This is a genomic window from Olivibacter jilunii (genome assembly GCF_900607235.1).
Lineage (GTDB): Bacteria > Bacteroidota > Bacteroidia > Sphingobacteriales > Sphingobacteriaceae > Olivibacter > Olivibacter oleidegradans.
Map to the genome: position 1 here is coordinate 1,296,297 of NZ_LR027848.1, position 115,343 is coordinate 1,411,639.

The window sequence follows — 115,343 nt, forward strand, 5'->3', positions numbered from 1 at the left end:
AGCGTAGTCTTACCGACGCCTCGCGGTCCGGTAAGGCCGATCATTCGGCTTTCCCAATTTATTTCTGCATAGGTATAGCGAAGAAAGCTTGTATCAATAGCCTGTAAAAGCTTATGAAAATATTCCAATAATTTCTCCATAGCAGTTAATTTTCACAAAGATAGCTATTTTGCACTGTAATAGTGCAAATTTCAGTAAAAAATGCACTGTGAGAGTGCAAAATAGCACGCTTATGGATTTTTATCCTGCCGGTTGAATGGGTTTAGGGATTTCCCGTACTTCTACCGTTCCGCCATATAACAAAACCGGGACGGATTTGGCGAGCTCCAGGGCTTGCTCTATACTTGCAGCACGTAGTACAACCTGGCTTACAACACGAAGATTGCCGGAAAGCACGCTTTCTTTTTTTACGGTTTCCCCTCCGGTACCTGATACAGTGTAGCTTTCTCCGGGAAAAGCAAAGCTGAGCACATATATGCCTGCTGCTTTCCATTGCTCAATCAAATTGTTCCATTGCACACCTGCCGATTTAACCTGCGCTTCACTATAGGTTTCGGGTACACGTACTAATAAACTGAATTGTTTCATTTCCTGGTGTTTTGCGGTTAACGTCAATGCTTGGGCTGACTGATTGAAGGTTCTGTAACTTATCAATGCCAGGCCTGCAAAGACGGCTAATAGACCTAGTTTCATATACTTTTTTTATGCAAAGATGGCGCGTTGGAAAAAGCAATCCTTGTAAAAAATCATTGATTACCAAAAAGAAGGTGATTTGAAAAAATCAGTGGGTGTTTGCCCGGTAAATAGCTTGAAATCCCGGTTGAAATGGGGTTGATCGTAATAACCGTTTTCAAAGACCAGGTCAAGAAGCGATGCCGGATTAGGTTGATGAACAATAGCGTTCATTTTTATAATCTGCGAAAATTGTTTAGGAGAAGCTCCTGTTACTTTTCTAAACCGCTTTTCGAAGGCGTCTTGGCTGATGCATAAAGCCGCAGCAAGCTCCTTTATTCGGATATTTCCCCTTGTTGAATGGATTTTATGGATCGCTTCTGTTACCAATAGATCGGGCGTACGGTTAATCAGTATGGAGATTAAAAATTCCTCCATGCAGGCGATTCTCAATTGGTTGTTGCTCATTTCGGCTAGGCGCTCTTCCACAAGTGCTAGCGTGGCGGGTGGTATATAATGGTCTAAGGGAACGGTCTGCTCAAATAAGTTGTAAAGCGGTTGTCTGAAAAAGGCAGACAGGCCCTGTTCACTGAATGAGACAATAAGGGTGCCTGAGTTTTTCTTATAATGGATAAACCGAACGGACTTTCGCAATCCTGACAAGGCGATGTTTGGTAAATCGACGGAGCGGTCGTTGTTTATATACGATATTTGGCCGCTAAGACGAAAAGCTAAAGCAAATGAGGCATTAGGTACCACTTGGTTGGTTGTATCATACTGGCTTTCAATGATTTTATAATCTTTGATAAATGGCGTTAATTGAGCCGTAGGTATGTACGTTGTAATTTTCATTATAGGGGTAGCCTGCGTCCGTTTTCGTATTCTATGATAAATATAGTGAATAGAAAGGGAATTTACTCATTTCGTAAACTCCTCACCGGATTGGCGGTTGCTGCTTTAATGGCTTGAAAGCCAACAGTGAGCAGGGTGATCACCAGCGCCAGTACAGCCGCTACGAGAAAAACAAGCCAGCTGATGTGAACACGGTAATCATAATTGTTAAGCCACTGGCTAAGGTAATACCACGCGACGGGCACGGCGATGATGCAGGAAGTGCTTACCAACAGGATGAACTCTTTGGAAAGCAATTGCAGTAAGTTAGCGACGCTGGCGCCTAATACTTTGCGGATGCCGATTTCTTTCGTCCGTTGCTCGGCCACAAAACTGGCCATGCCGAAAAGTCCCAGACAGGAGATGAAGATGGCCAGTACGGCAAAGTAAGAAGAAAGCTTCCCGATGCGTTCTTCTACCTTGAATTTGTCTCCGAATGCTTCGTCCACAAAGGAGTAATTAAAGGGTACGTCTTCCACGTATTTTTTCCAAACACCTTCAATGGCGCTAATGGATCGTCCCGCGTTCTGTTTGGGGTTTAGTTTCAGTACGATATTCACCATAGCATCATACGAATCGAGATGATAGAGCGTGGGGCGTACCGGAAAGAAAGGTGATTCCTGCAGGATATCGTTCACGACACCTATAATGGTGAAACGCTCACCGCCTTGTCGGATTGTTTTCCCGACAGGATCTTTAAATCCCATAAACCTGGCGGCGGATTCATTGATGATAAAAGCCATGGAATCGGTAGCGAATGCTTTTGAAAAATCTCTCCCCGCCTTTATTTGCCATTGCACGGTTTTACCAAAATCAACGGATACCGAGTTGTTCGGAAAGTCGGTCGCCAAATCGGGGTCTTTGCCTTCCCAATCAAAACCGCCGTTGCTATTCCATACCCCGGTAAGGAGCTGACAACCGGCCATTTCTTCAATGGCACCGGCGTTTTTCAGGTCTGTTCTGAAGGCTTCAAAATGTTGTCTCAGTTCACCTTCGAGGGGCAGGTTTATCAATCCCTTTTTGGTATAACCGACCGGTCGGCTTTTGGCATGCTGAATTTGCTGATAGACGATAATGGTACCGATGATCAGCATAATGGAAACCGTAAACTGTACAACCACGAGTACTTGGCGCGGCACCGAAGCAAATCGGCCAACTTTGAATGTCCCTTTCAGTACTTTCAAGGGTTGGAACGATGACAAATAGAACGCCGGATAGCTACCGGCCAATAAGCCGGTGATGACTATAAAGGCCAGGCTGGTGCACCAGAATAGGGGGTTGAGCCAAGGGATTTCGATTTTTTTGTCGGCCACCTCATTAAAAGAAGGTAGGAATAAGATGACTAATAGCAAGGAGAGTACAAAAGCGATCAGCACGGTGATATACGATTCTGCAAAGAACCTGCCGATAAGTTGCAGGCGATGCGAGCCGACGGTTTTACGGATGCCCACTTCCTTGGCGCGCTTTTCACTTCGTGCGGTCGTCAGGTTCATGAAATTAATGCAGGCCAATAGCAACACAAAGCCGCCGATGAGGCTAAACAATCGTACGTACTGGATACTCCCCCCGGTATTGATACCATTGCGGAATTCATTATACAAATTCCATTTACGCATGGGTGCAAGAAAACCACCCAGTTAGTTTTCGCTTCGTCTTTCCCTACCTTATCTGACTTTACATGTTTGATTTTACGGGAAATATTCTCCATATCGCCCTGTTCGGTAAGCTGCACAAAGGTTTGGCTGAAGTTGCTGCCCCATGGTTTTTCCATTTTGTTGACCCAGGGGTTTTGAATGATCCATAAAGACCAGGGCAGGATAACTTTTACCTTATTGAAAGAGCTGTTGTTGGGTAGGTCTTCATAAACACCGGTTACCTTCACCTCTTGGCTGCGGTCTACCCTCAAGGTTTTTCCCATGGGATCTTCCTCGCCAAATAGGGCTTGGGCCGCAGAGGCGGATAGTAAAATGGAATGCGGATCATGTAAGCCGGCACGTGTTCCCTTCAGCATTTGCAAACTGAGCATTTCAGGGGCGTCTTCTTCGAAATAGATGCCTTCTTGGCTGATATGTTTGTCGCCCACAGAGAGCAAAGGGTTGTAATACCAGGATGCCTGTACCACATATTTGAAATCATTTCCGTATTTAGCCCGTAATTCCGGGCCCATCAATGCAGGGTTGGCGCTCTGTGTACCTATTTTACCGTTAAAATTGGCATGTTGCATCACTTGTGCGATGCGATCATAGTTTTTGTGGTAGCTATTGTACGTGAGTTCGTCATATACCCATAAACCGATCAGCATGACGACGGCCATCCCCACGGCAAGTCCCCCGATATTGATAGCGCTATACCCTTTGCTTTTAACCAGGTTGCGCCAGGTGGTTTTCAAATAGTTTTTGATCATAGCGTTTATATTCCGCGACCGATTTCCGGTGTTTAGCAGAAGGCTATCATCAACTAAGCCAAAAATGTAAATGACTGATTTTGTGTTGTATAAGCTATTGATTGGTGGTGTAACTGTTCGATATTGAACACTCGCTGTTCATTTGTGGACGGATAGGTTTGATTGCATGATCTCATTCGATATCGGCAAACCGAGAACGGCCTCTTTATAAAAGGGTACATTGCACTATGATAGTGCAAAATGTTATAAAAAATGCACTGTCATAGTGCAAAATGAAGATAAAATTAATTTATAGAAAACTTAGCTACGGGCGAAAAGGCGAGCGAAATGATTATCAAGATGCTTTCGCATGGCATTCCGGAATACCTCGGGATTACCAACTTTTAAAATGTCAACCAAACCCCGATGCGAAATGAATGTTTTCGATTGAGAGGCTTTGGTTAATAAGCCGCTCGTATGTACATATTGAAACACCGGTAAAAGCATATGCTGGAAATCTTTCAGCATTTGATTGCCTGATATTTCATAGAGCTTCCCGTGAAAAGCGATTTCATCTATAATATTAAATAGGGTCGCGTCCGGATTCAAGGGCTCATTGGCAACAATTTTGTCCAATTCTTCCAGGTCGGTATCCGTAATACGTTCAAATAGTAAGTCCGCCATACCAACCTCCAGCACCAAGCGCATTTCAAATAAATCCCGTAAGGTTTTCTCAGCTAATATGCTCGGATGGAGCGATTTTTTTAAAGGTGAGAGCAAGTCCGGATTGGTGAGCACAGCACCACGATGCTTTTTCGAATCGATCAGTCCTACCATGCGCAGCCGCAACATCGCTTCGCGGATAACCGTGCGGCTCACGCCCAAAATTTCAGCGAGCTCCACTTCTTTTGGAAGCGCATCCCCAACTTTCAAGCCCTTATTAATAAATAAGTCGATAATCTTCATTTCTACTCGATCGACCAGACTGGAAGTGTCTAATGTGCCAAATTGCTCTGAGATTGTGCTTTTACTGCTCATAGGGTGTTATGCTAAACTTGCAACAAAGATAATGAATTGCAATCGTTATTATGTTATACATATACTTGTTTTTTTCTTGCATATTATTTTTTTAATCTCTATATTTGTGCATTATGTAATACTTAATACTTTTATACCTGAACTAGTAATTATGAGAGTAAACTTAAAAATCCACCTTGTAGCGATACTATGTACGCTGATAGTGGGCTATGAGCAAGCGTATGCACAGACGAAACGGATTGTCGGTCAGGTTGTTGATGCAACAACGAACGAAGTCTTGCCGGGCGTTACCATTACGCGCAAATCAACGGGAACAGCGGTACAGAGCGATCTGGAGGGGAAGTTTAGTTTAGATGCGGAACCGCAGGATGTGCTGATGGTAACCTATACGGGCTACACGCCAAAGGAAATTATTGTGGGGAAAGAAACCCGGCTCCGCATTAGCCTTGAAGTGAATGTGCAAACAATGGATGAAGTGGTGGTGGTAGGTTATGGAACACAGAGCCGATCGAACATCACCGGTTCCATTGCTAAATTGGATAAAAAAGTACTTGAAAATGTACCGCGCGCAAACGTAGCTTCGGCCTTGCAGGGTGCTGTGCCGGGTTTACAAGTAGTTAATAAAACCGGGCAACCGGGTGCTGCTCCGATGTTGCGTCTACGAGGTGGCGCCTCCATCAATAATCCGGGAGGGCCCTTGGTTGTGGTTGATGGGGTTATACGCGATTTAAATGATATTGCTTCAGAGAATATCGAGTCGATGGAGTTATTGAAAGATGCTTCGGCCACCGCGATTTATGGCGCCAGGGCAAATAATGGGGTTTTATTGGTGACTACGAAAACGGGTAAGGCCGGTACGGCGCAGATCACGTATAAGTTTACCGGTGGATTTAATCAACGGAGAAACGGTTATCGATATATGAATGCCGGTGACTATATCTACTACACGCGTTTGGGTTATTTGAATGCGAACAGAACGGAGGCACAAGTGAATAGCTCCCGTGGGCTTGGACTGCTGACTGATCCGGCTAATTTAGCGACTTTTGATATTCGGCGGTATACACCGGAGCTTAACTATCTTGTAAACGAGGGCTGGGCTGTGCTGGATGACCCATACGGCGGCCAAATTATTTATAAAGATCACGGTGGTGAGGTGGAGGATATTTTATTCAGAAACACCACAACGCAGGATCATTATGTCAATGTTACGGGCGGGAATGAACGGGGTAAGTATTTTGCCTCCTTTGATGCCTATAATGAAAAAGGGGTGATTGTGGGTTCGGATTATAAACGCTACTCGGCAGACGTAAATGGCTCGTACAAAATAAAACCTAATTTGGAGGTGTCTACGGGTGTTACGCTATCTACTTCCTCTCAGTATGGTGTTGCGGGGTCAGAAGTAAATGCGCTATATCGGACGCTGGCCATTTGGCCAACGTTCAATCCCTGGCTCGATGAAGCGAAGACTTTACCGAACCCCGGGAATGGGGTTAATGACGGGAACCCCTTGTATTGGTTATCACGTATCTCCCGAAAAAATGAAACCAATCGCGTCATTGTAAATGGCTCGTTGAAATGGGACATTCTTCCCGGCTTCTATTTTAAAGCTACTGCCAATGCTTATATGCTCGAGCAGTTTAATGAGTCCTTTCAGAAGTCTACACAAACCTATGCTAACATCTTTTCGGATCCACCATCTATCGGTAGTACTTCCAGAGATGCTTACCGAAACTTGAATCGGGATTTTCAGACGCAGTTCAATGGCCTGTTCAATTATACCAAAACCTTTAACGATAAGCATAATTTCAATGCCATGGTTGGGGCGGAATACTACAATGTAAAAACGGATTACATGCAGGTGTACGGAAAAAATGCACCAACCGATGATATACCTACGGTAAATGCCTCGACGGTTTTTGTACCGGGAGATAACACCAGCACGCAGTCGGAATACCGCATTATATCTTCTTTGGGCCGCCTGGCCTATGACTTTGACGGTAAGTATTTAATTAATGCGGTCTATCGCTTGGATGCGGCGTCCAGCTTAGCGGCCGGAAATCGTACCGGATTCTTTCCGGGGATTTCAGCGGGTTGGAATATGCATCAGGAACACTTTTTTGCAGCATCGGCCCTATCGAAATATATCTCGACCTTCAAACCTAGGGTGAGTTATGGTGAGAACGGGAATATTTCGGGGCTGGGCAGGTACGAAGTGCAGGGAACCTATAGCCTGCAGACCAACTATAACGGTGTGGCGGGTTACTTAAACACCGAACCGGTTAATAGCAACTTGGCCTGGGAGAAGAGTAAAACGACAGGGCTAGGATTGGATCTGGGGCTATTCGATAATAGAATAACGCTGTTGTTCGATTATTACGATCGCCGGACGAGTAACTTGTTGACCGATTTGTCTCTTCCAAGTTATATCGGGTTTTCTTCGATTACCACCAACCTGGGTACCTTACAAAATAAAGGATATGAGTTTGCTTTGAATGCGCAGCTACTGCGTAAGCCGGAAGGTATTAACCTGAATGTGGGTATCAATGCGGCTTTTGTTAAGAACAAAATTTTAGAATTACCCTATAATGGCAACGAGCATAATCGCCAGGGCGGCTTACAGGTCTATGATCCGAAATCAGGTCAGGTCGTTTGGGTCGGTGGTTATCAGGAGGGGCAATCGATGGGCGACATTTATGCCTATAAACAGGTTTCTATTTTTAAGGATGAACAAGAGGTGCAACAGTTGGCCGGTAATCGAACCGATGCTATTGCCGGGATTACCGGACCTAATTTGCCGGCCGGGCCGAATGGACGCATCACACCGGGCGACGTAAACTGGCTGGATGTAGATGGCAATAATATCATCGATTCGCGCGATCAGGTCTATATCGGTAATATTAATCCGAAATGGACGGGGGGATTTACAACCAATTTAAGCTATAAAGCCCTGAGCTTATTTACGAACTGGGAGTTTGCGTTGGGACATACCATCTATAACGATTTGGTAGCGCGGACCTTGGGAAATTATCAGGGAACTTTCAATTACATCGAGCTGCAGAAACAGGCTTGGTCTCCAACAAATACGGTAACGGATATTCCAAAAGTATATTTTGCCGATCAGGTGGCGGGTTCGAAACAGAATTATACGCGCGGAAATAACGCAAACCCGGTGTTGAACAGTAATAATTCCAGGTTCTATGAAAAAGGGGATTACCTGGCTTTGCGTGAAATCACCTTGTCGTACGATCTGCCCAAAAGCCTATTATCAAAAACGCATTTGCTTTCGCAGGCTAGAGCATATGTAAGTGCTAACAATTTGTTTTACATCACCGGGTTTTCGGGCCCGACGCCTGAGCCGCCGGTGAACGCGAGTAACCTCGCGACGGGAATATACAGTGGTACGTATCCAACGCCACGCTCTTTTGTCATAGGTGTTCAGGTTTCATTTTAAGGCGATAAATCGGTGAGATCATCCTTTATCAAATGAACGAATGTAAAAAATAGTATAGCAACTTCATTGCCATTGAAAAAAAATTATTTAAATGAAAACTACAATGATCATATCGCTTATAGCGATCAGCATAGGTGCCACGGGCCTTACTTCGTGCAATAAAAAGCTGGATTTGGTACCGGTGAGTACCATCAGCGATGCCAGCTATTGGAAAACGCCGGATCAATTTGACGCCTTTGTTACAGGTTTGCATACCCGTTTCCGAGACCATGCGCAAGGTTTTATGTATCTGGGCGAACTGAGAGGCGATATTTTTGGAAATGATGCCGGTACCTCAGCCTCCTTTACCGGTGAAGCCTCGCAGGGCCTGGAACGGATGTGGTTACATAACCTTGACCTGGATAACCCCGGTGTAAGTAATTATGGAGATTTCTATAGTAACATCAATCAATTGAATTTATTGATCAGCAAATTGAATAGCACAAATGTTGTAACCGAAGCAACCAAGCAATATTATTTGGGCATTGCCCATGGTATGCGGGCCTTTTACTATTTTCAATTGTATCGTTCTTGGGGGAAGGCTATTCTGCAAACGGAGGCAATAGCGGATATTGATGTTGCTAATTTAGCAAAGGAAGCGAGCCCCGCTAATGAAGTATTGGACTTGGTGAAGCAGGATATTGAGACGTCGATAAGCCATTTTGGCTCGGATTATAGTATCCGAAGCAACAAAGCGTTCTGGTCAAAGTCTGCTTCGCTGATGCTGAAAGCGGAAGTTTTTTTATGGACCGCACACCGCGAGGGAGGGGCAGCAGACGCGGAGGTCGCTAAACAAGCGCTGCTTGAGGTACAAAGCAACTTGTCTTTGAACCTACTAACAAGCTATAGGGAAGTATTTGATGCCGCCAACAAAGGAAATGCGGAAATGATCTTTGTAATCAGGCATCAACTGAATGAAGCTACATTAGGGTTTATCGGCAATTTTGTTCCGCAAACGGGTTTGATTGCGAATTTCTATGATTCGCTTGAAAACAGGCAATTCAGTGTAACGGCCGATAATTATGGCGGTATACTGCGCGCCCCCACTAAAATACAGACCTATAGAAAATTTGAGGAGGACGATACGCGAAAAAATACCAGTATCCAGGCGGCCTATGAAAAGGATAACGAGGGAAAATACCGTATGGCGGGTTGTTTCCTGAGAAAATTTCAGGGCGAACAGAATGCAGGAATGAGGGCCTATACCAATGATTATCCGATTTATCGATACGCTGATTTACTTCTGTTGCTGGCGGAAGCAAAAGCGATCTTGGGCGAGAATCCGGCCGACGAAATAAATCAGGTCCGTCAAAGAGCCTATGGAAGTAATTATCAAGCTGCCGTACACGGCTATCCCAATCAACTTGTGGACACTAATCCTGCGGAGGCCATCTTGCAAGAACGCTTTTTTGAGTTTGTGGGAGAGGGGAAGCGCTGGTATGATTTGCGTCGTTTTGGTGATGCTTTTGTTTATAAGTACACCGGGCTTCCTGCTTCCGATGCGTATAAGTTATACTGGCCGATTGATCGGAATACCTTAACAAATAACCGATCGCTCGCGCAGACTGATGGCTATTCGCAATTTTAGATTGAGTGTACGAAATTAAATGATAACAAACATGAATAAACACTTAGCGGGTTTAATTGCTGCTCCTTTTACACCGATGCATGCCTCGGGAGCACTTAATTTAACGGGTATTGCCGATTATTATCGATTTTTGAAAGCCAATGGCGTTGCCGGTGCTTTTATTTGCGGTTCTACAGGGGAAGGGGCCTCGATGACCTTTGCCGAAAAGGTTGCTGTTATGGAGGCTTGGGCGGTGACCACCGCGGAAGACAATGACTTTAACGTAATGGCATTGCTAGGGGGTACCTGCCTGAGCGACTGCAAGGAATTGGCAAAGGAGGCTTATCGGCTCGGGCTCTATGGGGTTTCTTTCACGGCACCGTATTATTTTAAGCCGCCGCATGTAGCGGCGCTTGCGGATTGCTGTGCAGCGGTGGCTGCTGCGGTTCCGGACATGCCTTTCTATTATTATCATATTCCGGTGCTGACCGGCGTTGGTTTTCAAATGGCCGATCTTTTAGCGGCCGTTGATGGCAACATACCCAATTTTGCGGGCATTAAATACACGCATGAAGATTTCATGGATTTTTTAACCTGCTTACATTTTGCAGCGGGTAAATATGATATGCTCTGGGGGCGTGATGAAAATATGTTATCGGCTTTAGTGCTCGGGGCGAAGGGTGCGGTGGGTAGCACCTTCAATTATGCCGCTCCGCTTTACCACAAGCTTATCGCTGCTTTTGAATCGGCTAAGCTTGGGGACGCACAAAAGTTGCAGCAACAGTCGATCGATATGATTAGATTGCTCGGTAAGTATGGGGGCATCGCAACAGGCAAGGCCTACATGAAATTGGTGGGCATCGATTGCGGTGGTTTTCGTTTGCCGGTACAGAATATGGGTGAAGAGGAAACCGAGCGCTTTAGAAAAGATGTTCTGGCCCTGGGTTTTGACCAATTCCGGTCGGTTTTGCCTTGAGCACCAATTTTTTGTAATGAACACAGGTTTTTATCGTATTATTTCTCTTATATTCATGACAATAGCCATATCGGTGAAGGGCCGGCATGAACAAAGGCAGCTTGATTGGTCGGTAGCCTTTTCAATACCTGGCGCAGCTAAGGGGACGGTACATCCAGGTTTGGCCGGCCCCATTGTGGGGGTGTGCGATTCGTTGCTTTTAATTGGAGGAGGTGCAAATTTTCCGGACAAACTGCCTTGGGAGGGGGGTGTAAAGGCCTATCACCGGCAGGTTTATGTTTATAAAAAGACAAAGAACGCGGAAGAGTTGATGGATCAGGTTGAACTGCCGGTTGATCTCGCTTATGGTGCGAGTTGGAGCACGGCGGATGGGATGGTAATTGCCGGAGGAGAAAATCGGGAAGGATTGAGCGATCAAACGCTCTTGCTGCAATACCGGAAGAAGGGCAAACACCTTCAAGTAAAAAACCTGCTACCGCTGCCGTTTCGGTTAAGCAATGCAGCGATGACGTCTGTGGGCGATATCCTTTATTTGGCCGGTGGCGAGCTGGAGAAGGGCGTTTCTGATCAGTTGCTTGCCTTGGATATGCGGCAACCGGAGAAAGGATGGATAAGGCAAGTGAATCTGCCCTACCCTGTTTCCCACGCTTATTTGTTTAGTCTGGGTGATGCTATCTATTTAATTGGGGGCAGAAAAAGGAATGAAGGGACACTGAGTGATTTTTATCAGGGTGTTTGGCAATATCAAATCAAATCAAAAAAATGGATTGCTAAAGCGTCTTTACCAGAAGCTTTATCGGCAGGTACAGGGCTCGCAATGGGTGAAGATGAAATTTGGATATTCAGCGGCGATCAGGGCGCTACGTTTAAAAAGGTGGAAAGATTGCTGAGCGAAATTGCAGTGGAAGAAGATAGTGAAAAGAAGCGGGCATTGATCGACGAAAAGAATAACATACAGATCGCACATCCGGGTTTCGGGCGGAAAGTTTGGGCATACAATAGCTTAACTGATACTTGGCGGGTTAAAGAGGATCTTCCGATAAATGCACCGGTTACAACCACCGCAGTATGGTGGGGAGGGCAGGTATATATACCGAGCGGGGAGGTGAAAGCCGGCATTCGAACGCCGCTGGTGTTAAAGGGAAAGTTAAAATGATAAACGATCAATGGATAGACAAAACCAATGATAAACACCGCGCAATGAACCGAAAAAAATATTATCCTTGGTTAGTAGTAGCCTTGCTGTGGGTAGTGGCTTTATTGAATTACCTCGATCGGCAAATGCTGGCCACGATGAAACCCGCCATGCAGGTTGACATCACGGAACTGAAACTGGCTACGAATTTTGGCCATCTCATGGCGGTCTTTTTATGGATTTATGGTATGATGAGTCCCCTTGCGGGTATGATAGCCGACAAAACGAATCGTAAATGGTTGATCGTTGGTAGCTTGTTTGTTTGGTCGGGTGTCACATTTGGTATGGGCTATGCAAGCACTTATCATCAGCTTTATGTTTTAAGGGCTATTATGGGGGTTAGTGAAGCTTTGTATATTCCTGCCGGTCTTTCGCTTATCGCCGATTATCATCAAAAGCGGACCCGCTCTTTGGCCGTAGGCTTACATATGACAGGGCTTTATTTCGGGCAGGCACTGGGAGGTTTCGGGGCTACAATTGCCAGCAATACCTCCTGGCAGGCTACTTTTCATACCTTTGGTTACATCGGTATGGCTTATGCGCTGGTGCTGGTATGGCTATTGAAAGAATATAGACCCACGGCAACGACGCCACCTAGCGTTACAAGAACACCTTTCAGTGGGCTGTCGGTTTTGTTGCGGAACGGCTCCTTCTGGATGATCTTACTGTATTTTGCCATTCCCAGTTTGCCGGGTTGGGCTACGAAGAATTGGCTTCCTACCTTGTTTTCGAATAATCTGAATATCCCAATGGCAGCGGCCGGGCCTTTATCGACGATTACAATTGCCGGGTCGTCTTTTGTGGGGGTCATTTTTGGTGGGATGCTATCGGATGCCTGGGTGAATAAGCATATAAAAGGACGGATTTATTGCAGTGCGATCGGACTGGGTTTAACGGTACCTGCGCTGCTACTTTTGGGCTTCGGAAACAGCTTGCTGTTTGTGCTATTGGCAGCGCTGGGTTTTGGCCTGGGCTTCGGTATGTTCGATGCAAACAATATGCCGATCCTTTGTCAGTTCGTCGACACCAAACATCGGGCAACGGCTTACGGCTTAATGAATATGGTGGGGGTATTTTCCGGGGCGTTTATTACGGATCTTCTGGGAAGATTTGTTGATTCAGGCCATCTGGGGCGTGCTTTCGCAGTGCTGGCTTTTATTGTTTTAGCTGTTGTACTCCTGCAATTATCACTACTAAAACCGACCACAAATGATTTTCAAGAAGAATAAGATAAAGCAAGGTGTTTGCTTTTTTATGATCTGCTGCTTGTATGTGTTTAAAAGCGGCGCTACCGAGGTGATGAAGGTAGCTTGTATGGGTAATTCGGTTACTTATGGATATGGTTTGCAGGACCCTTCTGTACAATCGTATCCGGCACAATTACAGCAGTTACTGGGATCGAAATATCAGGTCGGTAATTTTGGCCATAGTGGGGCAACCTTATTAAAAAACGGACATAATCCTTATTTCAAGACGCAGGAATTTTTGGATGCATTGGCTTTTAAGCCGGATGTCGCCATCGTCCATCTCGGCTTGAATGATACGGATCCGCGTAATTGGCCCCATTACCGGGATCAGTTTGAGCGGGATTATCATTGGCTGCTTGATACCTTACAGGAGGTAAATCCAAAGGTAAAGCTTTATGTGTGCGTGTTAACGCCCATTTTTAGCGGTCATCCCCGCTTTAAATCGGGTACTTTTGAGTGGTATAAGCAAATTCAGAAACTGCTGCCCCTTATTGCCAAAACACATCAGGCTCAATTGATCAACCTAAAGGAACCTTTGCATAGCCGACCCGATTTGTTTCCGGATAACCTGCATCCGAATGAAGAGGGTGCTGAAATTATTGCCAAAACGGTCTTTAAAAAAATAACGGGAAATTACGGTGGTTTACAACTGCCAAGGGTATTTGCCGATCATATGGTGCTGCAGCGCGAAAGGCCTATTCATATTTATGGAATAGCGAATGCCGGGCAGCGCGTGGAAGTCCGTTTGGGCGAGGAGCAAGGCATGGCAGAAGCCGACGAGAACGGGTGTTGGACCGTATCATTGCGCGCAAGGGAAGCGGGAGGGCCTTATCAGCTGCTTGTGCGGAGTGAAAATCGAAATATCGTGCTAAGGGACATTTTAGTGGGTGATGTATGGTTGTGTAGCGGGCAATCGAATATGGCTTTTCCGCTGCGGGCTGCCCAAGGGGGAGCGATGCTTGCACAGCAGGCAGACAGCAGCATGAATTTACGCTTGTATCAGCTTCAAGGGGCCACGCCCACGAGTGATAAGGCCTGGTCTAAAGAAGATCTCAGGAAGACGAACGCATTGCAGTATTTTAACGGCATATGGAAGCGGGTGAACGCGGTAGATGCCGCGAGCTTCTCGGCCATTGGCTATGTCTTCGGTAACAGATTGCAACAGGAAACGGGCGTACCGATTGGCTTGATACAGCTTGCGGTAGGTGGCTCGGGGATCGAGTCGTGGATAGATCGCTGCAGCCTGGAGAATGATCCGCTGCTGGTGGATATGCTCAATAACTGGCGGAAATCTGATTTTATTATGGACTGGAATCGCGGGAGGGCTGATGTGAATTTAAAGTTTGCAACAAATCCCGGGCAAAGGCACCCTTACGAACCGGCCTATAATTTTGAAGCAGGTGTGGCGCTATTAAAGGATTTTACGATCAAAGGGGTTATTTGGTACCAGGGTGAAAGCAATGTGCATAATCCGGAGCTTTATACGAAACTTTTCAAGACCTTCATTCAGGGTTGGCGTCGGTTTTTTAATCAGGATAGCCTGCCTTTTTATTATGTGCAACTTACTAGTATAGGTCGGCCGGCATGGCCATATTTTAGGGATGTACAAAGGCGTCTTCAGCAGGAGATTCCGAATACGTGGATGGCTATCAGTGCTGATGTTGGTGATTCATTGAATGTACATCCGACCAACAAGATTCCGGTTGGCGAACGTTTGGCCAATTTGGCATTGGCGCATAGTTATGGTCGGGATATCTTGGCGGATGCACCTGAAGTAAAGGAAATGAACCGAGGAGGAGCGGTTTTGAATCTATATTTTACCACCGACTTGAAAACGGCTGACGGTAAGCCGGTAAAGGGCTTTGAATGGATTGACACGAAAGGAAATGTGCTACCCACAGCGGTGGAGATACAGCATAATATAATACGGATCGAAGTACCTAAAGGTGTTTTTCCAAAGGCACTCCGTTATGCCTGGCAGCCTTTCACACGCGCGAATCTGGTTAGCGAGCAGGGGGTGCCGGTATCGACATTTAGCATGGATATAACTGAATAACATGATGTACACGATAGAAGAGCTAAAGGCATTGAAACAGTTTTATAAGAACCAACTGTTGCATGATACCGTTCCATTTTGGTTTCCGCGGTCTTATGATGAAGAAAATGGTGGTTTTCTGTTGATGCGCGATCAGGACGGTAGTTTAATTGATGATGACAAGGCGGTTTGGATTCAGGGACGGGCTACGTGGTTACTGGCGACACTTTACAATACAATAGAAAAGCGAGAAGAATGGTTGAAAGGCGCAAAGCTTGGATATGACTTCTTGATGAAGCATTGCTTTGATCAGGATGGACGGATGTTCTTCCATGTGACCCGATCGGGCGAACCGATTCGGAAACGCCGTTATTTTTTCTCGGAAACTTTTGCGGTGATTGCTTTAGCCGCTTACGCCAAAGCAAGCGGGAGTAAGGAGGCTGCTGATTACGCCCGCACGCTGTTCGGTAGCTGTTTGCGCTATGCTTCCGGTGAGCTTCAATTGCCGGCCAAGTTTATGAATACGCGACCTTCGAAGGGTATCGGCGTACCGATGATTATGATGAATACGGCGCAGCAGTTACGGGGAATTATCGGTGATGAACGTTGCGACCAAGCGATCAGTAATTGGATCAGTGAAATTGAATCGGATTTTGTGAAAGATGATATCCGATGTGTGATGGAGCAGGTGGCACCTGATGGTCGTATCATTGATCATATAGATGGCCGGACCTTAAATCCGGGGCACGCAATTGAAGGAGCCTGGTTTATATTGCATGAGGCGAAACACCGGAATAATGATCCGGCATTGATTCAGCTGGGATGTAGGATGCTTGATTATATGTGGGAAAGGGGATGGGATAAAGAACAGGGTGGTATTTTATATTTCAGCGATGTATATGGTAAACCGGTACAGGAGTATTGGCAGGATATGAAATTCTGGTGGCCACAAAATGAGGCCATCATTGCTACTTTGCTTGCTTACTTGATGACGGGGAACGAAAAGTATGCGCAATGGCACCGCATGATCCATGAATATGCGTATGGACATTTTCATGATCGGGTGCATGGCGAATGGTTTGGTTATCTTCATCGGGATGGCCGCCTTGCGCAGACGGCCAAAGGAAATTTGTTTAAGGGGCCCTTTCATCTACCTCGGCAAGAGTGGTACTGCTATTTACTGCTGGATGAATATTTACGTAAAACAAGATAAAATAAGAGAATATGATCAAGAAATCGATGGTGGTAGCCTGGTGTATGCTGTTATTGCAGCAGATGAGCTTTGCAAAGGAAAAGATTGAGGGATTGCGGGAAGATACTACTGCTGAAAAGGCAGTTTTTGTTTCTGGAAGGGAAGGATATCAAAGCTATCGGATTCCCGCCATTATTAAACTTAAAAATGGCGATTTACTCGCGTTTTGCGAGGGTAGGGTGGCTCATGCGGGTGACTTTGGGGATATCGACATTGTGATGAAACGGAGTGCCGATAACGGAAAAACCTGGAACACCTTGCAAAAGGTGGTCGATTACGGCGATTTACAAGCGGGCAATCCGGCGCCAGTAGTGGATTTAACGGATCCTGCTTATCCGCAAGGCCGTATTTTTTTGTTTTATAATACGGGTAATAATCATGAGGGTGAGGTGCGCCGGGGAAAAGGGGTACGTGAGGTATGGTATGTTACTTCCACGGATCACGGACAAACATGGTCTGAACCTGTGAATATTACACTGCAGACGCATCGACCCAATCAACCCGCTTTTAATCCTGCTTACCGTTTTAAGGAGGATTGGCGCAGTTATGCGAATACGCCCGGACATGCGGTGCAGCTCGAGGCCGGGAAGTTTAAGGGAAGGATCTTTATTGCGGCCAACCATTCTGCCGGCATGCCACAAGATGCGTTCAAAGACTACCGGGCACATGGTTATTATACGGATGATCATGGGAAGACGTTTAAACTGGGCGAGAGCGTTTCGTTTGAAGGGGGGAATGAGTCGATGGCGGCTGAGTTGACTGGAGGCAGGCTCTTGATGAACACCCGTAACCAGCAGGGACAGGTGCGAAATAGAATCGTGAGTATCAGTAAGGATGGGGGGGCGACTTGGGACACTACCTTTTATGATAAGCAATTGCCGGATCCGGTTAATCAGGGAAGTGTGCTTTCCTTTTTAGATAAGAGAAATCGGATACTGGCTTTCTGTAATGCGGCAGCTACGCAGAACCGCGACAGCCTGACCTTACGTTTGAGCAAAGATGATGGTCAACATTGGTTTTATAATAAGCGGGTTGCCACGGCCCCTCTTGCTTATAAAGGTGGTTATGCAGCTTATTCTGATCTTGTTCGACTTGGGAAGAGAACCGTTGGTATATTATACGAGAAAGACAACTATAAGTCGATTGTTTTTATTCCGGTTAAATGGAAATAAAGCGGCGCCAAATGAAGATGAACCGATTTAAAAAGTTAAGAGTACAGCTTTCCGATATCTCTCCAGCTTAACACCTTATATTTTGTGCGCTCTTGGTTTTCATTACCACCATAAATTAAGGTTTTATTCACGGGTTGTGGACTTGCTAGCTCAGCGAAATAGTCCATATTGGCGAAAAGCTTTGGTGTAACGGTTTGTGTGGCTTTTACTTCGAAGATCTCAAAACCATTGGCTTTTTTAAGAAGGAAATCAATTTCGTGTTGATTGCTGTCTTGCCAGAAATAGGATTCTTGATGAAGATATTGATGTGCGTTGTGCTTAATGAAATCAGCGATGACCATGTTCTCAAAAATGTTACCTTTTAAGCGGTTTTCGGACACTTCTTCTTGATGGCGAATACCCAATAGATGACATAATAAACCGCTGTCATAAAAATATAGCTTGGGGCTTTTGATTAGCCGTTTGTTAAAATTTTCGTGATAAGGATTGAGCAAAAAGATAATATAACTGCTTTCTAGAATAGATAACCAGGCTTTAGCTGTAGGTTGACTAATATCACAAGCATTTGCCAATGCGCTGATATTAAGTAGTTGGCCGGCGCGACTGGCGCATAGGCCAAGAAATGTGCGGAAGGTTTTTAGATCACGGATATTGATCAAGGTGGTTACATCCTTTTCGATATAGGTTTGGATGTAATTTGCATAAAATATATTCGGGTCGATTTCACGATCGAATATTGCCGGGTAAAAGCCCTTGAAACAGGCATCGGTATAGGTCTTGGACAATAACCGTGCGTTTTCCATTTCCTGTATATCAAAAGGTAATAATTTGAACAGCGCTATCCTTCCGGATAGGGTTTGCGTAATACTGTTCAGCAGGTGAAAATTTTGGGAGCCTGATAGAATGAATTGTCCCATTTTACCGGTTTCATCCACCTTTGATTGGATGTAAGAAAAAAGTTCAGGTGTTCGTTGTGCTTCATCTAAAATAACCTTTCCGTCATATTGTTGCAAAAAGCCGTTGGGGTCTTCATTTGCAAAAGAACGGATGTCAGGATTTTCTAACGTTATATATTTATAGTCTTTGAATAGATGCTTCAATAAAGTTGTTTTTCCTGATTGCCTAGGACCGGTAATTGCTAATACCGGGAACTTCTCCTTTTGGGCCAGCAGGATACTTGAAACAGAGCGGTTTATGAATTTTTCCATCTTCCTATTTTTTCAAAAATACGTAGTAATTTTGAAAATACATAAGATTAATTTTGAATTTACATGAACTAAACTTTGAAATTACATGGAATAAATTTTGAATTTGCATAGAAATCAACTATTGTAGTTCTTGCAAAAGTGAAATGTGAAAAATATACTTGCATACAAATCGTCTACTCATTTCGCAAACTCGTCACCGGATTGGCGGTTGCTGCTTTAATTGCTTGGAAACCAACTGTGAAAAGCGTGATAATGAGCGCCAGTACGGCGGCGGCGATAAACACGAGCCAGCTGATCTCTACCCGATAGTCATAATTACTAAGCCATTGGCCAAGATAGTACCAAGCCACGGGCACCGCGATGATGCAGGAAATGGTAACCAACAGTACAAACTCTTTTGACAGCAGGCGCAGTAAATTTGCGACGCTGGCACCTAATACTTTTCGGATGCCGATCTCTTTGGTCCGTTGCTCTGCCACAAAGCTGGCCATGCCGAACAGTCCGAGGCAGGAAATGAAGATGGCAAGTACAGCGAAATAAGAAGATAACTTGCCGATGCGTTCTTCTGTTTTGAACTTGTCGCCAAAAGCTTCATCGACAAATGAATACTCAAAGGGAACATCATCCACGTATTTCTTCCAAATATTTTCAATGGTGCTAATGGATTGGCTGGGGTTCTGTTTTGGATTTAACCTTAAGACAATGTTTACCATTGCGTCGTACGTGTCGAGGTGATAAAAGGTTGGCCGCACGGGGAAGAAAGGCGATTCTTGCAAGATGTCGTCAACTACGCCTATAACGGTAAAGCGGTCGTCACCTTGCCGAATCGTTTTTCCTACGGGATCTTCAAGGCCCATAAATCGGGCGGCCGATTCGTTGATGATAAAGGCCGATGAATCGGTAGCCATATCTCGTGAAAAATCCCTCCCCGCTTTTATCTTCCATTGTATGGTTTTGCCGAAGTCGTATGATACGGAGTTATTCGGGAAGTCGGTAGCTAGATCGGGGTCTTTGCCTTCCCACTCAAAGCCGCCATTGCTGTTCCATACACCCGTAACAGGAACGGCTCCGGCCATCTCCTCAATGGCACCGGAATTCTTTAATTCGGTTCGGAATGCCTCGAAATGTTTCCGCAGCTCGTTTTGGAAGGACAAGTTTACTAAGCCGTTTTTGGTGTAACCAACGGGCCGGGCTTTGGCATGCTGAATTTGTTGGTAGACGATTATGGTACCAATAATGAGCATGACGGATACCGTGAATTGGATAACGACCAACACCCTGCGGGGAACCGATGCAAAACGGCCGACTTTGAAGGTTCCTTTCAACACTTTCAGCGGATGGAAGGAGGATAGGTAGAAAGCCGGATAGCTGCCGGCCAGTAGGCCGGTAATAAAAACAAAAACCAAGCTTGCCGTCCAGAATATGGGATTGAGCCAGGGGAGGCCGATTTTCTTGCCCGCGACTTCATTGAAGGCCGGTAAAAATAACACGACCAACAGCAGCGATAAAACAAAAGCAATCAGCACGGTGATATACGACTCGGCGAAGAACCTTCCAATGAGCTGCCAACGATGCGAACCAACAGTTTTGCGGATGCCTACTTCCTTCGCCTGTTTTTCGCTCCTTGCGGTGGCCAGGTTCATAAAATTAATGCAAGCTAATATCAATACAAAGCCGCCAATAAGGCCAAACAGTCGTACATAACGGATACCTCCACCGGTATTTACTCCGTTACGGAACTCATTATATAAATTCCATTTGGACATAGGCTGCAGGAAAACTACCCACTCGGCTTTTTGATCCTCGTCCCTTACATTATCCATTTTCACGTTTTTGATTTTCGAAGAGATGCTTTCCATATCTCCTTTCTCGGTAATCTGCACGAAAGTTTGACTGAAGTTGCTGCTCCAGGGCTGTTCCATTTGGCTGGCCCAGGGGTTTTGGATCAGCCATAAAGACCAGGGTAGGATAACTTTCACATTGGCAAAGGAGCTGTTGCTGGGGAGATCGTCGTATACGCCGGTTACTTTTACTTGTTGGCTGCGATCTAAGGTTATGGTTTTGCCCATGGGATCTTCATCGCCAAATAGGGCTTCTGCAGCCGAGGCTGAGAGCAGAATGGAATGCGGATCGTGCAGGCCCGCCCGGCTTCCTTTCAGCATGTGGAGGCTCAGCATGTCGGGGGCATCTTTTTCAAAGTAGATACCTTCTTGGTTGATACGTTTATCACCGATGGAGAGCAGCGGATTGAAATTCCAGGACGCCTGTACTACATATTTAAAATCGCTTCCGTATTTAGCCCGTAATTCCGGGCCCATCAAAGCAGGATTGGCAGTTTGGGTACCTATTTTGCCGTTAAAGTTGGCGTGCTGCATCACCTGCGCGATGCGATCATAATTCTTATGATAGGTATTGAATGTCAGTTCATCATATACCCATAACCCAATCAACATCACGACGGCCATACCCACTGCGAGGCCACCGATGTTAATGGCGCTGTATCCTTTGCTTTTTGCTAAGTTGCGCCAAGCGGTTTTGAGATAATTTTTGATCATCGCGTTTATATTTTGAAACAGCGTATTGGTTTTTTGCCAGTATGCTGCTCAAAATACATCAGCAACTACGCCAAAAGTATAACTTATTGATTATGTTGTTGTTAATTGAAAGTATGCTTGAGTAAGTGTTCGATTTTGAACAGGTGCTGTTCGTATCCGGACGAATCGCTAATGTTGTTAGGTTAGTTGAAAGTATTTGATGAAAATAACGTTTATTTTGAGCCCAATATGGATAGAAGCCTATAGGAGGGCGGATAGTGGCGGATTTTTTGTTTCGGTATAAAGATTAAAAGGATTTTTTATACTTTTAAAACAAACAAAATTATGAAAAAGGCCATTTATATGTTCGCCGCATGGGTGATGCTAAGTAGTATGCAGATGCAAGCACAAGAGCGAACGAGCAAAATTCCAAAACTGATCTTTGATACGGATATGGGGCCGGATTACGATGATGTGGGCGCTATTGCAATCTTACATCATTTGGCAGCGAAGGGCGAGTGCGAAATATTGGCGACCGTTGCCAGTGATAGCCATGTATCGATAGCACCGACTATTGAATTGTTTAATCGGTATTTTAAAAGGCCGGATATCCCGGTTGGGATGGCCGCTGCAGATGCACCGACAATTGAAGCGGGTAATCACTGGAACGATTTGCTGATCAAGCGCTTTGATCCTTCTTTGCAAGGAAAGCGTTATCCTTCGGCTATTGAAGTATACAGGAAAATATTGGCCGGTCAGCAGGATCATAGTGTAACGATTGTTACCGTCGGCTTTCTGTCGAACCTGAAAGCGCTGTTGCAATCGAAACCTGATCAGTTTTCGCCACTTAACGGCGCGGAGTTGGTAAAACAAAAGATAAAAAAGCTGGTTGCCATGGCCGGTAGCTTCCCACAAGGTGCTGAGTTTAATGTAATGAAAGATGCATCAGCTTCTTATGAGGCTTTTAGGCACTGGCCAAGTCCGATCTTGTTCAGCGGCTTTGAAATCGGTAAAGAGCTCTTTACCGGCGGTCGTGTAGCACAGGAAAACACCGAGGAGAATCCGGTGGCCTGGGCCTATGCTTATAATCTCCGGACCTACGCCAAGGAAGGCGAAAAAAGCAGACCCTCCTGGGATCAAACAGCGGTGTTGTGTGCGATACGGAATCCGGAAGACTACTTCTATGTAAATGGTCCGGGGCAGTTTGTAGTTGACGAAAAAGGTAATAATGTTTGGAACCCCAACGGAAAGGCCGAGCATTATTTCCTTTCGCATAAATATCCCTATAATGAGATGGCGAAAAAGATTGAAGATTTGATGATGCCGTAGCTAATAAGGCGCGTAGATACCGGTAACCACAGATAACAGTTTACCTTCTTCAAAATAGAGATGAACACGCTTTTGTTTGCCATCGGCTTCGCTATGGGCAAAATACCATTGGGGTGATCGAGCCATAGCCGGGTCAAAATCTTTGTTGGTATTTTTGGAGAATAGGGAAATGCGCTGGAATTTACGCGCGTACTGGTTGATACTGCTAAGTGCTAATAATTGCGGATAGACGCGGCTAACTTCCATACCCACGTTAACACGCATGGGCGAAAAATTGTTGTTGGGCCAGCTGTTAAGCTGCTTGCCATCATTGGTATAAATGGACTTGATGCGGTCGTCTTCAAAATAAAGCTGAACGCCGGTGCCGGTGCCCTTTTCTTCATCAAAGAGTAAGGCATTGTATAAGCCGATTTTTCCGGCTATGTCTTCCATTTTATGATAGATGTTGGATACTACTTGCACGTTGGGGGTATGGCTTTGCAAGCGCTGCTGTACGACCTGATAGGCCTCGGTAGCATTGGCGCCAATGGTAAAGCCTTCTACGAGGCCGCTGCTAATGCTGTCTTTAGCGATTTCTCTCCATTGTTGGGGCTCTACAATGATGGGGTTTTCAGTTTCTTCTTTCTCGCAACCGATAACGAATAAGATACCGAGAAAGAGGGCGCAGGCTAGGTGTATTTTTTTCATGACCTTGATTTAGGGGTTTATAAAGAAAACGGGAAGAAGATGGAAAGCGCTACAAGTGAGCCGGCGCGAATTGACCTAGGATATCAAACGGAAAGTAATTGAATACTTTCCGGAAGCGTAGGTAGATGGAGTAAAAAAAGGTTTATGAAGACTACAACCTTGCCATGGCACTTATTTCAATGTGTGCGTTTCTGGCAAGTTTTTGTACGGCTACACAAGTCCGCACCGGGTAGGGTGCTTTGAAATGAGCAGTATATAGCCGATTGAAGGTGTTGAAGTGAGTCATGCTGCTCAAATAAACCGTTACGCTGAAAATCTTTTCTTTACTGCTGTTGGCCGTGCTTAGCACCTGATCTAAATTGCCAAATAGCTGGAGCACTTCTTGTTCGAATGTTGGCGGGATGCGGCCTGCCGCGTCTAAGCCTAATAGGCCGGATGTATAGACGACTCCTTGCTGCACCACGTAATCGCTATAGGGCTTTAGCACTTCGTCTGTTTTTGTTTGTGCACTTAGTTGCAAGCATATGACGCTGTAACATAGCGCTAAACAGGTTGTTAAGATGTTAGTTTTCATGGAGATAAATCATTTTATTGTTTTTTACAAACCGTACTCGCTTATCAGGAAGGCCATCACGGTCATGGCCACCGCTCCTAAGGTCACTTCCCTATAATTGAGCTTATCAAGGGTGTCTAATTCGCTATGGTGAATGTCAAACAGCCGATGCGATTCACAATCTAAACTCAGTAATACCTTGGATAAATCTTTCATGGCGACAATGTCTACGCCTCTATGCTTCGGAAGGATACGTCCCATGCCATATTGGGATAAAAGCGAACTATAAGCCGTGATCTGATCCACGGGTTGTGGGTCGCCATCAATACGAAATCCAACCGGTTGAAAGCCGCCGGCGTCAGACTCGATGGATGCAAGGTGTTTCTCCTCATTTTCTCTTGCCGCAGACGCATATTTACTGCCGCCATGAGCACCGGATTCCTCGTTCATATAGAAGATAAAGCGAATGCTTCGTTTGGGTTTGGACGCTAAGGTTTTAAATAAGCGAAGCGCCTCGATGGTCTGTACAATACCCGTGGCATCGTCGCTGGCACCTTCGCCTACATCCCACGAATCAATATGTGCACCGATGGTGATGAATTCATCCGGGAATTCGGCCCCGGTTATTTCGGCAATGACATTGTTCGAAACAATCGCGGGCAAGGTGCTGCAGTGCATCTCTAAAGAGAATCGGAGCGTGGGATTATCTTTAAGCTTTTGGCTCAGCAGGTCGGCGCTGCGTGTGCCGAGTGCGGCAGCCGGGATTTTGCTGATTCCATTCGCATACTGCATGGCGCCGGTATGTGGATAATAATCCTTGGCAAGTGTTAGTGAACGCACTAAGGCGCCTACAGCCCCTTTTTTGGCAGCTTCAATGGCGCCTATGGAGCGCTGATCAACAGCTTCTAGGTAGGCTTCAAATGGATCGATTTTAGTGGGATCCATAGCGCGGTTGTAGAAAACAAATTTGCCTTTTACTTTATCGGCCGGTAAGGCTGACAATTCCGCCCATGATTTTACCTCCACAACTTCGGCACGCAAGGTGCCCTTGGTGGCCACCGATCCACCAAGGGCGAGTACCTGCATTTGTTGCAAGCTATGACCGGCCGTTTGGATGAAAGCCTTCTCTTTTGGGCCTCTTTTCCATACCGGAATGTTAACGGCTTGTAAATAGACGCTGTCGGGCCTTAATGCTTCCAGCTGCATCTTGATCCAGTGCACGGCTGCTTCTGCCTGTGGTGAGCCGGAAATCCGGTGGCCGATCTGTTTGGTTAAATCGTGCAGATGGGCCGGTATAGGCGCATTTGTTAGTGACTGATTGAAAAAATGTGCAATCGTTGCTTTTTTGTCTTCGTGCGTCGTTTGGGCTGAAAGATTCTTGAAAAGAAGAAAAACAGCGGCAACGCAAATCCAATACTTCATGTGTCTCATTTTTTTGTTTTACTGTCCCTTGCCTGTTGGGTCGATTGTATAGTTGATGGGATACCAGCGATAACCATTTCCTTCCTTTTTGATATGGCCAATACCTGGATAGGAGAGGTGATCTGCCGCAATCCAGTATTTATGTTGAGCGGCATCGGCAAAAGCCTTTTTACGTGTCATTGCAGCCTGCTCTGGATTGATGTCGTAAACTATTCTTACGTCGGGATTGGGGAATTGTACGGCGGCAGAATGCAATAGATCACCCCAGAACATGATTTTTTCATTTTTGCTGATTAGCTGATAAAAGGTATGCCCCGGCGTATGTCCTTGAGCAGCCACAGGCGTCAGACCTGGAAACAGTTCTTTCCCAAACGCAAAGGTTTTGACCTTTCCCGCGTTCAAATAGGGCAGGATTCTTTCCCGCGCTTGCTCGAAATATACTTTCTTATCGGCCGGAGCGTTTTTATAACTTTCCTCGCCTAACCAAAAGTCCAGTTCGGGTTTGCTGACATATACCGTAGCATTGGGGAAAACCATTTTGTCGCCATCCATCAGTCCACCGGTATGATCGGTATGAATATGTGTCACCAGAATCACATCAATTTGCTTCGGATCATAACCTGCTTTCAAAAGGTTACGGGGTAGAAAGCCTAAAGACGGTCCGTATAAATCGGCCGTTCCGGCATCTACCATCATCAGTTTGTTATCTAATTTAAATAAATAGGCGTTTACAGACGCTTCGTTTTCGTCGGTTTGAAAGTTCTCAGCAGTAAGGTGGTCAATTTCTTCATCGGTAGTGTTTATCAACAGGTCTTTAAGAACTTGGTTGACACTGCCATCTAAGAGTGCGGTGATTTTAACGTCGCCCAATACCATTTCGTAGCTACTGGGCTGCTTTAAGTAAGGGGATCTTTGTTGTGCGGGCAGCTCGGCATGAATGCCTACAAAGAGGCTGAATAAGGTGCCGAATAGGAGTTTTGAACGTTTAATCTTCATTGTTAATGCTGTTTAAATTAAAAAGTTGAATTCTGCGCGCAAGAATTAGAATGCAAATCTAGGGTCGTAGGATCTGATAAACAAGTACGTACTTGATTGTAGCATAGGTACAAAAAAGTACCTATGGCTATAAAATAACAAATTGTTTTACCTTTGTATATAAATACCAGCATGCTATGTACGAACGTAAGATTCCAAAAAATATAGATTGTGGCGTGGCAGCAACCATGGATATTATAGGTGGGAAGTGGAAGCCCTGCCTTATTTTTAACATCATGAACGGAAACAGGCGGCCCAGCCAATTGCAACGACTCAATCCGCTGGCGACCAGAAAAGTGCTCAACCAGCAATTAAAAGAGCTGGAAGAGCGTGGTGTTATCAGACGGGTAGTATATCCTGAATTGCCGCCGAAGGTGGAATATTTTCTAACGGATTTTGGAGAATCATTGATTCCGGTAATAAAGGTGATAGACCAATGGGGCACTGAATTATTACAAAACCAACCGGTTGAAGCACTTTGATGCTTTTTCTAGTTACCTGTGCCCGCTAAAGAAAGCTAACATTTTTTCCAATGCATGCTCGGAATGCATCGTCTCACCATTTTCGAGCGACTCCCGAGCGGCTTTTGAGGCTCGTTTGCGCATATTCGCTTCGTAAAACGAGAGGGCTGCTTGCAGGGTGCTGAATTTGCCGGATGTTAAGCATTCGCTCAGCTCCAGGGCATCACGCATGGCCATGTTAACCCCTTCACCGGCAAATGGCGGCATCACGTGTGCGGCATCGCCCAGCATGGTAAGGTTGGTTTTGGTTTCCCAGTGCTGGTTTAAAGGCATGCAATAGATAGGCCGCGGAATGAAAGGGGGCACAGCATTTTCGAAGAGTTCATTCCAAATAGCACTCCATCCGGGATATTCCTTTTTAAACCAATCCAGCATCCGGCTCGTATCGTTATAATCCAAACCACAATTTTGCGGCCATTGCTCATCGGCTTTGAAGCTGGCGTAAAAACCCAGGTCGCCATTGCCTTTTTGACCGCCCAATATACACTTACCGTTGCCGAAAGCCATTACTTTGCCGCCATTGAATAAGGCTGCCATAGCAGGCGTTGTTTCTTTTGCCTTGTGTATATTGCCTTCTAGCATGACAATGCCTGAATAGAAAGGTTTGATCTCGGTGATGTAAGGGCGAATTTTTGAATTGGCGCCGTCGGCAGCAATCACAATATCGGCATAAACGGAGATCCCATTTTTGAAATGTAGCCGCCAGCCTTCGCCTTCCGTCTCCATGGAAATAAAATGGCTATTCCACACAACCGTTTCGGGTTTTAACGATGTGAGCAATAGATTTCTTAGCGGGCCGCGGTCTATCTCCGGACGGAAATAATCCGCACCGAAATTCTCTTCGGGTTTGGCGTCGTGATCGCTAAAGAGGATTTCGGCATGGGCATTGGTGATGACCTTTTTATCTGCCCCGCGAAGGAAATTCTTTTTAAACGCATCCAATAACTCTGCTTTACGCAAAGCCGCCAATCCGGCGTCTTCATGCAAGTCGAGCGGTGCGCCCTGTACGCGGGCATTTTTGTCTAAATCTCTTTCATATACGTTTACATTGGCGCCTTTTAGCTGTAGTAGCCGAGCTAAAGTGAGCCCGCCGGGGCCACCGCCAACAATAGCAATTTGCTTGTTATTCAGTTCCATACCATTGTATTTAATGGCACAAAATTATTGCTGTTTTAAAACGGATAATAGTACAAATCGGTCGTTTTGGTTTTTGGACAGTTCTTTGGGAACTACGCCGGCGAATTTTTTAATCTCTTTGATAAAATGGTTTTGGTCTGTAAAGTTGAGCTCGGGAAATAGCTTGCCCTGTGCAATGTGTGCTAGGGAGGTCCTGAAACGAAGGATGTTGCAATAGGCTTTTAGCGGCAGGCCGAATTGATGTTGGAAATACCGATTGATTTGCCGACTGCTCCAGCCTACGTTCTCTGAAAGTTCTTTAACGCTCATTTCGCCCTTGGTGGCGTAGATTAGCTCGAAGAGCTTTTGTTTTCTTGCGTCAATTTTCTCGGGAAGAAATGCTCGAAGGGTTTGAGATGCTTTCTTATAAAAGGTGTCAAAATCTTTGAAGTCACCTGCATTAAAATGCCAAAAATCAGGGGGTAGATCTTGGGCACTGTTCAAAAAATCGGCGATGGGCTTCTGTAAGATATATTCAACGGCTAAGGGTTTAAAGCTGATAACGAACGTGCGCATTTGGGGCGGAACGCTTCTTTGTTCAGGAAAGGTTTCCAAACCCATCAACATCACCCGAAAAGGGGCGGATGCCGTTTGTGTGAAAAATAAATCGACCCGTCCGTCGGGTAATACTACCACTTCTTTTGGCTGCCGGGCCGGATTATGAAAGAATCCAATACTTTCTACGAAATCGGCAAGGGCCTCTTCCGGATCTACAAATTTGTAATGAAAGTGCTGATCCACTGTTCCGTTTTGATTGCTAGTGCAAATTCTTTTTTATAGGTACGAAAATAATAAACAAGGCGGAAATTATACAGCTCTTTTAATTTGAAGTAATTGATTTTTTAGTATCTTAGCTATACTTTTTTATGTGAGCTGTTTCGCTTCTTTTAGTGTATTTTTGTTCCGTTTTATATATCTTTTCTCAGTTACCTTTCGTTTGTTAAGATTCTTCAGTAAGGAATTCTCATAATACGTACAACTCTCAAATTTTATAGATTTATCGACAAATAATTCTTACTTTAACTAGCTGTAAGTCAGAGAATAATAATCAATAAAATCAATAATTAAAAGCCTGTATTATGATTTTAGAATTTGCCATCAACGGAAAAAAACAAGGGCCCTTTTACGTTGGATACACACCTGCGCAATGTACATTGCGGTTGTCGGACGGTGTGCCGGGTGGCCTCCCTGTGACTATTGTGCTCAGCAATAACGATCCTTTAACGGGTGGCCAATTAGTATTTTACCCCAATCTTAGCTCACCTGTAAGCGAAACATTAACATTACAGGTTCCTGGAGATGGGGCTACGGTTAGTTATTATATTGCTGGTAAGCCGGATGTTCCAAGTACGCAATACAATGATGCCGCTATCAATTTCAAGCACAATGACCAATCTGTTCGCATTATTAAATTCACGGTTAGAGTGCGGAAGAATGCAAACTCACTGACAACTATAGAGCGTGATAAATTTTTAAATGCTTTTGTCAACGTTTTGCTGTCGGGTAATTATCAGAGCTTCCTTGATATGCATAATGAAGCAGCGAATAGTCAAATTCATAACCGGGCAGCTTTTTTACCTTGGCATCGTATGTATCTCCTTGATTTAGAAAGGCACTTGCACGAATTTGATAAAAGTGTGATGATTCCTTATTGGGATTTTCAATCACCGGCACCAAATGTTTTCACCCTTGATTTTATGGGGGTCCCCACAAGTTCGACAGTAGGTGAATTGCAATTTTCTGTTAATAATCCCCTCAACAACTGGTATATCAATAATTTGCCACCTTTGGCGAGAATACCGCGATTCAACGCGCAACAAAGTCGTGCAAATGTTGAAGCGCGAAGTACTACACTTGGCAGATTGCCTGGCTTCCGGCAATTTGCGAGCATGGAAGGTAACCCACATGGCTCCGCTCATACATCTTTCACGGGGCCGGTAAATTTTGCACCTACTGCTCCTCGTGATCCTTTGTTTTTCATGATACATGCGAATGTCGACCGTATCTGGGCAGAATGGCAAAGCTTGGGTACCGGTAACACGCTTTACGATTCAACTAATATAAATGCTTATAGCCCCGAAACCAATAGATCGCCAAACCCACGGATTGGTGACTACTTGGACGATACTATGTGGCCTTGGAACGGTGTTACGGGCGGAGACCGTCCGCCCACCGCTCCTGGTGGCCCCTTCATCGCTTCGGTATTTACTAATTATCCGGGACCGACACCTAAAGTTATCGATACGATTGATTATCAGGGTAGGCTTACTAACAAAAGTCTTTATTTTGATTACGATGCCATTCACTTTGTCAATACGGTAGTTCCCCAGAATATATCAGCCATGTCTACAGAAAAAGCAGGGGCAGCGGAAAGCCTAAAAGCAGATATTAAAAAGGCGAAAGATCAAAACCGTCGCGCCCTTGAATCTTTTGTAAAATCAACCGATACAAATGATCTGATGGCTTTCTTAAATAATATGGATATGTTAACAGACCCTGAAAGCATAAAAAAAGCAATTGAAATCCTCAGAAATAGGAAAAATGAAACGGGCATCAGAGTATCGGCTTTGGTTAAATTATTGGAAGCGATTTCGCTGGACGAAAACTTGATAAAATATGTGCTAAGCTTGTTGACGGACAAAAGAGAGCCATTGGATTTAAGAAAAGAGGCGTTGAGAACCATTGAAACAATGAGTTTCACGTCACCTGTTTTTCCTGCTTTGCAACCGGAGATCATTCAGGCATTTAGGGGCCTGATAAACGATTATGATCACGAAATCCGTAGAGATGCCATTGCTTATCTTGCTAAATCGAACGATGAATTCCTTCAACGAACATTGATCAATGGGCTTCAAAATCACGAAGAAGCCGTTGTCTCGGAGGAGATGGCTGTACATTTTTTAGGTTATGACATCCACGCTGGCATTTATCCACTACTACAGAAAATCGTAAAAACCTCAAGTAATGATAACAGTCGTGCAGAAGCACTTTATTTGCTTGCCGGCGATCCGCAGGCAAAGGAATTGTTGCGGAGCGTGTTCAGCGACAGAAATGAGCTATTCGACGTCAGGAAGAATAGCTTACTGGCATTAAAACAGCAGTCGCCGGAGGATTTTCTTGAGCTTGCACAAAAAGCGGTGCTTGATAGTGATGAAAGCGAAAATATACGCGCAATAAGTTTCAATGTGTTAAGCCATTATTGGGCAGTAAGCGGTAAACCGGATGAAAAGTTTTTGGATCAAGTGAAGAAGGACCTTCCTAGTTTACCAAAGGAGCTAGCAGCAGGAATTACTTCGTTCTTGGAAAACAGGGATGAAGAACCCGAGCGGTAGGTAAACAAATGAACGGCATTATTGCAATTTCTATCGTGAATAGGTCATGGAAGAATCTATATTTAGGCAACGGGTGGATGAACTTAGAAGTTCATCCAAACCCTATCGGCAGCTGACGTCTTTATTGAAAGAAGAACATGTTGTTTATAGAAATAAAAGTGCAAATGCGGTTACCCGAATGAGAGGTTATGTTTTGTACTCATTCTTCTTAAAAGGTTTACCGGACAGTGCGCTAATTTTTGTCTATGAAGAATTGTCATCAAGTAGAGAAGCTTATCTGGTGGCTGCCGCTTCACTAGCTTTAAGAAAAGCTGAAAAAAAGCGCCCTGTGATGGCCGACTATTTGTTAAAAGCCCTTCAAAATGTCAAATTTTTTGACAACTATTTTTCATTTGATCACTATTATCAACAATGGCCTTTAGACAACAAAACAACGGCCGTTGCAGAAATTCTGAGTACCATGAAATGGTTGGGTGCTTACGCGAAAACATGCCTGCCCACACTTAGAACCCTTGCCGCCAATGGCGACAATAAGCTAAGCCTGAAGGTTGTCACCGCTATAGGCGAAACCATAAAAATAATTGAAAATGACAATACTCCGATAGAAGATTGCTGTGGTAACATTCCTTCATTTCTTGGAGCAGATCTAAATTTATCGTTGAGTAAAAAAAGAGGTGTCAGGATGTTTAGGGAGATCGTGCTTGAGAATCAGGACGGCCGTCAGGCCCACCTCCACGATTTTACTGATGGGCGGCCCACATTGGTGGCTTTTTTTTATACTAGATGTGATAACCCGCTTAAGTGTTCGCTAACCATTACAAACTTAGCGGCAATCCAACGACAATTGATGAAGGAAAGTTGGGGCCAAAGTGTTGCGCTTTTAGCCATAAGTTATGATTCTTTTTATGACCTTTCTTATCGGATTAAAAATTATGGAGTATCGAGAGGGATTGTATTCAACAAGAACATGCAAATGTTTAGGGCGGTACCGGATATAAATCTAGTGAAAGATTATTTTGAGTTAGGCGTTAACTATACTGGCGAAGCAGTAAATCGCCATGTAATCGAACTTTACATATTGGATAAAAATGGCCGGATTGTAAAGGGGTTTCAACGAGGTGAAATGGATAATACAAACATCATCGGTCATTTAAGAAGCATGGCTCTTTCAGCAGATAATGCGGGAGCTCGATGGCTTTCCACTGTTAAGGATGGATTTAAAGGCGTAACCTCAGTGCTTGTTCCGTTATTTATTATGCTCCTTCCAAAATGCCCCTTTTGCTTTGCCGCTTATTTGAGCATGTTTGGGATAGCTGGCATGCAGTTTATGCCTTATGTTAAATTTATTTTTCCCTTACTTGTAGTCGCGATGGCAATCAATATGTTTGCACTATATAGAATGGGTGTGCAAAGAAATAGCTTTTTTCCGTTGTATTTATGTGTCGTCGGATCCGCGATAGTTGTAACTTTTGGATATTTTATGCCGACGAAACTCGCATTGATTATTGGACTAACTTTGCTTTTTTTAAGCGCGGTTCTAAACGCTTTGCCTCATCACGTTTACCTTAAATTGAAATCGAGAATAGGCTGACATCTTGCGCTTGATTGACTACTGGCCAATGTAGATGGCAAGTCTACTATTTCCTGAGTACGAAAGTAGACATGCCATTACGTTTGGGGTTGGGATGAAAAACTAAGCGATATCCCTTTCTCTTATTATTTTATTTTTACCGGAACCTTTACTTTCTCCCATATCAGGGCGATTCCGTCACTGTTGACTTCATACGTCAGAGCCTCCGTCATGGTATTGCTTACCGGTTTAACGGTAACGGTCAACACATCATTGGCACGATCTAAGTTCGCCTCGCCACCCTTTTTGGTGCCGGGTTGCCCGGTCTGTGAGTTGAAAATGATCGTCCATGATGATTTGCCCGGGATGGCAAATAAGCTGTAGCTTCCGGCGGGTAGTTTTTTACCTTCTACTTTTAGGTCCTTATCGGTTGTAAAAACCGTAGCGGCATTAGCCCCTGCGCGCCAGATTTTGTCATAGGGCACCAGTTCTCCCCATATGGTTCTCCCCTTAACACTTGGGCTGCTGTACTGTATGGATACGGTTGCACCGCCGATTTTACCTTCCGCGCTTTTTTTAGGACTTTGAGCGCAGGCAATTAAGCTGACATTGGTCAGAATGAAAAGGATAGCGAATATTCGCTGAACACCTGAATGGATACTAGATTTCATGAAGATATTTTTTATGTATGATACTAATATAGGATTAATTTTTATTTAAGCTAATGGTGGTGTCTAATGATTACATAAAGGGCTTGCTAGGATGAGCTTTGTCCAAATGTTAGCAGATTATTATCGGGATCCAGCAATGAAAATTCTTTCTGTCCCCAGGGCTTGGTTTGCAAGGGTGCTAGGGGATGTATACTTACTTTATTGGCCAGAAGAGATTCGTATAATTCTTCAATATTGTCTGTTCGGATATAAACCTGTCCGTAATTCGTTTTAGGATCCAGTTCTTCAAACAAAAAGAAATGAATTTGTATATGATCCTTCTCAACCATTAAATAATCAGGATAGTCGGCACTGCCGAATTCCTCGAAACCGAGTTCCTTAAGGTAATAATCTTTTGTTGCGGCTTTGTTCCGCATCGGCAACTTGGGGTTTATATCCGTTAGCATAATGGTAGTTTTTTGCGTCCGTTGATACATCGGGTTTATACCTGCAAGATACGGTAATTTGCCTCGATAAACAAAGTAAAAGCGTACAACTTAAAGCTTATAACTTATAACCTATCTCAGATACTATTCACTCCTCAAGCTCTTTACCGGATTGGCAACGGCCGCTTTGATTGCCTGAAAGCTGATGGTTACAAGGGCTATAACTACGGCCGTCAATCCGCCAATGGCAAACAGCCACCAACTAACATGGATTCGATAGGCATAATCCTGCAGCCATTGGTGCATATAGTACCAGGCGATAGGAGTGGCTATAGCAAAGGCGATAGCAATCAGTACGATAAATTCCTTTGAAAACAAATAAACAATGTTACCTGTACTGGCTCCCAGTACTTTACGGATACCTACTTCCTTGATTCGCTGCACGGCCATAAAGGAGGCTAAACCATATAGGCCTAAACAGCTCAGGAAGATGGCAATAGCGGCAAAAATTTTATATAGGACAGCTAATTGATTTTCCTGTTTGTAAAAGTCTCCAATTTTTTCGTCGAGAAACTTATATTCATAAACGTAATCCGGAAATGCCTGCTCCCATATTTTTTTGATCGCTTGCATGGTGGATGAAATATTGGAAGTTGTTAGCTTTATTCCTGCCTGACGGTACATGGTGCTGTTTGTTGCCATAAGTAAAGGCGCAAGATGGTGGTGAAAAGACCGATCGTTAAAATCTTTCACTACACCAACAACAGGGCATTTTATGACGTCGCCAAACATGCTTATTTCTTTACCCAATATTTCTTCGGGGCTTTTTAAGCCCAAACTTTTTACCAGCGCTTCGTTCACCAGGAATTCCCTTGTCATGCCGGAGGCTTGCAAGTTTCTTCCCGCTATCAGCTGTAATTGATAAGCGGGCACATATTCATTATCGACGAACTTGGTTATGGCCTGGAAGCCTGCCTCTTTGATTGCATGGTCAAATTTTAGTTCGGTCCATAAATCATTATCATTTTCAGCCGGTGTATGGGAGCTGAAACTTACCGCCTGCACACCATTTACAGACAATAATTGCTGCCTTAAATAATCCGTTAATTTGGTGCCGGTGCTATCGGGGCGGAACGGAATGTTTACAATAGCTTCTTTATCGAAACCCAAAGGCTGATTCATGAAAAAATTCATCTGCTTCACAATGACCAATGTGCCGATGATCAGTGCCTGTGCAATGATAAATTGAAACACAACGAGCGCTCGTCTCAGTGAAATGCCCTTTGTGGTACTTGCCGTAAGTTTGCTCTTTAAGGCATTAACCGGATTAAAGCGGGACAATACCAGCGAAGGATAAAATCCTGCCAGCGCAGTTACCACTAGGGTTACCGTTAGGAGAAATAAGATAACAGAAGGGCTGCCGAGTATATTAAATGGCAGGGAAAGTTCAAGCAATTGGTTGATAGATGACAGGGCCAGTACGCTGATAAGGCTTGCAAGTACGACAGCGAAGCTAACGATCAAAAAGGTTTCAACGATGAATTGGATTTGCAACTGCGATTTATTGCTACCTAAAACCTTTCTTACGCCGACTTCTTTGGCACGGTTTACCGCTTGGGCAGTAGAAAGATTGATAAAATTGACGCAGGCAATTAACAGAATAAATGCAGCGATTAACCACAATACATTGATCAGTTCGCGACTTATGGTTTTGTCGCTGTAATTGCCTGTTTGTGTATCATAATGCACGGCATCCAATGGTTGTATAAGGTAGCTGTCCTTATGATCGGGCGCTTGCACCCTTTGCGCGTAATCACTTAATTGCCGATTAAAATTGTCGGCGGCTATATGAGGAGGCAATAGAACGTAGCAACCAAATTCAGGTGCTGTGGCCTTCCAATCAGGAATCTGAAATCCGTATTGTTCATCGCCGGTAAAATCCGTTCCGAAGGCAATGACGAGCTTTAGCTGGAAATCTGTATTAGCGGGTATATTGGCGAGGATGCCGGAAACTTTCAGTGCGACCGGTGGGGATTGAAACAAGCCTGCGCCGACGCGATACGATACGATTATTTTGAGACTTTTGCCGATGGCTGTCTTCCAATCGCCGAAGTATTTTTCTGCAATCTCTTTGGTAAGTAATACATGGTTCGGATCTTTCAGGGACGCATAAGAACCGGCAAGTAGCGGAAAATCAAAGATGTTGAAGAACGAGGGGGTTGTATAAAACACACCACTCTGCTCTTTAAAACTCTTCACCGGATTTCCGTTTACGTCTAATACCTGTAACTGATCATTATGGCTTGCATAGATCGGTGCCACCTGTTCTAATTCGGGGAAGGTTGTCCGTAATCCTTTGGGCAGCGGAAAGGGAACGCCTTTTCCATACGATACATTGGCTGCATCTGTGTGGGGATATTCAGTTAATACACGATAGATACGATCTTTTTTGGTATGAAAATTATCGAAGCTCGTCTGAAATTGTATAATGATAAAAATCAGCATGCAAACGGCAATACCCACAGCCAAGCCAATAATATTGATGGCTGCGTAGCCCTTATTGCGAAGGAGGTTGCGACCGGCTATCTTAAAATAATTCTTAAACATATTAATACAATTTAAACAAGTGATTTCCACACTTCAATCTTTGTTCCAAACAGTTATATTGCTTATTGTTAGTGCATTATAGCGATTTTGAGATGCGGTAATTGTAACGATAGCGAACAGGAAAGTGTTCGTTATTGTTACAACTTGCGTTGATCATAAAAACAGCTTCTGTGCGTCATGAAGGTTAAACTCCTACATAAAAATGTGCTGTACAACAAAAAGTCGTACGTGTTTTTGTAAAGCAGCAAGAGGTAACACATCGCAGGTTAATAAAAGAAAACTATAATTTAAAAAAGATACGTTTCTGATAAAGCCAATAGCATAGATACCATTCGCAAAACAGGGTAGCAATAGCAACAAGGATAGCCGTTGGATCAGCCGATAAACCGAGGAGGTGAAGCCCTCCGCCGACAAATAGATTCACGATGCCATTGAACCATTGCTTGCCAACGGTTTCAAAAAATAGATAGATGAAAATGGGGTTCATACCAACCACCACAAAAATCCAGGCGCCTGATTGGTATCCTTTAACATCAATCAGCCACCGGAAGAAGGCAAGTATAGCCAATATATAGCCACCGGAGACGAACACAAAACCGGGCGTACTGATGCGTTTGATGATAGGGCTGAGCAACGTCCAATCTAGCATATAACCGATGAGCAGACAGCTTAGGGAAGCAAGGATTAATTGCTTGCTTTTTGCCACATCGTTGGAGACGCTTGATAGGACTTTTCCTGCAAGGACACCCCAAATGGTATGGGCGGCGGTTGGGATGAAGTTGATGGTTACCCAACCGCCATCGTTATCTTTGCCCATTACGAGCATATCGATGTAAGTGCCGAAGTTTTTCCCCAATACGAAAGGCTGATCATATCCCGGTATGGTGGTAAAACGATAAAGGATATCGGTAAGCAGCAGCAAAAAAAGACTGAATAGCAATTGCTGAAGAAAAGACCAACGGATGATCAGATAAGCGATGATGGTTGTAAAAGCCAATTGGGTTAGTACGTTCCAGAGTTCCCAAACGAGTTTGCCACTGTACACGCAATGCAAGGCAACGCCACAAAGGAAAAGCTTTGCCGAACGCCAAGCAACGCTTTTAAAGTGCGATGACCAGCTGACACCAGCGGCTTGTTTACGTTGAAAGGACAGATACAGTGAGGTACCGGCAATGAACATAAAGGCGGGCTGCACCAGATCCCAAAAATAGAGCCCATGCCACTCGTGATGAAAAAAATGATGTATGATACCCTGTGGCCATCCGCTTGAATAGGTTGAGGATAAGGCCGTATAGAGCTCGCAACTTTCCGCGGCCAATAAGATCATAATGAGCCCGCGCATGACATCGAGCGATAGAATCCGTGTTTGAACTTTTTTTTCTTCCATCTGATTTTGGCTTCTTTTCTGCAAAACATGAAGATTGCGAGTACCTGATATACTACCTTGTTACAGTAGCGTTTGTAATTGGCTTTTTGTATTAATACTTACAATGCTAAAAAAAGTATTTAATGTAAACAACTATTTTGGGAACGCAACCGTTTGTCTAATTTGAATGATTAGGGGATTGCACAAAAGGCCTGCTTTATATAAGTTTGTATCAGCTATGGAGAAACCGGTAAATGCAGATGAGTTTGTAGAACGATTTATGGTGGGTAACATGGATCACCTGCGTTACCAGCATTCGCCGGTAAAGGTGTTCCGCCTCAGCGAAATTGCGCCGTATATCAAGATCCCGGTACCACCCATCCTTTTTGGTTATAATTTGCTGGTGCATATCACCGCGGGTTCTTTTGCACATCAGGTTGGATCTAAGGTATATACAGTGAAAGCCCCGGCGATCCTTATCAGTACTTATGGCAACATCGCCGCCATCAAATCAGTCGATCCATCGGCAAAGGGCCATTGCGTCTTGATAAACGATAGTGCGATGACCTCCATCTTTCGGGAACAGGAGATTCTGAACATCTTTACCATTTCACCGCTTGTGAATTTAACGGATGAGGAAAGTACGAGGCTCCACCAACTTTTCCAACTGCTTTACGAAGAGCTACATACGCGTGAACCTTATAAAGAGCTGGCCGAAAGCTTGTTGAAATCCCTGTTGCTGAAAACTATTAAACTTTCCGCATCAAACCATAGCCTCAGCCGAATCCAAGAGATTGCTACGCTGTTTAAGCAACTGGTGCATAAGCATTGCCGGAAACAGAAACAGATTGGTTTTTATACCGACAAGCTTGCTATATCGGCCAACTATTTAAATCGATGTGTCTCCATGGTGTACAATAAGTCATCGAAACAGCTTATTCTGGAAGTGTTGGTAATGCACGCACAGCTTTTGTTATTGGAATCGAGCAAAAGCGTGTCGGATATCTGTTATGAACTGGATTTTCAGGATCCGTCTTACTTCTCGCGGGTGTTCAAAAAATTGGTAGGTATGTCACCTAGCGAATACCGCCAGTCCATAAAAAAATAATATGCACGATTTGTCCTAATCCTTGCACGGAATCAAACAGGCTTTTGGGTTTCTGATCGGTAGCTTTGTGTGAGTTCATTGTAATAAAACATATACCTATGATCAATACCACAGAGATTACCCGTGAAGTGCAAAATTTTAACATCTTTATAAATTCGTTCAGGAAGCGTTTAGCCAGCTTGTTTAACACTGAACATGACTATAATGCCCTCAGTTTGAAAAGGGGACTGCCACCTGGTTTTTTAAGTGAAATCATGGATATGCAGCCGCTTGCCGTGGCAATTCCCGAAAACTATGGTGGCCGTGGCATGAAGGTGAAGGAGTGTTTGAGCGTATTGTCTGCAGCGTCTTATGAGTCCTTATCGCTCTCGCTTATTTTTGGGATTAATATTGCCCTGTTTTTGGAGCCTTTTGCAAAATATGGCCATGTGGCTGCACAGGAACGGGTTTTTAGGCGATTTTTGGAAAACAAGGCGATGGGAGGTTTGATGATTACGGAACCGGATTATGGTAGTGATGCACTTAATATGCAAACTTTTTATCAGGAAGAAGCAAACGGTTATCGAATTAAGGGCGAAAAACATTGGCAGGGTTTAACGGGCGCAGCTGACTTTTGGTTGGTAGCGGCACGGAAAAAAAATGAACAGGGCGAGTTGGTTCGGGATATCGACTTTTTCTTCACCGATAATGCGCTTGCTGAACAGCAGATCGACGTGAAAGAGCGTTATAACAGCTTAGGCCTATATGCTATTCCTTATGGCTTGAACCTTATTGATGTGGAAGTGCCGGCTACGCAGCGTCTGCTTCCGGAAAGTACAGGGCTTAAGTTGATGCTGGATACCTTGCATCGCAGTCGATTGCAGTTTCCGGGCATGGGTATGGGCTTTATTAAACGATTGCTGGATGAATCGTTGCTGCACTGCAAAACGAGGGTAGTTGCAGGCCAGCGTTTGTACGAATTGGATGCGGTGCAATTTCAGCTATCGCGTATTCAGGCCGCCTACACGATCTGTTCGGCCATGTGCTCATACAGTTCTAAAGTTAGCTCGATTGAACAGGATGTTTCGGGCAACGGCGTGGATGCGAACAGTGTGAAGGCATTGGTGACCGACTTAATGCAGGAGTCGGCACAGATAGCACTGCAACTGGCCGGGGCCAATGGTTACCGCTTGGATCATATAGCGGGTAGAGCAGTAGTGGATAGCCGACCTTTCCAGATTTTTGAAGGTTCGAATGAAATGCTCTATACACAAGTGGCTGAATCGGTTGCCAAACTGATGCGGAAAAATAAAGAGTCGAATCTGCTACGCTATTTGAATGGCTATGAACTGACGGCACAGGCTGCCCCTTATTTTGCCGGATGTTTAGATTTTAGCTTTCCCGAGCAACCTAAAAAGCGAGATTTGGTAACGCTTGGCCGGATCATTGCGCGGGTAATCTGTTTCCAGATGGTGGTGGTGTTGCAGGATGCCGGATTTAACCGTGAATTGGTTGATATTACGCAAAAGCATATGGGGATGGATTTGAATATGTTGATCGGACAACTGACCGCTAATAATGATGCCGTACCGGTGATTGATTATGAAGAGGATGCGGCTTGGGCCGATTTCGTTTAAGGCTGGTCCGGTTCGAAATCAAGGCAGAGAGAATTCATGCAATATCGTCATTTTCATCTTCGTCATTTTTTTTAAGTACAGGTGCCTCTGGAAAATCAAGCGGCACTTGCATCGTTTTTGCCATGAAGTTGCTCATATAACTTTCTCCTATGGTTTCTAGGACATCTAATAGATGCTCTTTCGTATAGCCCGCATCGAAGAAGGCATTTAGTTCATTGGTGATATTTTTACCTTTGCGTACTGCCATACTTTTTACCAAACGGGCGAGCGTAGCAAGTTTGGTGTCGAAATTTGCTTTTCCGTCACGTAATTGCATAATTTCCTCCTCACTAAATCCATTCAGTTTGGCAATCATGGTATGGGCGCTGAGGCAATAAAGCGAATTGTTCAGCTGGGCCATGACGAGGCTAATGGCTTCACGTTCTTTTAAAGAAAGACTGGTTTTCCGACCATGAAAGCGATAGAAGTTTCGAAAGGCATGATTCGAATGCATCATGGATAGATAGAGGTTTGGCACGTGCCCGAGTTTTTCATCAAAATATCGAATATAATTTCTATTTTCCTCACTGATCGCCTGTATGAGGGGCATCTCAATAGTTATCATAGCTTGGCTCTTTTAATCACGCTCTTCGGTTGTTCTGAATTCGGAAATATTATGCCCGGTATGTTGTTTGAAATATTTGCTAAAATGGGCGGGGCTTTCGAAACCGAGCTCATAGGCAATTTCTTTGGCCGACCGATCGGTATAATGGAGGTAGCGTTTGGCTTCCAGGATGATTCTGTTACGTATAAGAACTGAGGGGGCCGACTGTTTTAACAAGGCAAATACATTACTTAAGGTTTTGGGTGATTTATTCAGCAGGGCAGCATAAAACTTTACCTCGTGTTCGGTTTTGAAATTTGCTTCCAAGAGAAGGGAAAATTTCCGCACGATATCCATCTTTTCGTCCGGATTCAGCTGATAGCTTTCATGCTGTTGCTTGGCAATACGGGTCACCTTAATGATGACGCGTTTGAGCAGCGTCCGTAGCATTTCGCCCTGAAAATTATCCCGGACCTTTAATTCACGGGAAAAGACATCCGCTAGATGCTCCATTTCGCTCACCTCTTCCGGCTCCAATCGAATAAACATGGGATGCTGAATGCCGTAGAAGAGAAAGCCGACGCAACCTACTTCTGCGTCATGATCTACGATGCAATAAAACTCGCGATTGAATTGCCAAGCAACTAGATTTTCCGGATGTTCAAACCGAAAGTGTTGATTGGCTACCAAGGGTAGGATACAGGTTTGGGGCATAATGTATTCAATTTCATCGATGATAACGCGCTGGGATTCTCCGCGATTATAAACGAATGTATTGATAGGGACGGGGTTCCCTTCCCGTATGCCCTTCCCTGCGAGCAGTCGGTTGTTGCTATGCATGACAAACCGACCCAATGTTCTGTTTTCGATGTATTCACTGATCATTGTCTACCGCTCAATTTTTATCAAATCTATGGATTATCATGCCAAAATTTCTTTCCTAGCTTTTTGTTTTTGCTTGTTTTCCGAAGTCAACGAGTTTATCACCGGTAACAAAGCCCACTTGCCGCATAAGCAACTTACCTTCGGGGCTGAAGAAGAGCAAGGTAGGATAGGCACTTACCTGCCACTTTTCGGCTAATTTCGGTCCTTCTCCTTTTTCCATGTCAATACGGTAGTTAATGTAATTGGTATTGTAATAACTTGCCGCATGGGCCTCTTTGAAGGTTTTTGATTTCAACAGTTTACAAGGTGCGCACCATGAGGTATAAGCGTCAACGAAGATATATTGACCACTCTTTTTGGCTCTTGCCATTACATCTTTCCATTTACCTCCTGTAAACCGGATTTCGCTTTCCGTTGTCATCGCTTTTTCTTTCATTTGAGCATCGAGCTTGGCTGGCAATAGCGAGCAAAAAGGGATGATCAGGATACTGCTTAAACAGATTTTTATGTTCTTCATGTTATAGTTCTTTATAGAGGGTTTGTGTTACAGCTTTTAATAGTTCTGTACTGAGCCTTTGCTTGAAATCGGGATTAATGTACTCATAGTGTATTTTGCCACTTTTATCGAGGATAAAGACGGAAGGTACGGGTAATAGGAGCTCTTGATCCATACCACCGGTGGTTTTGGGCAACATTTCCCAATACGCTTTCGGAGCCTTAAAAGCTAATCCGAATTGCTTGGATGCATTTAAATCGGCATCGGAAAGTAGGGTATAACCCAGAAGCTTTTCTGTTGCAGAGGCCTGTAATCCTTCCGGGCTGTCCGTGCTAATTGCAATTAACTGATAACCCATTTTTTCCAACTCGGGCATTAATTCTTGCAACGCGGCGAGTTGTTTGCTGCAGTACGGGCACCAGCCACCTCGATAGAAAACAAGTATGGTGGGTTTAGTCGCTACCGCCTGATGGAGTTCGAAGTCTTTACCGGAAACATCTTTCAGTGTGATCATCGGGATTGTTTCGCCTGTCAGTAACGGACTGATATCTTCGGGTGACTCAGGAGCCTTATACATCAAATCCGTCCCCTCCTTTTTCATCATTTTCTCATCGCCCTGCATCGAATTTTGACCGAAGGTATGCGTTGCTATGATTGCACTCATCATCGACAAAAGAGTCACTTTATAGATCAAACGGAAAGACTTTCCTGTTGTATTCTTCTTTTTCATTTGTAAGTTAAATAGCGTTCTACTTTATTTATACGAGTTCTTTGGCCAAGGGAAAGTCGACAGGCACCTCGGTTACGGCATGTAGTAAATTGCTGATTGTTCTATCACCAATTAACATGATTAAATCAACGAGGTTTTCTTTGGTATAACCTGCTTCAAAAAAGGCGGTCAACAGCTTACGGTCAATCTGCCCCTTTTTTTCAGTGATCTCTTTGGCGAGCTTTACCAGGGCATCTAATTTCGGATCGGAAGGAATAGTTCCACCCCTAATGGCCAGGGCCGCATTTTCTCCAATGCCTGTTGACCGTGCAATGAGGGTGTGGGCGCTGAGGCAGTAAATGCAATTATTCACCTGACTTACTACCAGATTGACAGCCTCTACTTCTCGAGGGCTAAGAGAGGTGGAACTATCTTCCAAGGTGAGATAAGCTTCTAATGCATGTTCAGAATAAGCCATTACATTGTAGAGATTGGGGATTTTACCGAAGGATTTTTCCATCTTCTCGAAGAGCTTTTTATTTCTTTCGGAGACTTCTTCTTTTGTTAAAACATGGAATGCATTTTTCATTTTTATTATTTTTAATGATGGGCGAGATGCATTGCTACAAGCTCACCCATCGCACTAAGCATTGATTTATTGGAGCGTTACTTTGATAATATGATTGATTGCGGGTAATGTGGTAAATGCATTGGGATTGGGCACTTCTTGAATAGGCTCGCTTTCTTCCAGCGGGGTACCTGCCAAATTGAACTGGGTGATACCGGCTCCGGGGAATTGATTGACGGCCGTCCCGTTATCGAATAAGCCTATTGTGGTAGAGATATCTCCTTTTTGAGTAGCATCTACACCATTATCTTTACTGGCGAAGAACCAATCGTTCGATAGTCCATACATCGTGGCAATTGCCAGCCGATCTCCTTCGGCGATACTCAATTGTTGCGAGACACTGCTTCCTGCCTGTTCTCCTACTTTTGGTAACAACACCGTTGAATTGGCAGCCGGTAAAACGTAAACGGCTTTTACACCCTCAACTGTTTTGAGATGATCGGCCAATATGCTGGCATCTCCTTGTTGGGCAAGCTCTTTTAAACCTTGTCCGCGATCGTTTTCGCCGACTTTGTAAATGGGATTGTCTATATCCTTGTATACGACGACCAATATTGGCGATAAGGGGGTGAAAATGCCGGTTTGACTTTGGATATATTCGCCGAGCACGCTGTTGTCGCCCATCTCTGCAATGTTTGTTAAACCATTCGCGCTTGGTTTACCGGATTCATACAAGGGTGTCGGACTTAAAAGATCGCCTCCGGCAATGTAGGAAATTGCCCATACACCTGGACTGAAGGGGGTTGGGTTGTTGGTGTTTCCGGAGGTATTGTTGATGGTGAGCGTAAAGGTTGAATTACCTTCATAATGCAGACTGACATTCATCAGAGCCGAGGCGGCAGCATAAGTGTTACCCTGTGCATCGGTGCCCGCAACTTCGGTGATATTTTGAGTAGCTGTTTCTGCGGTACCGGGATGACTTACGGAAGCACCGGGTACCTGATTGATACGGGTACCGTTATCCCATAGCTTGATCTGGTCAGATACATCGCCTTCAATCGGGGTGCCGTCTTCTTTGTAAAGGGTAATGCCCGGATTTTCGGGTGCAAAGAATAAATCATTGGACCAGCCGTACATGGTGGCAAAGGTGAGCGCTTGCCCTTTTGCTGCTGAGAATTGGAAGGATAGGGATTCTCCAGGCATAATCACCGGCGCAGAACCTTCATTTTGAAATGTTCCAGATTCAACCAAGGGGCGAGAATCTAATACGTTTTCTACCGTGATGGTAGAGGGTACTCCCATTTGTGACCCCTTGTCGCAAGCCGCAAACAGGATCGGCAAAGCTACTAGTGATAACCATACTAATTTTTTGTGTTCCATAATCAATGTCTTTAATGTTAACAAAACAAAGGTAGATTGGAGCAAGGCCCTGAGTGATACCTGTATTTCCCGTAGATATGTCGGTATTTCCCGAATGCTGTGGTTCACTGGAGGAAATTGTTAAGTATAAGCTGCTTAATTATCCCTTCAAAAAACGATAACCATTTTGCTTTCCTTATCGATGGTAGTGATTGCCGGTATGATTGGCATGAACATCAGAATCTTGTTAAGGCTTGGTTTAGTGAAGAATAGTTTTGGCAATGGGCTTCTCTTTTGAGCGCGAGTTCCATTCACCAATCACTTTCCTATTTGTGAGCTGCCCCACATACGCAAGGGGTTATCTGCCGTGATCATTAATCGATCAGCCTCTGCTTTTGGGGATTTATTGTCTGCAATTACCTGAAGAACTCGCTGATTATGTTGCATTCTCGCATTCGTACTTTCAGAAGAACAGTTGTACAGTACGATGGCGTAGATGAATATGAAACCTAATGCAAGTTTACGAGCGATTTTCATAGTTGCTTGTTAATTTCTTACCTACGCGGAGTCGGTTTTGGTTTGTCATGTGATCGAAGTTTTGTGTTAGAGCGTGGGTTTAAGCTGCTCAACCTCATGACAAAATTTGGTGTTTTTTGACAACCGACAGAAGAAAATCAACAAGACCGGGCTTTTTTTGCTACCGTTTACCGTTATTTTTCAATGCTTCATCTATTGAAAAAACTGCAGTAAGCATTGAAAATGATTGGAAATCAGGCATCAACTTGATACTTTTGGGGCCATGATAAAGGTGTTTAGCAAAGACGTGCCTGTTAATCAACTTCAGTTAGTGATTTGGCTTTTTATAACCGCTATTACAAGTTTTTCCTATTTCATGTATGCCGAACCGATAAGGTCTCTCGTTTTTGGCTTTATGAATATATTTTCTTATTTCATTATCGTCAATGTAAATGTATACTACCTCATTCCACGTTTCTATAAGCGTAATCGTAAGCTGCTTTATCTTACATCGGTTTTACTACTGCTTTTGACTGTTTGTTGGGCCCGTGTTGCGTTCAGGTCTTATTTTTATGCTATGTTTTATCCACAAGAGCAAGACACAAGCACGAGCATGGAAGTTTTCGTCGCTTTATTAATCCCTTCTATATTGGTTTATATAATAAGCTGCATACTTCGGGTGGCATTGGACTATTTTGTTTTGCATCGTGAGCAGGAACGATTGAAACAGCACTCAGCTGAAATGGAGTTAAAGCTGCTTAAAGCGCAAGTGCAACCTCATTTTCTATTTAATACGTTGAATAATATTTATTACGTAGCCCAACAGCAGTCGCCGGAAACAGCAGCACTATTAAGTAAGCTCTCTAATATCATGCGCTACTTTGTAGATACAGGGCAACAACAATTTATTCAGCTAAACGAGGAGTTGAACTTTATTTATGATTATATTGATCTGGAGAAAATGCGTATGCGCTACCCGCTACAGACAACAATCAGGGAAAAAGGGATAATCAATGGTATAAAAGTACCTCCAATGCTGATTATTCCACTCGTTGAAAATGTATTTAAGCATGGTATCGATAAGCGTAGTAAGACCAATGAACTCTTTCTGCATATTAATGTAGAGGTTGAAAGCTTGTCTATAGACGTGCGTAACCGGATCTTTAGGCCATCGGTGAACAAAACAATGGGGGTAGGTCTGCAAAATCTTCGTTCGCGATTGCAGTTGCTTTACAAAGACCAATTTCGATTGGATATTGTTGAAAAGGATAATTATTACTTTGCCACATTAAATATACCGCTATACACATGATCAATTGCTTAATTGTGGACGACGAACCCAATGCTGTGAGTTTATTGGAAGACTATATCCTGAAAGTGGATTTTCTGAACTTAAAGCAGAAATGCTACGATGCTTTTGAAGTAGTGACTTTTCTCAGAAATAATAAAGTCGACTTAATTTTTTTGGACATCAATATGCCTAATATATCCGGGTTGGAGCTGGCTTCTATGCTGCCGAAAGACCAGTGTATTATTTTTACGACAGCCTATTCGTCACACGCCATGGAAGGTTATGAATACAATGCCATTGATTACCTGTTAAAGCCTATAACTTTTAAGCGATTTATGCAAGCGATTCGTAAAACGGAAGGATATTTCGCTCTCCGGCGCCCGGCCGGACTTAAGGAGCTCACGTTGTCAGATGATACGATCTTCATAAAATCCGGAAAGCAGATAATGAAAATGAGATCCAGGGATATACTTTATTGCAAAGCAAACAAGGAGTACGTCAATATCGTATGCGTCAACGAAAGCGTCCTTATTTATAGGCGCATGAAACAACTGGAAGAGCAGTTACCGCCAAACTTCATACGTATACATAATTCCTATATTATTAACTTGGATCACTTGGAGAAGATTGTGGATAATCAAGTCTTGATCCGACAAACAAAGTTACCGATTAGTACGGGGTATAGAGAACAACTGCTCGCTTTGATCTCAAAAAAATTGTTTTAGATGCAGCGAATTTCTTGGGAGCTAAAAGGAATGGTTTTAAATATTGCTGTTTAATCATTTCTCCTTTTAACGGACAAATGACTAACTTCGATATCGCATTATGAGAAAAAACTTCGAGTCTAAATCGCTGTTAGAGCTATATCAATACCTTCATCTGCCGGTTGACTTGCTTGATGTTACAGAAGGCTTTACCATTTTTAATCTAAAGGATGTTGGCTTTACGCTACCCTATCAATCAGCCTCCTATCGCCCCAACTTTTTCTCTTTCTTATTTGTAAAAGAAGGTTCCGGGAAATATACGATCGATGAGCTTACTTTTGAAGTAAAGCCGCATTCGGTCTATTTTACCAATCCGAGTAACTACCGCACGTTTAGTTGGACTCATATTGAGGATATCTGTCTAATCACCTTTGATGAGGCATTTCTTAAAAACTATATCAGTAAAGAAATTTATGATAACTTCCCCTTTCTATTAACGGAAACCGTTAAGCCTCAAGTGGTATCAGACGCTTTTTTTCAGTCGGTAGAAGGCATTTATAAGCAAATTCAACAGGAATACTTGGGTAAGGCTGAGGCGAAATACCCTATCATCGGGCATTTGCTTGCTATCCTTTTGTATAAGATAAAGGAACATATTTGGCAAGATTATAATCCGATTTACGAAGGTAACCGGAGTTCGCAGATCGTTATTTCTTTCAAAAGGTTATTGGAAAAACATTACCGCGATCTAAATAACGGCAATGTAGAGGTCGTATTTAAGGTACAGGACTACGCCGACGCGCAACATTTACATCCTAACTATTTAAGCAATGTGATAAAATCCAAAACCGGCAAACCCATCGTAACCTGGATTGCTGAAAAGACCTTGGTTGAAGCGAAAACACTCTTGCAGCGTTCTACCATATCCATTAAAGAGATTACGTATAAGTTAGGTTTCTCTGAAACCGCTCATTTCAGTAACTTCTTTAAAAAACATACCGGTACCTCGCCGGTGCAGTATCGGAAGGCGCATCTTCTTTAAAATTTGCAACACTTGCTGTAATACACGTAAAGCCACCGATTATTGCGCATATTAACTTTGTTCTATCAAAATTTAAAAGATAGACAAATGAATAATCTAGCAGAAAAAGTAATCCTAGTGACCGGTGCTTCTAAAGGTATCGGTGCTGAAGTGGCCAAAAAATTGGCAGCAGCTCATGCAAAAGTTGTGGTAAACTATGCCGGCAGTAAAAGCGATGCCGACGCGGTTGTATCTTTCATAAAAGAACAAGGAGGTGAGGCGATCGCCGTACAGGCTGATGTGAGTAAAGTCGCCGATGTAAAGTCGTTGTTCGATCAATCTATTGCTCATTTTGGTCGGATTGACGTATTGGTCAATAATGCGGGTATTATGATCAACAAACTTATTAAAGACACAACCGACGAGGATTTTGACCGGATCTTCGATATTAATGTGAAGGGCGTTTTTAATACGTTACGTGAAGCCGCGACTCGCTTGGCGGATAATGGAAGTATTATCAATTTTTCTACCAGTGTAAACCGTTTGATGTTGCCTACTTATGGTACTTATGTTGCTACCAAATCTGCCGTTGAACAATTGACGCGTGTATTTGCCAGGGAAATAGGCAGTAGAGGTATTAACGTCAACTCCCTCTCACCGGGCCCTACTGCTACCGCTTTATTCCTCGAAGGCAAATCGCAGGAAACGATTGATCGTTTAGCCGCTTTAAATCCCTTCAATCGGATTGCAAATACGGATGATATTGCCGAGGTGGTGGTGTTTCTGGCCAGTGATGAAGCAAAATGGATCAATGCACAGAATATCGGCGCCAATGGAGGAATGGCTTAATTAATTTTCAGGTGGTATAAAATTAAGATAAAAGAAATGAACAGTTTACATCATAAAACAGCCCTCATAACCGGTTCTGCAAGAGGCCTTGGTAAAGCAATTGCTGAGCGCTATGCCGCTTTGGGTGCTAATATCGTTATTAATTATTCGAGGGATATATCCTCGGCTGACGAGGTGGTTTCGAACATTAAGGCAATGGGAGCGAACGTAATAGCTATACGGGCAGATGTTAGTAAAGTAGCGGATATTGAACGCCTATTCAAGGAGGCAAAGGCCGCGTTTGGGAAGATTGATATTGTAGTGGCCAATGCCGGTATCGAAATGGTAGAAACACCGGTTACAGCTTTCACGGAAGAGCAGTTTGACAGGCTATTTGCCATCAATACCAAAGGGGCTTATTTTACAATGCAACAAGCCGCCAAAACGGTAGAAGATAACGGGCGTATTATTTACATCGCCTCAAGTACGACGGCCTTTCCGGTAGCCGGAATGGCGGTGTATGGTGGAAGCAAAATTACACCACGCTATCTGGTGGATGTGCTATCGAAAGAAATTGGACACCGAGGGGTAACGGTCAATTCCATCATACCCTTTGCTGTTGATCATTCCGGAATTTTTGCCGAAGAAGGCAGTTATCCCGAACTCCGAAAATCGCTCATCGATAGCTGTCCGATGAAACGACTGGCCGAGGTGGAAGATGTAGCGAATATTGCCGAGTTTTTTGCCAGCGGTTTGTCGTCATTTGTTAACGGGCAGCACTTGTTGGTTAATGGTGGAGCTACCCAATAGCTTATTTGTTTTTGGTTCCCAACTTGACTTTCAAATTAAACGGTAGTGGTATTGATAATCGTCGTTATATCGCCTACCGTTTTTCCTGCGTCGGTTTTTGCAAGCGCTCGTAGTTTGAAATAGGCGCTGCTTTGGGCCTCCAGTCGAACTTCTAAAGATACGATATCACCCGCCAAGGCTAAGTTGTCAGCTAGTAACGTACATCCGTCTGCAATAAGTCCATTTTGCATACTACCGGTTGCATGTTGAACAAAGGCGATACATAGATCGAGAAGGGCGCCCATAAGCACTGCTACCGGTAAGGCCGGATGATTGGGGAAATGGCCACTGCAATCTTGTTCTTTTATTTCACCCAAAGAGGCTGTGGCACCGGTATCGTACAATTTTAAATCATATAGTGTGTTTTTACGCGAATAGGGACTTGTTAAGGCGGGTAAATAATCTCGATAAGCATGGGCGAATAGCCTATTGAACATCGCTTGGGGGATTACATGAAAGCTGACATCGATACCGCAGATCAGCTTGTTCTCTGCGTCAATGAGACAAGCTTTGGCCTTAGCAAGTCGCTTATCGAATGATACACACTCAGCCAAAATGGTGAGGGGTTTGCCGATCGCAAACTTTTCGTTTGAAACTCGTTTGTAGGTTCCTTTATGGGCTAAGTAGTAGTGCTTTGACTGATTAGGGTTGACGGTAGCGCAAGCAACTGAACCGAGAATGGCAAGATGTCGACAGGCTTCGGCCATTGTAATGGGTGATTGCTCAAATCCAAGGGGTGATTCGGCAATTACTTTTGCGGCTACGATATTGTCTTTTAACACATGAACATCTTGAAGCGCGTAATAAGGTGTATGCACGTCAATAAGTTGAAATAACTCCTCCCGCGATCGGGGCCCGAGATTGTTTTGGCTAAGGGAAGGGTCCAGGATTTTGGAATGGATAAGGGCTAATGATTCGGGTGTAATCGTTGCGAGAGCTTCCATATAATGTGTTTTAGTAATGAGCAATTAATAGATTCAGTGTTATTGTAATAAAGAAAGTAACTATTTAGGCTTTTACAAAAAAGATTACACGGAATGCTTGTTTGCTTACACTAAAGCGTTGCGTGAGGAAACTGAGGTTAAAAAGGTGTAAAGTTTAAATGAAGCGATGTTAATTTGACCGGTTACGCTAGCGAGTCGCTTATTTTTTTAATTGGCTTGGTAATATTCCATATTTCCTTTTAAAAGCAGCTGAAAAATGTCGCTGATCCTTATAGCCTACTTGAAAGGATACTTCGCCAACGGTCATCTGCTGTTCGGTGAGCATTTGTTTGGCTTGCGCCATTTTAATGTCGTTCCAGAAACCGAATACGGTGGTGCCGAATAATTCCTTGAATCCCCTTTTGAGCGTAAACTCATTGGTACCTACATGATGTGCCAAGTTGATGAGAGAGCAGGGGTTATTTAGATTATTTTGCAAGTATTCTCTAACTGCATAGATTTTGTCTATATCATTTTTCTTTAAAGAAGTATGATAGGGTTTGGCATCACTCAGTTGTTCAAATTGTAACAATAGCAGCTCAATCACTTTGGCCTCCAGAAACATTTTCTTAAATATTCCCTTTCGGTTGCACTGCATGATTTCATGAATGAGCTGATACATTGGATGGCTGATACGATTGTTATACGGCTGCAGCATACCTGCCTCGCCTTTTTCCATTGCCTGTTGAAACTGCATAAATAGTGTGGAGTCTTCGGGTAGAAATCGTCTAAAGAAAGCCGGGGAAAAATTGATTTCGCAGATCTCAATGTCTTTGCTTTCCCATCGCATCTCGCCTCTCATCTGATTGGCATAAATGATATTATGTTGATTGGACTCAAAACCGATACTCCTACCAAAACGGTCAGAATAAGCAGCGCTTTTCCCTTTTAATGCAAAATGCATTTCCACGGTTTCGAAGTCACTTTCAAAGCTGAGGAAAACTTTTTCTGTAAACGACGCTTTTCCATAGCCGATATGAATGCCATCGAAATAAATTTCCTGAAAATATCCGTTGGCAACGGGGTGTATTAATCGTGTCCGTTGTTCACATACATCCCCCTCGTTTGACAACAGTATACCGGGATAATCCCTTTTGATAAGGAGATCACCAAGCTCATAATCATACAGTCTTAGGGCCATAGTTGTCTTTTATTGTCCAAATATTCCTTTTGACAGACATTTTACTCCGTTTTGCGGACCTCTTTGCGTTTAATAACGCGCTAGCTTTGTACAAAAGTATAAATTGTTCGGAACGATTGTCTGTAAAGAGGAATTTTAAATAAAAAAGAGCATACAACCTCTACAATCGTTTGAACATAGTTAGGGTTGATATCTACGTTTATATGGATGAGCATTTAAAAAAAATTATTACAGTAACAGAGGAGCCGATGCTGGAAGCAGAGAGGGGCAAGTTACCACAACATTACGCTATCAGCTTTGACCGGGTAAATTTTGGCAATCAAGATAAGTTAGCGGCCCGGGAGCTGAATTTAGAAATTCCCGAAAATTCCATATTAGCATTGGTAGGGGGTACGGGTTCGGGTAAAGCGACGATAGCCTCGCTGATCGCGTGCTGCCGGGGTGTAGATACCGGTCGCATTAAGATCGGAGGCGTGGATATTCGGCATATTAAACAGGATAAATTTTATAGCTTGATCACCAACGTGTTTCAGGATGTCGATCTAGTTGACGACACTATTTACAACAACATCAAGATCGGAAAGCCAGACGCAAGTGAGGAGGAGATTATTGCTGCGGCAGATAAGGCACAGGTGTTAGATTTTGCCTGGGAATTGCCAAAGGGAATGTACGCTTTGATTGGTAACGGGGGGAATAAGCTCTCCGACAGCCAAAAGCAGCGCATAAGTATTGCTCGTGCTTTATTGAAGGATACGCCTATTGTGCTGTTGGACGAGGCTACGGCAAGCCCCGATCTGGAAGATGAACTATATGTTCAGCAGGTAATTCAGGAATTAGTGAAATTGAAAACGGTTGTAGTGATTGCGCATAAATTGGCAACCATTCAACAGGCAGATCAGATCTTGGTTTTAAAGGACGGTGAGATGGCGGAGCTGGGTACGCATAGCGCATTATTGGCAAAGCAGGGGATTTATCGAAGCATGTGGGATATACAGCAAAAATCACGTGGATGGAAGGTTTAATGCGAAGCTACCACTTGTTGTTCGGTCATCTCCGTAGGCGGCAGCTGCGGTTGCCATAGCTGATAATAGTGGGCTTGTTTTTTCATGAGCTGAAAATGAGAGCCTTCTTCTACCACTTGCCCTTCCTTCATTAAAATAATTTTATGGGCGTTTACAATGGTGCTCAATCGATGCGCGATGACGATGACTGTTTTACCGAGTGATTGAAAGGTATGAAGTGCTCTTTGAATGTGATTTTCAGAACTTGTATCCAGTGATGAAGTAGCCTCATCTAAGATGAGGATTTCAGGACGTCGATATAGCGCACGAGCAATAGCGATGCGTTGTCGTTGACCACCGGATAAAGCCGTTCCGTTTTCTCCAATATAGGTGTTGAAACCGTTCGGTAATTTTTCAATAAAGGGAAGCATGCCGAGCGATGAGCATATTTCCATTATGTAGTTAATATCGGGCGTTAAATCGCCAATGGCGATATTGTCTATTAGATTACCTGCAAATAGATCGATCTGCTGTGGTACAACCGATACGATCTGACGAAGACTTTCCAGCTTTACATATTTAATATCAAGACCTCCGATAAGAATGCTGCCACTTTGAATATCATAGATTCGCTGAAGAAGGGAAAGGAGGGTGGTTTTTCCGGAACCACTTTCACCCACGATGGCTGTGACTTTACCCTTTTCAATATGAAGATTTAATTTTTCAAACACTTGTGTGCGTGATCCATATCGAAAAGATACTTCTTTAAAGTGAATATCACCTATCGATTCCTTATTTAACCAAGCTTTTTGATCGTTGTCTTCATGATGAAGATCCATGACTTCGAATAACCTATCGGCAGCAATCAAAGCGTCTTGCATGGTGCGATTCATATCAATGAGGGATTTAACTGGTCCGGTAAAATAACCGATCAATGCATAGAAAGAAAGTAATTCGCCGGGGGTAAGGGCTCCGTTTAAGACAAAACTTGCGCCGGCCCATAAAAGGATAATAGTGAATAAACTGGATACAAATTGATTGGTATTGCCTATCCAGAGCATATTGACGGATGATTGATATACATTTTGCAGTAAATGGATGAAACGACTCTCCGTCTTAAGGTTGGCAAACTGCTCTAATCCGAACCGTTTAATGGTTCCAATGGAATTGATAGATTCAACCAGTTGCGTCTCTAGATCGGCTGATCGCTCCATCATAGTACGCTGTGTTTTTTGATTCAATTTATTGGATATGAAATAGATAAGGCTATAAATGGGAATAACGAGCGCCATGATGATAGCCAGTTTCCAATAATAGGTGAACATCAAGCCAAAAGAGAAGATAATAATAAATATATTTACGGCAATATTGACGAGCACATCGTTTATAAAGGTCCGTATTTTGACGGCATCATTAATACGTGAGATGATTTCCCCTACACGCATATTATCAAAAAACTGTTGTGGTAATTGTAGCAAGTGTTTGTAATAACCCAGGATGAGTCGGGCATCAATTTGCTGTCCGCTTTGCAAGGTGAATATCGTTTTTGAATGGTTGATGAAAAATTGCAGCAGGAGAATAACAATCATGATAAGCCCCAACAAATTCAGCAGATTTTGATTGCCATCGGGCAATACCTGATCGATCAGCTTTTGCACAAAAATAGCTGTGGATAAGCCCAAAATAGTATAGATAACCGAGCCGAATAGTACTTGCGTGAAGACAGACCGATGTGGCTTCAATAAGAAGGCAAAGCGACGAAACACCGAGATGCGCTCATTCCCTGTCCGGAAGTTTTCATTTGGTGCGAGGAGAATAAGTACGCCGGTCCATTGTTCCTTAAAAGTCTCTAACGGGACTTTGTGCATTTTTCCATCTGCTGGATCCATGAGTTGCACGTACTGTTTGCTGAGCTTATAAAGTACAACATAGTGATGTAAACCGTTTTTGAAAACGATATGGGCAATTGCTGGTAGCGGGATTTTTGCCAAGCTGTCGAGCGTGCCTTTAACACCTTTTGCGCTGAAACCGAGTTGCTGCGCAGCCGAAATCATGCCTAGTATGTTGGTTCCTTTCTGATCGGTACTAGCAAATGCGCGTATTTTTGCAATGGGCATCTTCAGATTGTAGAAGCCGCTGACGGATACTAGGCAGGCTGCGCCGCAGTCCGTAATGTCATGTTGCTTTATTTTTATCTTTCCCATCTCTTTTATTTTCTAAGTAGCATTTTCGGTTTGTTTTGGCGTGGATCTAACCAATCATCCACCTTATCATAGAGCAATTGAAAGAGAGATCGTTTTGCTACCATAAACCTGGCCTGGAAACCAAGCCCTTTTTTTAAGGTGCCTTCATAACCATTGTTTGACCGTAAGGCGTTTTCTTTTAAGGAGCATTTTACCTGAAAATAAGGTGATTGGTTTTCGTCTAAGTATACATCTCGTGAGATGTCAAATACGGTACCATGGGCAACGCCCCATTCGTTGTAATTAAAGGCATCAATCTGAAAGCGAACGGGTTGATTCAGAGAGATTAAGCCAATATCTTTCGGAAGAATGTTTACGGTGGCTATCAAGCCAGAATCGGGCGAAATTTCGGCTACCGTTTCTCCTGCAGAGACGAAATTGCCCGATAGAAGACCACTAAATTGTTGAATAGACCCTTTAATAGGGGCCCTGACGGTATAAAAGTCTAACTCTTGCTTATATTTATCTCGTTGCGAGTGTATTTCACTCAATTCAGTCTTTAAATTAGCCAAATCATTTTGCCACTGTGAAATTTGTTGCTCTTGGACTAATTTTCTTTTGGAAGTAGCACGATCTTTTTCATACACGAATTTTTCAAACTCCGCGTCAGATAATACGCGTTTTTCGTGTAATTGCCTGTTACGGTTAAACGATACCAAGGCGTTTTCTAATGCTAAATCAGCTTCTTTCAGCTGTTGAATATATAGGTTTTGTTGCTGTCGGTAAATAGAAGTCCGTAAGGACAATTGAGTGTTAAAGTTGTTTTTTTGTGTTACAAGTGCTGATAAATCGTTAATTCGTTGTTGAAGATCCGAACTTTTTCGCATTAGATATCCCGATTGTTCATCGATAACATTTGTTTGAACAGTGAATAGGATATCACCCGCCGCTACCGGTTGATTTAGTTTGAAATAAACCTTGTCGATTCGGCCGGCAACAGGAGCTTTAACCACGTTCCGTTCTGCAGAAGGAGTAAGGATACCTGTACCTTCTACGCTTACGTCAACTCGAATGAAAAAGAGCGAAATAAAACCGATACTTATTGCCAATAGCGTCATTAGATAGATGATTTTACTATTGTTATAATGTCGGTTGAAATGGCCTTCGGTAGTGAGATTGGCAATTTCTGCTGGAAAAATAACCTTACTGTTCATCTTAGAAAAATGAGGTGCCCAATTTTTATCAGGCACCGAATGTGAATTTAAGCGAACATTTTTGGAAAATTTCCTTTAATCCCGCCAACAATAATGTCAATGATGGGAACCAGAATGGATCCGCCTGTTACATTAGCCAGTTCTTCTGTTGTCAGTTCTTTGATTTCGACTGCTTCTGCCGCATTTTTTGGTGTCTTTTCCATCTTTATAACTTGTTGTTTAACGCTTACTCTTTTCAAGATTTTCAGCAACCTCTGGGTTAGAGGAGAATTTTAGTATCCTCTTCACTCAAAATTACCGAGCTAAGCTAGGTGAAGCAATCCCTGAAAACTGGTATTATCATAAATACCAGTTTTCAGGGATGGTATCCGATTTTTGCTTTATATAATTTTACCATCGGTCATGATCAAAAAAGGGTATGCCGAAAACCTTAATTAATAGAGTAGGCCTAATTAATTTTTGTAAACACGTATGAATACCGAAATTTTAAATGCAGATTTAGTGCCTATGACTCAGGCAGAGCTTGAATCGACTAATGGCGGATTAGGATTTTTAGCGACAGTTGCAGCAGGGGTTCTTATTGCAGGTGCTACTGCTGTAATTAGTGATTGGAAAGGCTTCAAAGCAGGTGTTGCTGAAGCTTTTTAACTGTTTGTTTTAACTAATTTTATAGATATGAAAAGTGAACAAATCATCGAATTATCAATGGATGAGCTTCAACAGATTGAAGGCGGACATATTGATGAAAATACTTCATTCGGCCATGATGTTGGTTATGCAGTAGGTTTATATCTTCGGTATTGCACCATTCCGGGTTTGGTATATGGAATGCTGAAGTAGCGAGGTCCTTTTTGTAGGTTGCCTGTATTTACGGGCAACCTCTTTTAAATCAGATAGTATGAAAGTAAAGAAAAGTGAATGGATGTTTTTGATCTTAATTGGAACTATTGTGTTGTTCTATGTGTTATTTACGGAAAAATGGATTCCGATTAAGCAGTTAGTTTTGTCATTTTTATAGGGTGGTACAGCCTTAATAAAATTATATCGCCAAGTGACTTTATTAAATTTCACTTATTTTGTTGTGTTTAACATAGAGCTATTATATTAGTGGCGATATTTAATCGTCTCTAGATTTTATGAATATTTTTCTCCTGCGTTTCAGTACGCTCATGGTCTTTTTATTTGGTACGATGCTTTCGTTGCCTGGTTTTGGACAAGATCAAATAGTTACTTACCTTAATAAGCACCGCCATATTGTTGCAGAAAAGGATAGCGCACAATATATACGTACCCTAACACCGGGCAAAGAACCGAATGCACCCTATAAGCTGTTGGAGCAATACATAACCGGAGAGGTGTATCGTACGGGGAGTGCTTTTTTTTTTCACGATCGGATTACTTTGGTCGATTTGGTGACAACCTTTCAAAAAGATGGTAAGAAAATAAGCGAAGAACAATACGTTGATGGTGTTTTGGCAGGTGATTGCCGCTATTATTACAAAAACGGCCAACTCAAATCGGAAATGATTGCGCCGGGCAGGGTAGGGAAGGGAAGAGAAAACCTGAAAATGGACGTACCCCCGGCCAAGTTGATGGTATTTTATGATTCTCTCGGAACGCAATTGGTTAAAGATGGTAATGGACAGGTCAAGGATATGAATGACGACAAGGATTTTGAGGAGGGAGCTTATAAAAATGGCTATAAAGACGGGCAATGGAAAGGGACTTTTTTGAAACGGAAATATAGCTATACCGAACGTTATGCCGAAGGTAAACTGATAGAAGGAACGAGCGTTGACTCCGCGGGTACAGAAGTGTCTTATAGTAAAGTGGAAGAACGTCCGGTGTATCCGGATGGGATGCCGGCTTTATATCGTTTCATTGGTATGAACTACAGGTACCCACGACAAGCTTATCAACAACGAGTCAACGGGGCTGTTGTACTAAGCTTTGTAGTAGATAAAGAGGGGAAGCTGGTTGATATAAAAGTTGTGCAAGATTTAGGGCTTGGAACAGGGGAAGAAGGTGTTCGCGTGCTCCGTGCTGCTCCAAGATGGAAGCCCGGGAAATTGCGCGGGATTCCGGTTAGGGTGTCATTTACGATTCCTATTCATTTGAATCTGCAAGGTTAGTCACATCTGCTACAAATATTTTCTTTTTTTGGAGGGCTTCTCTCAGTGCTTGCAACTGACGCCGATACCGGGAAGTATCTTGTTGCTGTCGATCGGCTAATTTAATAGCCTGTTCTTCTTTGGATATAGCCTCCTGAAGTAATTGAAGTGAAGCTAAAATCGTTGCATAGGTATGGTAATATTCCGGTACGTCGTTTCGCCATTTAATAGCGGCCTGAATCCAGTGTAAACTGTTATAAATATAAGGGCCTTTAGCACCTAACTTGATAAAACTGGCTGCTGCGCGGTGTAAGCTTTTGGCAAAGAGTGTATCATACTGCCTTTTTCTCGCTTCTGGAATATGTTCCCATCTTGCTTGCATTGCACTGTCTAAGGGTTGGCGGTACGGCTTATTGTCGTGTGCTGCTAGGTTCATTTTTAACATCGAATCGGGTGTTGAATACAAATAGACGCGATCATAATAATTGACCGCCCGTCGGAAATACTGTGTGGTATCAGCAACCTGTTCTAGGTATTCAACCATGACGCGATCTTGTTCAATGTCAGCAAGAAATGGATTGCTCTTCAGCCAGGCGTTATACATGAAACTCGATAGATTATAAGCCAGGTTGATATCTTTTTCCTGTATGGCTTTTTGAGTGGTATTTTTAATGATTTTTCCATTTATTTTTTTGCGTTCATCTAATGGAAGCTTATGATAGATGCTATCTACAATGGTTTGATTCATGTAGATTAGCCTATAAGTTTTGCTTTGGAGTATAGGGCCTTGCTGTAGAAGAAAACTAACCGTTTCGAAATTGTCCAGATCACGTACTTGTAAAGTTCCCACATACTCATCCAGTAATTGCTGATCTACGGGTTGATCAAGTGAATCAAGTTTGCGTATATATTGCTTTAAAAAGGATGTGGATCGATTCCCTAGCGCATATTTTTGATGATAAGCTACTAAGCTATTATCCGTGGTATCGGGCTGTGCTAGGACACACTGGACAACAAGTAATAACAAAAAAGAGAATAACGCGCGAGCCATAATTAGATAATACGATTTATGATGGTTAAAAATAATAACTTAATGTGTAATTCTTTACTTCAATTATAATTTTGCTTCTAATAAAAGCCGTGTACGAATGAAGATTCTTGACAATTAAATCACCAAGACGATTTTATAAAACCGTATTTTTACGCTTTCTAGAACTATGACAAACGAATTTACTTTACGAGCGGCAACAATAGAAGATAAAGACAGAATTTGGGAGATCTTACAACAAGCCATTGAATTAAGGAAACAGCAGGGAAGTGAGCAATGGCAAGATGGCTATCCGAATCCGGAGGCGGTAAAACAGGATATTGATAAGGGATACGGCTATGTGCTTATATCGAAAAACGATATTCTGGCTTATATGGCCGTTATTTTTGATGGTGAACCGGCTTACGAAGCGCTTGAGGGAGAATGGCTAAGCAATGAAAAATATGTAGTGGTTCATCGGGTAGCAGTAGCACAGGATATTAAAACCAAAGGAGCGGCGACGCATCTAATGAAGGAACTGGAAAAATTGGCTATGGAGCGGGATGTTTATAGTGTGAAAGTGGATACCAATTTTGATAACAAAGCGATGCTACGTATACTGGAAAAGTTGAACTACCAATATTGTGGAAAGGTTTATTTTCGCGGCGGCGCACGGATGGCTTTTGAGAAGCTGTTAGATAAAGACTAATGCTGAGGAAACGATATTCCGTTTCCTCAGCATATGAATCTATTTTTTCATCAGATCCAAATAATATCGCTTAATAGCATAAGGTATATTGACAACTTCTTCGATACCTGCATCAAACGGAATACTTTGCCCGTTAGCAAAACGAACGACTTTTGCTGCCGGATCAAATATGGCCGGTTGCACTTTACCACTTCCGTCGTAATCACCGGGAATGGGTAGATCACCCATCTTACCCAGCTTAATGGCTTTCTCAGCACCGTATACGAGCCATTCGCCGGTGCTCGGTCGCCATACTGCTATATCTGCTTTCCCGTCGCCATTGTAATCTGCCGGTAGGGGTATGTCGCCCGTTTCGCCAAAAGGTACATTCCCAACCGTGGCAATATACCAGGTTTTGTTGCTGGGACGCCAAATGGCCATTTCCGCCGCGCCATCTCCATCATAATCGGCCGGTACGGGCACAGAGGCTTTCCATCCATGCTTAACGGGGTCTTTTCCTGCCGCTGACCATTCGGCTGTTTCCGGATTCCAAACGGCTAGATCAGTAATGCCATCGCCATCATAATCTGCAGGAACGGGAATGTCTCCCGGTTTTCCTAGTGGAACAGCTCGCCAATCGGCCACATAAAATGATGCGCCGGCAGCATTATAGACCGCTGGGTTGGTCTTGCCATAACCCGTATAAGGTGCCGGAACAGGAATATCACCTTTGCGACCTAATGAGCTTTTGATACTTTTAGCATCGTACCAATTTCCGTCTTTGAAACGATATAGATCGGCCTTGCCGTCTAAGTCAAAGTCATAGATCCTGCTGGCCGAAGCTTCGCGGAAAAGCGGTAAGGTAAAGAAACTGTCTTCGTCTTTTTCTTCTAGCTGATGATAGGGGGATAGCGTACGGACTCGTAATTGATCTTTTTCAAGATCAAAGGTCAATAAACGCATGAGTCCATTGCCGCCCATGGGTCGACTTTGATAGTCGGATAACATGGTTTTGATGGTATGGCCGGCAAAAGTATCTTGGCGATAGCCCTCGCCATTGTCGCCTACGTGACCGCAAAGCATCAGGAATACATTGGACTGGGTTTTTACGCGATCGTACAGACGTTGCCCTTGCTTGCCAAAGGACGCCTGCCCCGCCACATTGCTACCCGCTACGGGATTATAGCCAAGAATGTAGTGGCTGACGATAATGGCTTTTCGGTCTTTATACTGCTTCAATAAATTTACCGCCCAATCGTTCATGGCCTCTTGCTGCTCGTCGAAAGCATCAAATTCGAGGTAAATAATGATGAGATCTATCCCACCTGCTGAAATAAGGTCGTAATGACTATCGTTGTCTTTGCCAAAATAACCGCCATAATAGTTGCGACCTTTAAAGTGGTCAATACCAAAATATTGGTTATAATATTTCGTGGTACCGCTTACAGCAAATTGACTGGGGTATTGATCGTGATTCCCTACAGCTAACCCATAGGGTAACCCATTCGGAAGTCCCGGTAGGGGTTTTTCCAATGGGTACATCGCCTTTGCAGCATTAGCCCATTGCTCAGGCTTACTGTCGCCCTTGTCGGTAATATCGCCTAAATGCGCTACGTAAACGATATTTTCTGCTTCCCGATTGGCCAGTATCCATTCGATCTGTGTCTCGAAGAGCTTGTTGGTGCCACCTTGGCTCTCCTCGGTGTTATACTGCGTATCCGGTATCACGGCAATAGAGAACGTATTTTTGGCTTTCGGCGGGGTATTGCCTTTTTGTGCCTGTGTACTGAAAGGCAGTAACAGGGCGATCAAGAAGCTGAGTCTTAAAAATTTACTATACATACTTTTTCGTTAATAGCCGGGGTTCTGGATTAATTCGGGATTGACACCTACTTCTGCAAAGGGAAGCGGATACAAAAGCTTGTTCTCATCTACCTGATAGGAGGATGGTACTAAATAGCTATGTGTTTTCTTAAGTTCGGCCCCATAGGCATTCATGGTTTCGATCGCCTTGCCTGAACGGAGTAGATCAAACCAACGATGGTTTTCAAAGGCGAGTTCCACGCGTCGCTCATGTAGAATGAGCTTACGGGCATCTTCCTGCGAAGTGGCTGTTAAAGGTGCTGCTTGCGGGATTGCCCGGCTCCGTACACGATTGACATGTACCATGGCTTCTTGGATTTTGCCTTGCTCGTTCTGTACTTCTGCTAATAGCAATAAAGCATCGGCAAAACGATATACCGGCCAGTTATCATTGGTATTGTTCTTATCGGTATGTGGATTGAGGTACTTTTTGATGAAAGGAACCCCTACCTTTCCTGCTGGAGCCTGATAGTTTACAATACTTTTTTGAGCGGTTAGGGTAAAGTAATAACTGCCATCGTACGTACCTTCAGCAACGCCAATGGAAGCTTCTAAGCGTGTGTCACCCGTTTCATACGCCCGAATGATATCTTGGGTCGGGGTGTTCCAACCGCCGCCGCCATCTGTGGCGGTATTTTGGGTGGCTACGCCGTAGGTAATAATAGCGGTATTATAACATTTAGGTAAGAAGATATAAATGAAGTTGCTTTGCATGCCGGTTTCCAGCCCTTGCATGAACTGTACTTCGAAGATGGATTCGCGACTGTTTTTATTGGCTGTGGAGAAGACATCCGCGTAGTTTGGCAGTAGACTATACCCCATCGCTTCTAGGCTCAAGAGCAAGTTTTCTGCTTGTGCGTATTCTTTTCGGGTGGCATAAATATCCGCCAGTAGCATCGTAGCCGAGCCTTTGCTAGCATATCCCGATTGTGGAAACTTACTTGGCACCGGTAACAGTGCAATAGCCTCCGAGGCATCATTGATAATCTGGGTATACACTTCTTCTATCGATGCACGGGGAAGGAAGGCGTCCGCTTCATTATTTACTTCTTTTAAGTACAGTGGGACACCTCCGAAATAGCGGACAAGCTTGAAATAATAGAAGGCACGAAGAAATAGGGCTTGCCCTTTAAAGTTATTTTTTGCTTCGTCGTTGAAACTGGCCTGATCAATTCTCGCTAACACGACGTTGGCGCGAGAGATGCCTTTGTAACTGTCGTAATAGATCTGATTGGAATAGTTATTACTGGCATCGTTGGTGAAATCGGCAATATCGGCTTTCATTTCAACAGCGGTACCTTGGATAGCAGGGTTATGTTCGTAATGGGTGTTATCAGAACGCATCTCGGCCGTATAATAATCCGGGCCTACCGTACGTAAGGGATTGTAGGCAGCATTGATAGCCTGTGTAAAGTCGGCCTCGGTTTTAAAGAAATTGGTTTCGGAAACCTGATCTTCGGGCGACAGCTCCAAGACATTTTTGCATCCCTGTACGAGGAAAACAAGCAGAACCGATAAGATGGAAATATATTTTTTCATGTTTTGTCTATTTTTTATATGCACGTTATTGGAAAAGGACATTTAAACCAAATGAGATGGTGCGTGGTACCGGATAGGCATTTTCGTCGATCCCGATGCTGGCGCCGTCTAGCCCGTCTAAGCTGATTTCGGGATTCATGCCGGAATAACTCGTCAGTATAAAGACATTTTGGATAGAGGTGTAGAAACGGATTTGCTTAATGGGGCCGAGACGTTTAACGGGATGTCGGTAGCCCAGTGTGATGTTCTTCATTGCCAGATAGGAGCCATCTTCTACCCATTGCGAATTGACTTGCCGTCCGATACCGGTTGAACCGGTTTTAGTACGCGGAAATTGGCCGGAGCCGGTCTCCTCAGGTGAACGCCAGCGGTCGGCCGCCTCGGCTAAGAGGTTACGCGCGCCGTCCATATTGGTTAAATAGGCCCATTTGGCCGGTAGAATAATGTCACCGCCAATAGCTCCCGCCATGGAAATACCTAAATCGAATCGTCTGTAGGTGAAGTTGTTGGTAAACCCGAAGAGGAAGTCAGGGTTCGGGTCACCAATAAAAGTACGGTCGTTCTCGTTGATAATACCATCGCCGTTCATATCGCGCATTTTAATGGTACCGACGTCCGAATTCGTTTCTTTGGCTGAGTTGGCTAAATCTTCTGCATCTTTATAAAGGCCTTCGAAGATGTATCCGAAGAACATGCCCAGTGGATACCCTTCCTGATTGCGGTAGTAATCAGCACTGGTGGTGTTGTTCCTGCGGAAATAGCCAGGGCTCACCAGTGATTCAATGCGGTTTCTGTTTAAGGATAGATTGAACGCCGTATTCCAGCTGAGTTCGCCAAAGTCGAACTGACCTCCCAAGCTGAATTCGTGTCCCCAGAATTTGATTTCGCCTACATTGGAAGTGATGCTGCTAAAACCGGATGCTTGTGGAATAGGGCGCGCTTGTATCAAGCCGTCCGACAGCTTGTGGTAGTAATCATAGGTAAAGAAAAGTTTATCGCCAAAAAAGGAGGCATCTAAACCGATATCGAATTGCTTACTGCGTTCCCATGCCAAGTTGGTATTGCCTAAGGTGGTAATAGTAGTGCCGGGCGCTAAACTTCCGTTAGCTACATAGTTGGCAGTGCCTAACTGCGCAATATGGGTATAGTTACCTATATTGTTATTTCCGGTGATACCGTAGCTGCTGCGGATTTTGAGCAGGCTTAATGTTTGACTCCAGCGCTGCATAAAGGATTCATCGCTCAAGATCCAACCCAACGAAAAGGAAGGAAAGGAACCGTATTTTTGATCACGGCCGAAGCGACTGGAACCATCACGGCGCATGGAGGCGCTGATGAGATAACGATTTTTGAAGCTATAATTGATTCGACCCAGATAGGAAATCAAACCATAAGCCGTGGCATTACTGGAGCCGCCGGTGATGTTGGCAGCTACGTTAAGATAAGGGACTTCATCGCTGGCGTAGTTGCGTCCGGTAACGGTATTGCTTTCCTGATCGAAAGATTGATAGGAATAACCTGCCAAGACGTCGATGGAATGTGCCTTCCAATGTTTAGTATAATTTAGATTGGCTTCTGCCGTATAGCTATAGTTTGTTACGGAACTACTGGTGCCTGTAGAGATGTCATCACCGTTAATAAGGGCAGGCGAAAAGAATTGCCGTGATTCATCACCTTTATCGATACCGAACAAACCTTTCAGGCTGAGGCCGTCCCATATTTGATAGTTAAGATGAGCATTACCTAAAATACGGGTGGTTTTATAGTCGTCTTTCACCATTAGATAGCGAGCCAGTGGATTGATGTAGTTAACCATACCGGGAGAGCTGGCGTATTTAACGAGGTTACCGTTTTCATCATAGGGATTGATTAAGGGGCTCGCCTCGGAAGTTTTTTGGACAATGCCTTGAATACCGTCGTCTAAGCGGTTGTTGTGATCTAAACGATAGCTCGGAGCGAGGTTAAAACCAACCTTTAGCTTGTCGTCAAAGAGATTATAATCTTGATTGATACGAAGGGAGTAAAGTTGGGTACCGCTATTGATAACAACTCCTTGTTGATTCTGGTAGCCTGCCACAACCGACGATGCGGAGTGTTTACCTGCGCTGGTGAAACTTATATCGTATTGCTGAATGGGGGAGGTACGGGTTAACAAATCAAACCAATCGGTACCTTCACCATATTGCTCGGGATTTTGATAAACCTCCGGGATGGTGCCTTTATAGCCTTCATAGCGAATCATGTCCTGATAGCGTTCGTTCATGAACGTCGCATACTGGCGGGCATTCATCATGACGGGTACACCGCGACTTGGAATGGTTTGGATACCATAGTTACTGTTTAGTTCCACTTTGGTTTGATCGCCGGGTTTCGCATGTTTGGTGGTGATAAGGATCACACCGTTTGAGGCCCTTGACCCATACAAAGCGGTAGCTGATGCGTCTTTCAATACGGTGAAAGATTCGATTTCTGCGGGATTGATGTTATTGATGCTGCCAGTGATTGGCATACCGTCGATAACAAAAAGGGGGGAATTGCCGGAGGAGAGGGACGCTGCGTTACGAATACGCCAGGACATCCCCCTGCCAGGTTGTCCTGATGTTTGATAAATTTGGACACCGGCCAGTTTACCCTGTAGTTGTTGTGCAAATTGGTTGACAGGCATATCCTGTAAATTTTCGGCACTGATTTCTTCCAGTGCACCCGTGATTTCGCGTCTACGTTGGGTACCGTAGCTCACAACCACTTCTTGCAGTTGCCCCGTTCCGCGTAAGCTCACCTGTAGCGATGTTTCTTTATTCTCCAGAACGTTGACACCTTTTTGCTCGTATGTTTCATAACCAATATAGCTCACACGGAGTGTATAGGTACCGGGGTAGGCCTGAAGGGCAAAGCTGCCATCTTCTTTGGTCATAGTGCCGTTATTGGTTCCTAATAAACTGACGCTCGCACCGATAAGTGGATTGCCTTCCGTGTCTTTGATAAAGCCGGCGAGCCTTCCGGGTTGTTGTTTGCGGTTGATGTAAATATTTCCTTTGTTTACTTCGGGAACTAAGGCGGCAGTTTCGGCCAAATACTGCAGAAGCACGTCTAATGTAGTACGCTTTTGAGGTAGTTCTACTACGATCTGCCCATTAATCTGGCTTGGGCTATAGATCAGGTTGAAGTCTGATTGCGCCTGAATGGTTTGCAGCACCTCTTCTAAGGCGATGTTCTTCGACTTAAATTGAATGACTGTGCTGCTGGTTTGCTGTGCCTCGCTTTTATGTGCTAACAGGGTGCCGGCCATGGATAGCAAGGTGAGGAGGGTGATGCATGATAACTTCATAAATGCAATGAAATAAGTGACCAGTATTCGTTTTTTTGGCATATCTTTATTTGTTTTTGATTTGTTTGTGGAAGAACGATTGAAAACAGATGGAACCGGAACTGCTGTCAACAGTTTCGGTTTATTGTTTAACGGGTTTTAGTTGTGTATATGAACCTCCTTTTTCTTGATGGTATATTGAAATGGATTGATTTTTTGTAAGGCTTTTAGCACGGCCTCCAGCGTTGGATCTTCAAATCGGGCAGTGAAGGTTTCATGTTGCCCCCTGCGTAGGTTTAAATGAATGCTTACGCCATACCATGTTTGTAGCTGAGCAACAACTTCTTTCCAAGAGGCGCTTTGAAATACCAGCTCATTATAAATCCAAGCGTGCTCGCTTCCGGGTTGGATGGCCTTGATTTGGTGCCTGCCATTGATATAATCGTAGGTGAACTGCTGCCCGGCGGTAAGCACAGTATGCTGTATTTTACCTTGGTTATGGCTAACGCTCACCTTGCCGGTATTGATACTTAAGCTGTATTGATTGCGATGATTCTGTACTTGTAAATTAAAGGAAGTACCAAGTACGCGCGTTTGCAGCTTAGTTGTGTATACGATAAAGGGTTTATGCTGATTGGGATATACTTCAAAAAAAGCTTCTCCCTGGTCAAGATAAATAGCGCGATTGGGACCGGCAAAGTGTTGATCATACCGTATCGCGGTATTGCCGTTTAACCAGATTGTGCTACTGTCCGGTAGTCGCAATTTAGCCCGCTGCCCTGGTTCAGTGTGAAAGGTAAAAAGTTTAGGTACAGGCTGTTTACCTTCGCTGCCGCTTTGGCTCCTTTTACTAAAAAGAATAAATACACCGATCAGCAATGCGATAGAAGCTGCGATACTACTTGTGAACCATAGCCTGTGAGTATCATTCCGGTTTCGATGCTTTAGGGGTAAATGTTCTTGAATACGTGATAGTATCGCTTCTTCTAATTCCTGAACCTTTCCGGTAGCTAAGGGCTGTTCGAATCGCTGATCAGCTTCGAACCAGCGATCGATCAGTTCTCTTTCTTCTTGGCTACAAGTGCCCCTGAGATACTTCTCTAATAAATTACGTATCTTATCTTGATCCATGTTGGTGCGTTTATTCTATAGGAGTAAAAATGCCGACATGGGTACCAATGGGATTAGGTTATCAAATTGTTAATAAATTATGTGTTTTATGTTGTGGGCTAAAAAAAGAATATAACGGAGAGCATGTGATCTTTAATAGCCAGTCGTATTTTACGCTTCGCGTGTCCTAATTGATTTTTGACAGTTTGCTCGGCCAATCCGAGTTCTTGTGCAATCTCTTCAGTGCTCAGATTGTCTTCTTGATGTAAGCGGTAGATATGCTGTTGCTTGGTAGGGAGTGCATCCACTTCTTTTTTCAGTTGTGCCTCCAATTCTTCTGCAAATAATTGCTGGTCATCGGCATGGGTTAAGGTATCGATAAGTTGACGGTAATCGAATCGATGCGCTTCGTCCTTTAGCGAGCGCTGCATACGTCTGACCAACTCATATTTGGTCATGCTATATAGATAAGCTTCTACCGAACCTTGAATATGAATGTTTTCCTTCTTTTGCCATAATTGGATGTAAATATCTTGTACAATGTCCTTTGCTTCTTCCTCATCTTGCGTTTTACGGAATGCCAATTGATAAAGCTTTTGCCAAGTATCCCTATACAATGATGTGAAAGCGACAGAATCACCGGCTTTGCTGTGTTCGAAGAGTTCGTCTAAGATAGAACCAGACATAAGGTTAGACACGTTCGGCCTCAAAGCTAGTTTGCTAAATTTAACTTCTTGTTAAGCAGTTGTTATTTTGGTGTTATGCTTTACTGTTTGTGCCTCGATATCCGCGAAGGATTTATTTTATATATCCTATCCCGTTTGTAAAGCTGATTTGAAGGGTATCCATAATACGTGGGATATAAACTTATCGGTTAGATAAAAAAGAATAAAGGATGAGAAGTAAGGTTTGTTCCACGATAGATTTGCGTAATATAGCGTAAGATTTTTTCAATTGATTTTTAACCGTATGAATGGAAAGATTATAACGATCTGCAATTTCTTCATTACTCAGACCCTCATCGCGTTTTAAGATAAAAATCTGTTGACATTTTTCGGGCATTTGTGCTACGGCTTCATCTACCAAGCTAAAAATATCCCCCTTTTCTTCTGATTCAATTTCTCCACCAATCGACCAATCACGATCCTTTGCATAATATTCTTCACGGGCAGCTCTGGCCGTTAATTCTTTTAATAAATTGATCGCTTTATTTTTTCCCAAGGTGTACATCCAGGCCCCTATCGAGTCAATTTTGCCTAAATGCTCTCGACCTTCCCAGATCTTCACAAACACGTCTTGCGTAATTTCTTCTGCAAGTTCCCTGGAATTTACCAAACGAAGAATAAATTGGAACACCCGTTCTTCGTAACGCATCATCAAGCTTTCCAATGCATAGGCATTACCTTGCTTGATCTCCAACAGCAATGCTTTTTCTTGCTGTCGAGACATGACCGGTTGATTCATAAGATACCTCTTTCAGATTACAGCGGCAAAAGTAATAATGCTATATTATCTTAATGTTACGTTCAGTGATTGTATAAAAGGAACCTTTTTTTAAATCAATTTGTTGTCACTCTGGCTTAATCCAAATTTTTTCGTTCTTTATGTTTCATTAATTTTTTCTCACTTTACCTTTGATGCAAAGTGAGGCAAACATCAAGGCTGCACATCCTTTCGCTAAAGATTTAGGCCACAAGCGCAATCCTGTGGAGCCGCTCCGCCACGCTTGTCAACCCTTCGCTTCTTCACATGATTTTTTCCCAGGGTTATCCTAAATCTTCTTAACGCTCATGCTGTGAGGCCGTTTTCCCTTCACACAGGGCTATAGTACCAGGCTAAAGAATAATACGTTCGGTTAAAAGTAAAAGCCCTCCGTTCCGCTAAATGTCGCCTCCAAAATTTACATTTCGTATTGGGAGGCACTACCGTTCCTGTAAATTTTGCCTGCCTGCGGTAGGCAGGAAGCGACGAGTTTATTCACATATTGTTTATTTCATTAGGCGTTCATGAGCTCGCCTTGCTCGGTTTTGCGTCACTTTTTGCGGAAACCACGAAGTAGCATGAGTGCCTTTTAAAACAAACAATAACGAATAAAAGTGACTAAAGAAAAGGTTCCTTTAATATAAACACCCAGACTGTTATATCAAAAGTGAAGCTGAGTTTACAGATACTTAGTTTACTTTTTCTTAACAAATCTTTAAACGAAGCTTAATCTCTGAGCGTAGCTCTTTTCAATAGGTCGTTCTGTCATCTTATTAGATGAATGAGACGTTATTACAAACCCTATTTAAAAAGTATAGAAGTCAAACCCTAAGTGAAGAGGAAAGGGAACTTTTTTTCAGCTTGCTGGGGAATCCCGAATATAAAGAACGAGTAGAGGAATTAATACGCGAACTATGGAAGGACACGGAGCACTTTGAAAATGCCCCGCTAACATCGGCGGGGAAGAAGCGGATAGCCTCGGTAATGGCACGCATCGAAAGCCCTGAAAGAAGAGTAAAGAGGAGATTCCCAGCCTTCTGGGCAGCGGCAGCCAGTATTGCCTTGGGGTTTGGGTTGGCAATACTTTATTACGCCCAACAGGTAAAAACACCAGGTCCGGAAGCACCTCATGTGACGGAAATAAAAACCAACTATGGCGAGAAAAAGAAAATCACCTTACCAGACGGAAGCTTAATTTACCTGAATGCAGGAAGTGTATTGCGCTATGCCAATACTTATAATAAACAGAATCGGGAAATTGAATTAATCGGCGAAGCCTTTTTTGAGGTAGCGCCGGATAAAGCACGGCCATTTGTTGTACGTAGTCAAGAGCTGCGGACTCACGTTTTAGGAACGTCGTTCAACGTGCGGGCTTTTGGTGACGACGATCATCTTTTTGTGGCGCTGATAACGGGATCGGTACGTGTTGACCATGACTCATCGTCCTCTGTATTAAAACCAGGCGAAAAAATCAACTATAATAAATTAACCAAGGAAAGTAGCGTGTTGCCCATCAATGATAAGGATTATTGGGGGCTTTGGCGTAAGGAGGTCTTGGCTTTTAACGGGCAACGTTTTGCCGAAGTAGCGTCCTTAATGGAAAAATGGTATGGTGTAAAAATCCATGTTAATAACCGGTCTTTGTTAAATCGGCGTTTCACCGGTGAATTTAAAGATTTACCCATTAACAAAGTGCTGGATATGCTAAGTAAGAGCAGCTCTTTCTCTTATCGAATTGAAAAGAATCAGGTCTATATTAAATAAGTTAAAATTTGCAAAATCAAAATCAGGGATGAACAATCGAATACCTAACTATCTAAACTTTATGCTGAAAGCGTTCAGCACTGGTTGCTTTGCTTTGTCGGTGGTGCTGTGGAGTTATAGCCTTGTTTGCGCCAACACGGTGAAGGCTCAAGAGCTATCGAAGACACTGGTGAAGCTCCATTTACGTAACAAGTCGCTCAAAGAAGTCTTGCAACAGTTGGAACGGGAAAGTGATTTCCGATTTGTGTACAGCGATGGGGCGATTCCGAAAAACAAGTCGCTTTCGCTCGAAATGGAAGGCACAATGGCCGAAGCACTAAATAAGATTTCGGCGCAAACGCATACGCGTTATGAGCAACAGGGAAACAACCTGGTAGTAACCTATAATCCTCCTAGGCAGATGATGCCACTTTCCGGAAAGATTGTGGACGACCAAGGAATGGCCTTGCCCGGTGCAAGTTTACGTATCCGTGAACTGAACAGGAGCACGGCGGCTAACGAAGAAGGGAACTACCTGATTTCTGTTCCGGCAGGCACTTATACCTTGGAGGTATCCTATGTGTCTTTTGAAACACAGGTGCGAAATGGGGTAGTGGTGGAGGAAGGTAAACCTACGACGGCCGACTTTCAGTTGAAAGCGAAAGGCGGCGAGTTAAATGAGGTAGTGGTTGTAGGATATGGCACGCAAAAGAAAGTAAACTTGACCGGTGCGGTAGATCAGGTGGGCAGTGAAGTATTTGAAGGGCGCGTGGCCGCTAATGCAACGCAAATGTTGGCAGGTGCCGTACCGAACTTAAACATCAATTTACAGGACGGGAAACCGACTCGTTCGCCGAGCTATAATGTGCGAGGTACCACCTCTATTGGTCAGGGTGGAAGCGCCTTGATATTGATTGATGGTGTTGAAGGTGATCCTTCGACCTTGAACCCAAACGATATTGAGTCGGTATCGGTCCTGAAAGACGCTTCCTCAGCAGCGGTATACGGTTCGCGCGGTACCTTCGGTGTCGTGTTGATTACAACCAAAAAAGCAGCTTTAGGAAAGACCTCTTTTACTTACAGCGGGAACACGTCCATGCAACAACTAGCGACGCAACCGGATTTTGTGACCGATGGCTACACCTACGCTTCGCACTTTTTTGAAGCTTATAATGCATGGAACAACTACTCGTCGGTGCCGAGTAAGTTAAATAAGACACAAATCTTTACGCTCGATTGGCTGGAAGAGTTTAAAAGGAGGAAAGAGCAGGGCATTACCGAAGAGGTAACCGTAAATGATAATGGTGAATATGTATATTATGGTAATGCGGATTACTTTGGCACCTTGTTGAAAGATAGAACGTGGGCGCAGGACCATAATCTATCTGTATCGGGTACAACGGAAAAATCAGATTTTTATTTATCGGGGCGTCTGTATGACTATAACGGTATTTATCGCTATAATACAGATGATTACAATAGCTATAACCTACGCGCAAAGGGCGGCTTACAGGTAACTGATTGGCTACGGATCAGCAATAATATGGATTTTAATTTATCTAAATATCATGATCCGCAAACGGCCGGTGAAGGAGGGAATATATGGCGCAATATTGACGATGAAGGGCACCCCACGTCGCCCATCTTCAATCCTGACGGTACTTTATCCTATTCTGCGGCTTACACGGTGGGCGACTTTATCTATGGCAAGAACGGTGTGGATAGCAAAAACGATAATTTACGGAATACGACTTCTTTTGAAACGAAGTTCTTTAATAACAGTTTCCATATCCGTGGGGATCTTACTTTCCGTAATCGCGATTTTACGTCTACGCGGATTAGGGTGCCCGTACCTTATAGCGTGAAGGAGGGAGAAACTCTGCTGTTACGTACTTCTTTCAACGATAACATTTATCAGCTTACCGAGAAGTGGCGCTACTTGTTTACGAATCTATACGCGGATTATGAAAAAACTTGGGGCGATCATTATTTTAAAGGTTTGGTAGGTTATAACTATGAGCAGCGGGTCTACGATGCCAATTATATTACCAAGAATGGTTTGTTAACAGAAAATACCGAAAATATTAACTTGGCTTTAGGCGAATCCGTAACAGCTACAGCGGGGTATAATAAGTATCGGATTGCGGGTGTCTTTTTCCGTGCGAATTATATTTTTAAGGATAAATACCTCTTTGAAGTGAACGGTCGTTACGATGGGTCTTCGAAGTTTCCGACCGATGAGCAATGGGCCTTCTTCCCTTCGGCTTCGGTTGGCTGGCGCCTTTCGCAGGAGTCTTTCTGGAATGTTAATCCGAAGGCCATTTCGGATGTGAAGTTACGGGCATCCTACGGTTCTCTTGGAAATGGAAACATCGATCCTTATACCTTCTTAAATACGTATAACATTACAACACAGGGTATTATTTTGAATGGGGCTAAAAATCCCGTAACCTCAAGGCCAACCATACGGCCTGATAACTTGACCTGGGAGACGGCTCGTACAGCTAACTTTGGTTTGGATTTGGTAGCACTAAATAGCAAGCTGACTTTTACCGGTGATATTTATACGCGCAAAACCTTGAATATGTATACGGTTGGTCCTACTTTACCGGATATTTTCGGAGCAGAATCACCAAAGGGTAACTACGCCGACTTAACCACGAATGGATATGAGATATCGATCGGTTATAATGACCAATTTAATATAGCCAACAAACCGTTCCGCTTCAGTGTAAAAGCCGGTTTGGCGGATTACCGTTCGACGATCGACAGGTATAATAATACCACGGGAGCTATTACCGACTATTATGCCGGGCAACGTGTAGGGGATGTTTGGGGCTATGTAACCCAAGGTCTCTTCCAATCGCAGGAAGAAATTGACGCAGCACCTAAACAAACTTTGATTAAATCTTCAAACTCGGGTGTGGTATATCCGGGAGATGTACGCTTTGCGGATTTAGATGGTAATGGCGTTATTGATTATGGTTCGAATACACTGAGCGATCATGGCGACAAGACTATTATTGGTAATACTGAACCGCGTTATATCTATAACTTCAACCTGAATTTAAATTATAGTAACTTTTATGTATCGGCGTTCTTTCAGGGTGTAGGTAAACAGGATTGGTATCCAAGTAACGAGTCGATTTTCTGGGGGCAGTTCAACCGGCCTTATAATAACTTGCCAACGTGGCACCTGAACAATTACTGGACGGAGGATAATCGGGACGCTTACTTACCCCGTTACGCCGGTTATAATACTTCCATACAAAATACGGCGCAAACTCGTTACCTGCAAAGCGTTGCTTATCTACGCTTGCGTAACCTGCAGGTAGGATACAATTTGCCTAAAGCCTTTGTACAAAAAGCCGGTCTGCAAGCGGTACGGGTAGGTTTATCCGGTGAGAATCTTTTTACTTGGTCGCCTTTATACAAGCACACCAAGGATATCGATGTAGCGAATATTGGTAAGTCTGATGAAGATGTCAGCAACTCCAATTCCGGAGATGGCTTTAATTATCCAACGATGCGCAGTGTAAGTTTTAATCTGTTAATCAACTTTTAAGATAAACAATCATGTTGAAAGAAATATATAGCGATAGCGGGTCGCAAAACAAGAAATCGAAACGCAATTGTACATTTAAAGTGATGAAAAGAAAGTGGATTCTATTGGCCATGGCAGCATTGGCGTTTTCATCTTGCGAATTGAATGAAACGCCTAAGGCTACCGCAACGGAAGAAGATGTTTTTGGGAGCGAAAATGGCTTAGCGGCTTATAGCCGCTCTTTCTATGGCATGCTGCCTGATGCAAGCAATGCTTATAATAGGGATGCAATGGCGGATTATGGCGCAGTAAATAACCTCAACAGCTTTATCCGCGAAGGCGGTTACTCTCCGGAGACAAGTGATGGTTGGAGCTGGGGTGATCTTAGGAATATCAATTATTTCATCGAACATTGCACTGATCCCAATGTGAGTGAAGCTGTACGCAATAATTACATAGGAATTGCCCGTTTCTTCCGTGCCTATTTTTATCTTGATAAGGTTATGCGATTTGGAGATGTGCCTTGGGTAGATCATGCTTTGGGTATTGACGAAACGGACATTTTATATGGGACAAGGGATTCGCGCGCCGTGGTAATGGAGCATGTGATGGAAGATTTGGATTTTGCTTCGCAAAATATTTCATCTACCAGCTCGGACGGATCACTGATAACGAAATGGACCGCTTTAGGCCTGAAAACAAGGGCAGCGCTATTTGAAGCTTCCTATCGGAAATATCACCCGGAGTTGAATTTCCAGGAAAGTGCCAATACTTTTTATCAATATGTAGTAGATGCCGCTACGGAATTAATGGAGAATGGCCCTTATTCTTTGTACACAGGTGCCGGTGTGGAAGGTTCGCAGCGGGCATTATTTATCAGTGACGCACCGCTTACGCAGGAAGTAATGTGGGCGGTAACAATGAGCGAGGATCTGGCGGTAATGAGCAGCGCCAACTGGTGGTGGACATCAGCAACCTACGGTCCGCGTTATAGCTTAGTACGTCCTTTTATTAATACCATTTTGAATCTTGATGGAACGCCTTATACCAGCCGGACAGATTTTCAAACGGAGGAATTTTATGACGAGTGCCAGAATCGTGACTACCGTTTAGCGCAGCTGATCCGCACCCCTGGATATTCTCGTAAGGGAGTGGCAGCACCGCCTAATTTTAGCAGCCATACCTATACAGGTTATCAGCCCATCAAATATATCTTGGACGACCCTCACTATGATAATGGAGCGTACAATACGAACGCGATCCCTTTAATGCGCTATGCGGAAATACTGCTGAATTTTGCGGAGGCGAAGGCTGAGCTAGGTACGTTAACGGATGCAGACTGGGCAAAATCGATCGGAGCATTGCGCGCACGCGCGGGTATTACCGGTGGTTTGACCACCTTGCCAACAACGGTGGACACTTATTTACAGCAAACCTTTTTTCCGGACATAAGTAACCCGATTATCTTGGAAGTTCGTCGCGAGCGACAAGTGGAATTGGCGCTGGAAGGTTTTCGTTTTAACGATTTGAAACGTTGGAAGCATGGCGAGCTCATGGCTAATTTGCAATGGTCGGGAATTTATGTGCCGGCACTGAATGTACTGATGGATCTTGACCATAATGGTAGCTATGATGTGGTATTCTATGATGGCAATACCGAAGGCCCAACAATCGCGGTACCGAGTGGTTGTGCGAAGGTAGCAATTGGCGGGAAAAGTACAAATTACCAGACATTAACGGCAAATAGGCATTTGGAATGGTTTAAAGCACAGCCTAGAAAATGGTATGAGGATGGCCGGCAGTACCTGTATCCTATTCCATCGACGGCCATTGTTAAAAATAACAACTTAAGCCAAAACCCGGGATGGTAAAGTTTTTTTAATTTTAAATAAATAAAATGATCCTTAAAAGAGTTAAGATGAAAAGAAAGATAATAGGCGTATTGTGTCTCCTTATTATAGGTATATCAACATTACAGGCGCAACAATTAAGAGTGGCTACCTTTAATGTACGCTACGCTAATCCGGGTGATACCGGTAACTTATGGGAGGACAGAGCGCCTGTAGTGGCTGCTTTGATCGACTTTCATGATTTTGACATCTTTGGTACCCAAGAAGCACTGAAGAGGCAATTGGACGATATCAGTGCCGCTTTGCCTGAATACCAACGGTATGGTCTAGGCAGAGATGACGGACAGGAAGGGGGCGAGCATTCGGCTATCTATTTTAAAAAAGATCGATTCTTTTTATTAAAGAAAGGCGATTTCTGGTTGTCAGAAACACCGGATAAGCCGAGCTTTGGTTGGGATGCAAAATCGCATAAGCGCATATGCTCGTGGGTGCAGCTGCGCGATAAGAAAAGCAAGCGGGAGTTTTTTGTGTTTAATGCGCATTACGATCATCAAGGTGTACAGGCCCGTAAGGAAAGCAGTAAGTTGATCTTAAATAAGATCAAGGAAATTGCCCAAGGCGCTCCGACAATCTTTACGGGAGATATGAACGGCTCTGAAGAAACGGAATGGTATCAAGCTTTAGCACAGTCGGCTTTGCTGAAGGATACGCAAAAGCTGGTAGCGAAACCGTATAAGCCCAATGCTTCGTTCAATGGTTTTGGCAACGAAAAGTCTCTACAGGCAACGGCAATCATTGATCATATTTTTGTTACCAAAGATTTTAAGGCCCTTAAATGGGGTGTGCTGACGGATACTTACCACGGTAAGTTTCCGTCAGACCACTTTCCGGTGATGGTGGATCTGGAAATCAAATAATGTTTGTAATATTCCGAAAAAACCCTCCGCAATGGAGGGTTTTTTTTCAAATTGAATCTCCTGTTATATGCGTTCCTTACCACGGCTATATTCGTGGTTATCAGTAAAAAGCAATTTCGCTGAATGATATGCCAAAATATCTGAATAGCTTTTCCTTGAAATAGCTTACCTATGCATCTTAACCAAGATGAAGCCACTATGCCTCAGGAGCCTAAAATTAGGTATTTGCAAAGCAAGCCTCATTATGATCTACTGGATGGTTTACGGGGAACGGCGGCTATTACAATTGTCGTTTTTCATTTTCTGGAATTTGTATACCCTGACTATAGTCAAAATTTTTTAGGACACGGCTTTTTAGCAGTTGATTTTTTCTTCTGCTTATCGGGTTTTGTCATTGGTTATGCTTATGATGAACGAATAACTAAAATTGGTCCCTGGCAATTTTTTAAGGCAAGGCTTATTCGTTTGCATCCGCTCGTTTTATTGGGGTCTGTATTGGGATTACTTGGCGTTTGGATTGACCCTTTTTCCGACATAGGTTATGATGCAGGGCAGCTCTCGCTCATTTTTATTTTTTCGGTGTTGTTGGTTCCTTATCCCGTTATGCCCGATCGCGGTTATGGTCTGTTTGGACTGAATACACCTTCGTGGTCGTTATTTTTTGAGTATGTAGCGAATATTGTTTACGCTCTTTGGCTCTATAAAATAAGTCGCCAAACCTTATTCCTGCTCTGGTTAGCGGCAATGATTTGGCTTGGTTGGGTGAGTTATGAAGCAGGTACTTTGATCGGTGGTTGGGATGGAAAAAGCGCTTGGGATGGTGCTGCGCGTATTGCCTATTCTTTTTTAGCTGGTCTGCTTGTATATCGTTCGAACTGGTTGGTTAAAAATAAAATGGGCTTTGTTGGGCTTTCCATTTTGCTATTGCTTGCTTTTATAGTTCCATATTTTAAATGGAACTGGTTGGTAGAAGTCGGTATTGTTGTGTTTTATTTCCCTTTGCTACTAACCTTGGGCGTGGGAACAAAGCTTTCGGAAGGCATGAGGTCACTTTGTGTATTTTTCGGCAAAATATCTTATCCTTTATATATGACTCATATTCCCATGATATGGATATTCGGCAATTATTACAATAGTCATCAGGTAGACACGCTTCGGCTGACTTTCATTATAATTCTTGGAACTGCCTTTTCTTTAGGTTTAGCCTATGTTATTATGAGATTGTTTGATACACCCGTTAGGAAATGGTTGCAGTTGAAACAACGACGTGCAGTAATGAGCTCCTCGAACATAGATAAGAAGTAGACCGGCGAATATGCTGTAAGGCGGTTAATCATCTCATTAATATTAAGCGTATGTCTTCGTTTTTAAGATTGCATTTGCGGCATTAAACATGACGGTTACTATTCCGGAATTCCCCGAAATCAGGGATTTACGCAATAGTTTATGCTGCTTACTTTTGATTCATGAATAAACGCTATTTGTTGCTTCTATATTTCATGGTTCATCTGTCAGTTTTTGGGCAGACACCTGCAGTAGTGGATGCTATTGATTTTTCGTCGTATGAAACCTTTCCGGAAGTACAGTTGGATGGCAAGAGATATCTGTATTTACCGGAGGCGAACTTGCTAATTGATAAAGTAGAAAACAGCACCGGAAATATGTTAAGTGTGATAAAGGATGGCATGTACGGCGCTGTGGATAAAAATGGGAAAATCCTTGCGGCTATCGAATACGACGGTATTGAGTTGAAAGACGAGTATAAAGGACAATGGTATGAAGGAATAAGTTACGATTATGAGTTTATTATAACCGAAAAAGAGGGCAAATATGGCGTTATAAATGTCAAGGGTCGTGAGATTAGCCCACCTCAATATGACGGGATAGAGATTATTAATAAGGATTTAATAGGAGTTAAACAACACGGCAAATGGGGGTGGACTGCTGCAGAGGATGGTCATGTCATCCAACAGCCTATTTATGACGAAGTGCGTAAATGCTACTTGAATGATAAGTGTGTGGCGATTTATCTAGGAGATAAGCAAGGAATGGCAAAGGCGGATGGAACCGTTATTATTCCACCTAAATACGTTTTTCTTTCGAATCTTTATACACATTCGGCATCCTACATTGCTTGTTCTGAAAACGGATTATATGGTGTTTTGGATCAAGGGGGAAAGGCGCTTACGTCTACTCAATTTGAGGCGGTATCCTCTTTAGGTGACATTGATTTAATAAAGGTGAAACAAGGAGGTAAATTTGGGGCTATTAACACGCAAGGCAATTGGATTATTCCTGCTGAATACGACCAAATCGACGACTTTGTTAAGCGTTTGGCGATTGTTGCAAAGGATGGGAAACAAGCGGTTGTGGATAGCAGCGGAAAATTGCTCGTCCCTTTTGGCTATGATGAGATTGAATTTCAGGATGCGGAAGGACAACCCGTATTTCCTGCTGCAGCGGCGGTAATGGCGCCCATATCTTATGGGGCTGAGTTGTCGGAGGTAGCTTTAAAGGAGCAAGCAAAAAGGAAAGCAATAGCTGCATTACCCTATACCATTTATGTACAACGGGGCGATCAAAGTAATCGGCTCGACTGGTCCGGTAAACCTATATTTCCGCCCAATCAATTGTTGACGACTGATCCCTTTATCCAAGGAGGAAAATCTTACTATCGCGTTTTCACAAAAGATTTATATGGTGTATATGATGCAGAGGGGGAAGAGATTTTACCGACGAAGTATCACTTACCGCAGGATCAATATGCAATGACGACGGACTATAACCTAGGCGGAATCGATTTGTCCGATTCATCGTTCGTCCCTATATATGATGGTGAAAAGCTGGGCCTATTTAATTTAGTGCAAAAGTCCTTTATAGTTCCTGTGGCTGATCAAAAAATCAGCTGGATTAGCCGACATTATTTGGTTGTGACCCGTAAACTACAGGATAGGGACTACGCCTATGAGGCAGCGCTTTACAACAGCGAGGGGCAATGTGTCAGGGGTTTTGATGCCAATGTTTACGATTATCATCCTGTTAGTGAAAATTTCTTCCTGCTGGAGCGGGAAGACCAAAGTTTACAACTGATAAATGGCGATGGAAAGGTCGTCTATGAAAATCCAAGTTGGAAGGGCAGTTTGCGAAAGCAGGGCTTCGGCTTACCTATTAATGAAAATCAGGATGCAGTTCCGTTTGAAAGCGGCCTGCTAAAAATAAGCGGTGATCAGCACAACCTTTTCATCGATTTGCAGGCTAGAGAAAGGCGCTTTGCAGGATACACGGCGGTGGGAAATTTTTATAAGGGGCTAGCCTTCGTCGTGAAAAAAGCGGAGGATGGAAAGGATCGCTACGGGGTAATCAATAAAGATGGGAAAGAGCTAATTCCGGCAAAACTGGAACAAATCAATACCGTATACGACCACCCCAATTTATTGCTGGTACGCCAAGATAATCAATACGGGCTGTGGAGTCGAGAAGGGAAATTCTTATTAAACCTAGAATACGATGATATAGAAATCAATAGTTCGCAACGCTATGTGCGAATTGTGAAAAACGGTAAAATTGGTTTGGCAACTAAAGACGGGGAAATAGTGCTTGCCCCAAAATATGATGAGTTATTTGTTAACTATGAGGGTGATGAGCACACTTGGCCCGTCTTGGTAAAAGAGAGGGAGTGGTATCACATCGTAGCCAAGGACGGAACGATTTATCCAATAAAGACGCAGAAAAAAGGAGCTTATTAATATGGGAAGATACTTTTATATCGTTGTTTGGCTTTTGCTTCCCATACTTGGCGCAGGGCAAGGGAAGGAAAATGACAGTCAAGGATCGATAGCTGGCCAAGTTGAACAGCTGACCAGTTTGGCTTCTTTTTATCATGGTTATGCACGCGTTAAGAAAGGAGAAAAAGAATACTATATAAACAAACAGGGCGGGAAGGCTTTTGATACAGTAGTTCCGAACGCAAATGTCATGTTAGGGAATAAAGACGATATCGCCGCCTATGATGAGTCTGTTAAAAGTGAACTACTACCAACTAAGGTAATCCCCTTTATAAAGGACGGGAAATGGGGAGTGATGAACCCACGGGGTGAAGTTTTATTGAAGGCAGCGTATGACAGTGTGGGAGTTGATAATCCCTATTACTGGAAATTGAAGAAGGCTAACGAAATTTCCTTCTACCTTAAAGGGGGAAAGATGTTGCCGTTTTTTGAGGATGCCGGCTATTTAGATGGTAATTACTTTGATGTAAAACAACAAGGAAAGTGGGGTATTTACAGCTTCAAAGAGCAAAAGTTGGTAATACCGGCCATCTTTGATGCCTTTGATTACTGCGGTGGTTGTGGAAGAAAACCTTCTTATGTATATGCAAGTCATAATGGTAAGTGGGGTATTCTGGATTGGAACGGAAAAGAACTACTTCCCTTTGTTTATGAACATGGTCACTATGGCATGCGGAGCGATAATTGGGTAGAATCTTTTACGAAGAATGGGAAGCGCTTAATTGTACATATTCCCACTAGAAAAGAATTCCTGGCAGATGAACAGGACGATTATCCTAAAATCGTTGCAGGTCTTTTGCTGGTTAAAGAAATTATAAACGTAGCGCATCGGCAAACTGTTAAAACAGGAAATAATGGTTCTATGGCGCGATATGGTATTGGTATCTACGGGCAGGATGGAGAAATGGTTTCACCGCCACAGTATGAATGGATCGACGAACCGAATGCTAATTCTTACCTAGGGTATTATGGACCTTATCTTCTCGCAAAAGCCGATGGTAAGATGGGTGTTGTTAACCACTCGGGGAAATGGGTACTGCCGGCTCAATATGATGATGTAAAGGTTTATGATGATTATTTTGTAGCTAGAAAGGATAACCTGGCCATCTTATTTGACAAGAATCAAAAAGAACTATTGCAGGTCAATAATGCAGAAATTACGCATGCCAACGAGTATTTCTACTCCAATGGTAGTGATGGTTTAGCCGTTTTTAAAGTTAAGCAGCGTGCTTACTACGGTCTTTATTTCGTGGACAACGTAAGGTATTACCCGCCGGAGTTTTATGACGTGGATATCAAAGCTAAATTTGATGGTGAAAATCGAAACTTGATTGTGGGGGAAAAGCAAGGGCTTTTTACGGTATTCGATGCTCATGGAAATTTGTTGATACCGGGACAGTATAATGGCTTCTCTTTTTTGGAAAGCTTACCGGATTCGTTAGCGGAAATTGTGCGGGGTAAGAAAGTGGGCCTATATAACGTGAAATCACAAAAGGAAGTTATACCGCCTGTTTACGACCATTTTGAGCTGATGGGACCGCAGCACGAATTGATAATGACAACGAAAGGGGACTATGATAAACCTGCCTATGAATTTTGGAACCTACAGGGACAAAAAATTATTGGTAAAACCTTCACCGACAAGGACACCATAAACACCCAATATTGTCTGTTAAAAAACGACCAAAACGGTTATTCACTGTTTAATGTAGAAACGAAGCAAGTTCGATTTTTAGATTACGCTTATGTTTGGAAGGTGGGCTCGTCGCGTCTGCTCTTTGTATCAGATGATGGGAGAAAGGGGAAGCTTTTTGATATTTTGGAGGATAGAGAGCTTGGGACCGTTTATGATGCCAGTCAGTTTAACTTTGAATTGAATGGCGAACGGAATACCACCTATGTTACGCTGTTTCCTTTCAAAAATGGTTTTGCAAAGATCGTAAAACATGGAGAATATGGTTTTATAGATGAAAAAGGAAAGGAGCTTCTACCTCCAAAATATGCCAAGGTATCGGATTTCAACGGAGCAGGGCTTGCCGTTGTAGTTGATGCCCGGAAGCTCCAAGAAATGGGTTATAACAACCGGCTGTGGCCCGTAAATATCATCGATAAGAGCGGGCGAACTTTACTTTCTGAAGGTTATGTAGCGCCTGATCTACAATTTTCGGATTTTTCTGAACTGTTTCTGAACGATAAAATATTGCTTTTTAAAATGCTTTCACATACGAGCGAATTGCGCGTTGGCCTAGCCGATAGTAAGGGGCAAGTGCTATTGGAGCCGATTTACAATGACATCATTCCGACGAAGAATAATCGCCTACTTTTACTAAAGAAAGGAGCTAAATTCGGATTGGCCACCTTTGAAGGAAAGATTATAGTTCCGGTGCAGTATGCAAACATGGGCTTGGGAAATGGTGCTTTTTATACGAGTTCGGACAGCGTCGATATGTTTCCGGTACCGGTCTTCAACGACGATAAATGGTTCTATATTGATGAGACAGGCAAAAAACTACCCCTTGAAGCAGCTAATTTAGATGATTTACTGTATTAAACTATATTGTACACTTATATAAATATTCCGACGGCAAACTGATCATCGTTATGGTTTCTGTTAACGGATTTGCCCCCTGAATTGTATGAGTATACCCCCCTTGTTTGCAGAGTGCACTCCGTAGGTTTGTGTGATAAAACCAATTTTTAGTATAAACACAAATATGAACCAAAATGAATGTACCTATTTTATTTAAAAAGCTAGGATGGATGATTCCAGTGGGATCGCTGTTCTTTGCCTGTTCAAAGCAGGAGCTGGGTGAAGTAAAAACAAGTTCAGGTGTTGATGGCAAATTAAGCAACACGGAGAATGTAGTGTTACAGCAAAGTCCCGTGGTCTTGGTTGACGCTTCTTCATTTAACAATTACACAACCTTTGAGCAAAAATGGAATTATCTTTATCCCTGGGGCAGTGATCATAATGGGACGGCACGCATGTACGGAAGTTCTACCGATCATAATCACATTTATTTAACAGGAACGGACTTAAATATTTTGGCTACCCGAATAAACTGGAATGAAGGAAATAGTCCGCATGATCCGTATCTACCCATTCGCTACCATTCGGGTGCTATTCATTTAAAGGAGAAGATAACTTTTACCGACGCGCTTCCCTATTGGGAAATCCGAGGTGATTTTCAAGTGCCAACGGTTCGTGGTTCTTGGCCGGCCTTCTGGTTAACAGGTGCCGATAGCTGGCCTCCGGAAAGCGATATAATGGAGTTTAAGGGCGATAGCCGAAATTGGCAGAATACCGCTACGGGGCCTAGTTGGCAAAATGTTACTTGGCAAAATAAGATTACCCCGGTAACCAACGCCGGTAATTGGCATAATTATATGCTACGCGTACGTCGCGTGTCGGCGACACATGTCGATTTAGATTACTATATAGACAATCAACTCATGGCCACACACCGCGCCGATTTTATGAATAAGCCTTTTTGGTTGATTATTAATATGCAAATGGAAGGATCAAGCGGAGAACCCGGGCCGCAAGAAGCTTTAATGAAAGCAAGAAATATTTATGTAGCAGGGTCCACTACGGCTTTTTAATTTAATTAATAACATAGAAATCCATGCATAAATAAAGTCACCTATTTTATATTGTACTAAGTATTGAGACACTTAATATGCCGACAGGCTGTAATAAGAAGCGTAAATTGGATTCGCTGGATATAGGAACTTCGGGTGTATCAATCTTTATAAATGTATGTTGTGTTTGGTTATAATGATCGAATGTGTAACCGAATTGGTTGCACATTTCAGTTTGATCCTAATGACACCTTTGGCTGAGAGAGATACAATTAAATAGAGACGCTGTTTTACAGCAGAACCCAGGTTATAATTAATGTTAAGAGAGGTCTGCTTCATAGAGAGTCTCTATAGTTAATAAAGATCGGGTTGTTTGTTGTTCACATCGAGGAGCTCCTTAGGGAGCTTCTTTTTCCTGAATAAGGTTTGCTAACCATCGAGTGGATTACTATCTTAACGCAAATAAAATATTAAATGAAAAAGCATTTTATTCTTTTAGGAGTCATACTTTCATCGTTACTATATACTGTGTTAAATGCGCAGGAGCTGCCAGATAAAGTGGAAGTAATTAATATCATTCGCCAGGTAAATGATTATTGGCAAAGTAAACACCCCGCCAATGTACGGGCTTTTTGGGATAATGCCGCTTATCATACGGGTAATATGGAAGCCTATCAGGTTACACAGGAGGAACGCTATCGTAAATACTCGGAAGATTGGGCCATACACAACGAGTGGCAAGGCGCAAAATCCACCGATAAAGCGACTTGGAAGTATTCCTATGGAGAAACGGACGAATATGTGTTGTTTGGTGATTGGCAGATCTGTTTCCAAACGTATATTGATTTGTATAAATTGAATCCGGACGAAAGGAAAATCGCTCGTGCAAAAGAGGTTATGCAATATCAAATGAGCACCGGTAAAAACGATTATTGGTGGTGGGTTGATGGTCTTTATATGGTAATGCCTGTAATGACAAAGCTATATACCGTCACAAAAGATCAGCAATACTTGAACAAGTTGTATGCGTATTTCAGTTTTGCAAAAAACCTAATGTATGATGAAGACGCCAAGCTGTTTTATCGCGATGCTAAATACATTTATCCAAAGCATAAGACCAGCAATGGGAAAAAGGATTTTTGGGCACGGGGAGATGGTTGGCTTTTTGCAGGTTTAGCAAAGGTACTAACCGATCTACCGAAGGATGATGCCCATCGAAAGGAATATGAACAACTTTTTAAGGAGATGGCGAAGGCTGTTCGGAAGGCCCGGCAACCCGAAGGATACTGGACGCGAAGTTTGCTGGATTCACAACATGCTCCTGGTTATGAAACAAGTGGCACGGCCTTTTTTACTTATGGATACTTATGGGGGATTAATAATGGTTTGTTGAGTGAAAAGCAATATCTGCCCACCGTTAAAAAAGCATGGACTTATCTGAGCGAGGTAGCACTACAGCCTGATGGTAAAGTAGGTTATGTTCAGCCCATTGGCGAAAAAGCAATCCCTGGTCAGGTTGTCGATATCAAATCGGAAGCAAATTTCGGTGTTGGAGCGTTTCTGTTGGCTTCGGCCGAGCTTTTCCGCTATTTGGAGCGAACTAAGTGATAGCTTGTGAAGATATAAAGGTTGTAATAAATGTCTTATTTACATTTTTTGAAAACGTTGGCATTGTTGAAAAAAAGATATATTTTTGAATGGTAACCATAACGCAACCATTTATGAACAACGCAAGAAGAAACTTTATTAAAAAATCAACGGCGCTTGCCGCAGCAACAGGCTTATCAGCTGCTTTCCCTAATCTCTACAGCATTGCTGCAGGACATGCTCAGCAAAAAATCAGAATAGGGGCTATTGGGATTAACGGAATGGGCTGGGCGGATTTGAATGCGATTTTAAAACATCCGGATGTAGTATGTACGGCACTCTGTGATGTTGACAAAAATGTATTGGATAAACGAACGAAGGAACTTGCCGATCGTGGTATAAAAACGAAAGGATATAATAATTATCGAGACCTACTGGCCAGCAAGGATGTGGATGCGGTCGTAATCGGCACACCGGATCATTGGCATTGCTTGCAGATGATTGAAGCTTGTCAAGCTGGGAAGGATGTTTATGTAGAAAAACCCTTAGGCAACTCGATTACGGAATGTAAAGCCATGGTGGCTGCTGCAAAGAAATACGACCGAGTGGTGCAGGTAGGACAGTGGCAACGTAGCCAGCAGCACTTTAAAGATGCAATGGCCTTTGTTCATTCGGGAAAACTGGGTAAGATACGTTTGGTAAAAGCCTGGGCTTACCAAGGATGGATGAAAAGTATTCCGATTAAACCGGACGCCCCTGTACCGGCCGGTGTGGATTATGACCTCTGGCTGGGTCCGGCAAAAAAACGTCCTTTCAATCCTAATCGCTTCCATTTTGAGTTTAGGTGGTTCTGGGATTATGCAGGGGGATTGATGACTGATTGGGGTGTTCATATGCTTGATTATGCACTCATCGGTATGAAGGCAACTACGCCAAAATCCATTATGGCTGCAGGTGGAAAGTTCGCCTATCCGGAGGATGCCGCCGAAACACCGGATACACTGACAACGGTCTTTGAATTTGATGACTTTAACATCCAATGGGAGCATGCCAATGGCATCGATGGAGGTCCTTATGGTCGAAACCACGGGGTTGCCTTTATCGGAAATAAAGGAACATTGGTGGTGAATCGTGACGGTTGGGAGGTAATACCCGAAGGTGATCGGATGGAAGCGGTGCCATTGCAGAAGAAAGTGGATAATGGGTTGGATCTGCACGCCGTTAATTTTATCGAAGCGGTGAAAAGCCGTGATAAGGCTTCACTCAATACGCCGATTGAAGCGGGAGCTCACATTGCGATATTTTCCCAAATGGGTAATATTGCCTACCGTACAGGGAAAAAGATTTATTGGGACGAAGAAAAAGGTTCTTTTAATGATACAGATGCCGATAAGCTAATCACAGCGTCTTATAATAACGGTTATACAATACCTCAAGTCTAACAATTTAGTTGTTCATGTTATCAACCAACTCATTCCGTACACTGATTATTATTTCACTAATCCTTTTAGCACCTGCTGGCAGGCAGCTGCTTTTTGCTCAACAGGGGCCAAAGGCGATAGCTGAAAAAGATTATGTCGCCTATCTTTTCACTTACTTTACCGGAAACCGTATGGAGGAAGAGGCTGTGCGATTTGCTGTTAGCTTGGACGGCTACCATTATAAGGCGCTTAATAATGACTTACCAATACTGGATTCCAAAAAGATCAGCTCAACCGGTGGAGTGCGCGATCCTCACATCCTTCGTGGAGAGGATGGGAAAACCTTTTATATGGTACTGACAGATATGGTCTCAGCAAAAGGATGGGACTCCAATCGGGCGATGGTGTTGCTGAAGTCTACTGACTTGATCAATTGGACTTCGCACGTTGTCAATATACAGCAAAGATATGCTAATCAGGATAAGTTGTTGCGCGTATGGGCTCCGCAAACAATTTACGACCCACAGGCCGCGAAGTATATGGTATATTGGTCAATGAAATATGGTGATGAACCGGACAAGATTTATTATGCCTACGCCAATCCGGATTTCTCGGATCTGGAAGGCGAGCCGAAACAATTGTTTTTTCCTTCGAATGGGAAATCGTGTATAGATGGAGATATTGTACGGAAGGATAATACCTATTACTTATTTTATAAGACGGAAGGACATGGTAATGGCATCAAAGTAGCGAAAGCTGCTTCGCTTACGGATGGTAACTGGGAAGAATCGGTAGATTATAAACAACAAACTACAGATGCGGTGGAAGGCTCCTGCGTATTTAAGTTAATCGGAACGGATACTTATGTATTGATGTATGACGTATATGGAAAGGGCAGGTATCAATTTACAAAGAGCACCGATCTGGAACATTTCTCAGTTATTGATAATGAAGTGTCAATGAATTTCCACCCGCGGCATGGAACGGTGATGCCAATAACGAGAACAGAGTTGAAACGTCTCACAAATAAATGGGGAAATCCTGGTATCGACCTTGAATCGCTTCGTCAAAACCCGGTGTTGGAGGGTTATTATGCCGATCCGGAAATACTATACGCTCAGAAAACGAAAAAGTATTATTTGTACCCTACTAGTGACGGATTTGATCATTGGGGCGGTTATTCCTTTAAAACATTCTCGTCCGACAACTTGGTCGATTGGAAGGACGAAGGGGTTATCCTCGACTTAAAAAAGAACGTGCCTTGGGCCGGCCGCAACGCTTGGGCCCCGGCTATTGAAGAAAAGAAGATAGATGGTAAATACAAGTATTTTTATTATTACTCCGGCGCACAAAAAATCGGTGTCGCGGTAGCTAATGAACCGACAGGTCCCTTTAGGGACATTGGAAAACCTTTAATTGCTTCTAAACCAAAGGGAATAAACCGTGGACAAGAGATTGATCCCGATGTGTTTACAGATCCAAAATCGGGTAAGAGCTATTTATATTGGGGCAATGGATATATGGCTGTAGCAGAGTTGAATAAAGATATGGTTTCGATTAAGGAAAGTACGGTAAAGGTCATAACACCCGACAAAACTTTCCGTGAAGGAACGTATGTCTTTTATAGGAAGGGACTTTATTATTTTCTTTGGTCGGAAGATGATACGAGAAGCGAAAATTATCGCGTACGATACGGTACCGCAAAATCACCACTCGGACCCATAGAAATTCCGGAAAACAATTTAGTACTGGCAAAGGATCCATCGCAGGGCATCTATGGCACTGGACACAATTCCGTATTGCAGATTCCGGGTAAAGATGAGTGGTATATGGTTTATCATCGCTTTAGCAGGCCCGATGGGATCAAAATGGGAGAAGCAGCCGGTTACCATCGAGAAGTATGTATTGATAAAATGTCTTTTGACAGTGAGGGGCGGATTTTACCGGTTAAGCCAAGTCTTCATGGGATAGAAGGGGTGAAATGAATCAACTAGTTAATGTGAAATAATGGTAATGATACCTTTTCGTCCTGTTTGCCTATCGATTTGGCATGCGTGCTTACTGCTTTCGGTCCGACAAGTTAAACAGCGATCCTTTCCATCCTTGATATTATTGAGCATGCGTTTCTTATGGATACATGCTTTTCAACTTATACTACTAAGTATACTAGGCAGTGTCTTTACAAATACTAATGTGCAGGCACAAGTAAAGCCATTTACTACAATCTATCCCGTGGCAAAGGCGTGGTCAAAAAACTCAATTAATGCGATTATTTTTAGGAAGAATTCATTGGTGACCTATAAAAAGCATCAATATATCGCCTTCTATGATGAAGAAGGACAAGTGGTGTTGGGCAAAAGGAGGCTTGGTTCTGAAAATTGGTCACTAATAACCACTAGCTATTCCGGGAATGTAAAGGATGCTCACAACGTGATCAGTATAATGGTAGATGGTACGGGTTATTTGCATGTTTCTTGGGATCATCATAATAATCCGTTAAACTATTGTCGCAGCACAAAGCCGGAGTCGTTAAAATTAGGACCAAAAATGGAGATGACAGGCAGTCAGGAAAGTCGCGTTGCCTATCCTGAATTTTACAAACTGGCCAATGGCAATTTGCTTTTTACTTATAGAAACGGGGAATCCGGCAAAGGAAATCTGATTGTGAACCTTTACGATTGTAAACAACAGAAATGGACAACGCTACATGATAATTTGATTAATGGTGAAGGACAACGAAACGCTTATATCCAGACTACAGTGGATAAGGAAGGCGTCATTCATTTATCCTGGGTTTGGAGGAGTAGTGCGGACGTGTCAACCAATCACAATATGTGTTATGCACGTTCGAGAGATGGTGGACACACCTGGGAAAAAAGCAATGGTGAGCGTTACACACTCCCAATAACAGCGGGTAATGCAGAAGTGGCGGCGCGTATTCCACCTAATAGCGAGTTGATTAATCAGACATCCATGACCACGGACGATATAGGAAATCCGGTAATTGCCACCTACTGGAAAGAGTCGGCTCAAGATGTGCCGCAATATCACCTGATTTATTTGCAAAACGATTCATGGAACGTGAAGATATTGCCCTTTAGGAAGACGAATTTTACTTTGAGTGGTGTTGGAACTAAACGTATCCCTGTTTCGCGACCGCAAATTTTGGCGAGCCGATATGGTGGTAGATCGGTATTTTATATGATTTTTAGGGATGAAGAACGGAAAGGAAAAGTGTCACTTCTCAAAGTAACGAACGATCAGAATAACCACTGGGAGATTATCGATCTATTTAACGAGGATATGGGGGCGTGGGAACCAACACTTGATACAGAACTTTGGAAAAAGAAGAAAATCGTCAATCTCTATTTGCAAAAAGTTGAACAAGCAGATCTGGAGGGCCAGACGGATTTTCCTCCACAGATGGTTAACGTACTGGAATGGAAACCTTAAATTTTGTCTATGTTACTTTATAATAATTTGTTCAGGATTATAACTTTATCACTGATTCTGTTCAATGGCTTGCATGTGCTTGCAGGGAATAGAGAAGAAGAGATTTATATATTTGCCTATTTCAAGGGCAATGGAGAAGATGGACTTCATTTAGCTTATAGCAAGGATGGCTATAACTGGGATGCTTTAAAGAATGATGAGTCTTTTTTACAACCAAAATTAAGCAAGGACAAGCTGATGCGTGATCCTTGTATTATTCGAGGTGGTGATGGACTGTTTCATATGGTTTGGACAGTCAGTTGGACAGACAAAGGAATCGGCTATGCTTCTTCGAAAGATCTGATCAATTGGTCAGAGCAGCAATATATACCGGTTATGCGGAGGGAAGAAGGGGCGAGGAATTGTTGGGCGCCAGAAATAACTTACGATCCCAACTCGAAAAACTACATGATCTATTGGGCAACAACTATTCCGGGAAAATTTCCCGAAACGCAAATCGAGGCAGAAAATGCCTATAATCATAGAATGTATTGTATATACACGAAAGACTTTAAAACATACAGTGATACACGCTTACTATATGATCCCGGTTTTAATGTGATCGATGCAACGATCGCTAAAATAAACGATAAATGGATCATGTTCTTGAAAGATGAGACGAAAGAACCTGTCGAAAAGAATATAAAGATAGCCTATGCTGATCAGCTGCAAGGCCCCTATTCAAAAGCAAGTAAGCCCATCACAGGGAATTATTGGGCGGAAGGCCCGACACTTACAAAAGTAGGCGCTACTTGGCTGTTGTATTTCGATAAGTATACCGAACATCGCTATGGAGCCATCGCATCTACCGATCTGGAAAATTGGAAAGACGTGTCTGACAGGATTAATATGCCAAATGGAATCCGGCATGGTACAATTTTTAAAATCACACAAAAAGAACTACAGAAATTATTGATTGCTAAATAAAAACGCTTAATTAACAGCTATCTGCAGACAGCCATATTAAGTTTGCTTTTTTCTTACTCCCAACTCCCCATTAACTACTCCCTGCTCCCTATTAACTACTCCCTGCTCCCTATTAACTATTCCCAACTCCCCATTAACTACTCCCTGCTCCCTATTCCCTGCTCCCTATTCCCTGCTCTAAAAACCTCTTCGCTTTTCATTTGTTATTCTTATAAAAAAAACGTAACTTTAATATTACATTAAAGCTAACTTAATATAAACACTTAAAACTGAATGCTATGCTTACCCATCACGTCTCCCACAAGGGTGAAAGGCATCACCCACTTTGGTTGGAAATAACCAGAATTGTACTTTCATTGGTTATTCTTTGGAAGGGAATTGAATTCATTGCTAATATACATGTGTTTACGGATATCATGATGAATAGTTCGGTACCTGTTGCTATTCTGATGAGTGTGCTCGTACATACAATCATCGTAGCCCATATTTTTGGTGCGATAGCATTGTTTACAGGGAGTTATGTTCGTATTGCTTGTATTCTTCAGATGCCCGTTATTCTGATGGCCTTACTGTTCAGAGATCTGGCGAAGGATGTGCTTAATCCCTATGCTGCCGTTTGGGTAAGTATTGCTATCCTGTGCGCGCTTGTATTAGTGTTATGGAGAGATAAGCATGATTTTATAGATAGAGATCGTTTGCGAAATAAAGTTTAGCCAAAATATTTTCGAGAAAGTTAAACCATGGGTATTATCTTTGAGGTAGATAATACTCATGGTTAAAAAGTATTTATTCACATATCTGTTTCTTATATCTGTTTGGCAATCTTTTGCTCAGCAGCCTGCAGATTTTACCACCTTTATCAATTCCCCTCATCGATGGGTGGATTCTACTTTTAATAGTTTAAACCAGAACGAAAAGATTGCACAGCTCTTTATGGTAAGAGCGCATACTAACTTAGGACAAAGGTATATAGATTCTGTAGCGAAAATAATTGCTAGTGAGAAATTAGGCGGTGTAGTGTTCTTTCAAGGTGGCCCCCTTGGACATGCAAAGGCTATTAATACGTATCAATCCATCTCAAAAGTTCCACTGCTGATAGCCCTCGATGGTGAGTGGGGGTTGGGAATGCGTCTGGCAGATTCCACCATTTCTTATCCTTATCAAATGACCTTAGGAGCTATTAGAAATGAGAAGCTTCTCTATAATATGGGACGTGAAATTGCAAAAGACTTCAGACGACTTGGCTTGAATGTAAACTTTGCACCGGTAGTTGATATAAACAATAACCCGAGAAATCCTGTCATTAATTTCCGCTCTTTTGGAGAAAATAAAGGTAATGTAACGCGGAAAGCAAGCGCATACATGCGGGGAATGATGGATGAACATATATTGACTACCTTAAAGCATTTTCCCGGGCATGGGGATACCGATGTCGACTCACACAAAGATCTTCCTCAATTGGCATTCAGTAGAGGTCGGCTGGATTCGCTGGAGTTGTTTCCATTTAAGCAATTGATACGTGAAGGAGCCTCGGGTGTGATGGTTGCCCATATGAATATCCCCGCCCTAGATAAAACGCCTAATTTGCCGTCATCACTGTCGCCTGCTGTAATTGACGGATTACTCAAGAAGGAACTTGGCTTTAAGGGTTTGGTATTTACGGATGCCATGGATATGAATGGCGTGGTTAAATATTTTAAAAATGGAGAAGCAGATGTACGTGCCGTTATTGCCGGGAATGATATATTGGAATTATCTCAAAATAGCAAAAGAGCCATTGCTATGATCGCTAAAGCCATTAAAGATAAACGGATTAGCCAAGCAAGCTTAGATGCAAAAGTAAAAAGAATTTTGGCGGCTAAACTCTGGCTCGGACTGGATAAAAGGGAACCGGTAATGCTGGATGGCTTGTATCGCGAACTAAACCGGTCAGCGTCAAAAAAGCTGAATCAGGAACTGGCTGACGCAGCCGTCACATTACTGAAAGGCGATAGCCTTATACGGAACATTGATTATGGCAAACGTACCGCTATCATTAGCATAGGAGCTCGAGAATTGACTACTTTTCAAAAAGAATTGGAAGGTAAATTTGATAATGCGCTGAAATTTGTCATCTCACCCGACGCGAAACCTAATGATATCGCAAAAGTGTCTGTCGAACTGTTGCGATATAATCAGGTGATCGTCGCCTTGCATGATACGCGCCGATCGCCGCAAAGTAAAATTAACTTCAGTGGCACAGTCCGTTTGTTTATTAATGAATTAGCTAACATGAATAGCATCTTTTGTGTCTTCACCAATCCCTATGCATTAGCGGGCATGCCGGGTATTGAGGCTTGTAAAAGTTTGGTTCTAGGTTACCAAAATAGTGATGAACTGCAACGGGCAGGAGCAAAAGTCATATTGAAAAGCTTAAGGCCGACTGGTAGATTGCCCGTAACTGTCAGTACTTTTTTCAAATACGGAGATGGATTGTAATTTTTAAAATGCGTTTTTTTGCGGTTTTCATTTTGCTTAAAAGCATTATAGGGCGATATTCTGCTTTTATTATCTTTTTTTATTGAAATTTTTGCATAAAACGGCAATTATAACTAAGTTTGATTTCATTGTTTCATTATGTTAAGAAAAGCCAGCCTAATACTCCTCATCGTTTTGACCGCATCGCAGATAGTTTCTGCTCAATCGTCTTCAAACTTTATAGATTTCATTAATCAAGAACATACATGGGTGGACTCAGTTTTTAACAGGTTGAGCAAAAAAGATCGTATTGCGCAAATGTTCATGGTGCGTGCGCATACAAATTTAGGTAATGCGTATAGCGATTCAGTAGCCAAAGTGATAAAAAAGCAAAAGTTAGGAGGAGTGGTGCTTTTTCAGGGCGGCCCTGTTAGGCATGCTAACCTTATAAATAGGTATCAAAAACTTGCAAAAGTTCCGTTGTTAATGGCGCTGGATGGAGAATGGGGATTGGGCATGCGCTTGATGGATTCGACCATCTCCTTTCCTTATCAGATGGCTTTGGGAGCCGTACAGGACGAACGATTAATCTATCAGATGGGGCAGGAGATTGCCAAAAATTTTAAACGAATTGGCTTAAATGTAAATTTCGCTCCCGATGTGGATGTAAACAATAATCCGAATAATCCGGTAATCAACTACCGGTCTTTCGGCGAGAATAAAATGAATGTGGTGCGAAAAGGGGGTGCCTATATGAAGGGGATGATGGATGGCGGTTTAATGACTACTTTAAAGCATTTTCCAGGCCATGGTGATACTGATGTGGATTCTCATTATGACTTGCCTAGTTTGAATTTTACGATAACTCGCCTGGATTCACTGGAAATGTACCCTTTTAAAGAATTGATCAAACAGGGGGCCCCTGGGGTAATGGTGGCCCATATGAATATCCCCGCCTTGGATACAACCGCGCATCTGCCTTCGTCACTTTCAAAAAATGTAATTACCGGTATGCTGAAAGAGCGTATGGGCTTCAAAGGACTCACTTTTACCGATGCGATGGATATGAAAGGCGTTGTAAAGTACTTCCCGGATGGTGAGGCTGATGTAAGGGCGATTATTGCCGGAAATGACGTGCTTGAATTGTCAGAAAACAGTAAACGAGCAATCAAAAAAGTAAGAAAAGCGATCCGTAAAAAGAGATTATCTTGGGATGATATCAACGCGCGTGTAAAAAAAATACTAGCAGCTAAATACTGGATGGGTCTGAATCAACGGCAAGCGGTCATCACAGAACATTTATACCAGGATCTTAATAATGATTCTGCCAAGCAGTTAAATCAACAATTAGCGGATGCTGCTATTACACTGTTGAAAGGGGATACACTCATTAAGCAGTTAGATCTTGCAGAAAAGACGGCGCTGGTTAGTATTGGCGTCGATAGTTTAACTACATTTCAGCAAATACTTGGTGGACATTTTGATAATAGCTTAAATTTCATCTTATCTGCTAAGGCTACTGGCGCAGAAGTGTCAAAGGTAGCTAATGAGCTGAAGAACTATAAACAGGTGATTGTAGCACTTCATGACACACGTTTGCGTCCGCAAAGTAAATTAAACTATAGCCAAGAGCTTAACATGTTAATTAGCGAACTTGCTAGTCATAATGTGCTATTTAACGTCTTTGCAAACCCCTATACTATTGCTTCCTTCCCCGGCTTGGAGCACGCCGGTGGTTTGGTGGTAGCCTATCAAAATGACGGAACCTTTCAAAAAGCAGCGGCAAAGTTATTAAGCGGGCAATTAAAAGCCACCGGTAAATTACCGATAACCATTAACAGCTTTTTCAAATATGGAGATGGCTTATAGCTTTATGCTAGGGAAACCATTTGCTTTGCTGCTCGTTCCATCGGTTTCCTCCGAAGCCGTTTTTCCCAATACACTGGCTATATACAAAGCTAAAGCTAGTACGCACGGTTAAAAGTAAAAGCCCTTCATTTTTAATAGCAGTTGCTCCGCGTCTTATTTTCAAAGTTCACAAAATATAAAGAATTTCTTATCTTGCTTTACATTAATCAAGAAAGATAAGAATGAACCAAGATGAACCTATCATACGCATTGAAAATCTTCATAAAAGTTATGATGATAAACAGGTTTTGAAAGGGATTGATCTTGAAATATATCCCGGTGAAGTGATTGGCTATATCGGCCCAAATGGTGCCGGTAAATCAACAACCGTTAAGATCCTTACCGGATTAATAAGTGATTTCGAGGGTCATATCACTGTTGATGGCATCAACTTAAAAGAGAATGCACTTCCAATTAAATCCATTATAGGATATGTTCCGGAGAATGCTGAGCTATACGATGTGTTAACCCCTTTGGAATATCTGGATTTCGTGGGTAAGCTATATGACATGGAAACTTCGCTCATTGCAGCCAGAGCAACTAAGTTGCTTACTGCTTTTGGCCTGAGTGAATCACTTAATAAGCGAATGGATACCTTTTCGAAAGGTATGAGGCAAAAAGTGTTATTGACTTCCGGAATTATTCATAATCCAAAAATTCTCATTTTAGATGAGCCTTTGTCTGGCTTAGATGCAAATGCAGTAATTGTTGTTAAAGAGCTGATCTCTCTATTGGCAAAGGAAGGCAAAACGATATTTTATTGTTCGCATATGATGGACATTGTTGAAAAGGTTTCAGACCGTATTCTATTGATTAATCAAGGCAGTATTGTGGCAAATGGTACTTTCGAGCAATTGAAAGCTGAGCATGGCGATTCCCTCGAACATATTTTTGCTAAGCTCACCGGCCATGCGGAAACTTCAGGAAGTGCTTCTAGTATCATGTCTGCCTTCGAATAGCGAGAATGATCGCAAAATATTATATCCATGAATAATTTCATTGTCCAACTGGCTTTACTTTTTAGTCCTCTATATCGTAAAATCGGGGTAAATACCGCTCAGATGGAGGTTATATTACGTGTCAAATTACTGATGGATGACCGAAGACCGCTAACGGCATTTGGAAACAGATCGAAAAAGGAAAACAACTACAGCTCCTGGCTTAATTTTTTACTGCTAGCAGTGATGGGTTGCGTATTGCTGCTTTTCCTTTTTTCCGTCAACCAACCTTATCTGTCTTTTACGATCTACTTCGGTGTGTTTATGGCAATGTTATGCCTCAGCTTGATCGCTGACTTTTCCGTCATCCTGTTAGACAGTAGAGATAATTTTATCATATTGCCACGTCCCGTTGATGATCGAACGTTTGCCTTAACACGCATCCTGCACATCGGAATCAGTATAGCTAAACAAGCGGTTGGTTTAGCGCTCCCGGGACTTATTTTTACAATAATTAGTCGAGGAGGATTTGCCGGTGTTATTTTTATTTTTCAAGCGGCAATAGCAACCGTACTTTGTGTATTACTGGTAAACTTGTTTTACCTGATTGCCATGAAATTCGTCTCGGTGCAGCGCTTTAAAGACATTGTAGCGTATTTACAAATTGTATTTTCGGTGCTGATCTTTATGTTGTACTACACGATGCCAAATGTGCTGGAAAGTGCCATGGTTCAGCAGCTTGACTTTGCAGCGGTGCCCTGGTTATGGCTTACACCAAGTGCTTGGATCAGCGGACTACAAGAACTCGGAAGGGGAGATACGTCATTACTTACCATTGCACTGTCCCTAGCGGCTTTCTTATCGCCGTTGGTGGCTTTGTGGATAATGAGCAAAAACTTCTCTACCGGATTGAACGCTACGTTGAGCGCTTTGCAGACAAGCGACGACTCGGTTAAGGTCGAAACAGCTGCCACCCGTAGGCAAACGCTTAGCGATAAATTAGCGAATATATTAACCGGTAGCCCATTGGAAAATGCCGGTTTTAGATTAGTTTGGAATGTAACGGGACGCACACGTGAATTTAAAACTAAAGTGTACCCTTCGTTGGCTTATGTCCCGGTGTATTTTTTTTTCATGTTTTTTGTACGTAACCGAGGAAACGCAGAAGGAACGTGGACAGAAAAATGGAAGAATATCCTCGCGCAACATACTTATCTCTTCATTTTTTACTTTTCTTTATTTACTTTATTAACCGTATTCCAATTTATCACACAAAGCGAAAAATATAAAGCTGCCTGGATTTATTTTGTGGCTCCTATTCAACAACCGGGCCTTTTGATGTCCGGTGTATTGAAAGCTGCGTTTGTTAAATTTTATATGCCTTTTATGATTGTTTTTTCCGTGCTGGGACTAGCCTTTATTGGTCTGCCGGTAATAAATGACCTCCTTTTATCTACGGCTGTAGGCGGAGTAGCGGCCATTTTAATTTGTCTGTTTACCGTAACAGGCTATCCTTTTAGTCAACCGATAAAAAAGACAGAAGGGCGCTTTATTGCCAATCTGCTTTTGATAGGATTAATCAGCGCGATCGGCTTTGGGCATTATTTAGCTGTTAATTATGAGTGGTTGGTGTGGGCACTTGCTAGCCTTGCCGTCGGTACATTCTTTCTGCTATTACATTTTTTTAAAAAAGAGTCTTGGGAAAAAGCGGAATTTCGGGAATAAGATCTGCCGGCTGTGACCATCTTTTTACTTCAAAAATAGGACTTTCTTCGTATCGCGAAGCAACCACAATTTTTACGCCATTGGCATGGGTTGAGAAAAGCTCGGTAACTAAATTCGGACAATTATTATCTTTGGATAAATGAGATAAAAAAAGATGACTCAAATTGTCCGTTCTGTGGTTTAGAAAGAGCTCTAAAGCTTGCTTATTGGACAAATGACCATACCCCCCGCGAATTCTGTTTTTCAAAAAATACGGATAACGCCCGCGATCTAATAGATCGTCGTCGTAATTGGCTTCTAAAAAAACCGCATGACACTGGCTGAAATGATGCTGTACACGTTCGCACACCCTTCCTATATCCGTAAAAACGCCGATCCGAATGCTTCCTCCTTCTACCACAAAGCTATAAGGGTCAGCCGCATCATGATACTTGGCAAAGGGAGTGATTTGAAAATCGCCAATTTGAATAGGATCGGATGCATGAAATAGGTGGAGCAGCTCGGGAGCAATAAAAAAGCCGGTTGCTGTTAATGTCCGCTGATTGATATAGACTGGTATGCGGTATTTTAAACTTAACCTGCACAAGCCCTTTATATGATCACTATGTTCATGGGATATAAAAATCGCTTTGATAGATGGAATGGATAAACCTAAACGGGTCATTCGTCGCTCAATCTCGCGGCATGAAATGCCGGCGTCTATTAGAACAGCTTCTCTTCCATTGCCAACATAGTAACAATTGCCATTACTTCCGGAATTGATCGAGGTAACATAAAGCGACATGTGTGCAAACTTAATAATTTTCGTTGGGATTACTGCCCGTGCTTTGCGTTATGGAATTTCTTTTTAAGCGATATTACGATGTTAGTATTAAAGAAAGGTTTCCTTGAGTTACTCTTTTTAATATATGTTCTTTTTCTTGGCAAAAAGAACGAAACCGAGAAGTTTGCCTTCGAGCTCCTATGAACGCTTTTGAAAATAAATGCAAGTGAATAAAGTCAAGGTTATCCACCTTGCTAATGGGCGCAGTAAGTGGGATGTATAAAATAAACTTTCTTTTAAAACCACGATTCATTTCAATTTAAAAGGAAAATAGGAATATATGAAAGTCCCAAACAAAAAGGGACACACAGCTGTATCTAGGTTGAAGGTTTAATTATGGAATATATTGATTACTATAAAATATTGGGCGTTGATAAGAATGCATCTCAAGATGATATTAAAAAAGCATACCGTAAACTTGCCAGAAAGTTGCACCCCGACTTAAATCCGGATGATAAAGAAGCGCATAAACGATTTCAGGAATTAAATGAGGCCAATGAGGTACTAAGTGATCCTGACAAGCGGAAGAAGTACGATCAATATGGGAAAGATTGGAAGCAAGCGGAAGCTTATGAGCAGGCGAGACAGTCACAACCTGGAGGCGATTACTATGCACGTGGAAATCCTTTTGGCAATCAAAATCCATTCGAAAGCGGTTTTGACGGATCGGAAGGCGATTTTTCTTCAGGCGGTTTTTCAGATTTTTTCGCCTCCATGTTCGGTGGAGGAAGAAGGAGCCGAAGCCAATTTAAAGGGCAGGATTACCGCGCGGAATTACATCTCAGCTTGAGGGATGCTGCAGAAACGCATAAACGAACCTTAACAATAAATGGGAAGAAGCTGCGCATCACCATCCCTGCGGGTGTGGAAAATGGACAGGAAATTCGTTTGAAGGGTCAGGGTGGACCCGGTGTAAACAACGGGCCGGCGGGCGATCTCTACATCACTTTCGTTATTGGAAATGACCCAGTGTTTAAGCGATTAAAGGACGATCTGTATTTGACGCAGGAAATTGATTTATACACAGCCGTTTTGGGAGGAGAGGTTATGGTCGATACACTGGGATCAAAAGTTAAATTAAAAGTTAAACCGGAAACCCAGAATGGTACCAAAGTGCGTCTAAAGGGGAAGGGCTTTCCCGTATATAAAAAAGAAGGTCAATTTGGCGATCTAATTATAACCTATCAAGTCAACATACCAACCGGATTGAGTGAAGAACAAAAAACGCTATTTCAGCAGCTAGCCAATTTAACGACTAAATAATTAGACAAATGGGAACCACATTCATTTTGGTCAAGGAATATTGTGCACAGAGCACGGTGGACGAAGGTTTTATTCGTTCGCTTTATGAAGAAGGGTTAATAAAGCTCACTTTGCAAGCAGATGAATGGTATATTCATGAAGAAGACCTTGAGGCGTTGGAACGATTTAGGCAATGGCATTACGATTTACACATTAATGTCGAAGGTATTGACGCCATGCGCCATTTAATTGGAAAGATTAGAAGTATGCAAACAGAAATTAAGCTGTTAAAAAGCAGGTTACGCTTACACGAAGAGGGATGGTAAGTTGGGCGGAGGCTTATAACGCCCCGCCCCATTTTTTTATTATTGAACCATAGAACGCAGCATCCAAGCCATTGATTCGTGCTGCTCCATCAAGCCTGTCAGGAAATCTGCCGTTCCGGCATCTTTATGCTTATCTTGAATAGGATCAATCGATGTGCGAATCTCTCGTATGATGGTTTCATGGTCTTCTAAAAGCGCTTCAATCATTACTTCAGCAGATGATCCATCATCTGTATGCTCCAAAAGATTGGTTTCATTAAGGAATTGTTGTAAGGTTCCCAATGAATAATGACCCAATTTACGGATACGCTCTGCCACTTCATCCATCATTTCCGCAAGTTCTTTATATTGCGATTCAAAGAATAAGTGGAGGTCGTGGAAGTGGATGCCCTTTACATTCCAGTGGAATTTTCGAGTCTTGGTATACAATACAAATTCATCAGCTAATAAATGATTCAATTTGTTTGCTACCGCTTGGCGATTATCTTCAGAGATGCCAATGTCAATTTTAGCAGTTTTTACGAGTGCCATGATAAAAGTTTATTAGAGTTCATTAAGATATTTATAGTTCATTTTGTTAGGGATTCATATGATCCCTGATTTTCTTGAGCTGCATAGAAAAAATGATATTTACCACGCCGGCAACGATAAAAGCAAAGGCCGTCCACCCAACAATAGTCGCAATACCGATCACTGGATTGAAAATCATACTTAGGCCGAATAATACCGTTAAGATACCTCCGGCCAAGATCCATCCCCAGCCCTTTACGTCTAAGTTCTTCAGTTGAAAGGCGTAGCTGCAAAGTGAAGCTCCTAATAAGAGTATATAAAAACCCACTATGAAAGGTAGAACGCTCATCGATAAACTCGGATATAATAATAAAACGAAGCCCAGTACAACGTCCAGAATGCCTGCAGACAGTGTCCAACCCCAATGATGCAAACGGTGTCGATTCCCGAATGTAAAGGAAAGCTCCATAATACCATTAACAAAAATAAGACCACCAAAGAAAACCGATAAGCCTAAATAGCTCGCCAGCGGATTCGATATTGTATAAAAACCGGCAATCAATAACAAGATGCCAATAACAGTGAAAAGCCACCAATTTTTGACCTCACGTTTAATCTCCTGTATAAATGCTGTCATATGAATAAAATTAATCAAGAACCCGAGCTTTATCAAAGCTACTTCGTTTAGATAAGATATGAGTTGATAACAATCATACTAAATTAGGTGTTTGATCATCTTTTACTTTATTTCAATGGAATGACAATTAATGGTCAATTTCGTAGAACTCCAAAGGCAAGTCGTCGGGATCCGCAAAAAAAGTAAAGCGTTTTCCGGTTAGTTCATCTACCCGAATCGGTTCGGTTTGTACCTGATGCATCGTTAGATGATCGATTGCCTTCTCTAGATTGTCAACAGCAAAGGCTAAATGTCTTAAACCGCAAGCTTCAGGCTTGCTCACCCGTCTCGGAGGCTCAGGAAAGGAAAATAATTCAATGACGTATTGACCATTTAAGGCCAAGTCTAGTTTGTAAGATTCCCGTTCATCTCGATAAGTTTCGTTAAGGACCTCAAACCCAAGTACGGTAGTATAAAATTGCTTGGATCGTTGATAATCGGAACAGATAATAGCCACATGATGAAGCGCTTGTATTATTGGATTTCCCATGCCAATGTTTTTGAACGAAGGTATAACTTATAATGTAAAAAAGGTAACATTCTTATGAGAGAAGGCCAAAACAAATTTTTTTTAATTAAAAAGGGTATTTTAGTGAAAAACTTGGCGAACGCTTGGTTTTTATCGTCAACAACAAAAAAATCCGCAAAATGGATTCTCTTTTTTGACAACTTGAACTTTTTATTCTTTAATTAGATGTGCATTATGCGAAAAATCTTACCCTTTTGCCTCTTTTTATTTAGCTTTTACTTCCTGAAAAGCCAGGAAACTTTTCCTGTTAACGGCTCGCACGATAAGCGACCGAAAAAGTACGCGTTTATAAATGCTCATATTATCACAAAAGCTGGGCAGAGTCTGAAAAATGCGACGCTACTGGTGAACGATCGACTGATCGAATCCGTAGGAGCGGGACAGGAAGTGCCCGCAGGTTACATAACGATTGATTTGCAAGGCAAGTTTATCTATCCATCTCTGATTGATCCTTTTACTACCTACGGCGTACCTGAAAACAAGGAATCACGCGCTTTTGGGAGGGCTGCCCAGGTACTCACTTCTACAAAGAACGGCCCATACGCCTGGAACGAGGCAATACGGCCGGAGACTCGGGCGATCGATGTTTTTGCACAGGATGAAAAGAAAGCAGAACAACTTAAGAAAATTGGCTTCGGAGCGGTACACACGATAGTAAAAGACGGAATTGCGCGGGGAAGTAGTGCATTGATTGCACTGAACACCAATAAAGATAATGAGCTTGTCATCATTCCCGACGCCGCTGCTCAGTATTCTTTCGATAAAGGCTCTGCAAAAACGTCTTACCCTTCTTCTTTAATGGGAAGCATTGCCCTTTTGCGTCAAACATATTACGATGCGAAATGGTATCAGCAACAGAAGAAAGAATACAACATTTCCTTAGAAGCGTTTAATAAGTGGCAGTCGCTACCACAATTTTTTGAAGTGAACGATGTATTGGATGTTTTAAGGGCTGATAAAATAGCCAAAGAATTTGGGAAATCCTATATTATCAAAACGGGAGGAAATGACTATCAACGTATTCAAGAAGTGAAGGCTACAGGGGCAAGTCTTATCGTTCCGCTTAACTTTCCGAAAACATATGATGTAGCAGACCCCTACGAGGCTAATAAATTGTCGCTTGCGCAGTTGAAGCACTGGGAGCTTGCTCCAGGCAATCCCGCCGCTTTGGAAAAGGCATCCATTCCTTTTGCCTTAACAGCTAGCGATTTAGATAACGTCCGGGACTTTTGGCCCAATTTACGCAAAGCCATTAAATATGGATTAAGTGAAGATGCCGCTCTACGTGCATTGACGGAGACTCCTGCTAGATTGTTGGGAGCGGGTGATCGCTTAGGAACCTTGGAGAAAGGAAAACTGGCTAGTTTTATTATTACTTCGGATAGTTTGTTCAAAGAAGGGAATATCATCTATGAAAATTGGATTGAAGGAGAAAAATTTATCGCTAACCATAGCAGTAATAAAGATCTGAGAGGAGAGTACGCAAGCAATGTGGATGATTTCGGTGCAATAAAACTGCTGATAGGCGGGAAGCAGGGAAAGTATGAAGCTTACATTAGCAAGCCGAACGATACGACAAAAATCAAAGCGAATTTGGTAGTAGATGGTGATTTGTTAAGTCTGAGCTTTAATCCGAAAGGGGTAAAGAAAAGCTACCGGATTAGCGCCTATATTGCAACAGTAAAACCACTTCAATTAAAAGGTGAAATTAATCGTGAGGATGGTGGTACTATTCCTTGGTCAGCTTCTTATACGGGGGCCTACACGGAAAAGACCGAAACGAAGCGAGCGGACAAGCCCCTTGAATTAGGCAAGGTAATTTATCCTTTTGCAGCCTATGGTCATGAGCAACCTCTTGCTGCTGCCGATGTATTGTTAAAAAATGCGACCGTATGGACTAATGAAAAAGAAGGCATATTGGAAGGAGCAGATGTATTAATTGCCGGTGGAAAAATCAAAGCGGTCGGTAAAAATCTCAATGCCTCCGGCGCAACGCTCATTGATGCTACCGGCAAGCACATTACGGCAGGTATCATAGACGAGCATTCACATATCGCTATTTCTAGAGGCATAAACGAGGGAACGCAATCAGTTACTGCTGAAGTGCGTATTGGTGATATTATAAATTCGGAAGATGTTAATATCTATCGACAATTGGCAGGCGGGGTAACGTCCTCGCATATATTGCACGGCTCAGCTAACGCAATTGGCGGGCAATCTCAATTAATTAAGTTGCGTTGGGGTAAATCACCTGAGGAGCTTAAATTCGAAGGGAGCGATGGCTTCATAAAATTTGCCCTTGGCGAAAACGTAAAACAAAGCAATTGGGGAGATATTGCACGGGTGCGTTTCCCGCAAACACGAATGGGTGTGGAGCAGGTGTATGTAGATGCTTTTACAAGAGCGAAGGAATATAAGGCAAAAATAGCGATGAAAGGCAGCAATGCGCGTCGTGATCTCGAATTGGATGCTTTGGTGGAGATATTAGACAATAAGCGTTTTATCACCTGCCATTCCTATGTGCAGTCTGAAATCAATATGCTCATGCATTTGGCTGATAGCCTTGGTTTCAAGGTAAATACCTTTACGCATATCTTAGAAGGCTATAAGTTAGCGGATCGTATGGCCGCAAGAAGTATTGCAGGAGCTACTTTTGCAGACTGGTGGGCCTATAAAATGGAGGTACAGGAGGCAATACCCTATAATGCTTATTTAATGGAAAAGCAGGGTGTGGTAACGGCCATTAATTCGGATGACGCTGAGATGGCTCGTCGCTTAAATCAGGAAGCTGCAAAAGTAATCAAGTATGGTGGCTTGACAGAAGAAGAGGCATGGAAATTAGTAACCCTCAATCCAGCAAAAATGCTGCACATTGATAATAAGGTGGGTAGTTTGAAAGCCGGCAAAGATGCAGATGTGGTGATATGGAGTGGTAATCCTTTAAGTATTTATGCCCGTGCCGAGAAGACCTTTGTAGATGGTGTAAAATATTGGGATGTAGAGGAAGATGAGAAGATTCGAGATTTTCAACAAAAAGAGAAAGCTAGATTGATTGCTAAATCGTTGGAAGAAAAGGATAAAGGGAATGCAACACAAAAAGCAGTCGAAAAGCCAACCATTATTTATCATTGCGAAACGCTTTCAGGAGATATTAACGAGGATGTCAACCATAACTAATACAATGACGATGCAGTTCACTTTTAAATACATATACAGCCTAAGTTTATTCCTGCTGGCCGGAGTTTGGGCTCAGGCGCAGCCAACCGTTTATCCGGCAAAGGCGCAAACTTCAGCCATTAGCATAAAAGGAGCCACTATTCACATAGGCAATGGACAGGTAATAACAAACGGTACCTTAGTCTTTGATAAGGGAAAAATCACTTATGTGGGCGATGGGTCCGGAGCACCTAATGCCACGGAGACCATTGATGCCCATGGAAAACATCTTTATCCTGGATTTATTGCGCCTGTTACCAATTTGGGCTTAGTGGAAATCGAAGCGGTGAGAGCGACAGTTGATAATACAGAAGTAGGGGGAAATAACGCGCACGTGCGTGCGCTGATTGCCTATAACACCGATTCTAAGGTGATTAATACCTTGCGCACTAACGGTATATTATTGGCGCAAGTGACGCCCGAAGGAGGATTGGTTACTGGTCAGTCGTCCATAGTGCAACTCGATGCATGGAATTGGGAAGACGCTGCTTATAAAAAGGACGATGCGATCCATATTAATTGGCCCAGTATTCGCTATGCACGTTTTGGTGCAACCAATGAAGAGGAGCAAAAGGAACGGATCCGAAAGGAACGCACTACCTTGGCGGATTTATTAACCGATGCAAGCGCTTATTGCGCCGTAGATAAACCAGACGTGTTCAATGGGCGGTTAGAAGCTTTTCGAAAGGTCTTTGACGGTTCAAGAAAGCTCATGGTTCATGTTGATAAAAAGAACGATATCATTGCAGCGGTACAATTTTTCAAAGATTATGGATTGAAGCCGGTATTAGTAGGAGGAGCGGAAGCTCATCTTGTCAGTGCTTTTTTGAAAGAAAATGATATTGCGATCATCATACATCAGGCGCATTCGCTTCCTGCGAATGAAGATGATGATGTTAATTTACCCTATAAGCAAGCGAAACTCTTATCAGATGCAGGACTTCTGGTCGCTTACGGGATGGATGGTTTTTGGCAACAACGTAACTTGCCTTTTATGGCCGGTACCGCGGCTGCATTTGGTTTGGATAAAGAAAAAGCACTGGCTACTATTACCTTAAACACCGCGAAAATTTTGGGAATTGATCAAACAACGGGTAGTTTAGAACTTGGGAAGGATGCGAATCTATTTCTCTCCGTAGGAGACGCTCTTGATATGAAAGGAAATCAGTTGGAAAAGGCGTTCATTGGGGGAAGAGATATTAATTTAGATAATTTGCATAAACAATTGTTTGAGCGATTTGAGTATAAATACGGACAAAAGTAAAACGAAAAGAGGGAGTTTCAAGCTCCCTCTTTTCGTTTTACTTAACCGGTTTTTCAAAGCCTTCTTTAGTCGCTTTTTCAGACATTACTTTAATGCGTTTTTCTGTATCTGGATGGGAAGACATCAAGCGCTGCATGGTGGACGCTTTTTCAGTGCCTTCACTTTGTTTAGCCAGACTCTCAAAAGCGGTGGCCATATACCACGGGTTGACCTTTTGCGCTTTTAGTAGTTCATAACCGTAGATATCCGCGGCACTTTCTTGCGAACGGGAGAAAGACGAATTAGCAACAGCAGTACCCAATTCTCCTAACTTAGAGTCACTAAGTGCTCCGGCTGTGCCTCCCTGTGATCCCACACCGTCTTTTAAGGCAGAGCTTAATAGAGCAGTACGGAAAGCATCTTTCGAGTCTTTGTTTTTTACGTGACCAATTTCATGGCCGATAACGCCTAATACTTCGTTATCATCCATCACTTCCATTAGACCTGCACATACGCGTACACTGCCATCGGCACAGGCAAATGCGTTGATGTCACGAACTAAATATACTTTGAAGTTCAGGCTTAAATCATCGTGGTTAGTTAAATCTTTCGTTAGTTTGGCTAGGCGTTGGGCTAATTCATGATCCTCCGGTGCAACGGGGTTATTTTCGTCCATCCAAACCATGTACTCCTTTGCATAACCTATTACCTCATCGTCTGATAAGGTAATTGCCTTTGCTGCTGTAGTCGCTGCCTTGATACTTTTTGTATTTAATTTAAATTGTGCCTGAGCATGAATGCACATGATTGTTAGTGCAGAAAGAATAGCAAGTTTAATTGTTTTCATATGGGTGTTTTATAGTAATTACCGATGTCGAGACAAACATACCATAAAACCTTTCATAGCTCCAAAATAAGGTGAGAAGATCCCTGAAATCAGCTATATAAATACGGTCATAAAGCAACTATCTGTTTTCATTGAAGCTTTATGGAAGTTAAATCGTATCTTTGCAACAATGCATATCCTAGAACGGATAATGGTTTTTATTACAACTAATACACTGATATATTGTCATTTAAAGAACTGAAGCTTATTGATCCTTTATTGAAGGCAATACATAAGGAGGGGTACGAAACCCCCACACCCATACAGTCCCAAGCGATTCCCGTTGTACTTTCAGGAAGAGATTTACTCGGTTGCGCCCAAACAGGTACGGGCAAATCTGCGGCTTTTATTCTGCCTATTTTGCAGCAACTGAACAGCCTGCCTAATAAAGAGAAAGCAGTGAAAGCTTTGGTGTTGGCCCCCACGCGGGAATTGGCTATCCAAATTAACGAGAGTATCGCTACGTATGGCCAACTGCTACCCTTAAAACATCAAGTCGTTTATGGAGGGGTTAATATTAATACGCAGATTTCAGGATTAAAAAAAGGAATCGATATATTGGTAGCGACTCCCGGACGTCTTTTGGATTTGGTTGGACAGCGGGTGCTTACCCTTCGGGCTGTTTCTCACTTCGTGCTAGACGAGGCGGATCGAATGTTGGATATGGGATTCATTCATGATATTAAAAAAGTTGTTGCTCTTTTGCCAATAAAGCGACAGACGCTTTTCTTTTCAGCAACCATGCCGCCCGAAATTACGAAACTCGCGAATACGCTTTTAAAGAACCCGGTACGTGTAGAGGTAACACCGGTTTCTTCAACAGCCGAAAAAGTGACTCAAGTAGTATACGCTGTTGATAAGGCAAATAAGCCGAAGTTGCTTTTACACCTTTTAAAGAGTGAAGTGCGTGATCATGTGCTGGTGTTTACGCGGACGAAGCATGGTGCAGACCGTTTGGTAAAGTTCTTGGCGAAACAAGGTGTTCAAGCAGCAGCTATTCATGGAAATAAATCGCAGAATGCCCGACAAAATGCACTTCAAGCTTTTAAGAGCGGCCAGCTAAAAGTACTTATTGCGACGGATATCGCAGCTCGTGGAATCGATGTTGAAGAACTTAAATTTGTGATCAACTTTGATCTCCCAAACGAGCCTGAAACTTACGTGCATCGTATTGGCCGTACCGGTAGGGCGGGTGCGAGCGGTAAAGCTCTTTCATTTTGCGATCTGGAGGAACGGCCCTATTTGCAAAGTATAAACAATTTAACAAATCAGGCCATTCCCGTGATCAATGAGCATCCTTTTCCTGCGACTGATAAGTTTGTGGCTGTACCTCTCCCGAAACGACCGTTACAGAACAAATCAGAAAAAGCGTCAACAAATAAAAATCGGAAAAAACGCCGATTCAGACCTGCCAGCGCACAAAAAGGGAATAGAATAGGCTAATTTTTTGTTAAGATTTTATAAATAAATATTTTATTAAGAAAATCTTAGATTAATATCCTTACCTTTGCTCTAATTATTAATAAATTCAATACAATACAATGCAAGAAGGAGTAGTAAAATTCTTTAATGAAACGAAAGGTTTCGGTTTCATCGTTCCAAATGCTGGTGGAGGCGATATCTTCGTTCATTCATCTGGCCTTATCGATTCTATCCGTGAAAACGACCACGTATCTTACGAGGTTGAACAGGGAAAGAAAGGCTTAAATGCGGTAAATGTTAAAGTTATCTAGGATAGTAATAATATAAATCGTATGAAGGCTGTCCGAAGAGGACGGCCTTTCTTGTTTTTAATGTAGAGAATAGAAAGCATTAAATTTTTTCAGCATACTTTTTCATCAGAGAATTTTAGCTAAGTTTGTGCCTTATGAACGAAGAGAAATCATTGAATTTCCTGGAGGAAATTATTGAGGAAGATATAAAAAATGGGAAAAATGACGGTAGGGTGCTGACGCGATTCCCGCCGGAACCAAACGGTTATTTACATATCGGTCACGCGAAGTCGATTTGTTTAAATTTTGGTTTGGCACAAAAATATAATGGTAAAACTAATCTGCGTTTTGATGATACCAATCCGGTTACGGAAGACATTGAATACGTGGAAAGTATTAAAAATGATATCAAATGGCTTGGTTTCCAATGGGCCGAGGAGCTGTATACATCGGACTATTTCGATACGCTATACGGATATGCCGTGAGCTTGATAGAAAAGGGTTTAGCCTATGTCGACGATAGTACACCGGAAGAGATCGCTGCAAGTAAAGGGACACCTACCGAACCAGGTAAGCCGACTCCCTATAGAGACCGGACGGTGGAGGAAAACCTTCGTTTATTCGCAGAAATGAAGGATGGAAAATATCCCGATGGAAGTAAAGTGTTGAGGGCGAAAATCGACCTGGCCAATCCAAACATGCATATGCGCGATCCTTTACTCTATCGTATAAAACACGCGCATCACCACCGTACGGGGGATGCTTGGTGTATTTACCCGATGTATGATTTCGCGCATGGACAAAGTGATTCGATTGAGCGGATCACACATTCTGTTTGTACGCTGGAATTTATACCACATCGGGCTTTATATGATTGGTTAATCGAGCATATTGGTATCTTCCCATCTAAACAATATGAGTTTGCACGATTGAATATGACTTATACCGTCATGAGCAAACGCCGATTACTGCAACTGGTAAACGAAAAGCATGTGGAAGGATGGGATGATCCTCGAATGCCTACCATCAGCGGATTAAGAAGACGAGGATATACGCCTGCAAGTATCCGTAATTTTTGCGAGCGAATTGGGGTGGCAAAGCGGGAAAACGTAATTGACGTAAGCCTGTTGGAATTTTGCATCCGCGAAGATTTAAACAAAACGGCTTGGCGTAGAATGGCGGTGCTGGATCCGGTAAAACTGATTATAACAAACTATCCGGAGGAAAAAGAAGAACTGTTACATGGAGAAAACAATCCGGAGGTGGAAGGTGGTGAGGGGGAAAGAGTGATTCCTTTTAGTCGTGAACTATGGATTGAACGCGAGGATTTTATGGAAAATGCACCTAAGAAATTCTTCCGTTTAGGCCCTGGATTAAGTGTTCGTTTAAAGCATGCTTATATCGTTACATGTGATAGTTTCGTAAAAGATGGAGACGGTAATGTCACAGAAATCCATTGTAGCTATATTCCAAACTCAAAAAGTGGAGAGGACACAAGTGGCCTAAAAGTGAAAGGAACAATTCACTGGGTAAGTGTACCACATGCGAAAACAGCGGAGGTAAGACTTTACGATCGTTTATTTAAGGCTGAAAACCCCTTAGCCACAACCGGTGATTTTAAAGAATCTATTAATCCGGATAGTCTTGAGATTTTAGAAAAGGTCTATATTGAACCTGATTTATTAAATGCCGTACCGGGGAAAGGGTATCAATTTATTCGTAAGGGTTATTTTACGCTCGATACACGGTCGACACCTGATCGATTGGTGTTTAATCGCACTGTTGGCTTACGCGACACATGGGCGAAAGAATCACAGAAAGAAGCTTAAGTAATTAATTGGATCCTTATAAAAAAGGAGCCATCTGGTAAGAGATGACTCCTTTTTTATAAGGTTGTTTTCTTGATATAAAGATTGTAAAGCACGCTAAGTGCAAAAGGAGTCCACTCTTCAGTGGTTTCCTCAGGTATAAAATGTCTCTTAAAAGCTAAGATTGCGGCTGAAGCATTTCGGGTATCATAGCCTAGAATACGCAAACCATCTAGCGGGTTGAAAGTGGTGGGGGGTGCTTGCAGTACGTCGTCATACCACAAACCAAACCCTTTTTCTGCTAAGCGTTTCCATGGAAAATTGATGCCGGGATCTACTTTGCGTCCCGGAGCGATATCACCATGGCCAATGAAGTTTTCTGAAGGAATCTTATAATTAGCTTTGAGGGTATCCAGTAATACGAGCAAATTGTTTATCTGTGGCTCAGTGTAAGGTTCAACACCGTTGTTGTCCATTTCGACACCTATAGATGCGGAATTCATATCCGTAACGGATCCCCACCTTCCATTACCCGCATGCCAAGCTCGTAAGTAATCGTTGAGCAATTGATAAACTTTACCTTCTTTATCAATGATATAATGAGCACTTACTTGTGTACGTTCTAGCGTAAACGTCCGTAAGGTTTGCTGAATACTGTCTTGAGCTGTATGATGTAAAATAACAAAATTGGGTTTGCGCATATTGAAATTAACGGTGCCTACCCACTCAAAATCTTTTCGCTGGCCTTCTACTCCCGGAGACGGCAATCCGGCAGAAGCCATGTGCTGCGGAGTCGGCAAAGGTTGCTTAATTACTTCAGCCAATTGTTCTACCTGCTTTTCATATATTTTATTAGTCTCTGCAAATTTCTTTTTTGAAGCGCAGGCGCTTAGAAAAAATAGCATTAAGACCATGTATCCGTATGAGCAAATATGTTTCAGCATAGGTTATCTCGGAAATTTATAATTCAAACCAATACCTATACTTTGAGAGCGTTGCAGTTCCTCTATTTGATTAGGATCATACAATAAGGTCGCATTGAACAACAGGCTTATTACCCTCGAGACGCGTACCCCTAAGATGGCGTCTAGGCGATGCCTTGAAGTGCTAAGCTCTTCAAAATTAGCTAAAAATTCGTAGGTGGTTTTTAAATGCAACCATTTTGTTAAATCTCGATCAGTACCAGCTAATAGTTGAAAGCTCACATCATTCTTGAATTTTCCAGGGATTTCTACACCGAAACGAGTAGTATCTTCTTCCCTTACCGATTGAACTCGGTCATCTAAAATAAAGGTCATACGGGTCGCTGGACCAAAACGGATAGAACTAAACTGATCCGGTTTATATTCAAGACCGACTGCGGGTGTAAGATAACCTGGAGCCATGAAATTGGATATCTTTCTGGATTTGGTGTCTACACCATCAATGTTCGTATACTGCCAACCTGCATCAAATTGTGTTTCAAAGGTCAAGGCTGCAAATAATGCCCATTTCTGAGAAAATTTAATGGAGTACTTGTTATCCCACCAGATGCGGTCTTGATTCTTACGCGCAAGTTGATTTTCATTCTTAATCTTTCCATACCTTAAGTCTAATTCAGATACAAAGTTTTTACCTTCTTTGGTGTAATCCCATTTCGTATTAAAAAGGGCACCTAAAGAGATAGAGTTTACACCACCACTGTTCCAGCTATCACTAAAGGAAGCTTGGTTCGCGTTTATGGCGAAATTTGTCCAATTCCGCCAATAGTTAACCTTTAAATCTAAACTAGGGTTCTGTACTTCTACATCATGAATGCCCATTTGGGGAGTTCTAACGGGTAGGCTGTTTTTTGGCGGGGCCTGGCGAAGATCATTGAGATCATAATTTTGCGCGTTAGCGAAGAAAAATGCGCCCGTGAGAATAAATGCAACAAGTAAATGTCGTACGTTCATCAGAATAGTTTTATTGTTAACGCTGG

At 42.9% G+C, this 115,343-nt stretch carries 92 protein-coding genes; 49 read left to right on the top strand and 43 right to left on the bottom strand.

The features are described from left to right. Positions 1–240: 240 nt before the first annotated feature. The 5 genes from E0E36_RS05405 to E0E36_RS05420 form a co-directional block, all read right to left on the bottom strand. Entirely contained in the window at positions 241–693 is a 453-nt protein-coding gene (locus tag E0E36_RS05405; protein ID WP_130855035.1) for a YciI family protein, read from the bottom strand. A 60-nt stretch (positions 694–753) separates the two neighbouring features. Continuing rightward, positions 754–1,524 (bottom strand): helix-turn-helix domain-containing protein, encoded by a 771-nt coding sequence (locus E0E36_RS05410; RefSeq protein ID WP_130855036.1) that lies wholly within the window; start codon positions 1,522–1,524, stop codon positions 754–756. Positions 1,525–1,586: 62 nt separating this feature from the next. After that, positions 1,587–3,056, bottom strand: a complete 1,470-nt coding sequence (locus E0E36_RS27980) for an ABC transporter permease (protein ID WP_242627129.1) — start codon at positions 3,054–3,056, stop codon at positions 1,587–1,589. Further along, positions 3,053–3,967, bottom strand: coding sequence for an ABC transporter permease (locus E0E36_RS27985; protein ID WP_242627130.1), 915 nt, complete (start codon positions 3,965–3,967; stop codon positions 3,053–3,055). The genes E0E36_RS27980 and E0E36_RS27985 overlap by 4 nt, the downstream gene beginning before the upstream one ends. A 300-nt stretch (positions 3,968–4,267) precedes the next feature. Beyond that, complete coding sequence (locus tag E0E36_RS05420) at positions 4,268–4,984, bottom strand: FadR/GntR family transcriptional regulator (RefSeq protein WP_130855037.1); 717 nt, start codon at positions 4,982–4,984, stop codon at positions 4,268–4,270. Between the two features lie 151 nt (positions 4,985–5,135). Between E0E36_RS05420 and E0E36_RS05425 the strand changes: the two genes are divergently transcribed. The 8 genes from E0E36_RS05425 to E0E36_RS05460 all read left to right on the top strand — a co-directional run bounded on the left by E0E36_RS05425 (position 5,136) and on the right by E0E36_RS05460 (position 17,918). Further along, on the top strand, positions 5,136–8,435 hold the full coding sequence (locus E0E36_RS05425; protein ID WP_130855038.1) for a SusC/RagA family TonB-linked outer membrane protein: 3,300 nt from the start codon (positions 5,136–5,138) through the stop codon (positions 8,433–8,435). Between the two features lie 91 nt (positions 8,436–8,526). Beyond that, complete coding sequence (nanU, locus tag E0E36_RS05430) at positions 8,527–10,062, top strand: SusD family outer membrane lipoprotein NanU (RefSeq protein WP_207303722.1); 1,536 nt, start codon at positions 8,527–8,529, stop codon at positions 10,060–10,062. Positions 10,063–10,093: 31 nt separating this feature from the next. Continuing rightward, the gene (locus E0E36_RS05435) at positions 10,094–11,017 is read left to right on the top strand and encodes a dihydrodipicolinate synthase family protein (protein ID WP_130855039.1); all 924 of its coding nucleotides are present in this window, start codon (positions 10,094–10,096) and stop codon (positions 11,015–11,017) included. Positions 11,018–11,033: 16 nt separating this feature from the next. Next, positions 11,034–12,173 carry a hypothetical protein gene (locus tag E0E36_RS05440; protein WP_130855040.1) on the top strand — a complete coding sequence of 380 codons (1,140 nt, stop codon included), beginning with the start codon at positions 11,034–11,036 and terminating at the stop codon, positions 12,171–12,173. Between the two features lie 44 nt (positions 12,174–12,217). Continuing rightward, complete coding sequence (locus E0E36_RS05445) at positions 12,218–13,441, top strand: MFS transporter (RefSeq protein WP_130855041.1); 1,224 nt, start codon at positions 12,218–12,220, stop codon at positions 13,439–13,441. Continuing rightward, positions 13,422–15,515 (top strand): GDSL-type esterase/lipase family protein, encoded by a 2,094-nt coding sequence (locus E0E36_RS05450; RefSeq protein ID WP_130855042.1) that lies wholly within the window; start codon positions 13,422–13,424, stop codon positions 15,513–15,515. Before E0E36_RS05445 ends, E0E36_RS05450 begins: the two co-directional genes overlap by 20 nt. A 1-nt stretch (position 15,516) precedes the next feature. Continuing rightward, positions 15,517–16,707, top strand: coding sequence for an AGE family epimerase/isomerase (locus E0E36_RS05455; RefSeq protein ID WP_130855043.1), 1,191 nt, complete (start codon positions 15,517–15,519; stop codon positions 16,705–16,707). Positions 16,708–16,718: 11 nt separating this feature from the next. After that, entirely contained in the window at positions 16,719–17,918 is a 1,200-nt protein-coding gene (locus E0E36_RS05460) for a sialidase family protein (protein ID WP_130855044.1), read from the top strand. 35 nt (positions 17,919–17,953) lie between these two features. Here the strand turns inward: E0E36_RS05460 and E0E36_RS05465 are convergent, their stop codons facing one another. Then, positions 17,954–19,126 (bottom strand): ATP-binding protein, encoded by a 1,173-nt coding sequence (locus E0E36_RS05465; RefSeq protein WP_130855045.1) that lies wholly within the window; start codon positions 19,124–19,126, stop codon positions 17,954–17,956. Positions 19,127–19,299: 173 nt separating this feature from the next. Next, positions 19,300–21,681: an ABC transporter permease gene (locus tag E0E36_RS05470; RefSeq protein WP_130855046.1), complete on the bottom strand. Its 2,382-nt coding sequence runs from the start codon at positions 21,679–21,681 to the stop codon at positions 19,300–19,302. Positions 21,682–22,005: 324 nt separating this feature from the next. Here E0E36_RS05470 and E0E36_RS05475 point away from each other — a divergent pair, with 324 nt between their 5' ends. After that, on the top strand, positions 22,006–22,989 hold the full coding sequence (locus E0E36_RS05475) for a nucleoside hydrolase (RefSeq protein ID WP_130855047.1): 984 nt from the start codon (positions 22,006–22,008) through the stop codon (positions 22,987–22,989). On the opposite strand, the gene E0E36_RS05480 is transcribed toward E0E36_RS05475, so the two are convergent. From E0E36_RS05480 to E0E36_RS05495, 4 genes are all read right to left on the bottom strand, one after another. Then, positions 22,990–23,676, bottom strand: coding sequence for a hypothetical protein (locus E0E36_RS05480; RefSeq protein WP_130855048.1), 687 nt, complete (start codon positions 23,674–23,676; stop codon positions 22,990–22,992). It abuts the gene before it with no gap. Between the two features lie 151 nt (positions 23,677–23,827). Next, positions 23,828–24,250, bottom strand: a complete 423-nt coding sequence (locus E0E36_RS05485; protein ID WP_130855049.1) for a RidA family protein — start codon at positions 24,248–24,250, stop codon at positions 23,828–23,830. Between the two features lie 24 nt (positions 24,251–24,274). Beyond that, positions 24,275–25,660 carry a M20/M25/M40 family metallo-hydrolase gene (locus E0E36_RS05490; protein ID WP_130855050.1) on the bottom strand — a complete coding sequence of 462 codons (1,386 nt, stop codon included), beginning with the start codon at positions 25,658–25,660 and terminating at the stop codon, positions 24,275–24,277. Between the two features lie 9 nt (positions 25,661–25,669). Then, a complete protein-coding gene (locus tag E0E36_RS05495) occupies positions 25,670–26,647 on the bottom strand; it encodes an MBL fold metallo-hydrolase (protein ID WP_130855051.1) in 978 nt (325 codons plus the stop codon). A gap of 176 nt (positions 26,648–26,823) precedes the next feature. Here E0E36_RS05495 and E0E36_RS05500 point away from each other — a divergent pair, with 176 nt between their 5' ends. After that, the gene (locus tag E0E36_RS05500) at positions 26,824–27,168 is read left to right on the top strand and encodes a winged helix-turn-helix transcriptional regulator (RefSeq protein ID WP_013664135.1); all 345 of its coding nucleotides are present in this window, start codon (positions 26,824–26,826) and stop codon (positions 27,166–27,168) included. Positions 27,169–27,180: 12 nt separating this feature from the next. On the opposite strand, the gene E0E36_RS05505 is transcribed toward E0E36_RS05500, so the two are convergent. Together E0E36_RS05505 and E0E36_RS05510 are read right to left on the bottom strand one after the other, a co-directional pair. Further along, positions 27,181–28,344: an FAD-dependent oxidoreductase gene (locus tag E0E36_RS05505; RefSeq protein WP_130855052.1), complete on the bottom strand. Its 1,164-nt coding sequence runs from the start codon at positions 28,342–28,344 to the stop codon at positions 27,181–27,183. A gap of 24 nt (positions 28,345–28,368) precedes the next feature. Beyond that, the gene (locus tag E0E36_RS05510; RefSeq protein WP_130855053.1) at positions 28,369–29,124 is read right to left on the bottom strand and encodes a helix-turn-helix domain-containing protein; all 756 of its coding nucleotides are present in this window, start codon (positions 29,122–29,124) and stop codon (positions 28,369–28,371) included. A gap of 338 nt (positions 29,125–29,462) precedes the next feature. Here E0E36_RS05510 and E0E36_RS05515 point away from each other — a divergent pair, with 338 nt between their 5' ends. Both E0E36_RS05515 and E0E36_RS05520 read left to right on the top strand, forming a co-directional pair. Then, entirely contained in the window at positions 29,463–31,715 is a 2,253-nt protein-coding gene (locus tag E0E36_RS05515; RefSeq protein WP_130855054.1) for a tyrosinase family protein, read from the top strand. Between the two features lie 46 nt (positions 31,716–31,761). After that, positions 31,762–33,306, top strand: coding sequence for an SCO family protein (locus tag E0E36_RS05520; protein WP_130855055.1), 1,545 nt, complete (start codon positions 31,762–31,764; stop codon positions 33,304–33,306). 125 nt (positions 33,307–33,431) lie between these two features. Here the strand turns inward: E0E36_RS05520 and E0E36_RS05525 are convergent, their stop codons facing one another. From E0E36_RS05525 to E0E36_RS05540, 4 genes are all read right to left on the bottom strand, one after another. Further along, positions 33,432–33,956, bottom strand: a complete 525-nt coding sequence (locus tag E0E36_RS05525) for a DUF2911 domain-containing protein (RefSeq protein ID WP_130855056.1) — start codon at positions 33,954–33,956, stop codon at positions 33,432–33,434. An 86-nt stretch (positions 33,957–34,042) separates the two neighbouring features. Next, positions 34,043–34,402, bottom strand: coding sequence for a bleomycin resistance protein (locus E0E36_RS05530; protein WP_130855057.1), 360 nt, complete (start codon positions 34,400–34,402; stop codon positions 34,043–34,045). Positions 34,403–34,525: 123 nt separating this feature from the next. Continuing rightward, complete coding sequence (locus tag E0E36_RS05535; RefSeq protein ID WP_130855058.1) at positions 34,526–36,988, bottom strand: ABC transporter permease; 2,463 nt, start codon at positions 36,986–36,988, stop codon at positions 34,526–34,528. A 280-nt stretch (positions 36,989–37,268) separates the two neighbouring features. Beyond that, on the bottom strand, positions 37,269–38,375 hold the full coding sequence (locus tag E0E36_RS05540) for an acyltransferase family protein (protein ID WP_130855059.1): 1,107 nt from the start codon (positions 38,373–38,375) through the stop codon (positions 37,269–37,271). 217 nt (positions 38,376–38,592) lie between these two features. Between E0E36_RS05540 and E0E36_RS05545 the strand changes: the two genes are divergently transcribed. Both E0E36_RS05545 and E0E36_RS05550 read left to right on the top strand, forming a co-directional pair. Then, a complete protein-coding gene (locus E0E36_RS05545) occupies positions 38,593–39,462 on the top strand; it encodes a helix-turn-helix domain-containing protein (protein WP_041387937.1) in 870 nt (289 codons plus the stop codon). A 98-nt stretch (positions 39,463–39,560) separates the two neighbouring features. Continuing rightward, positions 39,561–41,078, top strand: coding sequence for an acyl-CoA dehydrogenase family protein (locus E0E36_RS05550; RefSeq protein WP_130855060.1), 1,518 nt, complete (start codon positions 39,561–39,563; stop codon positions 41,076–41,078). 34 nt (positions 41,079–41,112) lie between these two features. Here E0E36_RS05550 and E0E36_RS05555 read toward each other — a convergent pair whose 3' ends face one another. The 7 genes from E0E36_RS05555 to E0E36_RS05585 form a co-directional block, all read right to left on the bottom strand. After that, complete coding sequence (locus E0E36_RS05555) at positions 41,113–41,682, bottom strand: carboxymuconolactone decarboxylase family protein (RefSeq protein WP_130855061.1); 570 nt, start codon at positions 41,680–41,682, stop codon at positions 41,113–41,115. A 12-nt stretch (positions 41,683–41,694) separates the two neighbouring features. After that, entirely contained in the window at positions 41,695–42,546 is an 852-nt protein-coding gene (locus E0E36_RS05560; RefSeq protein ID WP_130855062.1) for an AraC family transcriptional regulator, read from the bottom strand. A 55-nt stretch (positions 42,547–42,601) separates the two neighbouring features. Then, a complete protein-coding gene (locus E0E36_RS05565) occupies positions 42,602–43,063 on the bottom strand; it encodes a thioredoxin family protein (protein ID WP_130855063.1) in 462 nt (153 codons plus the stop codon). Between the two features lies 1 nt (position 43,064). Further along, positions 43,065–43,772: a peroxiredoxin-like family protein gene (locus E0E36_RS05570; protein ID WP_130855064.1), complete on the bottom strand. Its 708-nt coding sequence runs from the start codon at positions 43,770–43,772 to the stop codon at positions 43,065–43,067. A gap of 28 nt (positions 43,773–43,800) precedes the next feature. Then, positions 43,801–44,340 (bottom strand): carboxymuconolactone decarboxylase family protein, encoded by a 540-nt coding sequence (locus E0E36_RS05575; protein ID WP_130855065.1) that lies wholly within the window; start codon positions 44,338–44,340, stop codon positions 43,801–43,803. A gap of 66 nt (positions 44,341–44,406) precedes the next feature. After that, the gene (locus tag E0E36_RS05580; protein ID WP_130855066.1) at positions 44,407–45,699 is read right to left on the bottom strand and encodes a spondin domain-containing protein; all 1,293 of its coding nucleotides are present in this window, start codon (positions 45,697–45,699) and stop codon (positions 44,407–44,409) included. 297 nt (positions 45,700–45,996) lie between these two features. Then, positions 45,997–46,215 (bottom strand): hypothetical protein, encoded by a 219-nt coding sequence (locus E0E36_RS05585; protein ID WP_130855067.1) that lies wholly within the window; start codon positions 46,213–46,215, stop codon positions 45,997–45,999. A 262-nt stretch (positions 46,216–46,477) separates the two neighbouring features. Between E0E36_RS05585 and E0E36_RS05590 the strand changes: the two genes are divergently transcribed. The 5 genes from E0E36_RS05590 to E0E36_RS05610 all read left to right on the top strand — a co-directional run bounded on the left by E0E36_RS05590 (position 46,478) and on the right by E0E36_RS05610 (position 50,848). After that, a complete protein-coding gene (locus tag E0E36_RS05590) occupies positions 46,478–47,506 on the top strand; it encodes a sensor histidine kinase (RefSeq protein ID WP_130855068.1) in 1,029 nt (342 codons plus the stop codon). Beyond that, positions 47,503–48,210: a LytR/AlgR family response regulator transcription factor gene (locus E0E36_RS05595; RefSeq protein ID WP_130855069.1), complete on the top strand. Its 708-nt coding sequence runs from the start codon at positions 47,503–47,505 to the stop codon at positions 48,208–48,210. Before E0E36_RS05590 ends, E0E36_RS05595 begins: the two co-directional genes overlap by 4 nt. Positions 48,211–48,310: 100 nt before the next feature. After that, on the top strand, positions 48,311–49,231 hold the full coding sequence (locus E0E36_RS05600) for a helix-turn-helix domain-containing protein (RefSeq protein ID WP_242627131.1): 921 nt from the start codon (positions 48,311–48,313) through the stop codon (positions 49,229–49,231). An 87-nt stretch (positions 49,232–49,318) separates the two neighbouring features. Continuing rightward, positions 49,319–50,059, top strand: coding sequence for an SDR family oxidoreductase (locus E0E36_RS05605; protein WP_130855071.1), 741 nt, complete (start codon positions 49,319–49,321; stop codon positions 50,057–50,059). 36 nt (positions 50,060–50,095) lie between these two features. Next, positions 50,096–50,848 carry an SDR family oxidoreductase gene (locus E0E36_RS05610; RefSeq protein WP_130855072.1) on the top strand — a complete coding sequence of 251 codons (753 nt, stop codon included), beginning with the start codon at positions 50,096–50,098 and terminating at the stop codon, positions 50,846–50,848. Between the two features lie 35 nt (positions 50,849–50,883). Here the strand turns inward: E0E36_RS05610 and E0E36_RS05615 are convergent, their stop codons facing one another. Together E0E36_RS05615 and E0E36_RS05620 are read right to left on the bottom strand one after the other, a co-directional pair. Then, positions 50,884–51,831 (bottom strand): hypothetical protein, encoded by a 948-nt coding sequence (locus tag E0E36_RS05615; protein ID WP_130855073.1) that lies wholly within the window; start codon positions 51,829–51,831, stop codon positions 50,884–50,886. A gap of 199 nt (positions 51,832–52,030) precedes the next feature. Beyond that, positions 52,031–53,011, bottom strand: a complete 981-nt coding sequence (locus tag E0E36_RS05620) for a helix-turn-helix transcriptional regulator (protein ID WP_130855074.1) — start codon at positions 53,009–53,011, stop codon at positions 52,031–52,033. Between the two features lie 203 nt (positions 53,012–53,214). Here E0E36_RS05620 and E0E36_RS05625 point away from each other — a divergent pair, with 203 nt between their 5' ends. Further along, the gene (locus tag E0E36_RS05625; RefSeq protein ID WP_130855075.1) at positions 53,215–54,033 is read left to right on the top strand and encodes an ABC transporter ATP-binding protein; all 819 of its coding nucleotides are present in this window, start codon (positions 53,215–53,217) and stop codon (positions 54,031–54,033) included. Here E0E36_RS05625 and E0E36_RS05630 read toward each other — a convergent pair. From E0E36_RS05630 to E0E36_RS05640, 3 genes are read right to left on the bottom strand one after another with little or no spacing between them, the layout of a single operon-like run. After that, positions 54,030–56,216: a peptidase domain-containing ABC transporter gene (locus tag E0E36_RS05630; RefSeq protein WP_130855076.1), complete on the bottom strand. Its 2,187-nt coding sequence runs from the start codon at positions 56,214–56,216 to the stop codon at positions 54,030–54,032. The genes E0E36_RS05625 and E0E36_RS05630 overlap by 4 nt on opposite strands. A 5-nt stretch (positions 56,217–56,221) precedes the next feature. Next, positions 56,222–57,445 (bottom strand): HlyD family secretion protein, encoded by a 1,224-nt coding sequence (locus E0E36_RS05635; protein WP_149104986.1) that lies wholly within the window; start codon positions 57,443–57,445, stop codon positions 56,222–56,224. 11 nt (positions 57,446–57,456) lie between these two features. After that, positions 57,457–57,612 carry a class IIb bacteriocin, lactobin A/cerein 7B family gene (locus E0E36_RS05640; protein WP_130855078.1) on the bottom strand — a complete coding sequence of 52 codons (156 nt, stop codon included), beginning with the start codon at positions 57,610–57,612 and terminating at the stop codon, positions 57,457–57,459. A gap of 268 nt (positions 57,613–57,880) precedes the next feature. Between E0E36_RS05640 and E0E36_RS05645 the strand changes: the two genes are divergently transcribed. From E0E36_RS05645 to E0E36_RS05655, 3 genes are all read left to right on the top strand, one after another. Then, positions 57,881–58,057, top strand: a complete 177-nt coding sequence (locus E0E36_RS05645) for a class IIb bacteriocin, lactobin A/cerein 7B family (protein ID WP_130855079.1) — start codon at positions 57,881–57,883, stop codon at positions 58,055–58,057. Between the two features lie 27 nt (positions 58,058–58,084). Beyond that, positions 58,085–58,249, top strand: a complete 165-nt coding sequence (locus tag E0E36_RS05650; RefSeq protein WP_130855080.1) for a bacteriocin — start codon at positions 58,085–58,087, stop codon at positions 58,247–58,249. A gap of 296 nt (positions 58,250–58,545) precedes the next feature. Then, complete coding sequence (locus E0E36_RS05655) at positions 58,546–59,541, top strand: energy transducer TonB (protein ID WP_130855081.1); 996 nt, start codon at positions 58,546–58,548, stop codon at positions 59,539–59,541. Here the strand turns inward: E0E36_RS05655 and E0E36_RS05660 are convergent. Then, complete coding sequence (locus E0E36_RS05660) at positions 59,516–60,571, bottom strand: hypothetical protein (RefSeq protein ID WP_130855082.1); 1,056 nt, start codon at positions 60,569–60,571, stop codon at positions 59,516–59,518. The genes E0E36_RS05655 and E0E36_RS05660 overlap by 26 nt on opposite strands. Positions 60,572–60,737: 166 nt before the next feature. Between E0E36_RS05660 and E0E36_RS05665 the strand changes: the two genes are divergently transcribed. Then, positions 60,738–61,256, top strand: coding sequence for a GNAT family N-acetyltransferase (locus E0E36_RS05665; RefSeq protein WP_041387073.1), 519 nt, complete (start codon positions 60,738–60,740; stop codon positions 61,254–61,256). 39 nt (positions 61,257–61,295) lie between these two features. Here the strand turns inward: E0E36_RS05665 and E0E36_RS05670 are convergent, their stop codons facing one another. From E0E36_RS05670 to E0E36_RS05695, 6 genes are all read right to left on the bottom strand, one after another. Next, entirely contained in the window at positions 61,296–63,077 is a 1,782-nt protein-coding gene (locus E0E36_RS05670; protein WP_130855083.1) for a metallophosphoesterase, read from the bottom strand. 9 nt (positions 63,078–63,086) lie between these two features. Next, entirely contained in the window at positions 63,087–64,637 is a 1,551-nt protein-coding gene (locus E0E36_RS05675) for a RagB/SusD family nutrient uptake outer membrane protein (RefSeq protein WP_130855084.1), read from the bottom strand. 25 nt (positions 64,638–64,662) lie between these two features. Beyond that, the gene (locus E0E36_RS05680) at positions 64,663–68,007 is read right to left on the bottom strand and encodes a SusC/RagA family TonB-linked outer membrane protein (protein WP_130855085.1); all 3,345 of its coding nucleotides are present in this window, start codon (positions 68,005–68,007) and stop codon (positions 64,663–64,665) included. 96 nt (positions 68,008–68,103) lie between these two features. Beyond that, the gene (locus E0E36_RS05685; RefSeq protein ID WP_130855086.1) at positions 68,104–69,075 is read right to left on the bottom strand and encodes a FecR family protein; all 972 of its coding nucleotides are present in this window, start codon (positions 69,073–69,075) and stop codon (positions 68,104–68,106) included. Positions 69,076–69,173: 98 nt separating this feature from the next. Further along, on the bottom strand, positions 69,174–69,740 hold the full coding sequence (locus E0E36_RS05690; protein WP_013664110.1) for an RNA polymerase sigma factor: 567 nt from the start codon (positions 69,738–69,740) through the stop codon (positions 69,174–69,176). Between the two features lie 181 nt (positions 69,741–69,921). After that, positions 69,922–70,518, bottom strand: a complete 597-nt coding sequence (locus E0E36_RS05695) for an RNA polymerase sigma-70 factor (protein WP_130855087.1) — start codon at positions 70,516–70,518, stop codon at positions 69,922–69,924. A 795-nt stretch (positions 70,519–71,313) separates the two neighbouring features. Here E0E36_RS05695 and E0E36_RS05700 point away from each other — a divergent pair. The 18 genes from E0E36_RS05700 (at position 71,314) to E0E36_RS05790 (ending at position 100,412) form a co-directional block, all read left to right on the top strand. After that, positions 71,314–72,300 carry a FecR family protein gene (locus E0E36_RS05700; protein WP_130855088.1) on the top strand — a complete coding sequence of 329 codons (987 nt, stop codon included), beginning with the start codon at positions 71,314–71,316 and terminating at the stop codon, positions 72,298–72,300. Between the two features lie 28 nt (positions 72,301–72,328). Continuing rightward, positions 72,329–75,844 (top strand): SusC/RagA family TonB-linked outer membrane protein, encoded by a 3,516-nt coding sequence (locus E0E36_RS05705; RefSeq protein ID WP_130855089.1) that lies wholly within the window; start codon positions 72,329–72,331, stop codon positions 75,842–75,844. 11 nt (positions 75,845–75,855) lie between these two features. Beyond that, positions 75,856–77,694 (top strand): RagB/SusD family nutrient uptake outer membrane protein, encoded by a 1,839-nt coding sequence (locus tag E0E36_RS05710; RefSeq protein WP_207303723.1) that lies wholly within the window; start codon positions 75,856–75,858, stop codon positions 77,692–77,694. 47 nt (positions 77,695–77,741) lie between these two features. Continuing rightward, entirely contained in the window at positions 77,742–78,590 is an 849-nt protein-coding gene (locus tag E0E36_RS05715; RefSeq protein ID WP_130855090.1) for an endonuclease/exonuclease/phosphatase family protein, read from the top strand. Between the two features lie 171 nt (positions 78,591–78,761). Further along, a complete protein-coding gene (locus E0E36_RS05720; protein ID WP_130855091.1) occupies positions 78,762–79,895 on the top strand; it encodes an acyltransferase family protein in 1,134 nt (377 codons plus the stop codon). A gap of 161 nt (positions 79,896–80,056) precedes the next feature. After that, positions 80,057–82,336, top strand: coding sequence for a WG repeat-containing protein (locus E0E36_RS05725; RefSeq protein WP_130855092.1), 2,280 nt, complete (start codon positions 80,057–80,059; stop codon positions 82,334–82,336). Between the two features lies 1 nt (position 82,337). Continuing rightward, positions 82,338–84,926: a WG repeat-containing protein gene (locus E0E36_RS05730; RefSeq protein ID WP_130855093.1), complete on the top strand. Its 2,589-nt coding sequence runs from the start codon at positions 82,338–82,340 to the stop codon at positions 84,924–84,926. A gap of 173 nt (positions 84,927–85,099) precedes the next feature. Continuing rightward, positions 85,100–85,978: a LamG domain-containing protein gene (locus tag E0E36_RS05735; protein ID WP_130855094.1), complete on the top strand. Its 879-nt coding sequence runs from the start codon at positions 85,100–85,102 to the stop codon at positions 85,976–85,978. 453 nt (positions 85,979–86,431) lie between these two features. Further along, positions 86,432–87,565, top strand: a complete 1,134-nt coding sequence (locus E0E36_RS05740; RefSeq protein WP_130855095.1) for a glycoside hydrolase family 88/105 protein — start codon at positions 86,432–86,434, stop codon at positions 87,563–87,565. 113 nt (positions 87,566–87,678) lie between these two features. Further along, positions 87,679–88,986 (top strand): Gfo/Idh/MocA family protein, encoded by a 1,308-nt coding sequence (locus E0E36_RS05745; protein WP_130855096.1) that lies wholly within the window; start codon positions 87,679–87,681, stop codon positions 88,984–88,986. Between the two features lie 14 nt (positions 88,987–89,000). Then, entirely contained in the window at positions 89,001–90,950 is a 1,950-nt protein-coding gene (locus tag E0E36_RS05750) for a glycoside hydrolase family 43 protein (RefSeq protein WP_130855097.1), read from the top strand. A gap of 133 nt (positions 90,951–91,083) precedes the next feature. Next, positions 91,084–92,418 (top strand): BNR repeat-containing protein, encoded by a 1,335-nt coding sequence (locus E0E36_RS05755; protein WP_242627132.1) that lies wholly within the window; start codon positions 91,084–91,086, stop codon positions 92,416–92,418. 9 nt (positions 92,419–92,427) lie between these two features. Beyond that, entirely contained in the window at positions 92,428–93,384 is a 957-nt protein-coding gene (locus E0E36_RS05760) for a glycoside hydrolase family 43 protein (protein ID WP_130855098.1), read from the top strand. Between the two features lie 278 nt (positions 93,385–93,662). Beyond that, entirely contained in the window at positions 93,663–94,097 is a 435-nt protein-coding gene (locus tag E0E36_RS05770) for a hypothetical protein (protein WP_013664096.1), read from the top strand. A gap of 58 nt (positions 94,098–94,155) precedes the next feature. Then, positions 94,156–95,862, top strand: a complete 1,707-nt coding sequence (locus tag E0E36_RS05775) for a glycoside hydrolase family 3 protein (RefSeq protein WP_130855100.1) — start codon at positions 94,156–94,158, stop codon at positions 95,860–95,862. Positions 95,863–96,000: 138 nt separating this feature from the next. After that, on the top strand, positions 96,001–97,710 hold the full coding sequence (locus E0E36_RS05780; RefSeq protein ID WP_130855101.1) for a glycoside hydrolase family 3 protein: 1,710 nt from the start codon (positions 96,001–96,003) through the stop codon (positions 97,708–97,710). Between the two features lie 221 nt (positions 97,711–97,931). Continuing rightward, entirely contained in the window at positions 97,932–98,708 is a 777-nt protein-coding gene (locus tag E0E36_RS05785; RefSeq protein ID WP_013664092.1) for an ABC transporter ATP-binding protein, read from the top strand. Between the two features lie 27 nt (positions 98,709–98,735). Continuing rightward, a complete protein-coding gene (locus E0E36_RS05790) occupies positions 98,736–100,412 on the top strand; it encodes a hypothetical protein (RefSeq protein ID WP_130855102.1) in 1,677 nt (558 codons plus the stop codon). Here E0E36_RS05790 and E0E36_RS05795 read toward each other — a convergent pair. Next, positions 100,372–101,196 (bottom strand): MBL fold metallo-hydrolase, encoded by an 825-nt coding sequence (locus E0E36_RS05795; protein ID WP_130855103.1) that lies wholly within the window; start codon positions 101,194–101,196, stop codon positions 100,372–100,374. The genes E0E36_RS05790 and E0E36_RS05795 overlap by 41 nt on opposite strands. A 375-nt stretch (positions 101,197–101,571) precedes the next feature. Between E0E36_RS05795 and E0E36_RS05800 the strand changes: the two genes are divergently transcribed. Together E0E36_RS05800 and E0E36_RS05805 are read left to right on the top strand one after the other, a co-directional pair. Further along, positions 101,572–102,498, top strand: coding sequence for a DnaJ C-terminal domain-containing protein (locus E0E36_RS05800; protein WP_130855104.1), 927 nt, complete (start codon positions 101,572–101,574; stop codon positions 102,496–102,498). Between the two features lie 8 nt (positions 102,499–102,506). Further along, a complete protein-coding gene (locus tag E0E36_RS05805; protein WP_013664087.1) occupies positions 102,507–102,803 on the top strand; it encodes a chaperone modulator CbpM in 297 nt (98 codons plus the stop codon). A 39-nt stretch (positions 102,804–102,842) separates the two neighbouring features. Here E0E36_RS05805 and E0E36_RS05810 read toward each other — a convergent pair whose 3' ends face one another. The 3 genes from E0E36_RS05810 to gloA2 all read right to left on the bottom strand — a co-directional run bounded on the left by E0E36_RS05810 (position 102,843) and on the right by gloA2 (position 104,479). Next, on the bottom strand, positions 102,843–103,334 hold the full coding sequence (locus tag E0E36_RS05810) for a Dps family protein (protein ID WP_013664086.1): 492 nt from the start codon (positions 103,332–103,334) through the stop codon (positions 102,843–102,845). Between the two features lie 46 nt (positions 103,335–103,380). Further along, positions 103,381–103,950: an HdeD family acid-resistance protein gene (locus E0E36_RS05815; RefSeq protein ID WP_130855105.1), complete on the bottom strand. Its 570-nt coding sequence runs from the start codon at positions 103,948–103,950 to the stop codon at positions 103,381–103,383. A 127-nt stretch (positions 103,951–104,077) separates the two neighbouring features. Next, entirely contained in the window at positions 104,078–104,479 is a 402-nt protein-coding gene (gloA2, locus tag E0E36_RS05820; RefSeq protein ID WP_130855106.1) for an SMU1112c/YaeR family gloxylase I-like metalloprotein, read from the bottom strand. A gap of 213 nt (positions 104,480–104,692) precedes the next feature. Between gloA2 and E0E36_RS05825 the strand changes: the two genes are divergently transcribed. Together E0E36_RS05825 and E0E36_RS05830 are read left to right on the top strand one after the other, a co-directional pair. Continuing rightward, positions 104,693–107,695 carry an amidohydrolase family protein gene (locus E0E36_RS05825; RefSeq protein WP_130855107.1) on the top strand — a complete coding sequence of 1,001 codons (3,003 nt, stop codon included), beginning with the start codon at positions 104,693–104,695 and terminating at the stop codon, positions 107,693–107,695. Positions 107,696–107,705: 10 nt separating this feature from the next. Next, positions 107,706–108,998 carry an amidohydrolase family protein gene (locus E0E36_RS05830; RefSeq protein ID WP_242627133.1) on the top strand — a complete coding sequence of 431 codons (1,293 nt, stop codon included), beginning with the start codon at positions 107,706–107,708 and terminating at the stop codon, positions 108,996–108,998. Positions 108,999–109,035: 37 nt separating this feature from the next. Here the strand turns inward: E0E36_RS05830 and E0E36_RS05835 are convergent, their stop codons facing one another. After that, a complete protein-coding gene (locus tag E0E36_RS05835) occupies positions 109,036–109,824 on the bottom strand; it encodes a M48 family metallopeptidase (RefSeq protein WP_130855108.1) in 789 nt (262 codons plus the stop codon). A 222-nt stretch (positions 109,825–110,046) separates the two neighbouring features. Here E0E36_RS05835 and E0E36_RS05840 point away from each other — a divergent pair, with 222 nt between their 5' ends. From E0E36_RS05840 to E0E36_RS05850, 3 genes are all read left to right on the top strand, one after another. After that, on the top strand, positions 110,047–111,306 hold the full coding sequence (locus E0E36_RS05840) for a DEAD/DEAH box helicase (protein ID WP_130855109.1): 1,260 nt from the start codon (positions 110,047–110,049) through the stop codon (positions 111,304–111,306). Between the two features lie 98 nt (positions 111,307–111,404). Further along, positions 111,405–111,596, top strand: coding sequence for a cold-shock protein (locus E0E36_RS05845; protein WP_013664078.1), 192 nt, complete (start codon positions 111,405–111,407; stop codon positions 111,594–111,596). A 134-nt stretch (positions 111,597–111,730) separates the two neighbouring features. Next, on the top strand, positions 111,731–113,404 hold the full coding sequence (locus E0E36_RS05850; RefSeq protein ID WP_130855110.1) for a glutamine--tRNA ligase/YqeY domain fusion protein: 1,674 nt from the start codon (positions 111,731–111,733) through the stop codon (positions 113,402–113,404). A gap of 56 nt (positions 113,405–113,460) precedes the next feature. On the opposite strand, the gene E0E36_RS05855 is transcribed toward E0E36_RS05850, so the two are convergent. Both E0E36_RS05855 and E0E36_RS05860 read right to left on the bottom strand, forming a co-directional pair. After that, positions 113,461–114,327: an N-acetylmuramoyl-L-alanine amidase gene (locus E0E36_RS05855; protein ID WP_130855111.1), complete on the bottom strand. Its 867-nt coding sequence runs from the start codon at positions 114,325–114,327 to the stop codon at positions 113,461–113,463. A 3-nt stretch (positions 114,328–114,330) separates the two neighbouring features. Continuing rightward, positions 114,331–115,317 (bottom strand): DUF3078 domain-containing protein, encoded by a 987-nt coding sequence (locus E0E36_RS05860; protein WP_130855112.1) that lies wholly within the window; start codon positions 115,315–115,317, stop codon positions 114,331–114,333. Positions 115,318–115,343: the final 26 nt, after the last annotated feature.

Bases quoted from the DNA above. Each gene is read 5' to 3' on its own strand.
- E0E36_RS05405 (WP_130855035.1), bottom strand. From the start codon at position 693: ATGAAACTAGGTCTATTAGCCGTCTTTGCAGGCCTGGCATTGATAAGT.
- E0E36_RS05410 (WP_130855036.1), bottom strand. From the start codon at position 1,524: ATGAAAATTACAACGTACATACCTACGGCTCAATTAACGCCATTTATC.
- E0E36_RS27980 (WP_242627129.1), bottom strand. From the start codon at position 3,056: ATGAACCTGACGACCGCACGAAGTGAAAAGCGCGCCAAGGAAGTGGGC.
- E0E36_RS27985 (WP_242627130.1), bottom strand. From the start codon at position 3,967: ATGATCAAAAACTATTTGAAAACCACCTGGCGCAACCTGGTTAAAAGC.
- E0E36_RS05420 (WP_130855037.1), bottom strand. From the start codon at position 4,984: ATGAGCAGTAAAAGCACAATCTCAGAGCAATTTGGCACATTAGACACT.
- E0E36_RS05425 (WP_130855038.1), top strand. From the start codon at position 5,136: ATGAGAGTAAACTTAAAAATCCACCTTGTAGCGATACTATGTACGCTG.
- nanU (WP_207303722.1), top strand. From the start codon at position 8,527: ATGAAAACTACAATGATCATATCGCTTATAGCGATCAGCATAGGTGCC.
- E0E36_RS05435 (WP_130855039.1), top strand. From the start codon at position 10,094: ATGAATAAACACTTAGCGGGTTTAATTGCTGCTCCTTTTACACCGATG.
- E0E36_RS05440 (WP_130855040.1), top strand. From the start codon at position 11,034: ATGAACACAGGTTTTTATCGTATTATTTCTCTTATATTCATGACAATA.
- E0E36_RS05445 (WP_130855041.1), top strand. From the start codon at position 12,218: ATGAACCGAAAAAAATATTATCCTTGGTTAGTAGTAGCCTTGCTGTGG.
- E0E36_RS05450 (WP_130855042.1), top strand. From the start codon at position 13,422: ATGATTTTCAAGAAGAATAAGATAAAGCAAGGTGTTTGCTTTTTTATG.
- E0E36_RS05455 (WP_130855043.1), top strand. From the start codon at position 15,517: ATGATGTACACGATAGAAGAGCTAAAGGCATTGAAACAGTTTTATAAG.
- E0E36_RS05460 (WP_130855044.1), top strand. From the start codon at position 16,719: ATGATCAAGAAATCGATGGTGGTAGCCTGGTGTATGCTGTTATTGCAG.
- E0E36_RS05465 (WP_130855045.1), bottom strand. From the start codon at position 19,126: ATGGAAAAATTCATAAACCGCTCTGTTTCAAGTATCCTGCTGGCCCAA.
- E0E36_RS05470 (WP_130855046.1), bottom strand. From the start codon at position 21,681: ATGATCAAAAATTATCTCAAAACCGCTTGGCGCAACTTAGCAAAAAGC.
- E0E36_RS05475 (WP_130855047.1), top strand. From the start codon at position 22,006: ATGAAAAAGGCCATTTATATGTTCGCCGCATGGGTGATGCTAAGTAGT.
- E0E36_RS05480 (WP_130855048.1), bottom strand. From the start codon at position 23,676: ATGAAAAAAATACACCTAGCCTGCGCCCTCTTTCTCGGTATCTTATTC.
- E0E36_RS05485 (WP_130855049.1), bottom strand. From the start codon at position 24,250: ATGAAAACTAACATCTTAACAACCTGTTTAGCGCTATGTTACAGCGTC.
- E0E36_RS05490 (WP_130855050.1), bottom strand. From the start codon at position 25,660: ATGAGACACATGAAGTATTGGATTTGCGTTGCCGCTGTTTTTCTTCTT.
- E0E36_RS05495 (WP_130855051.1), bottom strand. From the start codon at position 26,647: ATGAAGATTAAACGTTCAAAACTCCTATTCGGCACCTTATTCAGCCTC.
- E0E36_RS05500 (WP_013664135.1), top strand. From the start codon at position 26,824: ATGTACGAACGTAAGATTCCAAAAAATATAGATTGTGGCGTGGCAGCA.
- E0E36_RS05505 (WP_130855052.1), bottom strand. From the start codon at position 28,344: ATGGAACTGAATAACAAGCAAATTGCTATTGTTGGCGGTGGCCCCGGC.
- E0E36_RS05515 (WP_130855054.1), top strand. From the start codon at position 29,463: ATGATTTTAGAATTTGCCATCAACGGAAAAAAACAAGGGCCCTTTTAC.
- E0E36_RS05520 (WP_130855055.1), top strand. From the start codon at position 31,762: ATGGAAGAATCTATATTTAGGCAACGGGTGGATGAACTTAGAAGTTCA.
- E0E36_RS05525 (WP_130855056.1), bottom strand. From the start codon at position 33,956: ATGAAATCTAGTATCCATTCAGGTGTTCAGCGAATATTCGCTATCCTT.
- E0E36_RS05530 (WP_130855057.1), bottom strand. From the start codon at position 34,402: ATGCTAACGGATATAAACCCCAAGTTGCCGATGCGGAACAAAGCCGCA.
- E0E36_RS05535 (WP_130855058.1), bottom strand. From the start codon at position 36,988: ATGTTTAAGAATTATTTTAAGATAGCCGGTCGCAACCTCCTTCGCAAT.
- E0E36_RS05540 (WP_130855059.1), bottom strand. From the start codon at position 38,375: ATGGAAGAAAAAAAAGTTCAAACACGGATTCTATCGCTCGATGTCATG.
- E0E36_RS05545 (WP_041387937.1), top strand. From the start codon at position 38,593: ATGGAGAAACCGGTAAATGCAGATGAGTTTGTAGAACGATTTATGGTG.
- E0E36_RS05550 (WP_130855060.1), top strand. From the start codon at position 39,561: ATGATCAATACCACAGAGATTACCCGTGAAGTGCAAAATTTTAACATC.
- E0E36_RS05555 (WP_130855061.1), bottom strand. From the start codon at position 41,682: ATGATAACTATTGAGATGCCCCTCATACAGGCGATCAGTGAGGAAAAT.
- E0E36_RS05560 (WP_130855062.1), bottom strand. From the start codon at position 42,546: ATGATCAGTGAATACATCGAAAACAGAACATTGGGTCGGTTTGTCATG.
- E0E36_RS05565 (WP_130855063.1), bottom strand. From the start codon at position 43,063: ATGAAGAACATAAAAATCTGTTTAAGCAGTATCCTGATCATCCCTTTT.
- E0E36_RS05570 (WP_130855064.1), bottom strand. From the start codon at position 43,772: ATGAAAAAGAAGAATACAACAGGAAAGTCTTTCCGTTTGATCTATAAA.
- E0E36_RS05575 (WP_130855065.1), bottom strand. From the start codon at position 44,340: ATGAAAAATGCATTCCATGTTTTAACAAAAGAAGAAGTCTCCGAAAGA.
- E0E36_RS05580 (WP_130855066.1), bottom strand. From the start codon at position 45,699: ATGGAACACAAAAAATTAGTATGGTTATCACTAGTAGCTTTGCCGATC.
- E0E36_RS05585 (WP_130855067.1), bottom strand. From the start codon at position 46,215: ATGAAAATCGCTCGTAAACTTGCATTAGGTTTCATATTCATCTACGCC.
- E0E36_RS05590 (WP_130855068.1), top strand. From the start codon at position 46,478: ATGATAAAGGTGTTTAGCAAAGACGTGCCTGTTAATCAACTTCAGTTA.
- E0E36_RS05595 (WP_130855069.1), top strand. From the start codon at position 47,503: ATGATCAATTGCTTAATTGTGGACGACGAACCCAATGCTGTGAGTTTA.
- E0E36_RS05600 (WP_242627131.1), top strand. From the start codon at position 48,311: ATGAGAAAAAACTTCGAGTCTAAATCGCTGTTAGAGCTATATCAATAC.
- E0E36_RS05605 (WP_130855071.1), top strand. From the start codon at position 49,319: ATGAATAATCTAGCAGAAAAAGTAATCCTAGTGACCGGTGCTTCTAAA.
- E0E36_RS05610 (WP_130855072.1), top strand. From the start codon at position 50,096: ATGAACAGTTTACATCATAAAACAGCCCTCATAACCGGTTCTGCAAGA.
- E0E36_RS05615 (WP_130855073.1), bottom strand. From the start codon at position 51,831: ATGGAAGCTCTCGCAACGATTACACCCGAATCATTAGCCCTTATCCAT.
- E0E36_RS05620 (WP_130855074.1), bottom strand. From the start codon at position 53,011: ATGGCCCTAAGACTGTATGATTATGAGCTTGGTGATCTCCTTATCAAA.
- E0E36_RS05625 (WP_130855075.1), top strand. From the start codon at position 53,215: ATGGATGAGCATTTAAAAAAAATTATTACAGTAACAGAGGAGCCGATG.
- E0E36_RS05630 (WP_130855076.1), bottom strand. From the start codon at position 56,216: ATGGGAAAGATAAAAATAAAGCAACATGACATTACGGACTGCGGCGCA.
- E0E36_RS05640 (WP_130855078.1), bottom strand. From the start codon at position 57,612: ATGGAAAAGACACCAAAAAATGCGGCAGAAGCAGTCGAAATCAAAGAA.
- E0E36_RS05645 (WP_130855079.1), top strand. From the start codon at position 57,881: ATGAATACCGAAATTTTAAATGCAGATTTAGTGCCTATGACTCAGGCA.
- E0E36_RS05650 (WP_130855080.1), top strand. From the start codon at position 58,085: ATGAAAAGTGAACAAATCATCGAATTATCAATGGATGAGCTTCAACAG.
- E0E36_RS05655 (WP_130855081.1), top strand. From the start codon at position 58,546: ATGAATATTTTTCTCCTGCGTTTCAGTACGCTCATGGTCTTTTTATTT.
- E0E36_RS05660 (WP_130855082.1), bottom strand. From the start codon at position 60,571: ATGGCTCGCGCGTTATTCTCTTTTTTGTTATTACTTGTTGTCCAGTGT.
- E0E36_RS05665 (WP_041387073.1), top strand. From the start codon at position 60,738: ATGACAAACGAATTTACTTTACGAGCGGCAACAATAGAAGATAAAGAC.
- E0E36_RS05670 (WP_130855083.1), bottom strand. From the start codon at position 63,077: ATGTATAGTAAATTTTTAAGACTCAGCTTCTTGATCGCCCTGTTACTG.
- E0E36_RS05675 (WP_130855084.1), bottom strand. From the start codon at position 64,637: ATGAAAAAATATATTTCCATCTTATCGGTTCTGCTTGTTTTCCTCGTA.
- E0E36_RS05680 (WP_130855085.1), bottom strand. From the start codon at position 68,007: ATGCCAAAAAAACGAATACTGGTCACTTATTTCATTGCATTTATGAAG.
- E0E36_RS05685 (WP_130855086.1), bottom strand. From the start codon at position 69,075: ATGGATCAAGATAAGATACGTAATTTATTAGAGAAGTATCTCAGGGGC.
- E0E36_RS05690 (WP_013664110.1), bottom strand. From the start codon at position 69,740: ATGTCTGGTTCTATCTTAGACGAACTCTTCGAACACAGCAAAGCCGGT.
- E0E36_RS05695 (WP_130855087.1), bottom strand. From the start codon at position 70,518: ATGAATCAACCGGTCATGTCTCGACAGCAAGAAAAAGCATTGCTGTTG.
- E0E36_RS05700 (WP_130855088.1), top strand. From the start codon at position 71,314: ATGAATGAGACGTTATTACAAACCCTATTTAAAAAGTATAGAAGTCAA.
- E0E36_RS05705 (WP_130855089.1), top strand. From the start codon at position 72,329: ATGAACAATCGAATACCTAACTATCTAAACTTTATGCTGAAAGCGTTC.
- E0E36_RS05710 (WP_207303723.1), top strand. From the start codon at position 75,856: ATGTTGAAAGAAATATATAGCGATAGCGGGTCGCAAAACAAGAAATCG.
- E0E36_RS05715 (WP_130855090.1), top strand. From the start codon at position 77,742: ATGAAAAGAAAGATAATAGGCGTATTGTGTCTCCTTATTATAGGTATA.
- E0E36_RS05720 (WP_130855091.1), top strand. From the start codon at position 78,762: ATGCATCTTAACCAAGATGAAGCCACTATGCCTCAGGAGCCTAAAATT.
- E0E36_RS05725 (WP_130855092.1), top strand. From the start codon at position 80,057: ATGAATAAACGCTATTTGTTGCTTCTATATTTCATGGTTCATCTGTCA.
- E0E36_RS05730 (WP_130855093.1), top strand. From the start codon at position 82,338: ATGGGAAGATACTTTTATATCGTTGTTTGGCTTTTGCTTCCCATACTT.
- E0E36_RS05735 (WP_130855094.1), top strand. From the start codon at position 85,100: ATGAATGTACCTATTTTATTTAAAAAGCTAGGATGGATGATTCCAGTG.
- E0E36_RS05740 (WP_130855095.1), top strand. From the start codon at position 86,432: ATGAAAAAGCATTTTATTCTTTTAGGAGTCATACTTTCATCGTTACTA.
- E0E36_RS05745 (WP_130855096.1), top strand. From the start codon at position 87,679: ATGAACAACGCAAGAAGAAACTTTATTAAAAAATCAACGGCGCTTGCC.
- E0E36_RS05750 (WP_130855097.1), top strand. From the start codon at position 89,001: ATGTTATCAACCAACTCATTCCGTACACTGATTATTATTTCACTAATC.
- E0E36_RS05755 (WP_242627132.1), top strand. From the start codon at position 91,084: ATGCGTTTCTTATGGATACATGCTTTTCAACTTATACTACTAAGTATA.
- E0E36_RS05760 (WP_130855098.1), top strand. From the start codon at position 92,428: ATGTTACTTTATAATAATTTGTTCAGGATTATAACTTTATCACTGATT.
- E0E36_RS05770 (WP_013664096.1), top strand. From the start codon at position 93,663: ATGCTTACCCATCACGTCTCCCACAAGGGTGAAAGGCATCACCCACTT.
- E0E36_RS05775 (WP_130855100.1), top strand. From the start codon at position 94,156: ATGGTTAAAAAGTATTTATTCACATATCTGTTTCTTATATCTGTTTGG.
- E0E36_RS05780 (WP_130855101.1), top strand. From the start codon at position 96,001: ATGTTAAGAAAAGCCAGCCTAATACTCCTCATCGTTTTGACCGCATCG.
- E0E36_RS05785 (WP_013664092.1), top strand. From the start codon at position 97,932: ATGAACCAAGATGAACCTATCATACGCATTGAAAATCTTCATAAAAGT.
- E0E36_RS05790 (WP_130855102.1), top strand. From the start codon at position 98,736: ATGAATAATTTCATTGTCCAACTGGCTTTACTTTTTAGTCCTCTATAT.
- E0E36_RS05795 (WP_130855103.1), bottom strand. From the start codon at position 101,196: ATGTCGCTTTATGTTACCTCGATCAATTCCGGAAGTAATGGCAATTGT.
- E0E36_RS05800 (WP_130855104.1), top strand. From the start codon at position 101,572: ATGGAATATATTGATTACTATAAAATATTGGGCGTTGATAAGAATGCA.
- E0E36_RS05805 (WP_013664087.1), top strand. From the start codon at position 102,507: ATGGGAACCACATTCATTTTGGTCAAGGAATATTGTGCACAGAGCACG.
- E0E36_RS05810 (WP_013664086.1), bottom strand. From the start codon at position 103,334: ATGGCACTCGTAAAAACTGCTAAAATTGACATTGGCATCTCTGAAGAT.
- E0E36_RS05815 (WP_130855105.1), bottom strand. From the start codon at position 103,950: ATGACAGCATTTATACAGGAGATTAAACGTGAGGTCAAAAATTGGTGG.
- gloA2 (WP_130855106.1), bottom strand. From the start codon at position 104,479: ATGGGAAATCCAATAATACAAGCGCTTCATCATGTGGCTATTATCTGT.
- E0E36_RS05825 (WP_130855107.1), top strand. From the start codon at position 104,693: ATGCGAAAAATCTTACCCTTTTGCCTCTTTTTATTTAGCTTTTACTTC.
- E0E36_RS05830 (WP_242627133.1), top strand. From the start codon at position 107,706: ATGCAGTTCACTTTTAAATACATATACAGCCTAAGTTTATTCCTGCTG.
- E0E36_RS05835 (WP_130855108.1), bottom strand. From the start codon at position 109,824: ATGAAAACAATTAAACTTGCTATTCTTTCTGCACTAACAATCATGTGC.
- E0E36_RS05845 (WP_013664078.1), top strand. From the start codon at position 111,405: ATGCAAGAAGGAGTAGTAAAATTCTTTAATGAAACGAAAGGTTTCGGT.
- E0E36_RS05850 (WP_130855110.1), top strand. From the start codon at position 111,731: ATGAACGAAGAGAAATCATTGAATTTCCTGGAGGAAATTATTGAGGAA.
- E0E36_RS05855 (WP_130855111.1), bottom strand. From the start codon at position 114,327: ATGCTGAAACATATTTGCTCATACGGATACATGGTCTTAATGCTATTT.
- E0E36_RS05860 (WP_130855112.1), bottom strand. From the start codon at position 115,317: ATGAACGTACGACATTTACTTGTTGCATTTATTCTCACGGGCGCATTT.